The organism is Stenotrophomonas sp. 109824_Sma, assembly GCF_056480025.1.
In genome coordinates this window covers 4,333,563-4,442,935 of the sequence record NZ_CM151078.1, presented here as the reverse complement: position 1 = coordinate 4,442,935, position 109,373 = coordinate 4,333,563, and the positions used below count along the sequence as shown (strand labels likewise).

Sequence of the window (109,373 nt, the reverse complement as noted above, 5' to 3'; positions counted from 1 at the left end):
GCCCTGGACATCCGCCCATGAACCGCTACGCATTCCTGATCATGTTCCCCTTGGTCCTTTCCGCCTGCGGCGGTGACAAAGCCGCGACTGAAGCCTCTACCGAGACAGCTGCGGCATCAGCCGACTACGAACGAGGACCGAATCGAGGGCGCATGCTGCGTGACGGCGATTTTGCCCTCGAAATCACCGTTTACGAAACCAACACGCCGCCGCATTTCCGCCTTTACGCGTATCGCAACGACAAGCCAATTCCGCCTTCCGAAGTGCAGGCGAGCATGCAGCTCAAGCGTCTGGACGGGGAGGTCAATACCTTCAGTTTCAAACCGGAGAATGGTTATCTCGTCGGCAGTGGGGAGGTCACTGAGCCGCACTCCTTTGATGTGGTGGCCGAGGCCACCGCAGCAGGCAAGTCACATCGCTGGAGCTACCCCTCCTATGAAGGCCGTACACGAATCGAACCGCAAGCAGCGAAGGATGCGGGCGTCGTGGTGGAAGCCGCAGGCAGTGCCAGCATCCGTGACACGGTGACCTTGATGGGCAACGTGACCGTCAACACGGCGCGGCAAGCCGCAGTGAAGGCACGTTTTCCCGGCGTGGTGCGCAGCGTTGCGGTCGAGATGGGCCAGCGGGTCAGTGCAGGCCAGACTCTGGCCACGGTGGAAGGCAATGACAGCATGCGCAGCTATGCCGTCATCGCGCCGTTTGGCGGAATCGTGTTGGCGCGTAATACCAGCGTTGGGGACGTGGCGGCAGACAACACGTTGTTCGAGATCGCCGACCTCTCCGAGGTATGGGTGGACCTGCGAGCACTGGGCACCGACGCCGAGCGGCTTGCAGCAGGCCAGGTGGTGACGCTCCGGTCAGCCACTGGCGCTCAGGAAACCGAAGGACGGGTGCAGAGCCTGCTCCCCTTGGCCAGTGCCGGCCAAAGTGTAGTCGCACGGGTCAGCATCCCCAACGAAGACGGCCGGTGGCGGCCGGGTATGGCTGTGTCGGCCGAGGTCGTGTTGTCCGAAACCCAGGTCCCGTTGGCAGTCAAGGAATCCGGGCTGCAGCGCTTCCGTGACTTCACCGTGGTCTTCGCGCAGGTGGGCGACACGTATGAGGTGCGCATGCTTGAGCTCGGCAAGCGCGATGGGCAGCTGGTCGAGGTACTCGGTGGCCTCAAGCCCGGTACACGTTATGTCAGCGAGCAAAGCTACCTGATTCGCGCGGACATCGAAAAGTCTGGCGCGAGCCACGATCACTGAGGGGCATCCCATGCTAGAGCGAATCATTCGCGCGTCCATCGCGCATCGATGGCTTGTGCTGCTGCTCGTGCTGGCGCTGTCCGGCCTGGGCATCTGGAACTACAGCAAGCTTCCCATCGACGCCGTGCCTGACATTACCAACGTACAGGTACAGATCAACACCGAAGCCCCTGGCTATTCGCCACTGGAAGCCGAGCAGCGCGTGACCTTCCCGGTCGAAACCGCACTGGCCGGGCTGGCACGCCTGGAGTACACACGATCAATCTCGCGCTACGGTCTTTCACAGGTCACCGTGGTATTCGAGGATGGGACGGATATCTACTTCGCCCGCCAGCAGGTTGCCGAGCGTCTGCAGCAGGCGGCCTCCCAGTTGCCCAACGGCCTGAAGCCAACACTGGGACCGGTTGCCACGGGCCTGGGCGAAATCTTCATGTACACCGTGGAGGCCGAACCAGGAGCTGAGAAAACCTGGACGCCAATGGCACTGCGTACCCTGCAGGACTGGGTGGTACGCCCGCAGATGCGGCACCTGAAGGGCGTGACCGAGGTCAACACCGTGGGCGGTTACGTCCGCCAGTTCCATATCACGCCAGACCCCCGCAAGCTGCAGGCCTATGGCCTGACCCTGCAAGACGTCATGGAGGCCGTTGCCCGCAGCAATGCGAACGTCGGTGCGGGCTACATCGAGAAGAGCGGCGAGCAGTACCTGGTACGCGTGCCTGGGCAGGTTGCCGACATGGACGGCCTGCGCAAGATCGTGGTGGCCAGTCGAGAGGGGCTGCCGCTGCGGGTAGGCGATCTTGCTGATGTCCACGAAGGCACCGAGCTGCGGACCGGCGCCGCCACCAAGGATGGCAAGGAAGTTGTGCTTGGCACGGCCTTCATGCTGATCGGCGAGAACAGCCGGGCAGTCGCTCAGCGCACCGCTGCCAAGCTGAAGGAGATCGACGGCACGCTGCCCGAGGGCGTTCGTGCACACCCGGTGTATGACCGAACCGAGCTGGTGGATCGCACCATTGAAACGGTGAAGAAGAACCTCCTGGAGGGCGCGCTGCTGGTCATCGCGGTGCTGTTCCTGCTGCTGGGCAATCTGCGCGCCGCGCTCATCACCGCTGCGGTCATCCCGTTGACCATGCTGCTAACGATCTCCGGAATGGTGCAGAACCGGGTATCGGCCAACCTGATGAGCCTCGGTGCGCTCGACTTCGGCCTGATCGTGGACGGCGCGGTCATCATCGTGGAGAACTGCCTGCGCCGCTTCGGCGAACGCCAGCATGCGCTGGGACGCCTGTTAACGCGCGAGGAGCGATTCTCCCTGGCCGCTTCGGCAAGCGCCGAGGTCATCAAGCCCAGCCTGTTCGGTTTGTTCATCATCGCGGCGGTGTACATCCCGATCTTCGCGTTGTCGGGTGTGGAAGGAAAGATGTTCCATCCCATGGCCTTGACCGTGGTAATCGCCCTCACCGGTGCCATGGCGTTGTCGCTGACGTTCGTGCCGGCTGCCGTGGCGCAGTTCGTCACCGGCAAGGTGTCCGAGAAGGAAACCAAGGTCATGCGTGGCGTAACCCGCCTGTATGGCCCTCTGCTGGAGCGGGCGGTCAGTGCCCGTAGGTGGGTGGTCGGCGCAGCGGTTGCACTTACCGTGGTGGCCGGCATCGGTGCCAGTCGCATGGGTACAGAGTTCATCCCCAACCTGGATGAAGGCGATATCGCCCTGCACGCGCTGCGCATCCCCGGAACCAGCCTTACCCAAGCCATCGGCATGCAACGCCAGCTGGAAGCTGCAATCAAGCAGTTCCCTGAAGTCGACGAGGTGGTGGCCAAGATCGGTACTGCCGAGGTGGCGACCGACCCGATGCCTCCGTCGGTCGCCGACACCTTCATCATGCTCAAGGATCGGGACCAGTGGCCGGACCCGCGCAAGCCCAAAGCCCAGCTGATTGCGGAGCTGGAGAAGACCGTCAGAGCCATCCCCGGCAACAACTACGAGTTCACTCAGCCGGTGCAGATGCGCATGAATGAGCTGATCGCCGGCGTGCGCGCGGAAGTGGCGATCAAGCTCTATGGCGACGATCTGGATCAACTCGCACAGATCGGCAGCCAGATCGAGGACGTTGCCAACCGGATCACTGGCGCAGCGGACGTGAAGCTGGAGCAGGTCTCGGGCCTTCCGTTGATGACCATTACGCCTGACCTGGACGCGTTGGCGCGCTATGGCGTCGCAATCGACGATGTGCAGAAGACCGTATCGGTCGCATTGGGTGGGGAGTCCGTTGGCCAAGTATTCGAAGGTGATCGTCGTTTCGACATCGTCGTGCGGCTGCCCGAGAACCTGCGGCAGGACACGCGCACGCTGGAATCGCTGCCTGTACCGGTGTCAGGTTCGACAGAGGCCGATGCTGATCGCGGTTTCGTTCCGCTGGGGCAGCTGGCCAAGGTTGAGGTGGCTCCAGGCCCGAATCAGATCAGCCGCGAGAACGGCAAGCGGCGTGTGGTTATCACCAGCAACGTCCGCGGACGTGATCTCGGCTCGTTCGTCGAGGAGCTGCGCGCCGCCGTCGGAGATGAAGTCCAGCTGCCTGAAGGTTACTGGGTGGAGTATGGCGGCACGTTCCAGCAGCTCATCTCGGCCAGCGAGCGGCTGATGGTGGTGGTGCCCGTGGTGCTGGTGATGATCTTCGGCCTGCTGTTCATGGCGTTTGGCTCAGGACGTGATGCCGCCATCGTTTTCAGTGGCGTGCCGCTTGCCCTTACCGGCGGTGTGGCGGCCCTGTGGCTGCGTGACATTCCGCTGTCCATCTCGGCCGGTGTCGGGTTCATCGCGCTTTCGGGCGTGGCCGTACTGAACGGCCTAGTGATGATCAGCTTCATCAAGAGCCTGCGGGAACAGGGTGTGCCCCTCCATCGCGCTGTGACCGAGGGGGCATCGGGGCGCTTGCGTCCTGTGCTGATGACTGCCCTGGTCGCCAGTCTGGGCTTCCTGCCCATGGCACTGAACGTCGGTGCCGGCGCTGAGGTGCAGCGTCCTCTCGCCACGGTGGTCATCGGCGGCATCGTCTCGTCCACGCTCCTGACCCTGCTGGTTCTTCCGGCACTTTACCGCCTCATCCATCGCGAGGGCGATACGTCCAAGGATGAGGCCGCATGACGCTTTCCCTTTTTCCAACGTTGAGGAACCTACGCTTGATTCCGTTAAACAGACCGTTGTCGTGGCTCCCCCTGCTGGCCGCGCTGTTGATTCCCTGGGCTGCGTTCGCCCACGGTGTCAGTGAGGGTGACCAGGCCTTCCTGGAGGACAGCACGGGCACCCAGCTGATTGCATTTACCTACCTGGGTGCCAAGCACATGGTCACAGGGTACGACCACCTGCTGTTTCTGTTCGGGGTGATCTTCTTCCTGTACCGGATGCGTGATGTCAGCATCTACGTGACCTTGTTCGCCATTGGTCACAGCACGACGCTGCTGCTGGGCGTGCTGGGCGGCTTCCACGTGAATGCCTACCTGGTGGATGCGATCATCGGACTGTCCGTCGTCTACAAGGCACTGGACAACATGGGGGCGTTCAAGCGCTGGTTCGGTGTGCAGCCCAACACCAAAGCAGCCGTGCTGATCTTCGGCTTCTTCCATGGCTTCGGCCTGGCAACGAAGTTGCAGGATTTCACCCTGTCCGCTGACGGACTGGTGCCCAACATGCTGGCGTTCAACGTCGGCGTGGAGCTGGGCCAGCTGCTGGCCTTGGCCGGCATCCTGATTCTGATGGGCTTCTGGCGTCGCCTGCCGTCCTTCCATCGGCAGGCCTACAGCATCAATACCGTCCTGATGTGTGCCGGCTTCGTGCTGATGGGCATGCAACTGACGGGCTACTTCGTTTCCTGACCTTTGATCGAGGCTTTCAATGTCCATTTCCATCAATCAGCAACTTCCCAGCACTCGCCGACTGCTCAAATCGACCGCGCTCGCCGTGGCGGTCGCTGGTGTGATTCTGATCACTACCGTACTGCCCGCCGAGTACGGCATTGACCCGACTGGCGTGGGTCGTGCCCTCGGTTTGGATGCGCTGGCCGCGAGCGGCGATTCCTCCGCATCTGAAGCCGTTCCTCAAACCTCAAATGGGCGCCCGGAAGCCATTGCGGCCTTGTCCGAGAAGGCAAAGGTCGCCTTCGGAGAGAACAAGGGGCAATCCCTTGATCCAGCGGCTGTAGGTTTTGGTTCTGGCGCGCTGCGTCAGGACACCATGACCATCGAAATCGAGCCAGGCAAAGGCATGGAGCTGAAGTCCCACATGACCACGGGTGCAGGAATGCTGTTCCGCTGGACATCCAGCGCTCCGGTTGCCGTGGACATGCATGGCGAGAGACCTGACGTGAAGGGAGCCTGGACCAGCTACGCCGTAGAGGGCGCCCAATCGAATGCAGAGGGGACTTTCATCGCTCCCTTCGATGGAACACATGGCTGGTATTGGCAGAACCGAGGTACCTCGCCGGTGATCATCACAATCGAACTGAATGGCTATCAGGCCGACCTGTATCAGCCGTAACACCCCCGGCATTCCGCCGGAACCAACCCAGGAGTCAATCCATGAAACTGCGTTATACGTTCGCTGTATGCCTCGTTGCCGGCCTGACATGGTCCTCAGGCGCATCTGCCCACGATCCTGCCTTGCATGCCGATCCGGTGCCGGCCGCCGCGCCACAAGCTAAGCCGAAGACGTGCGAGCAGCTGGCTGATCGATCGAAGTACAAGGTTGATCTGAATGACTCTCAGACCAAGGCATTGAAGGAGCGTTGCGACGCCGAGGCGGCTTCGGACGCTAAGAAGAAGTAAGCGGTGGGCAATGTGGCCCGGCTGTAAGTGTCGGGCCACATTGATGCAGAAGTCGCAGTGCAGGCACCGTGTGCTGGGACGTCCGTTTCTGGCCGAGATCGGACATTTCCCGCCTCGTTGAGCCGTACGCCTTGGCTGCTTAGGGTCTCTTGCACTCGGTGCCGATCTGCTCAGTGAGAACTGTCAGGGACTGCTGGAATGCGGCGGCGAATTGCTGGCTGCCCTCCCTCTCGTGGCTATGGGCGATCGAGGGGAGCAGTCTGGTCCACGTGTCGAGCAGAATCACCGGGTCTTGGTGTGTTAGAAACGAAACCCGCAACCCATACTCCATTGCTTTGAGGTAGCCGCGGTGCATCTCAAGTGCGGCCTCGCAAGCGTGGAGGCGCTCAAGGATTTCTGTGATCTCGGAGGTCATGGCAGTCTGGACAGGCAAGGGGTGGGAAGGCGATAGTTTGCGAACATCTGGACGAGTCCGCCATGAGCATCCTCAACCTTCTGCTCACTCGTGACCACCTTGTCGTCGCCGTGGATACCTTGGCAGAGGATGCTCTCACAGGGGCACATTCCGCCGGGGCAAAGCTGCTGCTGATCCCTCAGCACAACCTGGTGTTTGCTACGCGAGGTTCTACGCAGTTCTTCCTTCGCATTTATGAGCTGGCGCTGCAGGCTAGCTACCGCGCAGATTTCACAATGGAACAGTTATCTGCCGAGCTGGGGTTGGTGGTGGACCAGCTGTGGCCGAACTACGAGAAGGCGGCAGCCGAGGCAGGATTACCGATCGAGCAGCTCGGGACCGAGTTGGTATTTGGTGGCTGGTCGTCGAAGAGCGACCGGATGATGGCCACGGCATATGCCAAGAGCGGCAGCCAGCACCCTTGCGTGGTCCAGCCGATCCGGGGGCAGCTGGCCTCACCAGGCGAACCGCTCCGGGCCGTGATTCCTAGCATGGCCCAGAAGGATCTGCTGGCCCACGCACGCCTGCAGGCCAGCTACCTCAATGAGCAACTTGGCCGGCGAGTGGCGGGAGGCCGGTTGCTGGCTGGGTTCTTGCAGAAGGGACAGGCCGTGCTCAAGGATCTTGGAGAGATCTAGGTCGTTGGCGGCAATCCGGCTAACGCCAGAATCCGTCCGCCCCTCATTTCTCTTCTCCGCGGGACCAGTAGGCTCAAGGCTAGTCGTGGATAAGAAAGATCTATCGGGGGAGGGGGCTATCGTCTTCTGACCGAAGCCGGGCATTGGTCAGTCGCCCGATACTGACTTGCGCCGGCTGCTGCCTCGCCCTCTCCTAACGCGACGATCCTCAGCAGCGACACGTTGGGGTTGGTCTTATCAGAAGGACAGGAAGCTGATCAGTGCTTCCCTAGAGGTGATGTGAGGCAGATGCCCAGTTGTGCAGGAACTCCTCTTGCTCCAATGCCTCAACGGCACCAAGGCGTACCATTCTCACGCGCCTGATCGCATCCTCGCTGCTCAGGGAAGTCTTGGTGCTGAGGAGAAGCATGCAGGCGACAGTGCCTGCTCTGCCAAGTCCGCCCTTGCAATGGACGACAACCCGTTTGCCGTTAAGTAGCGCGTTGCAGATGGACGTCTCCAACTCCTTCCATCGCTGGAGGAACCCGTAGTCGGGCGCGGCGCCATCCACGATCGGCAGTCCGTACCACCGTAGACCATGGTCTGCTGCACGCTCTGGCAGAGCGGCGATCTGAAGATCCTCGAACTCCCAAGGCTCAATTAGACTGATGAGATGACTTGCGCCCCATGAACTTATAGCTTGAAGGTCCATATCCAAGTCTCGCGACCACGATCCGGTCATAGCTGTGACTTGATGCTTGCCAGGCGCGAACGTCACCCCGATGGCCCCACCGCAATGGCCGACCGGGAGAGTCGCAATCTGAAGGGGGTGGGAAAGACTGGTTCTGGTCACGCTGACTCCGGCGATTGAATGGCGCGCTCTGTCATGCAGAGAACCTAGACGTGGCTTCGTCTGCGGCTCTGGCGCGATGGCTTCGATTGATGCTTAGTCAGGCGAGCTAGAAAGCAGCGACACTCTCTCCCCGATGCGTCGCTGGGCGGCCTGCAACCCACTGTCATCAGCAAGGTACGGTGATGCGAATAGCGGGGCCTCAACCCAGAACTTGTGTTGACCCCGGTGGATGTAGGGGCGGTGGTCGTCAAGCAGCAGAGCTTGGCCAAGTAGTGGAGACACGAATCGAAGGTCCTTGGTAGGCCCAGTCCATTCGACGTAGCGGACCCCTGTGAACCAGCCAGGCACATGGCCTTCCTCAGCCAGAAGTAAGGCGATTCTTAGCGACATATGCCGAGATACCGTTGTGAAAAGCACAACCTCATCAAAGGTGGTTCTAGCATAATCTAGGAAATCCCGAAGTCCTGGTCGAGGAATTTGGCTGACTGCATTGGAGATCAGGGTTCCCTCAAGATCGAGGGCAAGGATACTGGGGCGCATGCGATAGGAGCCTATCTACGTTTGAGTGCGTCGTAAGAGACGCGATCTGAGTCCTGGCCCCTCTTGCTGCCGAGCCAGAATAGGAGGGGCGAGCCAGTAGTCGTCGCCAATAGGCAGTAGGCACTCCAACGCGACATCGACCATCAGCGGTCGCCGCCATGCGGGGTCCGGCAGAAAGCAGTAGTCAGACTTGCTTAGCGTTCCTGATGCTTGCTTGCGAGATAGCCAATCTGCTCGACCGCGTATCTCGCGGCTCAGCACGGTCAATGCTGCGGATTCGTCGCCGCCGGTGCTTAAGAACTCACTCGCAGCTCCACGGACTGACGACCAAAGCACGTATCGCTTGCGTCCCAAACTCAGCTCACGCCATTCTCTTTCCTGTACACATAGGATCTCCTCGGCGTGTTGAGTACGGATCCGATGCTTGCGTAGCAATGACACGAGATAGGCAGCAGCTTCGCGGTCGGAAAGCTGACGCCAGAGCCACTGTCGGTCCTGTGCTCCAAGCGAGGGGCGCCATGCTCTAAGTGCATGGGTTAGTGAACTACTCAGGTCGTCAGGCAGCTGACTGCTCTCCCGATAGCTCCAGCTAATAGGGTCGTAAAGAGATCGCCTTGTAGAGCCATTTGACGAGCTCGTCTCAGCTAGGACCCCCGCTGTCTGAAGGAACAGCAGCAAGTGCTGCGCAACTGCTGTGTCAGCGGCCACAGGTGCGGAAATCGAAGTGGAGCGCTCGAGCGCACACCACGCGCACGCGTAGAACGGCCCAAGCGATACTAGCAGCGCATCGAGGTCTGGCCACGGAGGGATGAGGGTCTGTTGGTCACGACCATAGATCACTCGATCCCCGGCAGTTCAACCGGCTCTGATGCTAGCAAGCCACCGGAAAGTCGTCTACACAATTTTCATGTAGTGCCCGGCTCGGCCATAGATTTCGTTCCGCTCCTCCAGGCGGACCTGATGGCTACCAAGACGATCTACCAAAGTGCGTACCTTCGGTTGGTTGGTCTGCTCCGCGAGCGACGTGAGTCGTTGGGTATCAGTCAAACCCGGCTAGCCGCTCATCTGGGGTGGCCTCAGCAGCGAGTCTCTTCCGTTGAGTCTGGGGCCCGACGCTTGGACGTATTGGAGTTCTGCCTCATCGCTGCTGCCTTGGGGTTCTCTCCGGCTGAGGTATCTGATCAGGTCATGAAGATGCTACAGAGCGTGCGCGGCAGCCAGATTAAGGGCCGGCACTAGCGAGCGACGGTGGCGATCGCGTCAAGCCAGATGATTCATGTGGGCTCTTTCTGGGGGTGCCACCTGTGAAGCGGAGAACCTTCTTTGGTTGAGCTGCTGCCAACGTTCGGCCTTGTCTGATCAATGACTGTTCTGGTTTGAGTTGCCTCATGGAGTACTTGCGCGGTTACGCCCAGACTGTGCGAACTGCACGAAGACAGCCGCGGCACATTGGGGGCTGGTCGCATGCGCGAAAACCTGGTTGAGGGGGGCGAAAGTGCCTGCCTGAGCCGGGTTGCGCGCCTGATGGCAGCAAAAGGCCTGCAACCTAGGAGTTAGATGACGCAAGTCCTCCGTCCAGCCGTTCAGGGCCGTTGATAGAATGCGGAACCAACATTGACGCGGGCGGCCCTCATGAATTTCACAGAAGCCATTACGATTGGAACGGTAGCATTTGCCGGAGTTTCAGCCATCGGCTCTGCGATTACAGCGGTTATCACTGCCAGTTCAATCCGAGGAACCCGGCGGGACCAGGAGAGCAAGCAGATGCTGGAGCAGGCCGTCCTTTCCTTGGAACGTGCCTATGAAGCCCTTGCCAAGGATGCCAAGCCCTACAATCCACCTGAACCAGATCGCATCGCCTGGCTTAGTGCTGCACGCCTACTTACCCAGTATCAGTGGATCAAGAAACGGGTGACTTCCGTCCCGCATAAGCTTGTTCTGGAGGAACAGGAAGAACATTGGCGGCATCGCTTCTATCTACTCCTGCAGCCCCTCATTGGTGTCCGCGGAGTGGGGTACTACAGCGGCGGTCCTTCCTTGGCAGAAAAAGAAGAGCTCATTGAACCGATGTCGGCAGTGGTCATTCATACTTTTGCAAAATGGCCGGAAGGCAAAGTGGATCCGCTCGCCGCTCTTCAGCCCGATAGCATCGACCCTAATGCCGAGTTCCTCAAGGGCAACATGGGTTTGCAGCGCTACCTAGGCGGTCGCGGATTCATTAGATCCACTGGCCCGGAGTGATCCTGCTCAATGCGTCGAATCACCAGAGCGCCGTTGTGGGCATTGGCAATGGTGCGCTGGGTCTCTGCGGGAGACCCACTCTTCTTCCTGCCAACAAGGCCCGAGCAGTCAGGCTTACCAAGCGCCCGGGCTTGCCGAACGGCATCAGGAGGCCGAACCCTGCTGCTGGTGTGCCGACTCGGAAGGCTCTTCTGATTCCTCGTCAATGATCTGCTCTGAGTCGTCGGCTTCGCTATCCGAGGATGCCTCCTCCGCATCTTCTAGGTGTTTGTTCGTCGCCCTTGCGACCTCTTCCCGGCTAAGGGTCTTCTCGACCACCATTTTAAGCACGACGAGGATCTGGTCCACGACTTCGTCCTCAGTCTTCGCATCAACAAGAACCCCTCTACCCCTACCGTCCACTGTTAGCCTTGCGGACGAGCCGATCCTATGCACCCAGACTAGATAGTGGCAATTGTCCGCCAGGTCCTCGCATTCGGCCACGAACCAAAGTTCCTCTTTCATCACTACTCCTATCTGACCATTGTGTGTTGGTTGATATCGGTACGGGAATTCAGGCCTGTAGGGTGACTTGCCGCATTCCCCAGCAATGAGACGGTTGCGAGCCGAATTTGCGACGTCGGTCAACATACATCATCAATTAAAGAGGCCAGGTGCCGCTAATGTTGGTGATGCACTCCAGCAACATCAGGCATGACTGACCTCACCTTCTTCCCCGACGGCGATCAAATCTGGGTAATCGATGGCTATGTCAAACCCCACAAGGGAACTGAGTCGACCTCGGTTCGTTGTTATCTCACATCGATCCCAGCTGACATCGGCGATGATCCGTCAAAGCTGAGCAAGTCTCAGATCGCGACGATCTTTGGACGGGAGAATTCTGCCTCATTCACTACAGCTATCTTCGCGGGTGCCCTACCCAGCTACGCGGTGGGCTTCGCGTTTCAATGTGAAAGATACGTGGGATGCAAGCACTCACCTACTGTGGCCTCTCTGGCTGGATGCAGGATGAAAGAGTAAGTGTCACAGCGGCGGCATCGCAAGGATGCGGAGACGCTATAGTGAAGGTCTAAGAACTCATTCACACCATCTGACCACACGGACGCGTAGCCAACATGTCACTGAGTACAACGCCTGGAATCGACATCGGTGCGGTTGAGCGGGTCATGAGATCCGTTCTGCCCCAGTTGAAGGCGCTGCGTAAGAGAAATGAGTTGGATGAGGATGAGGAAGCCAAGCTCATCTACGCGAACCAGAAGTTGGGAGCTGCCTTCTATAAGTCGGAGTACACACGTAGTCACATAGGTTGGGAGCACGCGCTCGATTTAATCTATGCAGTGCTGAATGCTGGCGATCTCGACGATGCCCGAGCGTTTGCAACGCGACTTGATGCTGCCCTGAAACAAACAGCGGTGCATCTCGACTATATTGCCGTCATCCCTTTAGGGTTCTTTCAGCCCATAGCTTTCGCTTCGAAGAGGCAGAGCGTTTTTCGCCCATTCCAAGTTGGTCCATTTACACTAGTGCCAGCTGCAGCCACGAGCGAAGCGCTGAACAAGCGCATCAAGATGTTTAACTCCAAAGCTGTGCCGGACGACTTGTTCGAACATCAGCAACGGCAGACTGACCAGGCACTGAGCAGCAATCCTTTGTTGCTCCTGCCAACCCATGGGTCTTCGGATTCCCTACGCCATCAGACACGTGCAGCTGCTCGCCGCGTGATCGGATTAATTGAATTGCTTGGTCGAGTTTTCGGCGTAAAGAAGCCGGTGCTGGGGAAGGAGGCCACACCAAGCTATTTGTTCCTCATCAACAAGCGTACGGGGTGGCTTGATCGGGTTATGGCAATGCGCCCGTTGACTGTGTCCATTTCGCTGGAGAGAAAGCTTCTTCAAGTAATGAAGCGGCCCGACGTACCAATTGCCCTCAAGCTGCTTTCCTTGGGTGAGGAAAAAACCTTGAATGCACAGCTTAGGAACGCGCTGGAATTCTTTGGTCGAGCCGTGGGCGAGAAAGATAGCGTGGCGCGATTCATATTCTTTGTCATATCAATGGAGGCAATTTTCTCTCGCGATAAGCACGCGCCCATCAAGATTACTCTGGCTGACTACGCGTCACTACTTTGCTTTAAGGGCGAGGACCGAAGGCGCGTCCATGCGGATCTTGGAAAAATTTACGATGCTCGATCAGAAATTGTGCATACAGGTGTAACTAGCGTCAAACATACGTTGCTGATAAAAGCCGAAGCGCTAGCGGCAAGAGCGTTGTACTGTAGTTTGATGCTTGCCATTCATCTCGATGATGGTCAAGGGGATCTTCAAAATAAATTCTTCGATTTGCTCAAGGGCATGAAGATCGGTGTCGAACTCAATCCAATTAAGCTGCCCGCTTGGCAGGGCTATGGCCCGGATGCAGGCGAATAGTTGAAACGTCGAAGTGCGTGTATCTGATCGATCTTGCCGAGATGGAGCAGCTCTCAGTGACGTACCTGGGCTCGTGGCCTCGAGACACCATCCCTTCAAACAAGCCGGCGCACAATTCGACGGCTTGTTATGTTATTGATTTTAAAGGCCTCGGCCCTTCTTCTCCAAACACAAAAGAAAATTCCGCCCGGCCCTTGAAAAGAGTGATGGTCATCACAAAATAGACACTTGGCTGAACAGAAACAGCCGGCTGCACGCGGTCTCATGCGTCGAGACGGCAGGGCGGCAATCTGAGATTGATGGATCAACTTTCAGGGGGATGTCGAGATGGCGACTAAGCACCAAGTGATTTTCTACCCGGTTGGTAACGGGGACACGACGCAGATCATTCTTGATAATGGAAAACGAGTTCTCTTCGACTTCCGTCACAAACAGTGCGCGGAAGAAGAGTCGACACCAGAGATTGATCTGAAGGCAGCTCTCAAGAAAGACCTTGCCGACGCAGGCAAGGAAAGCTTCGACGTCGTTGCATTCACCCACGCAGACAATGATCACATCGAGGGAAGCACTGACTTCTTCTGGCTGGAGCATGCAAAGGTCTATCATGGCGACGGTCGGATCAAGATCGACCAGTTGTGGGTCCCCGCAGCAATGCTCTTGGAGGAGGCCACCCAAGAACAGCAGAGCGAAGAGTTCGTGCTTCTGAGGCAAGAGGCGCGCCACCGTCTGCTGGAAGGAAAAGGCATTCTGGTCTTCTCACAGCCAGAAGCGCTGATGGAGTGGCTGGAGCCCAAGTTGGAAGCACGCGGCGAAGCATTGACGGCCCGGGATCACCTGTTTGTCGACGCTGGCACTGTCGTTCCGGGTTTCACCTTGCAAGAAGACAACGTGGAGTTCTTCTGCCACTCGCCCTTCGTCGAACATTGCGACGATGGGGACATCATCCGCAACTCAGCAGCCTTGGTGTTCAACGTGAGGCTCCAGGCAGACGGCCGCACCTACGACTACCTGGAAGTTGGTGATGCCGACTACTGCGACCTGGAGAGAATTGTCGGCATTACGAAGTATCACGGCAATGAAGACCGTCTTGCCTGGGACCTCTTCAACATTCCCCATCACTGCAGCTACAAGGCACTCGGGGCAGAAAAGGGGGAGAAGGACACTGTTCCCTGCGAAAAGGTCGCTGAACTTCTCATGATGGGAAAGAAGGACTCGTACATCGTCGCTTGCTGCAAACCTGTGCCCGACATTAAAGAGTCCTACGAGCAGGTCCAGCCACCCCACATTCAAGCCCGCAGAACCTACGCGTCCTATCTTGAGAAGGTTGGTGGAAGATCCTTCCTCGTCACCATGGAAGAGCCTAACGCCAACAAGCCCAAGCCAATTGTCTTTGAGGTGGCTGCCGCAGGCGTCACATGGACGAAAGCAGCGTCGTCATTTGGCTCTGCGGCCATCGTTGCCTCCCGCCCAGCCAGGGCAGGAGCATGAGCTCGGAGTACTTTGCGCATACATTGACTGCTCTCGACGATCTAGCGGCAGTCACATCGCGTACAAGCGCGATGATCGCAGCTGTCAATGCTCACCGTGACTTCAAGCTCATTGAGGTGATGCGTAGCGCCAAGGTAGATGAGCTGGAGACCGTCTACCTAATGGTGGACGTTGAATGCCACGGTGTGCCCACCCACAATGAATACGGGCTCCGCTTTCGGGAGCGCATGCTTATACATGTGCCTCAGGACGATGCGAAGGCAACGGTCGTTTGGTCAATGCGAAAGGACTTTCCGAGGCTTGCACACCAAAACAGCGTGACGTCGCAGGGCCCAGCTCAGCTCTGCTTGTATTTCGAACCGCCCCCCGTTGTCGCTCGCACCTGGACTCCTTCGTCATTTCTTGCTCGGATCCAGTGGTGGATGGAGAAGAATGCTAAGGGCGAGCTGCATCTGGCCGATCAGCCTTTGGACATGCTGTTCTTTGAGTCTCGGCATGAACTGCTGATCCCTTGGGATCTTGACCAACTGGCGGCAAGGGGAAAGCTCAGTGTCATCGCTGCAGCTGCGCGTAAGAACGATGGCTGGACACTGCGCATCGTTGATCAACTGCCTGCCAACAAGTCTCTCCACGCTACTCTGGTCAAGGTAGATCTTGAGCCCATTGAAGGCGGGATGATTGAATGGGATCCGCATACTCTCGGACAGTTGAATGAGCTTTTGGCACGGCGAGGAGCGGACCTGCTTCCGCTTGTAACAGCAGCTATCCAGGCAGCGACGCCTTCAGGCGGACTCACTCGCCAGGATGAGGTTCCGAGCACGCTTGTGCTGCTCTCTGTTCCCATCAAGCGTGCGTCGACTGGCGAGGTCGAAGGAATCACCTATCGCGCCTTCTTCCTTGATGGTGGGGCACTGAAGATCGGAACTATGCTCGGTGCCCTTATCCCGCATGACGGTCGGTACTTCAGCTCAGTTGGTGTTGTTGGAAATCAGCCGCAGGAAGGTTGGGAGTCTATCGGGCTTGATCCAGTCACCGTTCTTTGGGAGAACAGCCCTGAACGTGCACGCACCCAGTCAGGCTTCAGCGATGCAGGGCCGCAAGGCGTATTGATCGGCGTTGGATCTTTGGGAAGTGCTTTGTTGGACCTATGGGTTCGATCTGGCTGGGGTCGGTGGACTGTAGTGGATAAGGATCATGTCCGACCGCACAATCTGTCACGCCACACTGCATTCAATAGACAGATTGGGCTACCCAAGGTTCTGGCAGTCTCCGCGAATGCCAGGGAGGTCACGCGTAACGGTTCGGCTGTGACTCCTCTCGAGGAAGACGTCCTTACCAGTACATCGCCAGAGCTGGCGCAGGCCCTCAGGAGCGCAAACTTGGTCGTAGATGCAACTGCAGACCTAGGGTACCCGCGGGCGTCAGCAGTCGTGGATGATCGATCACGGCATGTGAGCGTGTTCGTAACTCCCACCGGTCGGTCGGGAGTCATGATGCTTGAGGACGTCGCCAAGGAACGGTGCTTGCGTACGATTGAAGCTCAGTACTACCGCGCCATCATCAATTCCGATTGGGGAAGAGCCCATCTTGAGGGCCATCGCGGAGCGTTTTGGAGCGGAGCATCGTGCCGTGACATCTCAATGGTCCTACCGTACTCGAGTGTGATGATTCATGCCTGTCAGTTTGCCGAGAGCATCCCAGTCCATATTGCCAAGCCCCAGGCCGCCGCGTTGATCTGGCAGCGAGATTTGAGCGGTCAAACGGAAGCGATAGAGATCCCACTGTCTGATAGGCGGATACACCAAGCAGCTAATGGTCTCTGCATCTACATGGATGAAGGCCTACACGAACATCTGCATGCTCTGCGCGGCAATAGTCTTCCCAACGAGACGGGGGGCATCCTCCTTGGTTACCACGACTTCACGCAGAACCTGCTCGTCGTTGTAGATGCGCTCCCGGCGCCAGCCGACAGTAAGGGTACGCCCGCTTCGTTTGAGCGCGGCGTTGCCGGAATGCCAGAGGCTGTCGCAGAGGCACAGAACCGCACTGCTGGAATCGTTGGATACGTTGGAGAGTGGCACAGCCACCCAGACGGCTGTCCTCCAGAGCCAAGCCGAGCTGATCTTGTGCAGCTGGTCGAGCTCGCTATGGGAATGCACGAAGAAGGCCTTCCGGTAATCCAAGTCATCGTTGGAAGCCATGACATTCGTGTTGTCCAGGCGGAGGTTCAGCCTTGAAAGATCGCCAGATCGATCTAGTGCTGTCCGGTGGAGGCATCAGAGCAATGACCTTCCACTTGGGGGTCATGCGGGCGCTGGCAAGGGCTGGTTGTTTGGAGTCAGTGTCTCGGATATCCAGCGTGTCGGGAGGGAGCCTTATCACCGGACTTGTGCTGCATCGCTCTGGCATGGCATGGCCGACTTCAGAGCGGTTTCTCGAACAGATCTACCCGGCACTCCGCGATGAACTCACCTCACGCAGCCTCCAGTGGGATGCACTCCGCGAATTGTCGAGCCTCTCGAATCTCCGGTTCTTGTTGAGCCGCTCGAATCTCTTGGCAGCTGCACTGCGCCGCCGGTGGGGCATTGAGAACAGGCTTAGCGATCTTCCCGCGACACCTGATTGGTCAATCAATGGGACCAATGCTGAGAACGGACGCCGCTTTCGGTTCAAGCGTGCAGACTTGGGAGATTACCTCACGGGCTACGCAGCTGCGGGCAACTTCCCCCTGGCCAGCGCAATGGCTGTCTCGGCCGCCTTCCCAGGCGGCTTTGGTCCGCTTCGCCTCAGGGCGGACAAATTCAGGTGGAAGCGTCGAGCGAACTGGAGCGGGCCTGCACACGAAACCGTAGACTCCCAGCCGGGCTCTGTAATCCATCTCTACGACGGTGGCGTATACGACAACCTTGGACTTGAGCCCTTCTTTGATGCGGGTAGTGGAGAGCCGAAGGAGCCGAACGGCCACTTCATCCTGGTGTCAGATGCAGGAAGGCCCTTGGATATGGGCTTCAGCAAATACTCTCTGAATCCATTCCGGATCAAGCGCGTGGCCGACATCATGTCTGACCAGTCACATGCACTGAGGGTTCGCTCCTTTCACCACTACCTCTCTAAGAGTGCCAATAGGGGAGCAATGATCTACATCGGCAGTCCAACCAGTGCGGACTCTGCAGATGAGGAGGAGGCAAACTTCGTAGCGAGATTCCCAACAAGCCTTATCAAGCTCACCGCAGCCGACTTCGACAGAATTGCGATCCACGGTGAAAGGCTTACACGCTTGCTCTAGCAGAGCCCAAGGCCTCCATTTCCCTAGAATAGACCCCGTCTGCCGTGAAGAATTTGGTCGGCTCGTTCTGTCACCCCTGACGACCTAAATGCGTACATGGTGGGATTTCTCACAAAAGCTGCCACCAGTTGGAACCGTGCGGGATACTGCACGCTCCGCGCCGCGCGGGCGATGCGGATGTGGCCGGACTCGAGTGGCTCGCGCAGGGTTTCCAACGCACTGCGGTTCCACTCCGGAAGCTCGTCCAGGAACAGCACGCCGTGATGGGCCAGCGAGATTTCACCGGGGCAGGGGGGATTGCCGCCACCCACCAGCGCTGCCGCGCTCGCACTGTGGTGAGGAGAACGGAATGGCCGTTGCCGCCAACGCCGTGGATCCAGCCCTTCACCACTCACCGAGGCAATCGCCGCCAGCTGCAACGCCTCCGCTTCCTCGGTATCCGGCAGCAGGCTGGGCAGGCGCGAAGCCAACAGCGTCTTGCCGCAGCCAGGGCTACCGATCAGCAATAGATGGTGCCCACCCGCAGCGGCAACCTCCAATGCACGCCGTGCATGCGCCTGCCCACGCACGTCGGCCAGATCCGGCAGTGGCAACGGCGTCGTGTCCACACGCTCTACTGGCAGCAGCAAGCGTGGGTTCCCCAAACCAGCGCAGCACTCCAGCAACGTACGCGCTACCCGCACATCGGCATGCTCGGCCAGCGCAGCCTCGGCGGCATTGCCCGGCGGCACCACCAGGATGCGCCCGGCTTCGGCCGCCGCAATCGCCGCCGGCAGCGCGCCAGCCACCGGGCGCAGCTCGCCGGTCAGGCCCAACTCGCCCAGGAATTCGTACTGCAGCAGCGACTGCGGATCGACCTGGCCACTGGCCGCCAGAATGCCGAGTGCGATGGCCAGGTCGTAACGCCCGCCCTCCTTGGGCAGGTCGGCGGGCGCGAGGTTCAGGGTGATGCGCCGCTGCGGGAAGTCGAAGCGCGCACAGAGCAGGGCGGCACGCACGCGCTCGCGCGATTCGCGCACGCTGGTCTCGGCCAGGCCGACAATCTGGGTGGCGGGCAGGCCACCAGAGAGATGCACTTCCACCCGCACCAGCGGGGCGTCGACCCCGGCGCGGGCACGGCTGTGGACCAGCGCCAGGCTCATGTGTGGTTTCCCGCAGAAAGACGCTTGATGGTGCGACAGGTAATCTGCGCGGGACTATCGGGAATTGCCGGCAATGCGTCTCGGGATATCTCTGCCTGCAAAGGGTGCAGCATTCGCATCAAGGGCAGTTGACCTGTGCAGCGCGGCGCTGCGATGGTGGTCTCGGAGGTCTTGCGTCAGACAAGGCGTACAACAGGGCAGTAAAGGAAAGGAGCGAGCTGAAATGCAGTGCATTCGAGTACTGATGGCCCTCTCGCTCGCCATGGGCCTGCCGGGGTGCCGGGATGAGGTGGAGAGTTCAACGTATCCCATTGGCCAGACGGGAGAGACGTGCACAGCCTACAAGGGCTTCGAGCGCCAGCCTCCTGAAGTAGTTGTGGCCGAGCTTGCCAAGCGAGGGTTGGATAGCAGCCGTTTGGTGCATAGGACAGTCTGCGGCCCGATCACAAGTTGGGACATTCTCCCCGCAGGGGCGTCGATCGATCGGATACCTCCGCCAGACGCATATGTAAGCGTCCACCTGCTGGAAGACGGCTCGGTTTCCGTCAGTACAGACCGCCCCTGACGTTGGCGCCGCCCTTGATGATCGAGCGGCGGGCGAACAGACAAAAGTACGGATGGGCTCGCAGGCGGGGCGAGTGGCACCCAGGTGGGCTGGAAGGGTGACAACGATGCGACCCTGCGTGCTGAGAGCGGCACCAGGACAGCGGCGGAGTAGACATTGAGTTTTCCACATGTCAGGAGTACCCGGGAAATGTACAGATTCAAGGCCGAAGTCGTTTCCATAGAGGAAGATGACTACTGCATCGTAGTTGGCTTGGCCGACAGCTCGACGAATCCGTCTCGTTACGTGGTATTGCAGAACGCGAAGGCGTATGACGACCAGGACGAAGAGTTGGGCATGGCGCACGCCCATATCGAGGTCGGTGGAGGTCTTGAGCCTTGCTATGGCGGTCTGGTGCATATCTCTCTGCGGCGCATGGAGCTTGAGCTGTCTCTCTCCGAAAGTGCACAGAGGAAGCTTGGGATCACTGGTGGGATTGCAGTGACACTGAAAACGTTGGAAAACGGCAGCAAGCTGGAGGCCGCGTTGCGGAAAATCTGTGTTGCGGAGGGTATTCCGCTTGATCTGAACTCGTCTGGACGGGATTGAGTTCATGCTGTGCCGCACTGCCTGCGAGAGGCGGGCTGAGCGGGGACAAAAGGCAGTAGGTCCGGACAGGCGAATGTGTTCTGGCTCATTTTCAAAGCCGGGGGAGTGGCATGAAAGCTGACGAATTTGTATCCGCTATCCAGCGCTATGTGCTTGAATCATCCGTGCGTAGTACGATCTCGAACCTGGGGTATCCACCGGGCCGTCGGGTGGCCCCAGACCTGTTGGCACGGTCCGAATGGTTCAACGGCTTGTCCGCTGTAGAAGCCGACATGTTGCGAGCCGTTGCCGGTGAAGCTGCCCGTTCGGCGGTCTTCGGGTTTCTGGCGGTGCTTGATGGCACCCGTGTCATCGATTCAGAGAAAGGCACCTTCGAGCTTCACCATGTGGGTCGCGAGAAGCGCCTGGTGAATCCGTCTGGCATCGATCTACACGACCTGATCGAATAGGTGCGGGATGCGCGCGCAGCACTGACATAGAGCGTGGGACTGATGAAACTGAACTTCGTGGCGGACTGCGACTGGGAGTCGCATGTTGGCAGGATAAAAAGTCATTACGTAGAGCGCTCCGCCACATTCGAGTCCAGGAGCTACGGGAACGAAGTGGCTTCTGTGGCATTGCTTTTCGTGTGTCGAGATCCCGAGCTGGATTTCAAGCGAAGAGTGCAGTTTCGACGAAAGAAGGCGGAGTTCTATACCGATGTGATGCTTGACCTGCCGACCATCGTTCCGCTCTCGATGAAGGAGAAAATGCGGTATGTCTCCCGCGAATTGCTTGAGCAGTTGGCGGAGCAACTGGGCAGGGTGAAGTTCAAGGACTTCGACCATGCAAGGTTTCTGATGGATCTGAAGGTATGGCTGGAGGACATCGATAGCCGTTACAACGGCCAATCGTCGGGTGCATGGCACTATGCCTCGGGCGAGGCGTCCTAGTCGCTCCGGAAGTCACCGATGCTCACTTGCTGGTCAATTTTCTCAACGGAATGAGGGATCCATTGCAGCGCTATCTTTGTGATCTGGATGTAACAGGCAATCTTTCGGCGGGCCGCGATGTCGAGCAGCTGCTCCCCGATCGATATGAGTTGGATCAGCGTGTGATTCGCTTTGTCTCCATTGAGCAGGCCAATCTGAACGCCTGGAGGGTTCGTCTTTGCGAAGTATTTGACAATGGAGCGCCTGGCTTCATCGATGTGTACGAGTTCGAGGCGGTGGATCCGGATCATCCCTTTGGTACCGAGTGGACGTTTGATTCGGTTGACGGCGCCTTGAGGTTCGCGCGGGACGTGCTGAGGACCAGTCAGGGGCGCTATGTGAACCAAGGACTGATTCAAGACGAGTACAAGGACCGCTATCATCCGGAATGGTGATACGCCTCTGGAACGAGTGGGCTATCCGCACATGAGTCAAGAATGCTCTGTGATCATTCTTTCAGATGGATGGACGAAGTTGTCATGAAGACACGCAGACTCATCTTGATTGCGCTGGGTATGTTGCCTGCAGCAGCAGGCTTCCCCGCAGGGAATCCACGCGTGGACTTTGTATCGAAAGCCTTCCGCGATGGAAGTTTCATCCCGCATGTCTACAGCGAGAGGGGTTTCCTGCGCCGCTATGGTGATGGCGAGCTGGTCGTGGACGCCACAGGACTGATGCGGCGTAGATACCTGGATCCCACTACCCGATTGGAGGTGCTGATCACCTCAAACCCTGACGTGGCTCCGCAGTTCCGAACCATTGATGAGATCCGCGTTTCATCGATCAGCGCGGCGCAACCCACTGCAGGTAGAACCGAGAGCCTGCGCGGCGTGAAGCTGAAAGGCGTTGCGATGGGTGATCCGGCGTCCGAGGCCATCGGCACAGCACGCAGATATGGCCAGGGGAAGACAGAGCAGGCAACGCTGGGGCGCTTCGATGTCGAGCGCATCTGTGGGTTCTCGGAGGGTGGATCGAGCATTTGCTTCTACGTTCGGGATGGGAAAGTGGTTGCGATGGCACTCGGGTTCGGCCCCTGACCGGTTGCCGTGCCCCTAGCGGTGCACGCGCAGCGCCACTACAAGCGTCAGCCTACGATGGCACTTCAGCGCGGACATGGTTGCTGGGATCGGCCTGGCGGTGGCCTGGGCCCCCAAGCAGACACCGCTGCTCATCAGGCACCAACCCAGTGAAGCGCCCAAACCGCGCCTCAACCCACGAAGGCCCCGCGCTTTCCACAAGCAATCGCCCCTGGCTCTGGTGCAGATCCAGCCAACGCTCGAAGCTGCTGCGCAGGCGTTCGATATCCGGCGCCCGCCACCGTGCATCGGCAGGCATGCGGATCAGCACGCGCGAGGGTGCGTTCTCCACGTCCATCACCAGCACGCCCTTGCACCGGATCTCGAAGGACGTCGCTCCGGCATGGCGCGCATACAGTTCAAAGCCCTCGTATGCCTTCGCGGTAACGAAGCCGAGCGCATCACTGTGCAGCAGGCGGTAATCGGCCGGCCGCAGCTTCTGGTACGCCCAGACCTGATCGCCCGCTGGCTCGGGCCACTCCACCCACATCGCGCCGATCACCGCGATGCACACCACCGCAGCGGCAAGGCCGTGCATCTTCATTCGTCACCCCGCACACAGGCAGAAAACTCCGCGTCGTAAGCGCGCTCAGTCCTTGGGTCGCATCCGCTCGTGGATGAAGGCAGTCAGCGCGAGATCGGCCATCACCAGCCCCTCCATCACCCGGTCGCCCACGTACTGCTCCGGCTCGCCGTTCTGGCGCGTGCGCTCGGCCGCCAGCAGGATCTCCTGCACGATGCGCTGGCCGGTGAGTGCGCAGTCGGCGTCGGATAGCGCCATCTGCCGGCTGCGTAGATGGTGCCGCTCGGGCCAGGGCTGGCCGTCGGCCGCAGCGCCCGCGCCGATGGCGTGCAGGATGGCGATGAGGCTGTTGGGGTCCGGGGCCGGAGCGGTCGAGGGCGCTTCCTGGATGGGGCGCGGGGGCGGGGAGTGCGGTGTGGTCATGGCGGGCTCCGTGCATGCAGGCAGAAGCCGCCACCGATAAAGGTGGCGGGCAGAGCGTGGCTCGAAAACCGGATGTTGGGAACCGGCGGGCACAAGGCCCCCACGCCCCGCCCGCCATAGCCGGCAGACGGATTGCCAGCCGGCACCACGCGCGGTGGTGCCGACTGGCAAGCGCAAACTACTTCCCAACAAAACGGGCTTTCGAGTCCCGACCACCGATGCACGGTGGCGCAGTAACGATTACCTGCTGTTGTTCGGAATGCCAACGGGTAGGGGTCAATGCCGCCAAAACCCGAGACGCTTTTGGCATTGTCGCATAGCGTGGAAAGGGGCGAGAGCATTGGCGTGCTAGGCGGAACGGCACTTCTGGAACGGAGTCGTCAGAACCTTCCGCCAGAGATGCAGGGCGCGGCAAATGCGACAGCACTCGCCCATCGGACATGTGTGATCGCTCACGCAACCGAACCGCTGCGACACCCGCTGGATGGTTTAAATGACTTCTTGCCTATTGAACCTACCGAGTGCCGCGCGCAATCTGACTACTGCTGTAGTCACTCACGATCGTCCTGCCCGCAGTAGGAAGGTTCTGCAGCGTTCGTCTGGATTCCACCCACTGGCGCAGGCCAAACAAGGACCACCGTACGTGTCACGCCGCAGCCGACTGCTTCTCTGCGCGGGTCTGGTCCCGCTTCCGTGGTTCCTGTTCTGGACCAGCGTTGCCGCCGTGTTCGCGCCGGGCTACAACCCGCTTGCGCAGCACGCCAGCGAGCTGCTGCAGGCAACCACGCTCGCAAGCATCTGCGCCAGGATTGCCGCCATCGGCTCCGGCGTGGGCTTCGTGGCGTTCTCCATCGGAGTATGGCGGGAGTCCGGCCGCCGGATTGCCGTAGGTGCAATCTGCTGGTTGGTCTTTGGCATTTCCATGCTGACCAACGGTCTCTGGCCCATGGGCCATCCGATGCACGGCTTCTACACCATCGGTATCGCAAACATCATTGCACCCGCGATGTCGCATATCGAATTGAGCGCGTGGTCTGCAAACCGAAGGGCGTACGCCGTGACCGCTATGGTGAGCATCGCGGGCATCGTCTATCTCTGGTTGAACCTGGTGGGCGCGGACCCGGAGGGCTTCAGGGGGCTGACACAGCGGCTGTTCTCGTCAATCAACTCGTTGTGGCCATTCGTGGTTGCGCTGTATCTGCTGCGCAGGGGTTCAAGCGCGCTGAAGGCGGAGCCTGCGCATTGATGGGGCGCGCGACAGGAGCATAGAGGACCGATCACGGACTTCTCGATCCAGCTCAAGGTGATCTTCTCGGGGCTCATGCCAGGGTTCTTACTGTTCAAGCCGTGGGCGCTTTTCCACTATCTGTTCCTTGAGGCTGGCACCTCGGGTGGCAAAGAGGGGAAAGGTCGTGCGCGTCTTCTGCTATAAGTAGCGCAACCGCGCCCAGAGGGCCTTCAGGAAGATAGTAGACTCATGGAGTTGTACTGGCGCTTGTTCACTAATTGCACATCGCAGCAGGCCGCTCTCAAGGTGGCGGCGCGGATCTTTGAGCAAGCTGGTCTTGAAGTCAGCAACCTCCACGCCGAGCCATATCACAAGGGCGGCTTCATGGTGAGTGCTAGCTCTCGTCATGCCGCACAATCGTGGCCTGAATTTGTGGTTCTTGCCCTGGCTTCGGCTCAATCCACCGGCCGCGGATGGCTCTTGAGTGGCTCAATTGCAGAAGAGCTGGATGCTTGGTCCAATCATTCCTTGGCTTCCAGTGTTTCGTCTATCCATATCCAGGCGGAAAGGCGGGAGTGACGAATCGCTGGAGGAGATGCCTGGTTTCGGCATGGAGCTGCTCCAGAGACCGGGGCCGCTAGCCGGTAATCATCTTGCAGTAGCGCGGCAAGGGGCAAGCTTGAGGATCGCGCATCCAGCTGGCCTGGCGGGGGCCATGCTCTCGCGCCGGTGTTCCTCGATCTGGAAGGCTCCTGCTCTTGCGATTGATGTCCGCTCCTGGCCGGAAGCGGACCAAGGTGGGGCACAGGACCCGCCACCACTGCGAAGGCATTTCTGACCATGGAGATGCCAGGCCTCCGTGACTCCGATGAACAGGGAGGATCCACCCACCGGGAGGGCAAGGGCTCTAGTCTGGGCCACCAGCTGGCATCTATTGTCCTCACTATTACAATCAAGTAGCGCTCAGCGTACTACCGTCTGTACTGCCTCTATTGGCTCGCTAGTGCAAGAGAATAGACCGGAATATCGACGCGCGCCCATGTGCAGGCTTGCAACGCCTACCGGCGCCAAGCCGCAGTCACGCACCAGCCACACCACGTCCTTGCAATGACTATGTTGTTGCGCAAAAGTCTAAAGTCAGACCATATTGGCAACCTCTGCTACTCAACTGGTGCGTAATCAGCAGCGTGTTCGAGGATCATTGCTAGGGAGTCTGCCTTAGGCTGACAACTCGTCGGCAACGCCAATCGGCACTGGTGATGGGCTCAGCGGCGTTCGCGGATGCCTGATGTGCTGAAGAGATATAGCGTATGTGTAGCGTTGAGGTTCCATCAACTCATATTTCAACAGAGAAAAAAAGTGGACTGGAGAAAGACCGTCGAGTACTTGTTCATAAATGAACTTTTGCGACAAAATTTGGACTTTTTTGCGCACCCTCTTGTGCCAAGAGGCGAGGGCGGTGCGGATGACCTGATCGCGAGTCCAGCGGTTTTTCTATACCTAGTCGAATTCAGGCCCGATGTAAGCAGCCTCGATTTGGAATGTGTGAGATTTTATGACTATGAGAAAGCAAGACTGCTCCTAAAGGGCTCCGACTCTCACCACCTCGTCGCATATGGCGAATCGACGGAGCAAGGAATTACCTTGGGTGTAAGAAGTTACTTTTCGGGCAGTCAGTATCGCCATCTCCTGAAAAATGGCAGAATTGATAGACTGCACTTTGAAAAGTATATGACTCAATTGCTGTTCTTTCGAAGGAAAGATGTGGAAGGTATCGGAGATGCAGGGGTGCTCAACCACGCCATCATTATTGGCGTAACTGACAGTGGAAAGTTTGCAGGCTCAATGACTCTGCAAGACTATATCAGTCTAGTGTTTCCCGAGTGTCTTCAAGCAGGAATCTCTCGATCTGAGCATACTGACAAGGAAAGGCGTCCGCAATGCAACTAAAGCTATTCTTCCTTCCATCAAAAGCGATTGCATCCCGAATTACCGAAACTTTTGGATTTATCTGGCCAACAGCGGCCGCAATCTGGAATCTGAGATGGCAGGTTCAAGGGCTAGTCGGCGCTTACCCAGAAATCAGTGAGAAGGAACTTCTAGGTCGATTCGTACAAGGCAGTGGAATTGATGGCGTGAACCTCCGAGGCGCGTGTATAGAAACGAGCTGGGCCACCCAGCAGGAACAGTTTGCCAAGTTCCTTCTTTTTGAATTGTGCGCATTGTACGAGTCTTGGTGTGAGCTTATCACCGATCAGCTTGCGCTTCCTGCTGCATCCAAGAAGAACTTGCAGTTCCCAACTAGCGTAAGTCCATCAGGCGTCGTAACTGGAGTAGCTAATGTAACGAACGCTGTTCATGGCAGCCCATCCGCTGTGCTCAGTTCCACCTTTCACCAAGTGCTTTCTACCAACCGCAAATACTCCCCCAATCACTTGGAGGAGATGCTGATTTGCTATCGCTACTTCAAGGAGCTTAGAAATTCCCTGATTCATGGCTCGAAGTCGGCCATTAATAAACTTGTATCCGCACAGAGCTCCTACTCCACACTTACCCCGGCCAGTCTCGGGGTTGCGGAGAAACCTCACTTCATTCCCTACAATTCAAGCGTTGCTCCAGCGCCAAGTTTGCGCGGGGTTGTCGGTTTTGGAGAGATTGTTCTCAAGCTGGTTTGCACGATGGATATAAAACTTGCTGAATCTAGCTTTGCAGAGCAAGATTTCAAACGGCGCTGGAAGATCGAAAATGGCTCACAGCCTTCACTGGTTGCAGCTTCGGAAGAGCTTCGCCGGAATCGACGCATTGGCGTCCTGACCAAGAAGCTCGGCTTGCCAAATCCAGCGATTACTCCGGCATTCGTGGCTTGGCTAAGGTCTCAAGGGATGATTTTCCACTAGAATTCAGCTCCCGCTGGAAATTTTTCGCTTAACTATGCTTGATCAACGCCTTCGCCGCTCCCATTGGGCGACGGCGCCGCAGTTGATAACTTTGAGCAGATCATTCATCCGGATAGATCGATCCGCTCTCACTTAAGAAGCGACGGATGTCTCCGTCGCCCTGTCCAGCAGCAAGATTCAGGAAATCATGGGTCAGCTTGAGTTCTCGCCGTTCCATCTTGAGCGCATAAACGGCGGCAACGTAAGCCTGGAGGAAGCATTCTATGCTTTCGTATCCCGGCCTGCCTCCTAACAGTTCTTCCGAGCCGACGCTGCTGCGCGGTGCAGCTTAACTCAGGCATTCCGATGTCCGGTTCTGGCCGGAAACGGACACTCTCTGAAGGAACTGCCTGTCTACCTCTTCCGGAACAGTTCACACGGGGTTCTAGCTGCCTCAATGTGCCGAGAGCAGTCCGCGCCGCGTTTGAGGTCATGGCTTGATTGCAAGAAATCGCTTGGCGAACAGGGCGCGCGCCATCGCAGCGTTAACATCTGATTGACTCACTGGGCCCGACAGTAAGGTGAGGGCTTCCTCGAAATTGGAAAAGCGAGTGTAGTTGCGGATATGGAACTTTAGCGCGGTGGCGAAGTAGTTCTGAAGTAAGTAGCAAAACGATTTAGTCAATGAGTTGTCCGATACGCGATGGACGCTAGCGTTTCTGTGCTCGGCGAGCTGTTTAAGAATTGATTCATGGTAATCGCGATCCTCGTACAGAAAAATGCATCGACGCACAAGTTGTTTGTAATCTGCCACGTTCGAGGAGAGGATGGACTCAAGTGCGGACCAGCACTTCAGGAATGCAGCGTCAGGGTCGCTTTCATCGAAGCCGCTGGCGAAGCGAATGACCGCTTGTTCCAAGCGGCCGTTGTATGGGCAGTTGCGCATTCTCCGCAAGGTCTTCTTTAGCACATCAACCAGAACGCTTGGCTTCCTGGGGGTGAACGTGATTCTCGGGCTATAATTGGGCTCGTACCAGATCAAATCGGTTGCGACCGAGCCATCAATATTATGGATCGTATGGAAGTGCCCTGTGCGCAGAACGTTGATGGGCTTGTGTTCTGAGCCAAGCAATGTCTTCTCAAAACTTGGATTCGACAGCAAACATATCAGGCCACGAAGAATTCTCAGCTCCCGATCTGATTTGGCGAACGCCGCGCCAGCGCTCTCCGCCTCTACATCAATTTGAACGAATGAATAGCTGTCAAGGTCCTCGTGAATAATTCCTGTCCGAATCTGTTCCTTTACTAGCTGCACGCGCGCAGATTTGAATTTTCGTGGAAGTGTTTTTCGAAACCGTGCTCGTAACTCACAAATTTGCAAGCTTCTAGGCAGCCATGCGCCATCCGTCGACAGTGTGGTTATAAGGCTAAATTTCTTTAGACCTCCCTTTCGCTGTGCAGATCGCGCGACATTTACTAGCCTGAGCAATTTAGTTGCTGAAATTGGGGCGTTGATCCCGTGCAGGACGTCCCAGATCAAGTCGACTCTGTCGATGCCGTCGTCGGCCTGTTGACCCTGAAGCATCGAGGCCAGGACGGCGATGTCTCCGTGCACGCTCAGCCGTAAGATCCCCACCGCGCCATCCGATAGGCTTACAGACTCCATAACTGATTCAAGGACCGGGTTGGGCTTGCTTCCCTCTGCCCATCGGTATGCCATGCGGTTGTTCCTGCCGTCCGGATATCCGAGTCCAGATTATGGGGATGGCGCCCGGGAGTCCACTGCGAGCGTCGTGCTGCCGTTGGGCCTAGCAGGTGGAGCGGTAGCCGTGCATATACATTTGAACAGGAGTCGAGCGGATCCAAAGTCACAAACGCGGCTGAGTCGTTGGTGCGGCATTAGCCTTGGGTGGTCGGGCAAATGTTAAATTTAATCGCCCTGTCTAGCCGCAACTAATGGGCACGTATGGAATGAGTGCAAGCATCGGGGTCGCCGCACAGCATGGACCTAATCCTCATGTATTAGTGGTATGGCCGGCTCAGAAACGACGCCTGGATGCAGGTGCGCTTAGATGGAGAGGTAGCGCCGTGGTTATGCGAAATGTCCAGTTCTGGCCGGAATCTGACATCAAGCTGGTCGTAGTGTTTGGCCATTGCAACTCCCCAGTAGTACTGGCTTGACACTCTGATAAAGTTGGACCGAGCTCGAAAGATCCATAAGGAAAGGAAGACAGTATGGCTCGAAACTCACCTGGAGCAGCTGGGCTGGTGGTGGTCGGGTTCCTCGCATTACTTGTCGCAATGTGCAGTGCGGGCGGGCAGCGCGACTCGCAGCGCTCCTCATTGGCTCAGGCACCGGCCGCGCCCCGGGTTCCGACGGAATCCTCTCGTCCGGAGATGACCGAGACGCAGTTTGTGTCAACCAGTACCCTCAACCAACGATCTTCTCCCAACGGAAAGATCATCGGAAGGCTCGCCGGTGGCGATTCCGTCGTGGTGTATGAACGCAAAGGAGAATGGGCGCGAGTGTCGGCCCAAGGCGTCCCTGCCAAATGGGTCAGCTCGAAGCTACTTTGCAGCGGAAGCGGCTGTTACCGGCCCACTAATCGGCCTGTGTCATCGTCGCGCAAAAATTTGCGGCCTGCCCGTAGCGACTATTCTGATGGGAGCTGTCCGTGCTCTGGATCACGAGTCTGTATTGGTCCCCGCGGCGGACGCTATTGCATTACGTCTGGAGGAAACAAGCGCTACGGTGTTTGACCAAGCGGGCTGCCTACGTCTGCTTCTGACCGGAAGCGGACATCTACTGGGCCACTGACACCTACTGGTCCAAAGCTGAAGCCTGGGCCTCGGAGTGCAACCAGTGCCGGAACGTCATGACCTTGGGAAGCGATGCACACTCAGGGCGATAGACGATGTAGTAGGCAAGCGTCGCGGCAACAGAAATCTCCGGAAACAGCCTGACGAGGCGGCCGCTGGCGACATCCTCGCGCGCCATGACGCTACGCGCCAATGCGATACCCCTTCCTTCCACCGCTGCCTGTAGTACTGCTGCGGAGCTATTAACCTGCATGCCGCGCATGGCATCCACGTTGTCTGCAGCGGCACGGTGCAGCCATTCACTCCACGTCATGAAACCGGTTCTGCTGTCGACTGACAGATCATGAATCAGTGGCAGGCCAGCAAGCTGCGCTGGCTGCAGCAGGGCCCCGTGCGCCTCAAGCCAGCCTGCTGAGCAGACCGGGAAGATCTCCTCATCCATGAGCTTGTCAGCGGTCAGCCCAGGCCACTGTCCCTTGCCATAGCGGACGCCGATGTCGATGGCGTCCTGTTCGAAATCCACCAGGTTGAGACCGGTGTGGAGACGGACGTCGGTTTCAGGACATGCGGCCTGGAAGCGCTCCAGTCGGGGCAACAGCCACTTCGACGCGAACGCAGGGCTGGTGGTCACGGTCAGCAAGCCGCCTCTGGCACTTTCCTGCAGGCGCGACAGCCCGCGCGTAAGCCGGTCCAAGCCTGCGCGGATATCTGGCAACGCCCGCTCTGCCGCATCGGTGGGTGTCAGTCGACGGCTGCCGCTGCGCTCCCGCACGAACAGCTCGACGGAGAGGGACTCTTCCAGGCTCCGCACAAGCTGGCCTATCGCGGCTGGGGTTACGTGCAGCTCCGCGGCTGCGCCACTGAAGCTCTGATGCCGAGCAGCAGCTTCGACTGCCCGTAACGCGGTGAAATTCAGGTGGGTTTTCATCGCGGGATAGTTTTTCTTTGCGTCTTCCAAAGAATAAACCATTTGAGGGCGGCGGGACGCGAGCGGAAGATCCTGCCCATCTTCCCGCAACCCACGGCAGTGAACCGCCCCATGAACAGCCCGCGCATTACCCCTTGGCAGGACGGAGACCCAGTTCCCGCGAGCCTGCTGGCCGACATCCAGGCGCGCCGCCCGGACGGCCAGCTGATCGGCATCGATCGCCTGCTGCTGCGCAGCGCCCCTCTGGCCGAGGGCTGGAACGGCCTGATGCGCCGCGTGCGTGCCGAGTTTGAACTCACGTTGGAATACCTCGAGCTGATCATGCTCCGCGTCGCGGTCCTGAACGGCGCGTCGTTCGAGTGGGATGTCCACTACCCGGTTTACCTGCAGGCAGGCGGCACGGAAGCGAAGGCCGCTGCACTCCAGCAGCCTGAGCCAGACGCAGAGTTTTCCTCGCTAGAGAGACTCCTGATTGAGCTCACCGACCAGTCGACGCGAGGCGTGGTGGTGGAAGCCACGGTGATTGAAGCGCTCAAGCAGACCGTGGGGGAGCGCCAGGCCGTGGAGGCGGTGGCGACCGTCGCGGCCTACAACATGGTCTCCCGTTTCCTGGTTGCTCTAGACATCCGTTGAACCCCTGACGCGAGGCATTCGCCGCGCACCTACTTACATTGGAAACTCACATGAAAAATATCTTCGAAGGCAACAAGGTCCTGGTCGTCGGTGGCACCAGCGGTATGGGCAAGGAAACTGCACGTAAGGTGCTGGAAGGCGGCGGTCGCGCGGTCATCGTGGGCCACCGTGCCGATAAGACTGAGGAAGCGCGCGCAGAGCTGTCTGCGTTCGGTGCAGTAAGCGCCCTCACCGCCGATCTGACGTCCGAAGGCGGGCTCAAGGGCCTCATCGCGGACATCGAGAATTCCCATTCCGATGTGGATCTGCTGGTGAACGCGGCGGGTGTGTTCTTCCCCAAGCCGTTCCTGGAGCACACCGATGCAGACTATGACCAGTACATGCAGTTGAACAAGGCCTTCTTCTTCATCACGCAGAAGGTTGCGGCCAACATGATCGCGAACAATGTCGCCGGCTCGATCGTCAACATCGGCTCAATGTGGGCTCGCCAGGCGATCGCCGCGACGCCGTCCTCGGCCTATTCGATGGCGAAGGCTGGCTTGCACTCGTTGACCCAGCACCTGGCCATGGAGCTGGCTCCCCAGAAGATCCGCGTTAATGCGGTGTCGCCCGCCGTGGTTCAGACCCCGATCTACGAAGGCTTCATTCCCAAGGATCAGGTCCACAGTGCCCTGCAGGGTTTCAACAGCTTCCACCCGATCGGTCGTGTTGGTACGCCGCAGGATGTCGCCGAAGTTGTCGCGTTCCTGCTGTCCGAGAAGGCCGCGTGGGTTACCGGTGCCATCTGGGACGTGGACGGCGGCGTGATGGCTGGCCGCAACTGATCTCACCTTGAACCTTGCCAGGCCCATTGCGATGCATCGGGCCTGGCGGGATCCAACCGCAAGAGTGCTTAGACATGATGAATGACTGGAACAACTATCGTGAGTCCCTGATTGAGAAGGTCGGGGAGTTTGGCAAGGTCAACCCGGATGTACTGCGTGGCCTGGGAACGATCGATGGCGCTGCAACAAAGAGCGGTCATCTTGAACCCAAGATCCATGAGTTGATCGCTCTGGCAGTGGCTGTGACAACCCGCTGCGACGGTTGCATCACGGTGCACACCAAGAAAGCCGTGGACCATGGTGCATCGCTTGAAGAAATCAGTGAGGCGCTTGGCGTGGCTATCGCCCTCAACGCGGGCGCCGCACTGACCTATTCGGCGCGCGTTCTCGAGGCGCGCGACCAACTGCTCGCGGGCTGAAGCGGCCCATTCCCCAGGAGAACCGCCATGGTCTATCTGCAAATCACCCTCGCCATTGCTGAATCCAACCGCGGAGCAGCTGCGGAGGTGTACACCAAGTACAAAGGCCCGTTCCTGTCCACCATCCCCGGCGCAACGTCCAAAGATCTCCTTGTCCGCAAGGAAGACGTTCAGGTGCTGCATGGCTTCGACAGCGAGCACGGCGCAAAAGCCTACCTGGCAAGCGCAATGTTCCAGAACGATGTAGTACGTGAACTTGGTCCGCTGCTGTCCGCAGATCTGGACGTGCGTATCTACAGCGCTGTCTGACAAAAAAACGCTGAATTACGGCCCCGGGAAACCTCCTGGGGCCGTGCTGTTGCCCCGATTCCGCCAACCCTTGCCTGACCCAAGCCATGCTGATCAACGCCGACTTCAATTCCATCGTGTTAGTGACTCCCGATGATTACATCTGGGTTGACTCGCCACAGGCCGGGGTGCAGCGCGTCATGCTTGATCGCATTGGTGCAGAGAAGGCCAGGGCAACAAGCCTGGTGCGATACGCTCCTGGTTCGACATTTCCGCCGCACGTTCATCCGGGCGGCGAGGAAATTCTTGTATTGGAAGGCGTCTTCTCCGATGAGCTTGGCGATTGCCCGGCGGGCACCTACCTGCGCAACCCTCCCGGTTCACGGCATGCACCGGCCAGCCGGGATGGATGCTTGATACTGGTCAAGCTGCGGCAGATGAGTGCGAACGAGGAGGCGACCCTGAGGCTGGACACGAATGCCGCCCAGGTGTGGGAACACCTTACCGATCGTCGGTTGTGCAGGGTATTCGAGAGCCCGGAAGAGCGCGTTCGTATCGAGCAGGTGGAGCCCAGCCGGCCGCTGTTTCCTCAGATGCAGGCGCCCGCTGAGATCCTGGTCTTGGACGGCGAGCTGCAGCTCGCCGTCGGTAGCCGGACCCAAACCATTGCGGCTGGAACATGGTTGCGGGCAGGTGGACCGGATGCCAGCCGCTGCCTCGCGTCAATGGTGGCGGGAGCTCATGGCGTCACTGTCTACGTCAAACAGGGGACAGTGGTGGAGCGTCCGCACCTTACGGCTGCAGAGGCACTCTCATGACCACCGTGAACGTGATCATCGTCGGCGCTGGTCTTGCGGGCCTGCATGCCGCTCGACTGCTGGAAGCGGCAGGCGTCACTGACTATGCCGTGCTGGAAGGCCGCCCGCGCATCGGTGGGCGCATCCATGCGTTTGAGCCTGCTCTGCCGGGGTGCGTAAGCGGGAACGGAGGCTTTGACCTTGGCGCGACCTGGCTATGGCCCGGGTTCCAGCGTGAACTGGCGCTGTTGGTACAACAGCTTGGGCTGCCCGTCGTCCCGCAGGAAGAGAACGGTGACATGCTGTTCGAGCGTGCCGTCCACGAACCGACTGCGCGCTTCGCCGGCATGGCCGCGATGCCGCCATCGTTCCGCATCGTAGGCGGCATGGGGCAGTTGCTTCACGCTGTCGGTTCGGCCGTCCAGACGGAGAGGGTTCACCTGGGCACGCGTGTCGTTCAGATCCGTGCCGAAGCCGATGGGGTTATTGTCTCCGCAATCAGGAACGGCGTGCCGGTCACGTGGCATGCGCGAGGTGTTCTACTGGCACTACCTCCGCGCTTGGCGGTGGCCACACTGACATTCGATCCTCCGCTTCCCGCCGATGCTCACCACGCGTGGCAGTCCACCGGTACGCATATGGCTGCACACGCCAAGTACCTCGCGGTGTATCCCAGCAATTTCTGGCGGAATCGCGGCCTTTCAGGCGAGGCACGCAGCCTGGTTGGCCCGCTGGGAGAGATCCATGATGCGTCTTCGGACGGCCAAGCAGCACTCTTCGGCTTCTTTGCACTGCCTGCTGCTGAAAGGGCGCGTATCCCGGCCGAGGAGCTGAAGCATCGCTGCAGAAGCCAGCTTGCGCGTCTGTTTGGCGATGCTGCACGCGAGCCGCTCGCCGACGCTGTCCAAGACTGGAGCGCCGAGCCTTTCACCGCTACGCCAGCCTGCGCCGCCCAGACCGCCGGGCATGGCTGCATTCCCGGCTTATCACCCGGAGGCACGCCTTGGGTGGGGCGATTGTTCGGGGCCGGCAGTGAATGGTCTCCGTTCAACCCCGGTTATCTGGCGGGTGCGATCGAGGCGTCTACCCGTGCCGTGCAGGCATTCCTCTCTTTGACCCATTTCCGAGTACAGCCATGACGCAATCCACTGACTACGGCGCCATGGAATCGGCGGGTCCGGGGCTGCTCCGGTGGTCCCGGCGCCCGCGTCCCACGCCAGCAGACGATCAGGTGCTGTTGCAGGTCGAGGCGTGCGGTATGTGCGGCGCGGATGTCTCTGACATCGCTCGACCCGGCGCATCACACCAGCGTCGGGTGCCCGGCCATGAAGTGATCGGCAGGATCATCGATCGCGGCATTAACGTCCCGGCACGTTGGCAAGTAGGGCAACGCGTAGGCGTGGGCCGCCTGGGCGGGCATTGCAACGCTTGCGCCTACTGCCGACAGGGCCGATTCGCACTGTGCACGGATCAGAAAGTGCTCGGCGTTTCCCAAGATGGTGGCTACGCCGAGCTGATGCTTGCAACGTCGACCGGCCTGGTTTCCATCCCTGATGAAATGGAGTCCACGGCTGCAGCGCCCATCCTGTGCGCCGGCCTGGCGACGTTCAACGCCCTGCGGCGCTGTTGCGCAGCGCCCGGCGACACCGTTGTGATCCACGGTGTGGGTGGCTTGGGCCACATGGCCATCCAGTACGCTCGCCGCATGGGGTTTCGGGTCATTGCCGTGGGACGGGGAAATGACATTGCCGCTGGGGCCATCGAGCTGGGTGCGCACCACTATCTGGACACGAACCATGCAGATGCGGCCGTAGAGCTGCAGCGCCTGGGCGGGGCGCAGGCCATCATCACCTCTGTCGGTGACGCCGAGGCTGTGCAGCTGCTGCTGCCTGGGCTGGCCGCGGGCGGCACCCTGGTGGTGCTCGGGGTCGGCAAGACCCCGTTGTCCATTGCAAGTGGCTACTTGGTTGGGGGCGAGCGGACCATCCAGGGCTCGATTACCGGATCACCCGATGACAGCGAGCGGGCGTTGCGATTCAGCGAGCTGACCGATGCCATGCCCTGGATCGAATGCCTTCCTCTGTCCCAAGCGCAGCAAGGGCTGGAACGACTGATGTCCGGCGATGCAACGTTCCGCATCGTGCTGGTGCCCGATGAGCAGGCGTCGACGCGGGAGTCGAATAAGTGAGCCAGGAAACGATGGAGAGCGATACTGAGCTGCTGTCACCGGTCCAGCACCGCAGTAATGTATGGCGCTTGGCCCTGGCGCAGGCGCTCGCCGGTGCGAACTCCGTAGTGATCTACGCGACGGGCGCCGTGGTCGGCAGTGATCTGGCCCCCTCGCAGACGCTGGCGACGCTGCCCATTTCAGTCTTCGTGGTCGGCATGGCGCTCTGCACATTGCCGGCAGGCTGGATCGCCGAGCATCATGGCCGCCGCACGGCGTTCTTCGCAGGCACTGCCGCCGGCGTCGCCGCCGGTGTCCTGTCCATGTTTGCGGTGCTGGCCTCCAGCTTCTGGCTGCTGTGTGCGGCTACATTCCTGGGCGGGGCGTATGCAGCCGTCGTGCTGTCGTTCCGCTTTGCCGCCGCTGATGGCGCACCGGCACAGAAGCGGGCGCGAGCGCTTTCCATGGTAATGGCGGGCGGCGTCGCCTCTGGGGTGGTGGGGCCGCAATTGGTGTCACTCACCATGCATCTCTGGCCTGGTCATCTGTTCGCAGCGACGTTCCTGTTCCAAGGCTTGGTCGCCGCAGTATCGGCCGGCCTGCTGGCCGGTGTGCGGCTGCCGCATGTCGCGCCGGCAATCGGCACGTCCCGCGAACCACTGTCCTCCGTCCTGCTCGACCCGCGTTTCATCGCTGCGGTGATCTGTGGCGCGGTGTCGTACATGCTGATGAATTTCATGATGACAGCGGCTCCGCTGGCCATGCACATGCACGGCCACGCGCAGGAGTCGTCCAACCTGAGCCTGCAATGGCATGTCATCGCGATGTACCTGCCAAGTTTCTTTACCGGCAAGCTGATCGCGCGCGTGGGTGCGAAGCGCGTTGCGGCTGCCGGCCTCGTACTGACGGGCGCCGCCGCTGTTGCTGGCTTGCATGGAATGGAAGTCTTCGACTTCTCCCTCAGCCTCATCCTGCTGGGGCTGGGCTGGAATTTCGGATTTCTGGGCGCGTCGGCGCTGGTGTTGGAATGCCATGGAAACGTGGACAAGCGGCGTGTCCAGGCATTCAACGATTTCCTGATCTTTGCGGTGATGGCGGTCGGCTCGTTCCTCTCGGGATGGATCCTCGCGCGCCATGGCTGGCATGTTGTCCTGTGGTCTTCGTTCGTCCCACTGGCGCTGGCCATGGCTGCCTTGCTGGTAACCGCCAGACCCAGACCGCTGGAGCGGAGCTGATTGCACGGCATACCGAGCAGCACGGAGTGCGCTAGCAGCGCCTGCAACCCGCCGCTGGCCTGCGCAGGCATGTCTGCTTCTGGCCGATAGCTGACCTGACGTCGATGAGACATATAGATTGGAAGAGATTTCGAAAAGAACAACTGGACTCCAATGGCAGCATTCGATCATTCCCTGGTAACCCTCCGATTCTTCGGGGACGACCTCCTGCCCGAAGAAGTCAGTGCCTTGCTCGGAGCGACCCCGACCGCTTCGCATCACAAAGGCCAGGAACTCAGAGGCAACCAATCAGGCACCGTGCGTATTGCCAGGACTGGCAGCTGGCAACTTGATGCGGAGCGTCGTGAGCCTGAAGATCTGGACGCTCAGATCTTCGAAATCCTCGATCAGCTCACCGGCGATCTCGCCGTATGGCAGTCTCTGGCACGCTTCCGGCCTGATCTGTTCTGCGGTCTTTTCATGGGCAGCAGCAACGGTGGTGTCTCGCTTTCGCCCCGCGCGCTGCTCGCCCTTGGTCAGCGCGGCATTGAGCTAGGGCTGGACATCTATGAAGCCGATGAAGAAGTGCGCAACGCCCAACGCCAACAGGTCATCAATTGATGATCTCCCCACTCCCCGAAGCAACAAACGCCCTCAACTGCCGAACGAACTCCGCGTCGTAGAGCTCCCACTCCATAATCTCCCCCACCACCCGCAACGGCTGCGCACTGCGATACGACCGCGTCGGATTCCCGGGAAACTTCTTGTTGGTCACGTTCGGGTCGTCTTCAAACGGCCCGGTCGGCTCCACCACATACACGCGCGGTCGCCCCTCACCCCGGGCCATCTCCGCAGCCAGCCCGGCGCCCTTGGCAATGGTGGTGAAGTAGATGTGGTTCATCACCACGTTGTCGCGATAGTTGGAGCGGAAGCCCGCGCTTAGCAGCTCGCCCACCGCGAGGTCAGCGCGGGTGCCGTGATAGAACGGCCCGGCGACCTGGTCGCAGGTGTCATGCGAAACGGGTGTCCATTCGGTGTCCTGCGCCATCGGCACTGCCCCTGCGTGTCCTGCCGGATCGACAGGCCGGCGAGTCTAGGGCGCCCGGTGGGCCTTGCTGCAAGGCCCCATCCGGGGAATACTCTGTAGTGGGAGGCGCGGTGCGCCTCCTTTTTTCATTCTGCGGCGCCGCGCCCTTCCAGCTCGCGCACGGCGGTTTCCAGCGCGTCCAGCTTCTGGCGGGTCTTCAGCAGCACGGCGCGCTGCACTTCGAACTCCTCGCGGGTGACCAGGTCGAGCTTGGCCAGGCCGGCCTGCAGCGCGCTCTTGAAGGTGGCCTGCAGTTCCTCGCGCGATTCGCGCAGGCCCGGCGGCACCAGGTCGCTGAGGCGACGGGCGAGGTCATCGATTTGGTTCAGGTCGATCATGGGGTGCTCCGTGGGGTAGGGCCCGTGCATCCGGCGCGGGCAGGCCATTCGGGCACAAGGATACTGCTGGCACCCATCGCCCGGACAGGCCGCAGCGGCTTCGCACGGGCCGCGTTCAGGCGCTATCCTCCACGCCGGAAGACAGGAGATAGACGATGAAGATGGTCATGGCGGTGATCAAGCCGTTCAAGCTCGACGACGTGCGCGAAGCGCTGGCCGAGCGTGGGGTCACCGGGATCACGGTGACGGAAGTGAAGGGCTTTGGTCGCCAGAAGGGCCACACCGAGCTGTACCGTGGCGCGGAGTATGTGGTCGATTTCCTGCCGAAGGTGAAGCTGGAAGTGGCGGTGACCGATGACCAGGTGGAGGCGGTGGTTGAGGCCATCGTGAAGGCCGCCGGCACTGGCAAGATTGGCGACGGCAAGGTGTTCGTGTACGACCTGGGCAGTGTGGTGCGTATTCGTACCGGGGAACTGGACGCGGACGCGTTGTAATCCGGTTTCTGTAGAGTCGAGCCATGCTCGACTGCGTTTCGCGCGATGCTGGAAGAGCAGTCGAGCATGGCTCGACTCTACAAAAGCAGTTACCGGCGCTTGGCCCACTTGTAGAACCGCTTCCAGCCCTGGCGCACGGCCGCTACCCAACCCGGGTCGGCCACCAGTGCAGCCTGCGCGGCACTCGGCGCCTGGCCGGTCACGCGCTGGCGGATCTTCAGCAGGTTCTTCATGTCGCTGCGGCGCATCTGCCGGCTCAGCGGGCCGCGGCGCAGCCAGCGCGGGGCGCGCCAGGCGGAGGTGAAGTCCAGCAGTACCGGCACGCCGCCACTGACCACCACGTTGGTGCCATGCAGGTCGTTGTGGGTGATGCCGGCCGCATGCAAACGGCTGAGCGCGTGCTGCAGCTGCTCGAATACTTCATTGCCCACGGCCTGCGCGGTGCTGAGGGTCTGGCCGGGAATGAACTCCATGCCCAGCGCCAGGCCGCCCAGAGTGCCGAGCAGCGCGGGGGCATGCTTCCAGCCGCCGAGGCGCTGCAGCATGCGGGCCTCGCGGCGCACCATCAGCCGCGCGATCAGCGAAACGGGGGTGCCGCGGTAGCGGGAGTAGTCCTTGATGACCGCCTCGCGCCCGTCCAGGCAGGTGCGGTAGACGTCGGGGGCCAGGAAACGCTCGCCGCGCTTGAGCAGCAGCGGGGAGGCGGCGTCATTGCCGCAGGAGGAGGGGGGGAGAGCAGGAAGATACATGTCGGGGTCTCGGACGACCCGGTGGGTGGCGCAAAGCGTCAAGCGAACCGGTGTTACAGGGAGTTACTAAGTTTTCGTTAATTTTAGTACTCGCCAGTTCGCTATTCCACGATTTGTCGGAGAAATGTCGGGGTCGTGGCTGGAACAGTTCGTCACGCAGAATCGGACAATTCCGTCTCACTTATAAGGCTTGCCTTGTCGAATCAATGGGTTGGGCGCGCTTCCGGCCCATTCATCGGCGCCGCGCTGAACGCGACGCACGTCCGGCTTGACCCCGGCGCACGCCCTGCCGACCATAAGCTGTTAACCCGCGACATCGGCGGCCGCCCCCCTCCGGCACGTCCCCGTCCCCTGCCGCGTTCCCAACCGGTGCTGGCCGCCTGGCCGTGCATCGCCCCGTTTCCCGTTCCGGCCGCGGCTGGAGGAAAGTGCTTTGATCATCAAAATCGTCATTGCAGCGCTGTTCGTGGCCTGCGTGCTGTACATCCACTTCCGTGGCAAGGTCCGCGCGCGCTGGTCGCGCCAGCTGCTGGACCACTCCAGTTTCATGGCCCCGATCAACGTGGTCATGTACATGTTCTCGAAGGTGCCGACCACGCCGTTCCTGGACCCGGCGAAGGAGTTCCCGCAGCTGGAGCCGCTGCGCCAGAACTGGCAGATGATCCGCGACGAGGCGCTGGCGCTGCGCGATGCGCAGAAGATCGCCGCCTCCAGCACGTTCAACGATGCCGGCTTCAATTCGTTCTTCCGCCGTGGCTGGAAGCGCTTCTATCTGAAGTGGTACGGCCCGTCGCACCCGTCGGCGAAGGCGATGTGCCCGAAGACCACGGCGCTGCTGGAGTCGCTGCCGGATGTGCGCGCGGCGATGTTCGCGCAGCTGCCGTCGGGCAGCGAACTGCGCCCGCACCGCGACCCCTTCGCCGGTTCGCTGCGCCTGCACCTGGGCCTGGCCACGCCCAACAATGACGGCTGCTACATCGAAGTGGACGGCATCAAGAAGAGCTGGCGCGACGGCGAGTGGATGATGTTCGACGAGACCTACATCCACCACGCGCACAACGAGACGCCGGATGACCGCGTGATCCTGTTCTGTGACATCGCCCGCCCGCTGCGCTTCGGCCTGCCGGGTCTGTTCAACCGCGCGGTGGCGGCCACGCTGCTGGCCGGTGGTGCCTCGCCGAACCTGCCGGGTGACCCGACCGGTGGCGTCAACAAGGCGTTCGGCAGTGTCTACAAGGTGCGCCTGAAGGCCAAGGCACTGCGCGAGCGCAGCGTGGTGGCCTACCAGCTGATCAAGTGGGGCCTGGTGGTGGCGGTGATCGCCGGTATCTGGGCGCTTTGATCGTTACATGCGGTTGCCGGCCAGCGGCCGGCACTACCGGAACATGAAAAAACCCGCGCTGTTGCCAGCGCGGGTTTTTTGTTGGATCAACCCTTCAGTGCCGCCTGCACGAACGGCGGGGTCACCAGCACGCCGGTGTGCAGCGCGGCGGTGTAGTACAGGGTGTTGAAGGTCTTGGCGGCCGAGTCGGCCTGGCGGAAGTCGAAGCTGCTGTCGCCCTTGCGCGCCATGGTCACGCTCCACCAGCCGGTGGGGTAGCACGGCTGCGGGAACGGCAGGGTCTTGAACGAGCCGAAGCCGGCCTTGCCCATCTCGGTGCGCATTTCGTTGATCAGGTCCAGCTGCATCAGCGGCGATTCGGACTGCTGCACCAGGATGCCGTCGTCCTTCAGGGCCTTGAAGCAGCTCTCGTAGAAGGCCTTGTTGAACAGGCCTTCGCCGGGGCCGACCGGGTCGGTCGAATCGACGATCACCACGTCCACGCTGCCCGCCGGGCAGTTGGCCATGTAGGCCACGCCGTCGTCGAACAGCAGCTCGGCGCGGGCGTCATCGTTGGAATCGCACAGTTCCGGGAAGTGCTTGCGCGCCATCACGGTGACCTGCTCGTCGATATCGCACTGGGTCACGCTCTCCACGCCCTTGTGCTTGAGCACTTCGCGCAGGGTGCCGCAGTCGCCGCCACCGATGATCACCACGCGCTTGGGCGCGGCGTGGGTGAACAGCACCGGGTGGCTGATCATCTCGTGGTAGAAGAAGTTGTCCTTGCTGGTCAGCATGATGGCCCCGTCGATGGTCATCAGGTTGCCCCAGTCGGTGGTCTGGAAGATCTCGATCTTCTGGAACGGCGACTGCACCTCGTCCAGCTTGCCGGTGATGCGGTAGCCGATGGCCGAGCCGGTGCGCTCGAAGTGTTCGATGTACCAGTTGTTGCTGTCAGTCATTGAAAACAGTCCTGTTCGGAGGGGTGAAGCCGGGCTGGCGGGCGGGGCCGCGTGGCACAGATGCCACATCCGGACGGATCGGCCCGTTCAGGTTGAAACCTGTCACGGGCGCGGGCGCGCATGATAACGAACCTGTGGGCATATAGGCGTTATCATGCCCCCCCTTTTATTGCCAACAAGGCCGACTGAAATGACCGATTGGTCCCTCGACCAAGCCCGCAAGACCTACTCGATCCCGCATTGGGCGGACGGTTACTTCGACGTGGATCAGGCCGGGCACATGGTGGTGAGACCGACCGGGGCGGACGGCCCGGTGGTGTCGCTGCCCAAGGTGGTGGACGCGGCCCGTGCGGCCGGCGCCAAGCTGCCGCTGCTGGTGCGCTTCCCGGACATCCTCGGCCAGCGCCTGGGCAAGCTGCAGGCGGCCTTCGGCCAGGCCCAGCAGGACTGGGAGTACAGCGGCGGCTATACCGCCGTGTATCCGATCAAGGTCAACCAGACCCGCGGCGTGGCCGGCACCCTGGCCAGCCACCACGGCGAGGGCTTCGGCCTGGAAGCGGGCAGCAAGCCCGAGCTGATGGCCGTGCTGGCACTGTCGCGCCCGGGTGGCCTGATCGTCTGCAACGGCTACAAGGACCGCGAGTACATCCGCCTGGCCCTGATCGGCCGCAAGCTGGGCCTGCAGACCTTCATCGTCATCGAGAAGCCGTCCGAGCTGAAGCTGGTGCTGGAAGAGTCCAAGGCGCTGGACGTGAAGCCGGGCTTGGGCGTGCGCATGCGCCTGGCCTCGCTGGGCGCCGGCAAGTGGCAGAACAGCGGTGGCGACAAGGCCAAGTTCGGCCTGTCGCCGCGCCAGTTGCTGGACCTGTGGAAGTCGCTGCGTGACACCGAGTACGCCGACTGCCTGAACCTGCTGCACTTCCACATGGGTTCGCAGATCTCCAACGTGCGCGACATCGCCAACGGCATGCGCGAAGCCACCCGCTACTTCGTGGAGCTGTCGCGCCTGGGCGCGAAGATCACCCACGTCGATGTGGGCGGTGGCCTGGGCGTGGACTATGAAGGCACCCGTTCGCGCAGCTTCTGCTCGATCAACTACGGCCTGCATTCCTACGCCAGCAACATCGTGCAGCCGCTGGCCAATGCCTGCGAAGAGTTCGGCCTGACCCCGCCGCGCATCGTCACCGAGTGCGGCCGCGCGATGACCGCGCACCACGCGGTGCTGATCGCCAATGTGTCGGAAGTGGAAGAAGCGCAGGAAGGCCGCGTGCCGGACCAGCACGACGACGAGCCGGCGGCGATCCGCCACCTGCGCGAGATCCACGACGAGCTGGACGTGCGCCCGGCGGTGGAGCTGTTCCAGGAGGCACAGCACTTCCACGCCGAAGGTCTGGCCAGCTATGCGCTGGGCCAGATCGACCTGCCGCAGCGTGCGCGCATCGACGATCTGTTCTACGCCATCGCCCACGGCGTGCGTGCGCGCCTGAGCTATGACGAGAAGAGCCATCGCCCGGTGCTGGACGAACTGAACGAGCGCCTGGTCGACAAGTATTTCGTCAACTTCAGCGTGTTCGAATCGATCCCGGACGTGTGGGCGATCGACCAGGTGTTCCCGATCGTGCCGATCGAGCGTCTGGACGAAACCCCGGACCGTCGCGGCATCATCGCCGACATGACCTGCGACTCGGACGGCATGGTGGAAACCTATGTCGAGAACGAGAGCCTGGACAGCTCGCTGCCGCTGCACAAGATGAAGCCGGGCGAAAGCTATCGCATTGGCTTCTTCATGGTCGGCGCCTACCAGGAAATCCTGGGCGACATCCACAACCTGTTCGGCGATACCGACGCGGTGGAAGTGCTGGCCGATGCCGATGGCTACGCCATCACCCAGCAGCGCCGTGGTGACACCACCGACGTGATGCTGGATTACGTGGGTTACCGCCTGGACGAACTGCGCGCGACCTATGCGCAGCGCGTGGCCGAGGCCCAGCTGTCGCCGGAACGCGCGCAGGAGCTGTCGGAGGCGCTGGAAGCCGGCCTGACCGGTTACACCTACCTGTCCGACGAACCGCTGGTCTGATGGACGGTGCCGGGCCTGCCCGGCGCCACCGTTGCCGATGAGCGCGCGCGCGATCTTCCACCTGTTCCTGCATGCCGCCGTGCCAGCGCTGCTGGCATGGCTGTTCTGGCGCAAGCGCTTCGCCTCGGCGTGGCTGCTGATGCTGCTGGGCTGGATCATTGATCTGGACCACCTGTTGGCGGATCCGATCTACGCACCGAACCGCTGCAGCATCGGTTTTCATCCGCTGCACACCGCACCGGCCATCGCGGTCTATGCCGGGCTGTGCGTGCCGAAGAAAACGCGGTTGTTCGGCATCGGTTTGATGATCCACATCGTGCTGGATGCGATTGATTGCTGGTGGATGCATCACCGTTGATGCTGGGTGCGTGTCGACCAAGGTCGACACCTACCGGGGGCACGGCGACCGGTCGGATTGGCGCTTGGTAGAGCCGGCCGCTGGCCGGCTTCCGCAGGGTGTTCCCGATGACCGCGTGGTTGCCGGCCAGCGGCCGGCACTACCCACCGTCAGGTTGGTCGCTTCACGCCACCGGCAACCACAACGTTGCGCGCAGGCCGGGCTGCGCATTCTCCAACGCCACGTGCCCGCCATAACTGGCGGCGATATCACCTACGATCGCCAACCCCAATCCACTGCTGCCCTCGCGCTCATCCAGCCGCACGCCGCGCTGGGTGACCCGTTCGAGGGCGTCCGCAGCCAGCCCGGGGCCGTCGTCGCGCACTTCGATGCGCAACTGCCCTTCGCTGGTTTCCGCTTCGACAGTGACCTGCTGTTTCGCCCAGCGCCCGGCGTTGTCCAGCAAGTTGCCCAGCATCTCTTCCAGGTCCGCACTGGCACCAGCGAACTGCAACGCCGGATCGATATCTGCGGCCGTGAATGCAATGCCACGTTCGCCATGCACGCGTGCCATCAGCCGGCACATTGCCTGTGCGACGGCCGCCACGCCGGTGCGCTGGCGATGGTCGGCGGCCAACCCTGCGGCCAGGTAGCGGTCGACACTGGCCTGCATGCGCGCACTCTGTTCGCGCACGGTGGCACGCCAGTGCGTGCCGTCGCCGTCCGCTTCGGTGGCCAATACGCTCAGCGGGGTCTTCAATGCATGCGCCAGATCCTGTGCACTGGTGCGTGCGCGCGCGACCATGCGTTGCTGGTGGTCCAGCAGCGCGTTGAGTTCTTCCCCCAGCGGTGCGACTTCCGCGCCCAGCTCCTGCGTGTCGATGCGTTGTGCATCGCCGCGCCGCACCCGTTCCAGTTGCGCGCCGAGGCGATGCAGTGGGCGCAGGCCGAAGTGCACCTGGCTGGCCAGCACCGCCAGCCACGCCGCAACCAGTACGACCAGGGCGATGGCGGTGCGTTTGCGGAACGCGGCAACATCCGCATCCAGTGCGCTGCGATCGGTGGCGACCACGGCCACGAACCGTTCGCTGGCGCGCGGCAGGCGCACCTGCTGCACGCGCGTGCGCAGGGATTGCTGCAGCGGTCCGGGCAGATCGCGCGTGGCCGGACCGGCAGCCGGCGCCGGCAGGGTTTCATCCCACAGCGAGCGCGACTGCAGCAGCACGCGGCCATCGGCACCGGCGATCTGCCAATAGGCCCCGGAGAACACGCGCTGGAAGCGCGCGTCATTCGGTTCCTGGCGCAGGCGCAGCTGCCCCTCCGGGTCCACTTCGGCCTGTGCCAGCAGGGTCAGCATGTCCTGCTGCAGTTCGTGATCGAGGCGGTCGCGCGCGCTGCGCTTGAACAGCTCGCCCAGCAGTGCGCTGGCCAGCAGCGAGACCAGCAGCAGGCCAACGCCCCCGGCCAGCAGCAGGCGCCGCCGCAGCGACGGTTGCCGGTTCATGGCTCGGCCAGCCGCCAGCCCTGGCCGCGCACGGTCTGGATCAGGTCGATGCCGAGCTTGCGGCGCACGCGTCCGAGCAGCACGTCCAGTGCGTTGGAGTCCGGGTCATGGCCGCCGTCGAACACCTGTTCGCCCAGCCGGTCGCGGCCGATCACCTGCCCGCTGTGGTGGATGAAGTAGCTGAGCAGGCGGAACTCCTGCGGGCTCAGCGCCAGCGTCTGCCCATCCAGCTCGAAGCGGCCGGCGTTGACGTCCAGCTGCAGCGGGCCGCAGTGCAGGCGCGGGCTGGCGTGGCCATGGCTGCGTCGGATCAGGGCGCGCAGGCGCAGCACCAGTTCGTCGGCCTGGAACGGTTTGGTGAGGTAATCGTCGGCACCGGCATCGAAGCCGGCCAGCTTGTCGTGCCAGCGCCCGCGCGCGGTCAGTACCAGCACCGGGAAGCTGCGGCCGTTGCCGCGCCAGCGCTCGATCACGCTCAGCCCGTCCAGCCCGGGCAGGCCGAGGTCGATGATGGCGGCCTGCAGGTCCTCGATCTGGCCGATCTCTTCGGCCTGGCGGCCATCGGCGACCACCTCCACCACATAGCCGGCCTGTTCCAGCAGGGGAACGAGGCGCTGTGCCAGTGCGGCATCGTCTTCGGCCAACAGGATGCGCATCAGTCGTCGAGCTCCGTCTTCAGCAGCTTTCCGCTGCGCGCATCATAGTCCAGCTCCACCACCACGCCGTCGCCGCGCAGGATCTCCACTTCGTAGACGCCGTCGTCCAGCTCCACTTCCAGCAGCTGGCCCGGGTAACGCTTGAGTGCATCGCGTACCACGCTTTCCAGCGGTACGTAGCGGCCCTGCTGCACGGCACGGCGCGCGACCTGCTGCGCCGGGTCCTGTACGGGCGCGGCGGCGATCGGGGCGTTGGCCAGGGCCAGCAGCAGGGGCAGGGTGGTGAGCATGCGGGTGCGGAAGGAGGGGAACAGGCGCGAGTGTGGGGGGAATGACTAACAGCGGGCTAACAGCCACGGCTAAGGCGCTGTTAACCGGGGCACGCATCGTGGCGTTGCCGGGATGGTCCGGCCACCAACACGAACAGGAGAACCCCCATGTTGAAGTCGCTCACCCTCGCCACCGTTGCCCTGCTGGCCATCGTACCGGCCGCACAGGCCGCGCCGCTGGGCATGGCCCAGGTCGAACAGACCCTGCGCAAGGCCGGCTACACCCAGATCCACGAGATCGAACGCGATGACGGCCTGTGGGAAGCCGACGTGAGCCGCGCTGATGGCCGCTTCAGCGAGGTCTACGTGGACCCGAAGACCGGCGAGATCTTCGATGAGCACAGCGGCCGCACGCTGCTGACCACCGAGCAGGTACTGGCACGTGCACAGGCGCATGGCCTGCGCGAAATCCATTCGCTGGAACGCGATGGTGCGACCTGGTCGCTGGAAGTCCGCAATGCCCGCAACCAGAAGGTGGAAGTGCGCCTGAGTGGTTACGACGGCCGCATCCTGCACAGCGAGCGCGATGGCTGGCTGGATTGACCTGCTGGTAGTGCCGGCCGCTGGCCGGCAACCCATGATCGCTTCCAGCCCCGCGAGTCGCCGGCCAGCGGCCGGCGCTACCGCGCGGTTACCAACCGGGCATGGACTCGGCTCTACAGGGGTGGCTTACCAGCCGTACGGCGGCGGGTAATCCCAGCCCGGGCCACGCCCGTAGTAGCCGCCATACGGGCCGAAGAAGCCCGGGCCCTTGCCTTCACTCACGTGGATGTTGAGGTTGACCCCGTGGGTCTTGCCTTCATCGGTGGTGTAGTTCTTGCTCAGGTTCAGCGTGGCCGCGTTGTAGTGGCTGTTGCCACCGTTCTTCGAATAGCCGATGCCGGTGGTGAAGCTGCCGGACACCTTGACCTTGTCGTCGGTCACGTCGGCGATCCTGGCGTCGTCGTGCACGCGCGGGCCGCTCTTGTCACCGTAATAGGTGCCGGGCGGGTCCTGCTGCAGGGCCGGGTCGTTGAGGTAGCGCATCGGCGCCTGCGGCAGCGTCAGGTCCAGGCCGGCAGCCTGCGGCGCGGTGGCGCCAGCGGCGGACTGGGCCAGCACGGTTCCCGGCAGGGCCAGGCACAGCAGCAGGGTCAGGGGGCGGATCATGACGGCGCTCCAGCGGACAGGTGGCCACGCAACACGCGGCGGTACAGGCCGACGCTAGCAGGGGTTGCTTGAATGATGCCTGTCGGCGCCGGATTGGGGTAGAGCCGGACGCTGCCGGGCTGCGCGCTACAGCCGCCCGAACCCGAACAGCCCTTCCAGCGCATGCCTGCGACGCTCGATCCGGGCCCGCAGCAGCTGGGCGCCGATCATCGAATAGGTGATGCCGTTGCCGCCGTAGGCCATGGCGAAATGCACCCGCGGGCCCCACTGCGCGTGGGGGCCGAAGAACGGCAGGCCGTCCGCCGTCTCGGCAAAGGTCCCGGCCCAGGAGAAGGCCGGCACCGGGTCCAACCGCGGGAACCAATGCAGCAGCTGTTTCATCAGCTTGTCGGCCTTGCGCTGTACGCGCCGGTCGCGCCGGGCCGGGATATCGATGGCGTCGTCCAGCCCGCCCACCAGCAGGCGGCGGTCGCCGGTGGCGCGCAGGTACAGGTAGGGGCGTGCGCTCTCCCACACCATCGTGTTGCGCAGCCTGCCCAGCACGTCCGCATCGATGGGATCGGTGATGAAGGCATAGCTGCTGCGGTTGCGCGCGACCCGCTGCTGCAGCCATGTCTGGTTGGCATAGCCCATTGCCAGCACCACGTGGCGGGCGTGGATGGTGGCGCCGCCCTCGGTGAGGGCGCTCACGCCGCGCGCGGTGGGTGTCAGCGTATGCAGCACCGTGCGGTCATGCACATTGCTGCCGCGCCGGCACACGCGTTGCAGCAGCGCATAGGTCAGGCGGTAGGGATCGACCCGCGCGGCCTGCCGGGTCAGCAGGGCCCCGCCAGCGTCCACGTTGAAGCGTTCCCGTAGTGCCTCCGGGCCCAGCCAACGGGCATCCAGGCCGATGCCGCGCCGCGCCTCGCCCTCGGCCATCAGGCGCGGCACGTCGCGAAGGCGGCTGGCCAGGTACAGGCTGTCCATGCGCTGGAAATCCACGTCCTTCACCCCGCGCGCCACCTCGGCCAGTGCCGGGATTGCCTCCGCGCAGGCCCGGTACGCCAGTGCAGCGGCGTCCTGCCCGTAGCGCTCGGCCAGTTCCAGCAGATGGGTATCGATCTCGTACTGCAGCAGGGCGGTGCTGGCGGCGGTGCTGCCCCAGCCGATGTCGCGCTGTTCGATCACTGCAACGTCGTGGCCATGCTGGGACAGCTCGTCGGCGATCAGCGCACCGGTGATGCCGCCGCCGACCACCAGCACGTCGCAGCGCAGGTTCTGCTGCAGCGGCGGGAAGGCGTGGATCAGGCCGTTGCGCACCGCCCACCACGGGTAACCGCTCTTCAGGTCCATGGCCGTGCGTGGCTCAGGCCGTGGGCTGGCCGGTATGCGGCGTCTGGATCAGTTCGGACAGATCGAAGCCCTGCAGGCGGGCCGCCGCCAGATAATGGTCCTGCACGGTCGCGTCCAAGCGCGGCTCGCGCGCCAGCAGCCACAGGTACTTGCGGTCCGGGCTGCCGACCAGCGACACGCTGTAGTCCGGGGCAACCTGGATCACCCAGTAGTCGCCCTTGGCGAACGGCAACCAGCGCAGGCCCTTGGGCAGGAAACTCACCTCCAGGCGCGCGCTGTCGTTGTCGACGGCGCAGGCCTCGCCGGTGGCTTCCTCGATCTCGCCGTCCATGCGGCAGCGGTTGGTGACGCCGACGTTGCCGTTGTCGAGCAGGGTGTAGTGCGCAGACACGTCGGTGCAGCCCTCCGGCTCGTGGCGCATCGGCAGGCGCGCGATCTCGTACCAGGTGCCCAGGTAGCGGGGCAGCTTGAGGTCAGCGACGGTCTTCAGCGGCGGGTGGTCGGTCATCGGCGGTCGTGGCAGGGGTGGGCCTCCACGATGCCGATGGCCTTGCCATGGGCGGGTGAAGCCGGGGCGATGGCCGTGTCCAGAACGTTCCGTCGCCCCGGCGGAGCGCCCGTTGTCACCGGCGTGGCGGTATCCTGCCGCCAGCGCCGTGTTTTCCTGATCCAACCGAGGTGGAGGTGCCGATGTACCAGGTGATCCTGTTGAAGAGTGAATCCGCGTTCGCGCGCGAACAGTGGCCGCAGGTCGACGACCTGGTCGACTACGAGGGCGTGGCCTACAGCCTGCGTGCCGGCCCGCGGCAGCCGCTGCCGACCGACCACGACTGGCACCCGGTGGCGGTGTACGCGCCCGATGAGATCACCGAGGAAGAGTTCCAGGACTGGTACGCGCTGCAGCAGCCGACGGTGGAAGAGCTGCGCCTGAAGTACTGATGCGCGACGCTGGCGGGGGCGCCCATCCGGCCTTGACCGCCTCTGCCGTATAGTCGCGCGCAGGCGCGGTGGTCCGCGCGAACCGGTGTGGCTGCGTGTCTTCTTTCCTGCGATCGATCCGTGCACGGGGGGCCTGGTGGGTCCTGCTGCTGTGCACCGCCTTCCTGCTGTCCGCGCCGGTGCTTGCGCAGGATGAGGACCCCACGCCGAAGCAGCAGCTGGCGGATATCGATTCCAGCCTGAAGGATGTGGAGCGCAAGCGTGGCGATGCAGAAGCCACCGAGACGCTGGCGATGCTGTCCGAGAATGCCTCGCAGGCACGGCGTGACGCCGAGGCGCTGGAAAAGGCGCTGCAGCCACAGTTGGATCGACTCAACGAACAGCTGGCGCAGCTGGGAACGCCGGCAGAAGGCGCCACTGAGCCGCCGGAGCTGGCGGCGCAACGGCGCACCCTCACCAAGCAGCGCGACGGCCTGGCCGCTTCGGTGGTGCAGGCCAAGGCCAGTGCCGTGCGTGCGCAGCAGCTGGCGGCGGACATCGAGCAGCAGCGCACCGCACAACGCACGGAAGAACTGGGCCAGAAGGTCGCCTCGCCGCTGTCGCCTGCGCTGTGGAGCAAGGTGGCCGAGCGCCTGCCGATCGATATCGCGCGCGTTGCGCCGTTGGCCGAGCAGGGGCGCGACGCGCTGGTCGCCGGCATCCGCACCCATGGCTGGGGCACGCCGTTGCTGGGCCTGCTGGCCGCGCTGGTGATGATGTTCCCGCTGCGGCTGTGGCTGCGCGCGCTGGGACGCAGGTTCGCCGCGTCCGAGCGCGCGCCTGACGGTCGCCTGCGCCGGTCTGGCCTGGCCATGTGGCTGCTGCTGGTGGGGACGCTGCTGCCTGGTTATGCCGTGGTGGTACTGATGGCGGCGCTGGATGCCATCGATGCGATCGCGCCGCGCCTGCAGGTGGTGGCCGACGGCCTGGAGACCGCCACCTTCCGTGCGGCCTTCATTGCAGCGCTCAGCGCCTGCCTGCTGGTGCCCAAGCGCCCGTCATGGCGGCTGTTGAACCTGGACGATACCGCCGCGCTGAAGGTGCGCAAGTACGCGTGGGGCGCGGCGGCGCTGGCCTGGCTGAGCACGGTGCTGGTGGCCCTCGACCAGGCCACGCGCACCAGCGATGTCACCACGGTGGCGTTGGACGGCTTGATTGCGCTGACCTACCTCGGCCTGATCATGGCCATGTTGGTGACCCTGGCGCGCCTGCATCGGCGGCAGACCGCCGAGGCCGAGGCTAAGCTGGAAGCACAGGCCGATGGCCTTGGCGTGAGTACGCCAGTGCGCCGCAGCAGCTGGCTGGTACTGGCCCGGGTAGCGGGCAATATCGCCGTGGTGGCCGCCATCATTGCCACGTTGCTGGGCTACCTGAATTTTGCCAAGTTCGTGAACCAGCAGCTGATCGGCGGCAGCATCGTAGTGCTGGCCGCGACCCTGCTGTTCAAGTTCGTCGACGACCTGAGCACGTGGATGCTCAACGCCGACAGCAAGGTCGGCCAGACCATCCTGCTCAGCACCGGCCTGAGCGTGTCGCGGCTGGAACAGGCGGGCGTGCTGCTGTCGGCGGCGTTGCGCACGATTGTCGTGCTGCTTGCACTGCTGGCGCTGGTGGCGCCGTTCGGCAACATCGGCGCGGTGGTGGAGCGCTTTTCTTCGCTGTTCACCTCTGGATTCGATATTGGCGGAACCAAGCTGGAGCCGGTGCGCATCGTGCTGGCGGTGTTGGTTCTGCTGGCTGGCCTGGCCGTTACCCAGCTGGTACAGCGCTGGCTGACCGACACCTACCTGCCCAAGACCGAGCTGGACCTGGGTGCGCGCAATTCGGTGAGTACCGTTGCCCGTTACGTGGGCATCATCATCGCGGTGATCTGGGCGCTGAGCGCGATGGGCCTGCAGCTGAGCAAGCTGGCGTTGCTGGTCAGCGCGCTGTCGGTGGGTATTGGTTTCGGCCTGCAGGTGATCACCCAGAACTTCGTGTCCGGCCTGATCCTGCTGGCCGAGCGCCCGGTGAAAATCGGCGACTGGGTGAAGCTGGGCGACCAGGAAGGCGACATCCGCCGCATCAGCCTGCGTTCGACCGAGATCCAGGTGGGCGACAAGTCGACGCTGATCGTGCCCAACTCCGAGCTGGTCACCAAGACCGTGCGCAACATGACGATGGGCAACAACCAGGGCCGCATCCAGATCCAGTTCGCGGTGCCCCCCAGCACCGATGTCGGCAACCTGCGGCAGGCGCTGCTGGATGCGTATACCGCGCACACCAACGTGCTGAAGCAGCCGGCACCGACGGTCTACATCGACAGCATTGCCGGTGGCCAGATCACCATCAACAGCTTCGCGTACGTGGCCAGCCCGCGGCAGGTGTATGCCACCCGCAGCGATCTGTACTTCAGCCTGCTGCAGATCCTGGCCGAGCGGAACATTCCGCTGTCGACCCCGACCGACATCCACATCACCCGCGATCCGCAGGAGTAGGGGGTTCTTTGCAGGGCTGCGCCCTGCACCTGCTACGAGCCGGAGCAAAGGCAACAGCAACAGCGTGCATTCCGTGGTTTGGCGGGACGGTGTCGGAGTGCGGGGACGCCGTAAATCCATCCATGGAGGCTTGGCAGCCGCATCCATGCGGCTGACACCCCGCACTCCGACACCGCCCCACCTCTGACAGATTCCTGCGTCTGTCGGTAGGTGTCGACCTTGGTCGACACTTCTGTCAGATATCGAAATCAATCTGGGGTCAGATCCGTTTTCCGGAGGAAAACGGATCTGACCCCAATAGTATTTCCGACAGATCGCGGAAAACTGTCGAAGGCGGGGTGGGGCCGGTTGCGGGAGTGTCCGCGGCATGGATGCCGCGGCCAAGCCCCCATGGGTGAGGGCGCTTTGCTTGCGAAGCACTGCTTCGCAAGCGCCCGAACGCACAGCCGCCAGCGGCTGGGCCGGACCCCGGAGGGGGGGTTACGGCGTGTCCTGCCACCCCACACCGCCCCGCCATCCCACGGAATGCCCGCTGTTGCTGTTGCTTCTAAGGTTGCCGGCCAGCGGCCGGCACTACCACGGGTGCAGGGCGCAGCCCTGCAAAGAAACCCCTATCCTCGTGGTCGGCTGCGCGAGGGCACCAGTGCGAACGTGTCCACCGCCAGCTTCTCGGCGTGGTTCAACCACGCGCGGATCTCCAGATCATCCACTTCGTGGTCCAGCCCGAACGACACGTTGATCTTGCCGTTGGCATCGGGCTGCACCCACTGCTGGGCCAGCACCACCTTGCGCTGCGAGGACACCGCCTCGATCCAGAATCCACGATCCGGGCGCGTGCTCGCCACCAGCTGCAGCATGTACTGGCCGGCACGGGTGCGGCGGCCCTTCTGGGTGATCATGTGCGCCTGGCGCACGCTCGGGCGCGGGCCCTGGAACGCATCCAGCGGTGCATCCACCGCGATGCCGCCGCGCAGGTCGTGGTCGCGGTACAACTTGATGCCGTTGTCGCGGTTGACGAGCAGGGCGCACCAGTCGCCGTCGGCCGAGCCATCCTCGAACGCGGTGCAGCGGTCGACGTAGGCCAGGGTGTTGTCCGGGTTGGCATCATCGAACTGGCGCGAGGTGTTCTCCAGGTACACCGACTTCAACCCCCAGTCCTTGTCGTACTCCAGCAGTACCGGTGGCTGCACGTGCTGCAGGCCGACCACCACCTGGTCATCGCCATCGATCTTCAGTTCGCGGGTCGGTTCGCCCAGCCACAGTGAACGCGCGAAGGCCAGGTACTGCGGATAGTCACGGCCACCATCGCGCTGGGTCGCCACGCTGGCGCTGGGCGCGCGCTGGGTATCGATCAGCGAACGGCCAAAGCCCATCGTCTTCAGGTTCGGGTCCAGCAGGCTGAGCAGGGTCGCACCCGAATCCAGGGTGGTGCCGGCGTCGGCGCTGAGCTGCTGCGGGGCAATGCCATCGCCCAGGAACAGCAGCAGGTTCTCGCGCTTCTGCCGGGTCAGGATGTGGGTGAGATCGTTGGGCATCGCCAGGTGGTCGGAGGCGATCACGATCAGCGTGTCCTTGCCGTACGGGCTGGCCTGGATGCGCTGCACCAGCTGCGAGATCAGCCGGTCGCTGCACTTGAGCGCGTTGAGCATGTTGATGTTGCCGTACTGGCTCTGGTAGCGCTCGCCCTTGCACGACACCGGCAGGTGACCGGCCGGGTGGTGGGTGTCCATGGTCAGCGTGGTGAGCATGAACGGTGAGCCCGCACGCGAGAGCTGTTCGAAGCGCTGGTAGGCGGTGTCCAGCAGCACGTCGTCGTGCACGCCCCAGGCCGAGTAGTGGATGCGGCCGATCTTCTTCTGCTGCTTGAACCACGCCAGGTCATGCACTTCATCGAAACCGTGGCTGGCCAGGAACTGGCCCTTGCCGGCGAACTGGCCGTTGGCACCGCCCAGATAGTGGTTGGTGTAGCCCTGCTGCTTCAGGTAGTCGCCCAGGCACACCGCCTTGGGCAGGAAGCTGCCCATCCGGTCCATGCTGTTCTCATCGCCCTGCGAGGTGGTCAGCGGCACGCCGCACATCGACGAGACCAGACCGGCGATGGTCCAGCCGCTGCCCTCGGCCGAGGCCAGCCCACGCACGTCCAGCGACTGGCTGGCGAGGCGATTGAGGTTGGGCATCAGGCCCGGGAACACGTTCTCGTCCAGGTAGGTGCGTTCCAGGCTTTCGCCGTAGATCCAGACGATGTTGCGCGGGCGTTGCAGCGGCTGCGTCGGTACCTGGTACTCGGGGGCGATGCGGGCGAAGTCGACCGGGCGCAGCTGCTGGTACAGGCGCTGGCCGTCGCGGGCCAGCGGGCTGATCATGATCGTGGCCACCCACACGGCCGCGAAACCGGCGAACAACGCGCCACCGTGACCGGGCCGGCGCCAGCGTTTGACCCGCGTGGCGAACAGCGGCAGCAGCGAGACCAGCGCCAGCACGATGAAGCCGGCGATATAGCCCTTGAAATCGGAGACACCGGCGCCTTCCATGTCGGCGCCCAGGTGGTACAGGGTGGCGGCATTGAGCCCATCACCGGACAGCTTGTCGATCAGCCACCACGCGCTGAGCGTGAGCAGCAACAGCGAGAACGCACCGGCCTTCCACCACACCCATTTGCCGGACGCGAGGAACAACCAGCACAACAGCAACAACGACAGCAGCAGTATCCAGAGCATAGGCAGCTTCGGCAGTGACGGGGTGGTGGTGATGGACGTCGTACCGACGCGTGTCCATCCGACCGGCGCTGCCACAAGCACATGCACATGACAGGCCGATGACCCGATAGTGCATGCACGAACCTGACTGAAATGTTTGTTGAAATAACGCGCGCGCAATCGCGCTCAGAAGGTAAAACGAGCGTGAAAGGGTTCGTTGGATTGCATTAAAAACCGCATGAATACGGGAGTTTTCGTCGATGCGCTAGCGATGCCCACGTTCTTCCCGTGCCCGCGCACGACGGTCGAACAGCAATGCGCTGGTTACGATGCCCAAGCCGAGCACCACGCCGATGAACAACAGGATCAGGGCGATGAGCGGGTAACCGAACAGGTGCCAGCCGGTGTCGATCTTCATCATCATCGCGGCGGCCATGATCAATGCGGCGCTGATGATGCCGGCCGCCACGCGGTTGGCGATCTTCTGCAGGTTTTCCATCAACCGCGATTCTTCCAGGCCGGTGACCTTCATCTGCAGGCGGTTTTCGGCCAGCAGCGCCATGATGTCCGACAGCTTGCGCGGTCCATCGCGCAGCAGCTGCTGCAGCTCCATCGCCTCGCTGGCGATGTTGGCGGCCGACAGCGATTTCTTCAGGCGTGCGCGCATCACGTGCTGCAGCTGGCGCTCGACGATGCGGCGGGTTTCCAGCTCGGGTGCAAGCAGCCGGCACACGGTTTCCAGGTTGAGCAGGGCCTTGCCCAGCAGGCTCAGTTCCGGCGGCGTGCGCAGGCCGCAGGCGGTGGCGATGCGCACCATGTCCAGCACCACGCGGCCTTCGGAGAAGCTGCCGCTGGCGGCGTAGCGCGCGATCAGCTGGCCGGTCTCGCGCAGGTAGCGTTCTTCATCGAACGCCTCCAGCCGCGTGCTGATGCTGATCAGGTCGTCGGCCACTTCTTCGCCGCGGCCATCGACGGCAGCGAACAGGATCTTCAGCAGCCGCTCGCGCAGGCGCGGCGGCATGTGCGCGACCATGCCCAGGTCGAAGATCGCCAGCCGTCCATCGGGCATCACCCGCAGGTTGCCCGGGTGCGGATCGGCATGGATTTCGCCGTGCACGAAGATCTGGTCCAGGTAGCCGCGGATCAGCGCCGCCGCCAGCGGGTCCATCGATTGCTCGGTGCGGCGCACATCGGGAATCGCATCCACGCGCACGCCGGTGGCCAGTTCCATGGTCAGCACGCGCTGGCTGCTGTAATCCCACAGCGGCTGCGGAATCCACAGCCGTCGGAACGGCTTCAGGTGTCGGCCGAACCGGGCCAGGTTCTCGGCCTCGGCGTGGTAGTCCAGCTCCTGCATCAGGGTCTTGGCGAACTCGTTGAGCCAGTCGCGCAGGCGCACGCGGCGGCCGACCTGGGTCAGGTGGTCGGCGGCCAGCGCGAAGCTGCGCAGCGCCTCCAGGTCCGAACGCAGCTGTGCGGCCACCTCGGGCTTCTGCACTTTCACCGCCACCTGGCGGCCATCGTGCAGCACCGCGCGATGCACCTGCGCGATCGAGGCACAGCCCAGCGGCTCCGGATCGAACGCGGCGAACAGCTTGTTCACCGGCGCGCCCAGTTCCTGCTCGACGATGGTGTGGATGCGCTCGACCGGGATCTCGGCCACCTTTTCCTGCATGCGCTCCAGCGCGGTGGCGAACTCCACCGGCACCATGTCCGGGCGGGTGGACAGCATCTGGCCCAGCTTGACGAAGGTCGGCCCCAGCGCTTCCAGGTCGCTGACGAACTGTTCCGGGTTGCCATCGGCGGGCACGTCGGCCTGGTTACTGGCCGCGTCCAGGTTCATGCCCGAGAACACGCCCGAATGGCGGTAGCGCATCAGCAGGCGCAGGATCTGGCTGCGCCGGTTCATGCCTTTGACCAGCGGAGGGTTGCCATTGGCGGTGGGCGGATTGCTCAAGCGACACTCCCATGCGACGAATACAGGTAGTGCCGGCCGCTGGCCGGCAATGTCCGGATTCCGCAGTGTCGCCGGGGGGCGGTAGGCACGCGGTGAATCCGGCCGCTTCCGCAGCTGCCCCGGTATCGGTCAGAATCCGCTCATTCCCTTTCTTGGACGCCCCATGGCCGGTGCCAGCCTGTTTGCCCTGCTCGACGATATCGCCTCCCTGCTCGACGATGTCTCGGTGCTGACCAAGGTCGCGGCAAAGAAGACCGCAGGCGTGCTGGGCGACGATCTGGCGCTGAACGCGCAGCAGGTGACCGGGGTGAACGCCAACCGCGAACTGCCGGTGGTGTGGGCGGTGGCCAAGGGCTCGCTGGTCAACAAGGTGATCCTGGTGCCGGCGGCCCTGGCGATCAGTGCGCTGGAAGCCTGGCTGCACAGCCGCGGCTGGAACGTGCCGCTGATCGTGCCGCTGATGATGATCGGTGGTGCCTTCCTCTGCTTCGAGGGCGTGGAGAAGCTGGCGCACCGCTTCCTGCATTCGGCTGACGACGATGCCGAGCGTCTGGCCGAGCGCCGCAAGGCGCTGGCCGATGCCGAGGTGGACATGGTGGCGTGGGAGAAGGACAAGGTGAAGGGCGCGATCCGCACCGACTTCATCCTTTCGGCCGAGATCATCGTGCTGACCCTGGGCGTGGTCGCCACCGCGCCGTTCACCAACCAGCTGATCACTCTGGCGGTGGTGGCGCTGGCGATGACGATCTTCGTTTACGGACTGGTGGCGGGCATCGTCAAGCTCGATGACGTTGGCCTGTATCTGTCGCGCAAGGGCGGCGCCATTGCCGCCTTCGGTCGCGGCCTGGTGGCGTCGGCGCCGTGGCTGATGAAGTTCCTGTCGGTGGCCGGCACCATCGCCATGTTCCTGGTCGGCGGCGGCATCCTGGTGCACAACGTGCCGGCGCTGCACCACGCGGTGCAGGCGCTGGGCGGCGAGGGGCAGTGGGGCTGGCTGATCGGTGCGGTGGGCAACATGGTGGTCGGCATCATCGCCGGTGCCATCGTGCTGGCAGCGGTGACCGGGTTCCAGAAGCTGCGCGGGAAGTAAGCGGCGGCCCATTGCCCGGTAGAGGCCGACCTTGGTCGGCGCTTTGTTTCCACGCGTGCCAACCAAGGTTGGCACCTACCGAAGCGTTTTCGGTGTACCGGAGAACTACCCCGCCTGCACCCGGTTCTTGCCCTGCCGCTTGGCCGCATACAGCGCATCGTCCGCGCGGCGCAGCAGGGTCTCGGTATCGTCGCCGGGCTGCCATTGCGCCAGCCCGGCACTGAAATGCACCGGCACGCGCCGGTCCTGCACGGTCAGCACGCGGTGCGCCAACGAACGCTGCAAGCGCTGCACGGTGGCCATGCTGTCGGCGCCCTGGGTCTCCGGCAGCACCAGCACGAACTCGTCGCCACCCAGCCGCGCGATGCCATCGGTGGCGCGCAGCAGCAGCTTGCAGACGGCCACCAGGTGCTGCAGCAGTGCATCGCCACCGGCATGGCCATGTGCATCGTTGGTCTGGTGGAAATCATCCAGGTCGATCACCGCCACGCCCAGCGGGGAGTTGTTGCGTGCGGCACGGGCCAGCTCGCGTTGCAGCAGTTCGTCCAGACCACGGCGGTTCAGTGCCTGGGTCAGCGGATCGATGCGCGCCAGGTCACCAGCGGCGCGCAGTTCCTGCTCCAGCTCGGCGATGCGCTGCTCTGCTCGCTCCACTTCCTGGCGCGCGTTGGCCAGGTGATCGCGCGCCTGTGCGGCCTGCTGCTGCACCTTGCCGGTGTCGCGCATCACGTCCTGCAGCAGCTGGTTGAGGTCGGCGATGCTGCGTGCCTCGCGCAGCTGCAGCGCGTAGCTGCCGATGCGGTCGTGGTACTCACCTGTGCTGGTGGCCATGCCATCCATGCGCTCGATGAACTCGCCCATCAGCCCGCGCATCGCCGCCTTCGAATCGTCGATGCCCTGGCGCAGCAGGCCCTGCTTATAGATCACTTCGCGCAGCTCGGCGCGGGTGCGCTCGACCGCTTCAGCTTCCAACGGCCCGTCCAGCAGCTGGCGTACGGCCGCGATCTGGCCCTGCAGCCAGCTGCGGTCATCCAGCAGCTCGCTCACGTTCTCCAGCAGCAACGCAAACAGTTCCAGCAGCAACGCCTGCTGCTCCTGCCAGCTCTCGGCGCGCACGCCGACCTGGTGGCCGAGTTCGCGCACGCCTTGTTCGATCGGTTCCAGGGCCGTGCCGGGCTGCCACTGCCGCAGGCGCGTGGCCAGCGCCTGCGCCTGTTCGCGCAGGTCCGGGTCGTGCTGCAGCAGCGCGACCACCGCGCCGCCCAGCAGCAGCCGCAGCTGCTCGGACAGGCGCAGGCTTTCCGGCTGCCCGTCCGGCGAATGCTGCTCGATGGTGCGGATGTACTTGTCGATCAGCTGCCGCATCGCGCGCCCGTAGCGCGGCCAATCGGCGCTGGCCTGTGCCGACTGCAGGCGATCGCCCATGTCGCCCAGTTCGCCGGGCAGGGTGGCCATGCCGTTGGCGAACGCGGCCAGCAGCGGCTCCGGTGCGTCGGCCCCGGCGAACAGCTGCTGCAGGGCCACGCCACCGCCACCCTGCAACACCACGCGGTCGCCCAGCCCGTCATCCACCACCGCGCGGACGCGTGCCGGCGGCCCAAGGGCGGTACCGGGGGCAGGGCGGTGGTCGGGCTGGTCCGTCATCGAGCAAATCCTGGGGCTGGCAGGGACTGGTTCCAGCATATCGGCGCGGCCGCCGACGGCTTGAACGGCTAGGATGGGCGACAGGATGCCGCAGTGGAGGTGGTGATGCGCGTGATGTTGCTGGGGGCGACCGGGCTGGTCGGCGGGCTGGCCCTGCCGATGCTGCTGGACGACCCGCGCTGCCGTGCCGTGGTGGCCCCGACCCGACGGGCGCTGACCCTGGCCCACCCGAAGCTGTACGCCCCGCTGCTGCAGTTCGACGCCCTGCCGGAGGCGCCCGACTGGGCGCAGGTCGATACGGTGATCTGCGCGCTGGGCAGCACGATGGCCCAGGCGGGGAGCCGTGAGGCCTTCCATCGCATCGACCATGACTACCCGCTCGCATTTGCGCGGCTGGCACGCGGCCAGGGTGCGCGCGCCTTCGTACTGAATTCGGCAGCAGGGGCCAATGCAGGCTCCGCGATCTTCTACAACCGGGTGAAGGGTGAACTGGAGCGCGATCTGCGCGCGCTCGAGTTTGCTTCGCTCACTCTGGTGCGGCCCGGCCTGATTGGCGGGCAGCGGCAGCAGGTGCGCCGTGGCGAACACTTCGCCCTGCGGGTGCTGGGCGTGTTGGGGCCGGTGTTGCCGCGGGCGTGGCGGATCAATCCGGCCGAACGGATTGCCAGGGCACTGGTGGATGCCGCGCTGGCTCCGCCGCCGGGCGAGCACGTGGTGACTTCCAGCGCACTGGTCGGTTGATGTCGCGTGCGCTGCGCCTGACCCAGCTTCAACAGCTGCTGCGCCGCCATCGGCGGCCGGTCGCGGGGCAGGTGCTGGCCGAAGCGCTGGGCATCAGCCTGCGGACGCTGTACCGCGATATCGAGACCCTGCGCGAGCAGGGCGCCGACCTGCGTGGTGAGGCCGGCGTCGGCTACCAGCTGGCACCGAGCGATACCCTGCCGCCGATGACCCTGCCACCCGCCGAGATCGATGCACTGGTGCTGGGCCTGCGCTGGGTTGCGGCGCGCACCGAGCCTGCGCTGGCCGAGGCCGCGCGTGATGCCCTGGCGCGCATCGCGCATGTACTGCCTGCAGCACGGCGCGAAGCGCTGCGTGACAGTGGCCTGCGCGTGGGACCTTCGCGAACGGCGGCCAAGGTGCCGGCGGCGCGCCTGCAGGCTGTGCGCGAAGCGGTGAGCGCGCAACAACGACTGCAGTTTGGCTACCAGGATGCGCAGGGCCAACGTACCGAGCGCATCGTCTGGCCGTTCGCGCTGGGCTATTTCGATGAAGTGCCGATGCTGGCGGCGTGGTGCGAGAGCCGCGAGGATTTCCGTCATTTCCGCCTGGATCGCATCCGCCAGGTGCGTGTGCTGGAGGATCACTACCTCGTGCCACGCGCCACCCTCCTGCGGCGCTGGCAGAAGGCACAGGGCATCGCTCCGGACTGGTTGGACCGTTCGTAGCATCGAGCTTGCTCGACTGCTTCTGTGCTTCGCTTCCTGCTTCTGGGGGAGGGCGGCCTTCGTTCTTCGTTCCTGGTAGGGGTCGAGCTTGCTCGACCGCCTTTGATCTTCGCGAACAGCAGTCGAGCAAGCTCGACCTCTACCAGGGCAGGGGCAACAGCAGTCGAACACGCTCGACGCTACTGACAGAATCTGTCAGCAGGGCCGTACCACCATGAACGCTCCCAACAACGGAGGTTCCCCCATGTTCACGCCCAGCACCCTGCTGCAGTACGTGCGCGACGTCGCCACCAGCGCCACTTTCTACAGTGGCATTCTCGGCAAGCCACCGGTCGAGCAGTCGCCCGGCTTTGCCTTGTTCCTGCTCGGCGATGGCGCTGCGCTGGGTCTGTGGCAACGCGACGACGTGCAGCCGCCGGTGTCCGCACAGGCCGGTGCCGCCGAACTGGCGATGGTGGTCGCCAACCCGGAGACCGTGCAGCGGATGCACGATGCGTGGCGCGGGCTCGGCGTGCAGATTCTGCAGGCACCGGTGACACTGGAATTCGGCCACACCTTCGTCGGTGCCGACCCTGATGGTCACCGCCTGCGCGTGTACAGCCGCGCCGAGGGCATGGTGGCGCGCGATTGATCGCCCACATTGTGTAGATCCACGCCATGCGTGGATGGGTGCATAAAAAAACGCCGGGCATTGCCCGGCGTTTCTTTCAATTCATGTGCCAACCATGGTTGGCACCCACCTGATCAGCTGGCCAGCGCCAGGTCGTCCATCATCGCGCGCAGGAAGCGGGCGGCTTCGCCACCGGTAGCCGCGCGGTGGTCGAAGGTGACCGACAGCGGGATCACCTTGTGCGCTTCCACGCCGCCCATCACCGGGGTCATCTGGTGGCGGGCACGGCCGGCACCGACGATGGCCACGCACGGCGGCACCACGACCGGGGTCGCGTAGCGGCCGGCGAACATGCCGAAGTTGGACAGCGAGATGGTGTAGCCGCTCAGTTCCGAGGCGGCGATCGAACGCGATTCCACCTGCTCGCGCAGGCGGTTGACGCCTTCGCGGATGCCGCGTGCATCGAGCATGTCGGCGTTGCGCAGCGCCGGCACGAACAGGCCGTCGTCGGTGTCCACGGCGATGCCGATGTCCACCTGCGCGTGCAGGGTGCGGGTCAGCGCTTCACCGTCGAACCAGGCGTTCATCGCCGGCACCTTCTGCGCGGCGACCACGATCGAGCGCACCAGGCGTGCGGTCACGTCGTTGCCCGGGAGCCAAGCGTGGATGTCGGCGTCGTCGTTCAGCGTGGTCGGTACGACCTTGCTGTGTGCATCGGCCATCACGCGGGCCATGTTGCGGCGCACGCCCTTCAGCGGTTCCGGCTGGCCCTTGGCGACCACGCCCGGCGGCTGGGTGCGCATCGGCTTGCCGGCAGCAGACAGCGGGGTGCGGGCTTCGCTCTGCACCGGGGCCGACACCTGCGCCGGGGCCGGCGCGGCATACGCAGCCGCGGCAACCGGTGCCGGCGCGGCGCCGAGCTTGGCGGTGCCGTTGGCAGCGGCCTGCTTGACGTCGGCCATGGTCACCGCGCCATCGGTGCCGGTAGCGGCCACGCGGCTCAGGTCCACGCCCAGCTTGCGCGCCATCGCACGCACGGCCGGCACGGCCTTGACGCCACCGACGGCCAGCGCCTGCTCGGCGTGCACGGCATTGGAGCTCTGCATGGCACCGACCACGGTACCGGCGTCATCACGCTCGGCGGCGGCGGGCTTGGCGGCTTCGACGGCCACCGGTGCAGCGGCGGCCGGCAGCGGCGGCGGGGTCGGTGCGGCAGCCGGTGCGGCATGGCCGTGGCTGTGGCCGGTGTCCTGGCCATCGGCGCGCTGCGGCAGGTTCGGGTCCAGTTCGAAGCTGGCCAGCACCGAGCCGGTCGGGATGATGTCGCCTGCGGCGCCGGACAGCTTCAGCACCTTGCCGGAGAAGGGCGAGGGCACTTCGACGACGGCCTTGGCGGTCTCCATCGACACCAGCGGCTCGTCCAGCTTGATCACATCGCCTTCCTTGACGAACCACTCGACGATGGTCGCGTCCGGCAGGCCTTCGCCCAGGTCGGGCAGGTTGAAGTTCTTGGTCTGGCTCATTTGCAGTTCTCTTCCAGCAGTTCCAGTTCGCGGGCCGGCAGCCAACCCGTCGCGCCATTGGCGCGCTCGGACCACCACCACCCGCCGTGTTCGTGATGAAGCTTCACCATCTCGCCGCTTTCCACATCCAGCTCGCGGGCGTCGTAGTCGCACAGCGCTTCGGCGCGACCCTCGTCCAGCAGCTGCAACCAGGCGATGGGCGCCCATCCAGCGCGCCCATCGTTGGTGCGTACCCAGGCAAACGCCGGCCATTCCTCGTCACGGACACCTACTTCGACGATCTGGCCGGTGTGGAACCGGAGCGGGTTGGGATACTGGCTGCGGTAAGCCCCCAGAAGGCGGGCCCGCATGTCAGCCGGCCGCCACCGCGCGCTTGGCCGCAGCCACGATCCGCTCAACGCTCGGCAGGTACTTCATTTCCAGGCGGAACAGCGGAATGTGGGTGTCGTAGCCAGTGACGCGCTCGACCGGGGCCAGCAGGTCGTAGATCGATTCCTCGGCCAGGCGCGCGGCGATCTCGGCGCCGAAGCCCGCGGTCTTCGGGGCCTCCTGCACGATCACGCAGCGGCCGGTCTTGGCCACCGATTCGGCGATGGTGGCGAAGTCCAGCGGACGCAGCGTGGCCACGTCGATGACTTCGGCACTGATGCCTTCGCCGGCCAGCTTGTCGGCCGCTTCCAGCGCTTCCTTCACCTGCGCGCCCCAGGTCACCAGGGTCACGTCGGTGCCGTCGCGCAGCACGAAGCAGACGTCCAGCGGCAAGGCTTCGCCGTCGTTGACGACCACTTCCTTGTACTGGCGGTAGATGCGCTTGGGCTCCATGTAGATCACCGGATCCGGTTCGCGGATCGCGGCCAGCAGCAGGCCATAGGCACGCTGCGGCGACGACGGCAGCACCACGCGCAGGCCCGGCACGTTGGTGAAGATCGCCTCGTTGGCTTCGCTGTGGTGTTCCGGCGCGCGGATGCCACCGCCCCACGGCACGCGCAGCACCATCGGGCAGTGCAGGCGGCCGCGCGTGCGGTAACGCAGGCGGGCGGCGTGGCAGACGATATGGTCGACCATCGGGTACATGAAGCCGTCGAACTGGGCTTCGGCCACCGGCTTCATGCCCTGTGCGGCCAGGCCGATGGTCAGGCCGGCGATGGTGGTTTCGTCCAGCGGGGTGTCGAGGATGCGGTCCGAGCCGAAGCGCTGCTGCAGACCGGCGGTGGCGCGGAACACGCCACCGTTGACGCCCACGTCTTCGCCCAGCACCAGCACCGACGGGTCGTGTTCCAGCTCCCAGGCCAGCGCCTGGGTGATGGCTTCGATGAGGGTGATCGGGGTGGTGGTCATGCTGTCATCTCCGCGCGCGACAGCAGCGCTGTCGGCGGCGTTGGTGTGCGCGCCGGGCGCGCCGTTCTTGATCTCATCCATGGCGCTTCTCCAGGGCGATCGCCTGGGCACGCTGGGCCAGCAGGTCCGGCGGCGGATCGGCATACAGGAAGTCGAACATCGCCTCGACCGGCTGCACCGGCGTGTTGAGGTACAGGTTCACTTCCTCGTCCACGCGCGTGCCGCACTCGGCGGTCCAGGCGGCCTCTTCTTCCTCGCTCCACACGCCGGCGTTGATCAGGTACTTGCGCAGGCGCAGCATCGGCTCGCGCTGCCAGGCATCCTTCACTTCGGCGTCGTCGCGGTAGCGGCGCGCGTCGTCGGCGGTGGTGTGGTCGGACAGGCGGTAGGTCATCAGTTCCAGCACGGTGCCACCGTCGCCGGCCAGCGCACGTTCGCGCGCCTGTTCCATCGCCGCCAGCACTGCGATCAGGTCGTTGCCGTCCACCTGCAGGCAGTGCAGGCCGCCGGCCAGGCCCTTCTGCGCCAGCGTTTCGGCACCGGTCTGGGCCGAACGCGGAACCGAGATGGCCCAGCCGTTGTTGACGATGCACAGGATCAGCGGCAGCTTGTAGGCGCCGGCCGAATTCAGTGCCGCGTAGAAGTCGGTCTTGGAGCTGCCGCCGTCGCCGCACACCGCAACGGCGATCTGCGGTTCCTTGTTGAGCTTGAACTTCAGCGCGGCGCCTGCGGCATGCAGGCACTGGGTGGAAATCGGCACGCAGAACGGGAAGTCCTTGGCCGCGTTGCCGCCGTAATCGTTGCCGCGTTCGTCGCCGCCCCAGTACATCAGCACGTCGTGCGGGCGCACGCCACGCATGAACATCGCGCCATACTCGCGGTACGAAGGTGCGAACACGTCGTCCTTCTGCATCGCAGCGCCGATACCCACGTGCGCGGCTTCATGGCCCAGGCAGGCGGCATAGGTGCCGAGCTTGCCGGTGCGCTGCAGCGCAATGGATTTGCTGTCGAACGTACGTACGAACAGCATCTGCTTGAACAGCGGTACCAGGACCTTGGGGTCGCGCAGCGACGCGGGCAGGTCATCGCGGACGAGCTTGCCGTCCGCGTCCAGGTACTGCAGGTATTCGATCTTGAATTCAGCGGCAACCGTCATTGCGTACTGCACCTTCGACAGAGAAGTTACAAATGATATGAATCGCCATGTTAAGGAACGCGTACGGAATAGCCTTCCTGCGCCGCAACACGGCGATTCCCCGTTTTACCCCTGCCGGCGGGTGGGGGGCCAATAACAACAACGTATTCAGTCGTTGCTGCAAAGCATCAGAATACGCCTCTGGCTGACCGCCAGTACAACGGCCTGGACGGTTCCACGCGCAGGCCCGGCATCGGCCGATGCTCCACGACCAACCGCACGCCCCGGTATGGACCCGGCGGCTGCCAGCGCGGCGGCAACGCGCTACCCTTGCCGCCCCCGATCTGGTCCCGCCCATGTCCGTCGACAACAACCAACGCGATCTCGAAGCCGGCATCCACACCGACCTGCAGGGACGCCTGACCTACGGCGGCTACCTGCGGCTGGACCAGCTGCTCAGCGCGCAGCAGCCGCTGTCCAGCCCGCCGCACCACGACGAGATGCTCTTCATCATCCAGCACCAGACCTCGGAGCTGTGGCTGAAGCTGCTCGGCCACGAACTGCGCGCGGCGATCGGCTTCCTGCAGCGCGATGAAGTCTGGCAGTGCCGCAAGGTGCTGGCGCGCAGCAAGCAGGTGCTGCGCCAGCTCACCGAGCAGTGGTCGGTGCTGGAAACGCTGACCCCGTCCGAATACATGGGTTTCCGCGACGTGCTGGGCCCGTCTTCGGGCTTCCAGTCGCTGCAGTACCGCTACATCGAGTTCCTGCTGGGCAACAAGAACGCGCAGATGCTGCAGGTGTTCGAGCACGACCCGGCCGGGCAGGCGCAGCTGCGCATCGTGCTGGAAGCGCCCAGCCTGTACGAGGAATTCCTGAAGTACCTGGCCCGCTTCGGCCATGCCGTGCCGGCGGTGTACGAATCCCACGACTGGACCCAGCCGCATGTGGCCGACGACGCACTTCAGCCGGTCTTCGAGCGCATCTACCAGGACACCGATCGCTATTGGCGCGAGTACTCGCTGTGCGAGGACTTGGTGGACCTGGAGACCGCCTTCCAGCTGTGGCGATTCCGACACATGCGCACCGTGATGCGCGTGATCGGCTTCAAGCGCGGCACCGGCGGCTCGTCCGGCGTGGGCTTCCTGGCCAAGGCGCTGGAGCTGACCTTCTTCCCCGAACTGTTCCAGGTGCGCACCAGCCTGCAGGCCGCGCCCCCCGCAGAACGGGGCTGACCCCCATTCAGCTTGGACCCCGGCCATCGGCTGGATCGTTTCAGATGCAAGTTCAGCGAGCAGGCCGTGACCTGCCTCAAACGGCGTGTATTTGACGTGAACGCCAGAAGTCGGTGATCCTCGCGCGTTGCTTCAACTGCACAGCGGACGTGCTCGTCATCCACCGAACCAGGAAATCCGCATGAGCCTAAACGCCACTGCGAACACCCCAGAGCCGGCGCTGCCGGACTTCAAGACCACGATGGGCCATCCGCGCCCGTTGTGGATGCTGTTCATGACCGAGTTCTGGGAGCGCTTTGCGTTCTATGGCATCCGCTGGGCCTTGGTGCTGTACATCGTCGCCCAGTTCTACAACGGCAGCGCTGCCGGTGAAGGCGACGCCAGCCGCATCTATGGCGCCTACCTGGCCCTGGTGTACGCCGCGGCGATCTTCGGTGGCTACGTGGCCGACCGGGTACTGGGTTACCAGCGCTCGATCCTGACCGGCGCGATCATCATGGCCGCCGGCCTGTTCATGATCTCGCTGCCGCAGGAGCACATCTTCAAGCTCGGCCTGGCCACGATCATCGTCGGCAACGGCCTGTTCAAGCCCAACATCTCGACCATGGTCGGCAAGCTGTACGGGCTGAAGGATGAGCGCCGCGACTCGGGCTTCACCATCTTCTACATGGGCATCAACATCGGCGCGATGATCGCCCCGGTGCTGACCGAGTACCTGGCCCGCAAGGTGTTCGGTACCGATGCGATGCCGTCCTACAAGGTCGTGTTCATCGCTTCGGGCGTGGGCATGCTGATCTCGCTGGTGTGGTTCTACATCGGTCGTGCCGGCCTGAAGGGCATCGGTGCACCGCCGGCCGGCGCTGAAGGCTTCGGCCGCATCATCATGGTGCTGGCCGGTGCCGTGGTCGCCATCCCGGTTGCGTACTTCCTGCTGGCTACCGGCGCCACCGCGCTGGCCTGGATCCTGGGTGCGATGTTCACCGCCCTGGCCATCCTGCTGCTGGTCGAGGGCGTCCGCGAGGGCAAGGTACAGCGCGACCGCGTGATCGCCATGCTGATCATCTTCGCCTTCAACGTGATGTTCTGGATGTTCTTCGAACAGGCCGGCAGCTCGTTCACCTTCCTGGCCGAGAACATCGTCAACCGCCAGTTCGGTGACTGGACCTTCCCGACCGCGTGGTTCCAGTCGGTCAACTCGGTGGCCATCATCACCCTGGCGCCGATCATCGCCTGGATCTGGGTGGCCATGGGCCGCGCCAATCCGTCCATTCCGCGCAAGTTCGGCCTGGGCCTGCTGTTCAACGGCGCTGCCTTCGCGCTGCTGATGTTCGCCCTGTCGCAGATGGTCGTGGACGGCAAGATCCCGTTCTGGACCCTGTTCATGGTCTACGTCATCCAGTCCGTGGGTGAGCTGTGCCTGTCGCCGATCGGCCTGTCGATGGTGACCAAGCTGGCCCCGGTGCGCCTGGTCGGCTTCGGCATGGGTGGCTGGTTCCTGTCCACCGGCATCGGCAACAACCTGTCGGGCATCTTCGCTGGCGTGGTCAGTGGTGAAGGCGGCATGACGGTCGAGTCGGCCCTGAAGGGGTATACCTTCGGGTTCTGGGCCCTGATCGGCTCCGGCGTGGTGCTGTTCCTGGTCGCCCCGCTGATCAACAAGCTGATGCACGGCGTCAAATGATGATGAGAGGGTAGAAGGCATGCGCAGCAAGCTCGGTAGTGCAGTGGTGGTGGTCTGTGCGGCGCTGATCGGCGCCTGTTCCGAACCGCAACCGCCTGCCGCTGCCGAGCCTACGCAACCCCTGGATACCCGACCCACCGAGCCACCGGTCGCTGACCCCAGCGAACCGGTGGCCTCGGGCAACACTCCGGTGGCGGCGGACATCGCCGCCATCGCCGGGCTCGGCGCGCAGTTCGACCCGGCCCGCGACCCCGCCGACGATCTGGCCACCGCCAAGGTGGAAGCCCAGCGCGGCAAGAAGCGCATCCTGCTCGAGGTCGGCAACGCCGCCTGCGATCGCTGCCAGGCGCTGGACGAGATGGTGGAAGGCAACGGCGACCTGCGCCGCTTCCGCGATGCCCACTACGTGTGGGTGAAGGTCAACGCCAGCGACGAACAGCCCAACGCTGCCTTCTTCGCCCAGTACCCGGTGATGGAACGTGACTACCCGTACCTGCTGGTGCTCGACGCCGATGGTGGCCTGCTGGTGTCGCAGGCGACCGGTGAGCTGCGCAAGGGCGAAGCTTTCCAGCCCGCACGCGTGACCGCGTTCCTCAAGCAGTGGGCGCCTGACAAACCGGAATAGGGTAGTGCCGGCCGCTGGCCGGCAGCTTCGGTGGGTGCCGACCGTTGGTCGGCACTGATGTTGGGTCGCATCCACGCATGGCGTGGATCTACTGTGGTTGCGGTCACATTCCCGGAATCGGCATCTCAATATCGCACCGCGCTCGCCGTTACCGGCAAGGACCTCAGTCGACGCCCCGTCGACGCAACCTACCGGAACGCCCATGCACAGCGACCACGCCGAACGATTGCCCGAACCTGCCAGCGACCTGGCCGAGGGTGGGGCAGGCGAGGGCGTGACCCTGCCTCCGCAGGAGGCATTGCTGGATGACGCCGGTACCGGCGAGGACACCGTTGAACTGGCACCGCCGCGCCACCGGCTGCCGCAGATCGCGCTGCCCGACAACGTGGTGCTGAAGGGCGCGGTGCAGAAGCTGGTCGAGCAGAAGGCGCGGCTCGATGCATTGGCTGCCGAAGGCCAACTGGCCGGGTTGCTGCCGCCGGAATGGCAGGGCCACGGCGTGCGTGCCATCGATCTGTCCACCTTCATCCAGGGCGTGCTGCCGTTCCTGCAGCCGGGCGAGCGGGGTGAGACCGCACCGGCGCGGCTGCCGGTACGCCACGTGCTCGGTGACGACAGCCGCTGGGGCCTGGAGGATGTCTCCGAACCTAAATCACTCGCGTGGTATCTGGCCAGTGACGAACGCGCCACTGCCGGCAGCAAGGACGTGGCAGAAGCCTACCTGGTGGGTGCACTTGGCCTGGCGTGGATGCAGGAAGGGCGCAGCCGCCCGGGCTTCCTGCGTGCGATGGGCCAGGACAGCCTGGCCGCGCGGGTTACCATGCTCGGCTACCCGCCGGCCAACGAACTGGCGCTGTACAGCGTCACTGCGCACGGCCAGCCGCAGATCTGGTGCGTGCACGGTCGCCGCCGCATGCGCCCGCTGGTGGCGCCATGGCTGAGCGTGCCGCTGCTGACCGCCTATGGCGTGCCGGCCCCCGTCGCGTGGCCGTCCAGTTTCCCGCCGGTGGAGGCGGTTGCGGAGCTGCTGGCGACTGCTCGCCTCGGCCGCGCGCTGCCGGAAGTGGACCTGGGCAAGGTCGTGGCGAAGATCGCCGAAGATGCCGCGTCGGATGCCTGGCAACCGGTCAGCCTGCTGCAGCTCAACACCTGGTCACCGCGCTGGCACTTCTTCCTGGGCACCTTCGTCGGCCTGCCGTCGCTGCTGCTCGTAGCGGCCGCGCTGGCGCTGCCGGGGGCAGTCGAAGCCGCCACCGTCGCGGCCTCGCTCGGCTTCGCCGGCGGTGCCATCGCCGCGCTGGCCGTGCCGTGGATCCATGCACGGCGCAAGCACCTGAGCTGAAAAAAGGGGACGGAGGGGATTAAGTCGTATCAGGCACACATGTGCTGATTACGACTTAATCCCCTCCGTCCCCTTTTTCTTTCAGACCCCTTCGCCCATCCGCTCCAGGCCTTCGCCGGCCAGGCGCAGGATCAGCTTCTCCAGCACCTGCTCTTCCTCGTCGCTCAGTACCGACATCAGCTTGCGGGTGATCTCGATCACCATCGGCGCGATGGTCTCGTACACCTCGAAACCGGCTGCCGACAGCGCCAGCACCGAGCGGCGGCGGTCGTCACCGTGGGTCTCGCGCTTGATGAAGCCGCGCTCCAGCAGGCGGGCCACGGCGCGGCTGACCGCCACCTTGTCCATCGCCGTGCGGTCGGAGACCTCGCTGGCCGAGGAGCCCGGGTACAGCGCCAGGATGGTGATCACCCGCCACTCGGGGATCGCCAGACCGTAACGATCGCCGTATAGCTTGGCGATGTTGCCGCTGACCCGGTTGGACAGCACGCTCAGCCGGTACGGCAGGAACTGTTCCAGGTCGAGCAGGACGTGCGAGGCACGCAGGCGGGTCGAAACGGGATCGGCGGGGCTCATGTTGCGGTGCACCTTGCTGGTGGTTTCAAGTGTAACTATAAGGGGTGGGTCCAGACCCTGCATTCTCGCCGGGTCCCTACCTGCCCGCACCTGGTTTGTACCGATGCGGTACCGATTCGGAGCCACGCCATGAATACCGCAGTCCCGACCGCCTCGCATCCCAACCCCGGCATGCAGGTCACCACCTTCGAGAACCCGATGGGCATCGACGGCTTCGAGTTCGTCGAATTCGCCGCCCCGGCCGGCCGTGGCCAGGAGCTGCACGAGTACTTCCGGAAGATGGGCTTCAGCGCGGTGCTCAAGCACAAGCAGCGTCCGATTACCGTCTATCGCCAGGGCGACGTCAACTTCCTGGTCAATGAAGACCCGGATTCGTTCGCCTCGGACTTCGCCGAAAAGCACGGCCCGTGCGCCTGCGGCTTCGCCATCCGCTTCAAGAAGCCGGGCGCGGAGGTCTACCAGACCGCGCTGGGCAACGGCGCCGAAGCCATCGCCTTCAAGCCGGACAGCAAGGCGGTCAGCGCGCCGGTCATCAAGGGCATCGGCGACTGCATGCTGTACCTGGTCGATCGCTACGGCAGCGCCGGCAGCATCTTCGACGGCGACTACGAGCCGATCGCCGGCGCCGACCTGCACCCGGTGGGCTTCGGCCTGACCTTCATCGACCACCTGACCCACAACCTGTACTTCGGCAACATGCAGCAGTGGTCGGACTACTACGAGCGTCTGTTCAACTTCCGCGAGATCCGCTACTTCGACATCAAGGGCCTGAAGACCGGCCTGGTGTCCAAGGCGATGACCGCGCCGGACGGCATCGTGCGCATCCCGCTGAACGAATCGTCCGACCCGAAGAGCCAGATCAACGAGTACCTGGACGCGTACAAGGGCGAGGGCATCCAGCACATCGCCTGCTTCACCGAGAACATCTACGAGACCGTCGAAGCGATGCGCGCGCAGGGCGTGGACTTCCTCGACACGCCGGAGACCTACTTCGACGTGATCGACCAGCGCGTGCCGAACCACGGTGAAGACGTGGCGCGCCTGGCGAAGAACAAGATCCTGATCGATGCCGATCCGGAAACCCACCAGCGCAAGCTGCTGCAGATCTTCACCCAGAACTGCATCGGCCCGATCTTCTTCGAGATCATCCAGCGCAAGGGCAACGAAGGCTTCGGCGAAGGCAACTTCACCGCGCTGTTCGAAAGCATCGAGCGCGACCAGATCCGCCGCGGCGTGCTGTAACGTTCAACGGTAGCGCCGGGTCAAGCCCGGCGCCTGCTCATCTGTAGAGCCGAGCCATGCTCGGCTGCTTTCCGTTCCGGTCCCGCCGTACCCAGGAGCCCTCATGTCCACCGCCCTCACCGCCCGCGGCTACCAGTCCGGTTTCGGCAACGAATTCGCCACCGAGGCCGTGGCCGGTGCACTGCCGGTCGGGCAGAACTCGCCGCAGAAGGTGGCCCACGGCCTGTACGCCGAACAGTTGACCGGCACCGCCTTCACCGCGCCGCGTGGCAGCAATCGCCGCAGTTGGTTGTACCGGATCCGCCCGGCGGTCACCCACGGCGAGTTCACCCCGTTCGCGCAGTCGCAGCTGCAGTGTGATTTCGGCGCACAGCCGGCCTCGCCGAACCAGCTGCGCTGGAGCCCGCTGCCGTTGCCGGAGCTGCCGACCGACTTCGTCGAAGGCCTGTACACCATGGGTGGCAACGGCTCGCCCGATGCGCATGCCGGCGTGGGCATCCACCTGTACGCGGCCAACCGCGACATGGTCGGCCGCTACTTCTACAACGCCGATGGCGAGCTGCTGATCGTGCCGCAACTGGGCGCGCTGCGCCTGCTGACCGAGCTGGGCGTGATCGAGATCGAGCCGCAGCAGATCGCGGTGATCCCGCGTGGCGTGCGCTTCCGGGTGGAACTGCCTGACGGCCCGAGCCGCGGCTACATCTGCGAGAACTACGGCGCGCTGCTGAAGCTGCCTGACCTCGGCCCGATCGGCTCCAACGGCCTGGCCAACCCGCGCGACTTCGAGACCCCGCATGCGGCGTTCGAGGATGTCGATGGCGATTTCGAACTGATCGCCAAATTCGAGGGCCGCCTGTGGCGTGCGCCGATCGACCATTCACCGCTGGACGTGGTGGCCTGGCACGGCAATTACGCGCCGTACCGCTACGACCTGCGCCGCTTCAACACCATCGGTTCGATCAGCTACGACCATCCGGACCCATCGATCTTCCTGGTGCTGCATTCGCCCAGCGACACGCCCGGCACCAGCAACATGGACTTCGCGATCTTCCCGCCGCGCTGGCTGGTGGCGCAGAACACGTTCCGCCCGCCGTGGTTCCACCGCAACATTGCCAGCGAGTTCATGGGCCTGGTGCATGGTGCGTATGACGCCAAGGCCGAAGGCTTCGTGCCGGGCGGCGCGTCGCTGCACAACTGCATGAGCGGCCACGGCCCGGACGCGCCGACCTTCGACAAGGCATCCAATGCGGACCTGTCCAAGGCGGACGTGATCAAGGACACGATGGCCTTCATGTTCGAGACCCGCGCGGTGATCCGTCCGACCGCGCAGGCATTGGCGGCCGGCCATCGCCAGGGCGATTACCAGCAGTGCTGGAACGGCCTGCGCAACAACTTCCGGTCGTCGCGCTAGCGTGGTGGGTGCCGACCTTGGTCGGCAAGGATCCTGATCGCATCCACGCATGGCGTGGATCTACCGCTTGCCGCTCTTGGTGGGTGCCGACCTTGGTCGGCACGGATCCTGATCGTATCCACGCATGGCGTGGATCTCCTGGTTGCCGCTCTTGGTAGGTGCCGACCTTGGTCGGCATGGATCCTGATCGCATCCACGCATGGCGTGGATCTACCGAAAGGCGGTCGTGAGGCAGTAGATCCACGCCATGCGTGGATGATTACCGCCGGAACCTGCGCTTACGCCGCTTCGGCGAACGCGCCGCAATGCTCCAGCGGCAGCGCTTCCAGCAGGCGTTGGCGCACGCGCTGGCAATAGCCCTCCGAGGTCAGCCCGGGCAGCATCTGCATCGCCGAGTGCAGCACCTGCAGTACTTCACCTTCGGCGCGTGCCTGCTGCAGGTCGCGGAACAGCGCCGCCGCCTGCGGATGGCGCTGCATTTCCAGGATGCCCAGCACGTAGATGCGCGCAGCTACCAGCGAGCGGCGGCGCTCCACTGCGGTGGCCGGAGTTGCCGCAGGTGCTGCGGCTGGTGGTGTGGGCGGAACCGGCGCTGCCGCGGGTGCCGGCGACGGCGGTGGGGCCGCGGCGGCGGTACCGGTGCTCAGGTAGCCGGCCTGCACCAGCTGGATCACCATGGCCGGCGCGTCCTGGCCGAGCAGGCCGGTCAGGTCGGCAATGCTGCGCTGGCCGTCGCACAGGATCAGCAACCGGCGCTGGCGCATGTCCAGCGGCGCGCGGTGGGCTTGCAGCGCGGTTCGGGCGAGATCTGTCTTGCGCGGTTGCATGGAAGGGACAGCCAAGTCGGTGCACGCCGAGCCTGAACGAGGGCGATGAAACCGCGATGACAATGCAGCATCTGCACGTGTGCTGCGCTAGCGTGCAGCTACCTTCGTGCCAGGGAACCGCACCGATGAAGCACCTTCCGATTGCCGGTCTTTTGCTGCTGTCGCTCACCGCCTGCAACCGCAGTGCCGAGGCCCCGTCGCCGACCATCGCTGGCCCCAGTACGGGCGCCGCAGCCACGCCTGCACCGATGGCCCCGGCCGCCGCGCAGGGCCCGGCGCGCCTGGATGGATTCGCTGGCGCAACGCTGGGCGCTGGCATCGCAGAGGTCCGCAGTGGTTTTGGCACACCGCTGCAGGGTCTGGGCACCGACGCCAGTGGCAAGCCGTTGCCGGCTGACGACGGTAACGACGGCTGTTATTTCCTGCGCCCGCAGGATGCCGAAGACCCCCGCCTGATGATCGAAGGCCGCAAGCTGGTGCGCTACGACGTGCGCAGCGCCGCCATCGCCGCACCGGGCGGCGGCAAGGTCGGCATGACCCTGGGCGAGCTGCAGGTGCTGTACCCCGAGCGCGGTGACGTCGGCCCTGACAAGTACGACGAGAAGGCCCAGCACCTGCGCGTGCGTCCGGCACAGGAGGGGAAGGCGGTGATCGACTTCGCGCTCGGTGCCGATGGCCGGGTCAATGCCTGGCGCGTCGGGCAGACCCCGCAGGTCGATTATGTGGAAGGCTGTGGCTGATCCTTGATCCACGGCCCAGCCATGCGCGCGGGGCCAGCGTAGAATCGCGCCACGACCGCTGGGGGAGTGCTCGATGATCGCCATTGCCATTGCCTGGTTCCTGCTCGGCCTGCTGTTGCTGGCGCTGGGCGGGGACTCCATCGTCAAGGCCGTGTCCGGCCTGGCCCAGCGCTTCGGGGCCAGCCCGTTCACGGCCGGACTGCTGCTGCTCGGGGTGACCACCTCGTTGCCGGAACTGGCGGTCAACGCGCGCGCGCTGGCGGTGGGCCAACCCGAGCTGGCGCTGGGCAATGCCGTCGGCAGCAGCATCGTCAACCTGGGCTTGACCCTGGCGCTGGCGGCGATTGCCGCGCCGCTGCTGCTGCGCGCGCGCCTGCAGACGGTGCTGTGGTGGTCGCTGCTGGCGGCTGGCGTGCTGCTGATCCTGTTCGGGCTGGATGGTTGCCTGGCGCGCTGGGAAGGCGGCGTGCTGGTGGCAGGCTTCATCGTCGTGCAGGTGCTGCTGCTGCGCCGTGGCCGTAGCGAGAGCGCCGAGGTGCAGGCGGCCATCGCCGAATCCGCGCTGAGCCGCACCAGCCTGCCGTTGAACGTGCTGCGGGTGCTGATTGCTGCGCTGACGCTGTACTGGGGCGCGCGCCTGGTGGTGGGTGCGGCAGCGGACTTCGGTGCCGCGTTGGGCTGGACGCCGCTGCTGGTCGGCCTGCTGCCGGTGGCGATCGGCACCGCATTGCCCGAGGTCGCGACGGCCATCGCCGCCGCGCGTCGCGGTCACGGCGACATGGTGCTGGGCCACGTGCTGGGCTCCAGCGTGGTCAACCTGCTGCTGGTGATCGGTGCGATGGCGATGCTGCAGCCGTTGGCGCTGCCGGCCTCGTTCGTGCGCCTGGAACTGCCGGCGCTGCTGGCGTTCGCGCTGGTGTTGTACCCGATGCTGCGTGGCGACCTGAAGATAAGCCGAGGAGAAGGCGGAATCCTGCTGGTCGCCTTCGTCGGCTGGTTCGTGCTGGAACTGCTGCTGGTGGGCGCACCGGCGTTGTAGATCCACGCTCTGCGTGGATGCGGTTGATTTCGTGCCGACCAACGGTCGGCACCCGCCGGGTGTCACCCTGCCGGCCAGCGGCCGGCACTACCGATTCTGCGCGTGCTCTTCTTCCCGCACCGGTTCCGGCGGCGGCAGCTGCTCTTCGGCGGCCGGTTCGTTGCCCGGCAGGCTGGGGCGGGTTTCCATCAGCAGTGACAGCGCGGCCTTGGCCATCATGTGGGCGCTGATCGGCGCGGTGATGAACAGGAACACGGTGATCAGCAGCTCGCGCGGCTGCGGGTCCTGGCCGAGGAAGATGTGGTAGCACACCGAACACACCAGCACGCAGCCCACGCCCAGCGTGCTGGCCTTGGTCGGTGCATGCAGGCGCTTGAAGAAGGTGGACAGCTTCACCAGCCCGAGTGCGCCGACCAGGATGAAGAAGCAGCCGAACAGCAGCAGGATCGACAGGCCGATCTGGATCGCGGTGATCATTCGACGATATCCCGGCGCAGCACGAACTTGCTCAGCACCACGGTGCTGCCGAAGCCGAGCATGGCGATGACCAGTGCGGCTTCGAAGTAGATCGCGGAGTTGAGGTACATGCCGAACAGCATCAGCTCGGCGATGGCGGTCACCGACAGGGTGTCCAGTGCGAGGATGCGGTCGGGCACGGTCGGCCCGCGCAGCAGGCGCCAGGTGGCCAGCAGCATGGCCAGGCCGACCACGTGCATGCACACCACCAGCGTGGTCTGGATGATCTGGAATCCAGTCATGGGAAGATCTCCATCAACGGCGCCTCGTAGCGGCGCTTGATCGTATCGATCAGGTCCTGTGGGTCCTCCAGGTGCAGCACGTGCACCAGCAGGAACTTGCGGTCGTCGCTGAGCGCGGCCGAGACCGTGCCCGGGGTCAGGGTGATCATGCTGGTCAGCGCGGCGATGCCGTGGATGTTGGCGATGTCCAGCGGCAACCAGATGAAACCCGGGTGGATGTTCTTCTCCGGGCCCAGTACCTGGATCGCCACGCGGATGTTGGACATCAGGATGTCCCACAGGGTCACGCACAGCAGTTTCGGCAACGGGCGCAGCGTGCCGATGCGGGCGAACTCGCGGTCCAGGCGTGCGGCGAAGAGCGGCACCACCACGCCCAGCAGCAGGCCCAGCACGATCTGGCCGAGGGTGAAGCTGTCGGACATCAGCAGCCAGAACGCCACCACCATGATGCTGAGCATCGGCGAGGGAATCAGGCGACGGAACAGGGAGCGCTGGGCGGTCATGGCTGGCGGATCTCCGGTGCGGTCGCGCGCAGCTGCTGCACGTACTCGCTGGGTTGCAGCAGCTGTGCAGCGGTGGCGTCGGTGTAGCGCATCAGCGGCGCGGCGGCCAGGGTCATGCCGATGCCGTAGGCCAGCAGGATGCAGGCGGCGTACAGCTCGACCCTTCGCAGGCGTGCCTTGCGCGGCTTCGGTGCATCGGCCTCGACCGGCGGCACGCGCCAGAACAGGCGGATGCCGCCGCGGGTCAGGCCCATGATCACCAGCAGGCTGCTGACCAGCACCGCGGTCCACACCGGACCGGTGTACTGCGCCGGCATGCCGGCCAGCAGCGCGGCCTTGGCCAGGAAGCCGGACAGCGGCGGCAGGCCAGCCACCGACACCGCGCCGATCAGGAACAGCACCGCCGGCGTTTCCTTGCCCGGCATCGGCGCGACCACTTCCTTGCGGTCGCTGGCGCCACCGCGGCGGCGACGGATCAAGTCGGCAACCAGGAACAGCGCGGCGGCGACGAAGCTGCTGTGCGGCAGGTAGTACAGACCGGCCGAGAGCACCTGCGGCGTGCCCACCGAGAAGGCGATGAACAGCGTGGCCGCCGACACGATCACCAGGTACGAGATCAGCACGCGCAGGCGGGTCGCGGCCAGGGCGCCGAGGCCACCCAGCACCAGCGTGGCCACACCGGCCCACAGCAGCCAGTCGCGGCCGTAGCCGGCCATCGCGCCGGCGTCATCGCCGAACCACAGCATCTGGATGCGGAGCACCGAATACAGGCCGACCTTGGTCATGATCGCGAACAGCGCGGCCACGGCCGCCGGTGCACGCGAATAGGCCTCCGGCAGCCACAGGTACAGCGGCATCAGGGCGGCCTTGGCGCAGAACACCAGCAGCAACAGGCCCATCGTCGCCTTCACCAGGGTCAGCTGCGCCGGCGGCACCTCGGCGATGCGCTGCGACAGCTCGGCCATGTTCAGCGAACCCAGCGAGGCGTACAGCAGGCCCAGCGCGATCAGAAACAACGTCGAGGCGGTGACGTTGAACACCACGTAGTGCAGGCCGATGCGCATGCGCAGGCCGCGGCCGCCACTGAGCAGCAGGCCGTAGGAGGCGATCAGCATCACCTCGAAGAACACGAACAGGTTGAAAATGTCGCCGGTCAGGAACGCACCGTTGAGGCCGACCAGCTGGAACTGGAACAGGGCATGGAAGTGCGGTGCGCGCCGGTCCCAGCCCGAGCAGGCATGCAGCAGGCAGGGAATGGCCAGCAGCAGGGTGGTCAGCAGCATCCATGCCGACAGGCGGTCGGCCACCAGCGCGATGCCCAGCCGCGACGGCCAGTCGCCGAGCAGGTAGACGTTGATGTCACCGCTGGCGGTGGTGGCGAACAGCAGGCCCACCGCCAGCGCCAGCGCCGACAGCGAGGTCCAGGCCACCGCGCGCTGCACCCTGGGCCCATAGCGGCGGTGTTCGACGAACAGCGAAAGCGCGGCACCCAGCAGCGGAATCAGGATCGGCAGGATCACCAGATGGTTCATGCGCGGTCCTCGCCCTGGCGCGGCGGCACACCCTCATCCTGCAGGTCGTCATCCGGCTCGTGGGCGTCCACGTGGTCGCTGTGGTTGTCGCTGCGGCTGCGCATGGCCAGCACGATGCTCACGGCGGTCATCGCGAAGGCGATCACGATCGCGGTCAGCACCAGCGCCTGCGGCAGCGGATCGGTGTAGTTGCCGAGGTGGCTGTCCACGCCCTCCTGCAGCACCGGCGCCTTGCCCAGCACCACGCGGCCACCGGCGAAGATCAGCAGGTTGGTCGCATAGGACAGGAAGGTCATGCCGAGGATCACGTCGAAGCTGCGCGCACGCAGCAGCAGGTAAACGCCGATGGCGGTCAGCACGCCGATTGCGGAGGCCAGGGCCAGTTCCATCAGTGCATCTCCCCGGTGCGTGCCGAGCGGCGTTGCAGGTCGATCTCGCCCTTGCGCGCGGTGCGGGTACGAGAGGGTTTCACGGTGGCCATCATCGACAGCATCAGCATCGCGCCACCGAACACCACCAGATACACGCCGATATCGAAGCCGATCGCGCTGGCCAGCGGCACGTCGCCGATCAGCGGCAGGTGCAGGTCGAGGTGGCCGCTGGTCAGGAACGGCACGCCGAACAGCATCGACGCGCTGCCGCTGAGGATGGCGATCAGCAGGCCCATGCCGATGCAGCGGATGTAGTCGAAGCCGAAGCGCGATTCCACCGATGCGGTGCCCTGGATCACGTACTGGATCAGCAGCGGCACCGCCAGCACCAGGCCGGCGATGAAGCCGCCGCCCGGCGCGTTGTGGCCGCGCAGGAACAGGAAGATCGACACGGTCAGGGTCAGCGGGAACATGATCTGCGCCAGGTCGGCCGGCACCGGCAGCTTGATCGGCGGGCCGGGCATGATCTGCTCAGGTGCCATCCGCGTGCGCCGCAGCAGGGCATGGACCACCAGCGCGGCGATGCCGAACACGGTGATCTCGCCGAAGGTATCGAAGCCGCGGAAGTCGACCAGGATCACGTTGACCACGTTCTGGCCGTAGGCCTCGGGCAGCGCCCGGCCCAGCAGTTCGCCGGCCATCGTGTTCGGCGGAAGGGTCATCGCGGAGTACGCCAGCGCGCCAAGGCCGGCACCGGCGATGATCGCGATCACCGCGTCACGGCGCTTGCGCCAGCGCGGCCGCTCCGGCCCGGACTGCGCAGGCAGGTAGTTCATGCCCAGCAGCATCAGCACCAGGGTCACCATCTCCACCAGCAGCTGGGTCAGGGCCAGGTCCGGCGCGGACAGGAACACGAAGGTCAGCGCCACCATCAGGCCGACGCCGCCGACCAGCAGCACCGCCAGCAGGCGCTGCTTGTAGACGCGCAGGGTGGCGACCGCGCAGGCCATCATCACCAGCCACAGTGCCCAGCCCAGCAGCGGAATCGGCTGCGGTGCGGTCCAGTTCGGCGAGGCCGGGTTGGCCACGAACGGCGCGGCGGCGACCACGATCGCCACCAGCACCAGGCCCAGCAGCATGCGCTGCAGGCTGCCATTGGCGATGCCGTTGGTCAGGCGCATGGCGAGCGCGGAGATCGCATCCAGCTGCGCATGGAACACGTTGCGGCCGGTGGTGCGGGTTTCCACGCCGTGCAGGTTGATCAGCTTGCGCAGGCCGAAGTACAGCGCCACGCCGCCGACCACGCCGATCGCGCTCATCGCCAGCGGCAGGTTGAAGCCGTGCCATACCGCCAGGCTGTACTCGGGCATGGCATTGCCGAGGATCGAGGCCGCGGCGGCATGCAGCACCGGCGCCACGGTCAGCGCCGGGGCCACGCCCACCGCAATGCAGATCACCACCAGCAGTTCCACCGGCACCTTCATCCAGCGCGGCGGCTCATGCGGCACGCGGTCGAGGTCGTGCGGGCCGGGGCCGAAGAAGGTGTCGTGCACGAAGCGGAGGCTGTAGGCCACGCCGAACACACCGGCCAGCAGCGCCGCGATCGATACGGCCGTGCGCATCGCGCCTGGGCCGCCGCCGGCGGTCAGCGCTTCGGCGAACAGCATTTCCTTGGACAGGAAACCGTTGAGCAACGGGATGCCGGCCATCGCCAGCGAGGCGATGATCGCCAGCGCGCTGGTGAACGGCATCAGCCTGCGCAGGCCTCCCAGCTTGCGCATGTCACGGGTGCCGGTCTCGTGGTCGATGATGCCGGCGGCCATGAACAGCGAGGCCTTGAAGGTGGCGTGGTTGAGGATGTGGAACACGCCGGCCACGACTGCCATCGGCGTGGACAGGCCGAACAGCAGGGTGATCAGGCCCAGGTGGGAAATGGTCGAGTACGCCAGCAGGCCTTTCAGGTCGTGCTGGAAGATCGCGTTCCAGGCACCGATCAGCAGGGTCAGCGCGCCGATGCCGCTGACCGTGTAGAAGAACAGGTCGCTGCCGGCCAGTGCCGGATGCAGGCGCGCCAGCAGGAACACGCCGGCCTTCACCATGGTGGCCGAGTGCAGGTAGGCCGAGACCGGGGTCGGCGCCGCCATCGCGTGCGGCAGCCAGAAGTGGAACGGGAACTGCGCGCTCTTGGTGAAGATGCCGGCCAGCACCAGGAACAGGGCGTAGGGGTACAGCGCGCTGGCGCGGATCTGCTCGCCGGCGGCCAGCACCACGTCCAGGTCGAAGCTGCCGACGATGCGGCCGATCAGCAGCACGCCACCGAGCAGGGCCAGGCCACCGCCGCCGGTGATCACCAGCGCCATGCGCGCGCCTTCGCGGGCGTCCTGGCGGTGCGACCAGAAGCCGATCAGCAGGAACGAGCTGATGCTGGTCATTTCCCAGAAGATCATCAGCAACAGCAGGTTGCCCGACAGCACCATGCCCAGCATGGCGCCCATGAACAGCAGCAGGTAGCAGTAGAAGCGGTGCGCGTTGTCCTGCTGGCTCAGGTAGTAGCGCGCATACAGCACCACCAGCGCGCCGATGCCGAGCACCAGCCCGGCGAACATCCAGGCCAGGCCGTCCAGGCGCAGGGTGAAGTCCAGGCCGATCTGCGGCAGCCAGGGCACCAGGGTGCGGACCACCTGGCCATCGAGCACTGACGGGGTCAGCCAGCCGAGGATGGCCAGCCCGCCCAACGGCGCCAGCGCCGCCAGCCAGGCAGCAGTCGAGCGCGAACTACGGGGGAAGGCCGCAACAGCCGCTGCCATCAGGAACGGCAGGGCCAGCAGCAGGGGCAGGCTGGGGAGCATGCAGGGAATCCATGATTCACGAGCAGGTCAGGGAGGATAACAGGCTGCGAAATGTCGCCGAAACCCATCGAACAGCGATCAATTGCATGTAACGTTCGCTGATTCATTTTTTCTGCGGCGCAACATCACGTTCCTGCATCACTTCCCTGGTTGCCCTCGGGGGACACCCTACGCCCACGCAGGGAGACCGCAGGCCCTGTCGCACAGGGGCTGCCGTCGACGGGCGGGCGATGGGGAGCGGATCACCGGCGCAGGCTGGCAGGGCTCCCGTGGACTACGGGTGACGGAATCTGCCCGTTCAGGAAACGACGGCCGCTGTCGGCCGCCGCCAGGTCAGTAGCGCCAGTCGAGCTTGCGGTAGAACTTGGCCATCACCCAGGCCGGTCCGATCAGCAGATAGGTCAGGTCGGTCAGGAAGCTGGGCTTGCGGCCCTCGAACTTGTGGCCGATGAACTGCGCGATCCAGGCCACCACGAACACGCCCACTGCCAGCCAGCGCAGGGCATGCAGGCCGATCTCGGCCTCCAGCAGCCGGCACAGGCAGCCGAACACGAAGAACTGGATGAGCATGCCGATGCCCAGCGGGCGCGACAGCTTGTTGTAGAAGCACCAGGCGCTGAACATCGCGAACGCCGACCAGATGCCGTACTGGAACCAGGTGATCAGCGGCGGCAGGCACCACAGCAGGGCCACCACCGACCACAGGATCGCCGGGACCGCCACCACGTGGATGCGCTGGTTGATCACATTGCGGTGGTCGTCGGAGTAGCTGGCGAAATAGCGGTCGATCGGCCGCGCAAGCTCGGTGGATGTCTGCATGCGGCCAGCATACTCCCGCCGGAGCCGTCAGTAGAGCCAGGCCATGCCTGGCTGCAGGCTTGCGGGGTCGCCGGCCAGCGGCCGGCACTACCCCCAGGCAACCTGTAGTAGAGCCAGGCCATGCCTGGCTGCAGGCTTGCGGGGTTGCCGGCCAGCGGCCGGCACTACCCCCAGGCAACCTGTAGTAGAGCCAGGCCATGCCTGGCTGCAGGCTTGCGGGGTTGCCGGCCAGCGGCCGGCACTACCCCCAGACAACCTGTAGTAGAGCCAGGCCATGCCTGGCTGCAGGTGTTCGCTGAGGTTGCCGGCCAGCGGCCGGCACTACCGCATTCAGAACGCCCCCCGCCTTTCCGGTCGGGGGGCGCAGGCGGATCAGTCGACGCTGATCCCGGCCAGGCGCTGCAGTGCCTCGGCGTACTTGGCGCGGGTGCGCTCGATGATCTCGGCCGGGATGCTCGGGCCCGGGGCGGTCTTGCCCCAGTCCAGCGTCTCCAGGTAATCACGCACGAACTGCTTGTCGTAGCTCGGCGGGCTGGTGCCCACTTCGTACTCGTCGGCCGGCCAGTAACGCGAGGAATCCGGCGTCAGCATCTCGTCCATGATGTACAGGCGGCCATCGGCATCGGTACCGAATTCGAACTTGGTATCGGCCAGGATGATGCCGCGCTCGCGGGCGTAATCGGCGGCGAACTTGTAGATGCGCAGGGTGGCGTCGCGCACGCGCTCGGCCAGGTCCGCACCGACCTGCTTCACCATCGCATCGAAATCGATGTTCTCGTCATGGTCGCCGACGGCGGCCTTGGTCGAGGGGGTGAAGATCGGCTCCGGCAGCTGCTCGGCCTGGCGCAGGCCATCGGGCAGGTCGATGCCGCTGACCTTGCCGGTGCGCTGGTAGTCCTTCCAGCCGCTGCCGATCAGGTAGCCGCGGGCGATCGCTTCCACCGGCACCGGCTTCAGCTTGCGGGTGACCACCGCGCGCTTGGCGTACAGGGCCGGGTCCACGCCTTCGGGCAGAACGCTGGCCACGTCGATGCCGGTCAGGTGGTTGGGCATCAGGTGCGCGGTCTTGGCGAACCAGAAGTTGGAGACCTGGCAGAGCATCTCGCCCTTGCCCGGAATCGGGTCGGGCAGGACCACGTCGAACGCCGACAGGCGATCGGTGGCCACCATCAGCAGGTACTCGCCCGGCGGGGTTCCGGCTGGCAGCCGCTCGCGCGGGATATCGAACACATCACGCACCTTGCCGCGATGGCGCAAGGGCAGGCCGGGGAGATCGGATTGCAACAGCGTGGTTGGCACGGGCACTCCTGGGGCGTTGTCGATACGGCTGCTGCCCAACGGACCCGGCGGGCCCGCTGACCAGCGGGCGGCCTAGTGTAAAGCGGTCCGGGCCCGCTGTGACGTAAAATGAGCGTCCATTTCGTCGGTCGACCCCGGAGCGCCATGCGCTGGTACGGAAAACTGCTCGGATTCATCGCCGGCGCCCTGCTGTTCCGGCCCAATCCGCTGTTTGGCGCGGTGGTCGGCCTGTTGATCGGCCACGCCTTCGACTCGGACTGGTTCCGCCTGAACAAGGAGAACCCGTACCGGGAGCTAGGGCTGACCTCCGAGGCCACCGATGCCGAGGTCGAGCGCGCCTACCGCAAGCTGATCTCGCAGTACCACCCCGACAAGCTTGGCGGCGCCGCCCCCGAGCTGCAGCAGCAGGCCGAGCAGAAGTCGCGGCGGATCAATGCCGCCTACGACCGCATCAAGACCCTGCGCAAGCGCTGATTCCAGAGTCCCGCCTGCGGGCGGGAGAACCTTTTCCCCGTTCCGAAGGCCCCGGCCATGTCCAACTGCCTCATCGCCCCCTCCATCCTGTCCGCCAACTTCGCCCGCCTCGGCGAGGAAGTCGACAACGTCCTCGCCGCCGGTGCCGACTGGGTCCACTTCGACGTGATGGACAACCACTACGTGCCGAACCTGACCATCGGCCCGATGGTCTGCCAGGCGCTGCGCAAGCACGGCGTCACCGCGCCGATCGACGTGCACCTGATGGTCGAGCCGGTGGACCGCATCATCCCGGACTTCGCCGAAGCCGGTGCCACCTACATCAGCTTCCACCCGGAAGCGAGCCGCCACGTGCACCGCACCATCCAGCTGATCCGCTCGCTGGGCTGCAAGCCGGGCATCGTGCTCAATCCGGCCACGCCGGTGGACATCCTCGACTGGGTGCTGGACGACCTTGACCTGGTGCTGCTGATGTCGGTCAACCCGGGCTTCGGCGGCCAGGCCTTCATTCCCTCGGCGCTGGACAAGCTGCGCGTGGTGCGCAAGATGATCGATGCCAGCGGCAAGGACATCCGCCTGGAGATCGACGGCGGCGTGAAGGCCGACAACATCGGCGAGATCGCCGCCGCCGGCGCCGACACCTTCGTCGCCGGTTCGGCCATCTTCAACGCCAAGACCAGCTACCAGGACGTGATCGCGCAGATGCGCGCCAACGTCGCCGCGGCACGCTGACAAAAAGGGGGCGGAGGGGATTAAGCTCGCTTGGTCCCCTCCGTCCGCTTTTTCGCCCATGGCTCTGTTGAATATCCGCCCGGCCACCGTCGCCGATGCGGGCCTGATCCTGCATTTCATCCGCGAGCTGGCCATCTACGAGAAGGCCGAGCATTCGGTGCAGACCGACGAGATCGGCATCGCCGAAAGCCTGTTCGGTGCCGATGCCACGGCGCGCGCGCTGATCTGCGAAGTCGACGGCGAAGCGATCGGCTACGCGGTGTATTTCTACAACTACTCGACCTGGCTGGGCCGCAAGGGAATCTACCTGGAAGACCTGTACGTCAGCCAGGAAAAGCGTGGTGTGGGCGCCGGCAAGGCGCTGCTGAAGTACATCGCACGCCAGGCCGTGGCCGAAGGCTGCGGTCGTTTCGAATGGTCGGTGCTGGACTGGAATACCCCGGCCATCGAGTTCTACACCGCCGCTGGCGCCACGCCGCAGGACGAGTGGACCGTGTACCGGTTGCAGGGCCAGGCGCTGCACGATTTCGCCAACGGTTGAGGCGCACTCCCAGCACACCCCAAAAAAGCCACGCCAATCACTGGCGTGGCCTCGCTGCATGCGTGGGAGGCTGATCCTGCCTCCATCCGTCGTCCCTGCTATGGCCTTCCATTCTCCAGCAGCTGAATGACACCTGCGTGACATTCACTGCGGACAAACAGCGCATTGCTAGCCTGTGCCGCCCCCTCCTGGAAGCTCCGCATGACCGCACCGCGCTGGCGCCTGATCCTCAATGGCAAATCCGCAGGCAACGAGGAACTGCGCGAGGCTGTCGGCCATTGGCGCGGGCAGGGCGTGCAGCTGGACGTGCGGGTGACCTGGGAGGACGGTGATGCCGAGCGCTACGTGGCCGAGGCCATCGATCACGGCGTGGACGTGATCGTTGCCGCCGGTGGCGACGGCACGCTCAGTGCGGTGGCCGAAACCCTGGCGCACCGTGAGGAAGCGGCGGATGCGTTGCCCTCGCTGGCGCTGATCCCGATGGGAACCGCCAACGATTTCGCCACGGCTGCGGGTATTCCGACCGAGCCAAAGGCGGCCTTTGCATTGATCGGACAGTCCACGCCGCATGCCATCGATCTGCTGCGCGTGGACGCCGATGGCACGCCCTGGTGGTGCGCCAATCTCGCAAGCGGTGGCTTCGGCACGCAGGTGACGGTGGAGACCGATGCCGGCCTGAAGAAGATGCTGGGCGGGCTGGCCTATGTGATCACCGGCATCGCCAAGCTGGGGCGGATCGAGCCGATCCATGCACGCCTGTCGGGTCCGGATTTCGCGTGGGAAGGCGACTTCATCGCGCTCGGCATCGGCAATGGCCGGCAGGCCGGCGGTGGCCAGCAGTTGTGCCCGCAGGCACTGATCGACGATGGGCTGCTGGATGTAACCGTGCTCCCGGAGCTGGAAGGTGAGGTCACCGCCACCCTCGGCCAGATGCTGAAGTCCGGCACCCAGGCGGCGCTCGAACAGCTGGCCACGCGCGCGCGACTGCCGTGGCTGCAGGTGGAATCCGAGCGCCCGTTGACGCTCAACCTGGACGGCGAACCGGTTCAGGCCCGCCAGTTCCGCATCGCGTGCGTGCCGGGCAGGGTGCGGATGCATCTGCCGGCCAGCTGTCCGCTGCTGGGCGGGGTCTCCGCTGCGAACGCCCCGGCGTAGCGCCGGTCACTGCGGCTGCCCCGGCGTGCCGTGGTTCAGTTTGGCGGGGTTCCCCTCCCGCCCCGGCTGCGATACAGTCAAGGGGTGTCCAGCCTGACGACCCCGCATACCCTTTCTTCCGCACGCCGTTGGTGGCGATGGTGGCCCGTTGCCGTCGTCCGCCCCCATAACGCTGTGTCCCGGAAGGAAAGTCGTCTTGAACTCGCACGCTCAGTTTCAGCTGCAGGCCGCTGAAGGCCACACCCATATTCCCGTCGTCCGTGAAGTGCTGTCCGACCTGGACACGCCGCTTTCGGTCTATCTGAAGCTCGCCGACGGCCCCAATACCTACCTGTTTGAATCCGTCGAAGGCGGCGAGCGCTTTGGTCGTTACTCGATCATCGGCCTGCCGGCGCGCCGCGTGTACGCCTTCCATGGCCACACGCTGACCGTGCGCGAAGACGGCCAGGTGGTGGACACCCGCGAGGTGGCCGACCCGTTCGCCGAAGTCGAGGCGCTGCGCAGCGCCCACTCGGTGCCCAAGCTGGAAGGCCTGCCGGGCTTCACCGGCGGCCTGGTCGGCTGGTTCGGTTTCGAGTGCATCGGCTACATCGAACCGCGCCTGGCGCCGCCGGCCGGCCGCGATGAGCTGGGCACGCCGGACATCCTGCTGCTGGACTCCAACGAGCTGGCGGTGTTCGACAACCTCAAGGGCCGGTTGTACCTGATCGTGCATGCCGACCCGCGTGTCGACGGTGCCTTCGAGCAGGCCCAGGCGCGCCTGGATGCGTTGACCGCCAAGCTGCGCGCACCGGGTGCCGGCTATCCGGCGCCGCTCAACAGCGACGTGCTGGACGAATCCGATTTCGTTTCCGGGTTCACCCGCGAAGGCTTCGTCGATGCGGTCCAGCGCAGCAAGGAATACATCCGTGCCGGCGACATCTTCCAGGTGGTGCTCAGCCAGCGCCTGAGCGTGCCGTTCAAGGCGCGCCCGGTGGATGTGTACCGCGCGCTGCGCGCGTTGAATCCCTCGCCGTACATGTATTTCCTCGATGTCGGCGACCTGCAGGTGGTCGGTTCCTCGCCGGAAATCCTGGTGCGCCTGCAGGATGGCGAAGTCACCGTGCGTCCGATCGCCGGCACCCGCCCGCGCGGCGCCACCGTCGAGCAGGACCTGGCGCTGGAAGCAGAGCTGCTGGCCGATCCGAAGGAGCGCGCCGAGCATCTGATGCTGATCGACCTCGGCCGCAACGACGCCGGTCGCGTGTCCAAGGCCGGCACCGTGGAAGTGGGCGAGCAGTTCGTGATCGAACGCTACAGCCACGTCATGCACATCGTCAGCGAAGTGACCGGGCAGCTGCAGCCGGGCCTGAGCTATGCCGATGTGCTGCGTGCCACGTTCCCGGCCGGCACCGTCAGCGGCGCGCCGAAGATCCGCGCGCTGGAAGTGATCCGCGAGCTGGAACCGATCAAGCGCAATGTCTACGCCGGCAGCATCGGCTACATCGGCTGGCACGGCGATGCCGATACCGCGATCGCGATCCGCACTGCGGTGATCAAGGACGGCCGCCTGTACGTGCAGGCCGGCGCCGGCATCGTCTACGACTCGGACCCGGACAAGGAATGGGACGAGACGATGAACAAGGGCCGCGCGCTGTTCCGCGCCGTCGCCCAGGCCGCCAAGGGTCTGTGAAGTTCCCCGTGCCGTGGCCTGCGCCGCGGCACCCTCCGCTGTTCCCATTCAAGACAAGGAGTACCGCATGAAGCTGCTGAGCGCATTGCTGTGGTCGTCACTGCTGGCCACGATGGCCCCGTCTGCGTGGGCGCAGGCCAACACCATTCCCTCGCAGCCGCATCTGCTGGTGAAGGGCGAGGCGCGCCGCGAGGTGATGCCTGACCGGTTCGGCCTGCAGTTGAACATCGAAGAGACCGACATGGACGCAGATGCGGCGCGGCGCCGCGTGCAGGACAACGTTGCCCGCGCGCTGGCGCTGTTCAAGCAGAACAAGGCGGTGGAGGGCAGCGTGCGTGCGGACAACCTGCGGATCGGCCCGGCGACGCGCTATGAGCAGAACCGGCAGGTCTTCATCGGCACCCGCGTGTCGCGCCAGTTGCGTGCCAGCTTCGCCAGCGTGAAGGCGATGCAGGACGTGCTGGGCGCGCTGAAGGCCAACGAGAACGTGCAGGTCAGCAGCGTGGCCCCGATCTACTCGGGTGAAGTGGCGCTGCGACGTGAACTCAAGGGCGAGGCTGCGGCCAAGACCCGCGAGTCCGCGCAGGGGCTGGCCAAGGCCTATGGAACGAAAGTGCGTGGCCTGTACAGCATCTCCGACGTGGCGCCGGACTTCGCCTACGGCATCCAGGCCGGGCAATGGCCGCAGCCGGGCGAGGATGGTGAGTATCTGGACAGGATCTCGGTGACCGGCAGCTATGCACCGGCCTCGGCACCTGCGCCCGGTGCACCGGAGTCCATCGAAGCCGGCCCCATCACCTACACCGAAAACGTATACGCCATTTTCCTGATAAGCGACGGAACCTGACCATGTTGTGGATGATCGACAACTACGACAGCTTCACCTACAACCTCGTGCAGTACCTGCAGACGCTGGGCGCCGAGGTGAAGGTGGTGCGCAACGATGCGATGAGCGTGGACGAGATCGCCGCGCAGAAGCCCGAGCGCATCGTCATCTCGCCCGGCCCGTGCACGCCCAACGAAGCGGGCGTGTCGCTGGAGCTGATCCAGCGCCTGGGCCCGACCACGCCGATCCTCGGCGTGTGCCTGGGCCACCAGGGCATCGGCCAGGTCTACGGCGGCACGGTCATCCGTGCCGGCAACATCATGCATGGCAAGACCTCGCCGATCCGCCATGAAGGCAAGGGCGTGTTCGCCGGCCTGCCGGACCGCTACCAGGCCACCCGCTACCACTCGCTGGTGGTGGACAAGAACAGCCTGCCCGATGTGCTGGAAGTGACCGCCTGGACCGAGAACGACGACGGCTCGATCGAAGAGATCATGGGCCTGCGCCACCGCCAGTTCCCGGTGGAAGGTGTGCAGTTCCATCCCGAATCCATCCTCACCGAACACGGCCACGCCCTGCTGCGCAATTTCCTGCAGCGCCCGGCGGCCTGATCCAAGGAGCATTCCCATGAGCTTCTCCCCCCAGGAAGCCCTGCAACGCACCATCGAGCACCGCGAAATCTTCTTCGACGAAATGGTCGACCTGATGCGGCAGATCATGCGCGGCGATGTCTCGCCGATGATGACCGCCGCCATCCTCACCGGCCTGCGCGTGAAGAAGGAAACCATCGACGAGATCGCTGCGGCGGCCACGGTCATGCGCGAATTCGCGCTGGCGGTGCCGGTGGCCGACAGCACACACCTGGTCGACATCGTCGGAACCGGTGGCGATGGTTCGCACACCTTCAACATCTCCACCTGCGCGATGTTCGTCGCCGCCGCGGCCGGTGCGCGCGTGGCCAAGCACGGCAACCGCAGCGTGTCGTCCAAGTCCGGCAGCGCCGATGCGGTGGAAGCACTGGGCGCGGCCATCGAGCTGCAGCCGGCCCAGGTGGCTGCTGCGATCGAGCAGACCGGCATCGGCTTCATGTTCGCGCCGATCCATCATCCGTCGATGAAGGTCGTCGCACCGGTACGCCGCGAGATGGGCGTGCGCACCATCTTCAACATCCTAGGCCCGCTGACCAACCCGGCCAGTGCCCCGTCGGTGCTGATGGGCGTGTTCCACCCCGATCTGGTGGGTATCCAGGCGCGGGTGCTGCGCGAGCTGGGCACCGAGCGCGCCATGGTGGTCTGGGGCCGCGACAACATGGACGAGATCTCGCTGGGTGCCGGCACCCTGGTCGGCGAGCTGCGCGACGGCAAGGTGCGCGAGTACGAGATCCACCCGGAAGATTTCGGCATCGCCATGTCGGCCAGCCGCAACCTGCGCGTGGACAGCCCGGAGCAGTCCATCGCGATGCTGCGCGCGGTGCTGGACAACGAGCCCGGCCCGGCGCTGGACATTGTGGCCCTGAACGCCGGTGCTGCGCTGTACGTGGCCGGCGTGGCCAGCGACATCGGTGACGGCCTGGCCCGCGCCCGTGCCGCCATCGCCAACGGCAGCGCCCGCCAGCGCCTGCAGCGGTATGTGGAGACCACCCGCGCGCTGGTTGCCTGAGCGCGCGGTTCAGCCTGACCCCCTTGATGGCCGATAATGGCCGTCCTCACCGCCCCCGCACCGAACCGAAGACGATGAGCGACATCCTGCAGACGATCCTGGCCCGCAAGGCCGAAGAAGTGGCCCAGCGCCGCGCCCAGCGCCCGCTCGAGGAGCTGCAGGCCGCCCTGGCCAGTGCCCCGCCGGTACGTGGCTTCGTGCGCGCCTTGCAGGCGGCGGTGGCCAACGGTGACCCGGCGGTGATCGCCGAGGTGAAGAAGGCCAGCCCGTCCAAGGGCGTCATCCGCCCCGACTTCCGCCCGGCCGACATCGCGGTCAGCTACGAATTCGGTGGCGCCAGCTGCCTGTCGGTGCTGACCGACGTGGACTTCTTCCAGGGCGCCGACGCCTACCTGCAGCAGGCCCGTGAAGCCTGCACGCTGCCGGTGCTGCGCAAGGACTTCGTCATCGACGACTATCAGGTGTACGAGGCACGCGTGCTGGGCGCCGACTGCATCCTGCTGATCGTGGCGGCGCTGGACGACACCCAGCTGGCCACGCTGTCCGAACTGGCGCTGTCGCTGGGCATGGACGTGCTCGTGGAAGTGCACGACATCGATGAACTGGAGCGCGCGCTGCAGGTACCGGCGCCGATGATCGGCATCAACAACCGCAACCTGCGCACGTTCGAGGTGTCGCTGCAGACCACGTTGGACATGCAGAACGCCGTGCCGCGTGACCGCCTGCTGGTCACAGAGAGCGGCATCCTCGGCCCGCAGGACGTGGCGCTGATGCGTGACGCCGGCATCCACGCCTTCCTGGTGGGCGAAGCCTTCATGCGCGTGGAAGAGCCGGGCGAGGGCCTGCGTCAGCTATTCTTCGCGGCATGACAACGCACTATCCAACGCCGCGCGAGGATGCGCCGCTGGTGGTCTTCGACTTCGACCACACCCTCTACGACGGCGATTCGGGTACCCACCTGTTCGCCTCGCTGATCAAGCGCAACCCGCTGCGCATGCTGGCGGCGCTGCTGGTCACGCCGATCGCCGGGCCGATGGTGGCGATGCTGCCGACCCGTCGCGCGGGCATCTCGGTCTATGTGTGGATCGGCAGCTTCGGCCTGCACCGTGCGCGTGACTTCAACAAGGTGATCGACGCCTACGTGCTGCGCAACCAGGCGCAGATGCGCGCGAAGCTGCTGCCGCAGGCGCTGGAGGTATTCGCCGCGCACCGCGTCAAGGGCGACCGCGTGGTGGTTGCCACGGGTGCGCCGCCGGAGCTGGCGCGCGCGATCCTGGCTTTCGTCGCCCACCAGGACGTGCCGGTGATCGGCACCGAGGTCGGCCCGCGGCTGGGCGGCGTCGGCCCGACCCGCCACTGCCACAACGAAGAGAAGATGCGCATGCTGCGCGAGCGCGGCTACGGCGACATCGACATCGCGTATTCCGACAGTACTGCCGATCTGCCGCTGCTGCTGGCCGCCAAGGCGCCAGTGGTGGTGAACCCGAAGCCGGGCCGCGTGGACTTCTTCCGCCGCGTGCTGCCGGCCGGCACCCGCATCCTCAACTGGGGCTGCGTGGACCGTGGCGGCGACAAGGCGTAGCCCGGGGTCAGATCCCCGTAGGGGCTCTGACCCCATCGCACGGTGATGGATCTGCCGGCCAGCGGCCGGCACTACCCCTTTTCCGTCCAGGTAGTGCCGGCCGCTGGCCGGCAAGCATTCAGCGCGCCAGATACCCGGTCAGTGCGTGGCCGATCTGGAACAGGCTGATGCCCAGCACCAGCACGCCGACGGCCACCAGTACCCAACGCTCCTTCAGACGCTTCACCAGCAGGGCGGCCACCGGTGCGGCCATCATGCCGCCGATCAGCAGGCCGGCCACGATCTGCAGGTGATGCAGCCCCATCGACAGCAGGAACGTTGCTGAAACCGTCAGGGTGACCACGAACTCGGCCGCGTTCACCGTGCCGATGGTGGTGCGCGCCTGGCCGCCGCGGGCGAGCAGGGTGGAGGTGGCCACCGGCCCCCAGCCGCCCCCGCCGCTGGCATCCAGGAAGCCGGCCACGAAGCCCAGCACCGGCACCCGCTTGACCTCGCCCTTGGGCATCAGTCGGCCGGCGGCACGTGCCAGGATGATGATGGCCAGCACCAGCAGGTAGAGATAGATGAGCGGGCGGATCACCTCGCCGGGCAGCTGGGTCAGGCCGTAGGCACCTACGGCGCCGCCCACAGCGCCGGGCAGCGCCAGGCGCAGGAACAAGCGCTTATCGACATTGCCGGCGACCAGATGCGACACGCCGGAGGCGCCGGTGGTGAACACCTCGGCGGTGTGGATGGCGGCGCTGGCCTGCGCGGGCGGAATGCCCATGGCCAGCATCACCGACGACGACACCAGGCCGAACGCCATGCCCAGCGCGCCGTCGACCAGCTGGGCGCCGAGGCCGATGAGGATGAACCACCAGAATGCGCTGCTCAGTTCCATGTACCGAGCCTAGCGCGCGAAGGAGTGCGGACCAAGGTCCGCACCCACCGGGTGCTCAACGGTCAACGGGTGCCGTACAGCACCACGGTCTTGCCGCGGGCATGCAGCAGGCCGTCGGTCTGCAGCTTCTTCAGCACACGGCCGGCCATTTCACGCGAGCAGCCGACCAGGCGGGCCAGCTCCTGGCGGGAGACGCGCAACTGGCTGCCCTGCGGATGGCTCATCGCCTCCGGTTCCTGCGCCAGGTCGTGCAGGGTGCGCACGATCCGGTCGGTAACGTCCAGGAATGCCAGGCGGCTGGCCTTGCGGCTGGTGTCGAGCAGGCGCTTGGAGATCTGCTGGCCCAGCGCGTACAGCAGGCGCGGGGCATCGGCCGACAGCGGACCGAGGAACAGCTGATGCAGGCGCTCGTAGCTGATTTCAGCCAGCTCGCAGGCGGTACGGGTCCGCAGGATCACCTCGCGGCGGTCCGATTCGACGAACAGGCCCATCTCGCCGACGAACTCGCCGGCACCGAAGTAGCCCAGCACAAGCTCGCGATCGTCATCTTCCTCGGCCATGATCGAAACCGAGCCGCTGATGACGTAATACAGGGTTCCCGCCGGGTCACCGGGTCGGAAGACGTCGGTACGGGTGGGATATCGCCGCCTGTGGCTGTGCGCCAGGAAACGATCGATTGTGGCGATATCCAGGGCCAGTGGACTGCTAGCTAGGCGCACGGTTGACACGATAGGGGCGCTCCCTCTGCGCATGAACGGATTCACGGGGTCGATAGCGGAGCTTAACCAGCGCAATTGTTAAGGGCAAACAGTGTGCCAGAACTCTTGCGTCTTCACGTTCCCCCCGAGGGCAGTTTGCCCCATAATTCCTCCTTTCCCTTCTTACACAGGAATCGACCGCCGTGGTCAAGCCGTTGCCTCGCCTGAGGCTGCAGGGTTTCAACAACCTCACCAAGGCGCTGAGCTTCAACATCTATGACGTGTGTTACGCGCGCACCGAAGAGGAGCGTCAGCGTTACATTGAATACATCGATGAAGAGTACAACGCCGACAGGCTGACTCAAATCTTGACCGATGTCGCCGAGATCATCGGCGCCAACATCCTGAACGTGGCCCGCCAGGACTACGACCCGCAGGGTGCCTCGGTGACCATCCTGATCTCCGAAGAACCGGTGATCGACAAGAAGCAGGCCGGCAAGGAGCTGATCTCCGACGCCGTGGTCGCGCACATGGACAAGAGCCACATCACCGTCCATACCTACCCGGAAACCCATCCGCAGGAAGGTATCGCGACGTTCCGCGCGGACATCGACGTGGCCACCTGTGGCGTCATTTCGCCGCTGAAGGCCCTGAACTACCTGATCGAGAGCCTGGAATCGGACATCGTGATCATGGACTACCGTGTCCGTGGTTTCACCCGCGATGTGAAGGGCAAGAAGCACTATATCGATCACAAGATCAACTCGATCCAGAACTTCCTGGCCAAGAACATCAAGTCGCGTTACGAGATGTTCGACGTCAACGTCTACCAGGAAAACATCTTCCACACGAAGATGCACCTGAAGGACTTCGACCTGGACCAGTACCTGTTCGAGGAAAAGGCCAAGAACCTGTCGTTCAAGGAACGCATGAAGATCGAAGCGCTGCTGAAGCGCGAGATCGAAGAGCTGTTCCACGGCCGGAACCTGTCCGAGTAAGCCCCATGCGCGATGCCTGCAGGCATCGCCGCCCAGGCGGGACGACCCGCCCCGTGGAACCAGTGCCCCGCACGCGTTACAGTTCCACGGTGATGTACCGACCCACGGCCCGGTGTGAAAACACCGGGCCGTTTCGTTTTTCTCAAAAAAGGTAAGGAGCCCCCACCCATGCCCTGGATCTACCTGCTGCTGGCCGGCCTGTTCGAGATCGGTTTCGCCCTCGGAATGAAGTACTCCGAAGGCTTCAGTAAACCCCTGCCCACCGTTGCCACGGTGGTATCTGCCCTGATCAGCCTGTACCTGATGAGCCAGGCGATGAAGAGCATCCCGGTCGGCACCGCCTATGCGATCTGGACCGGCATCGGCGCCATGGGCGTGGCGGTGCTGGGCATCTACCTGTTCAACGACAGTGCGTCGCCGGCCCGCCTGGCCTGCGTGGGCCTGATCGTGGCCGGCGTGATCGGCCTGAAGCTGGTCTCGCCCAATTAATCGGTAGTGCCGGCCGCTGGCCGGCAACCTCCTGATCTTCTGCGGCGCCCGCGTGGTTGCCGGCCAGCGGCCGGCACTACCTGGCGGTCACAGCCGGTAGGCGATGGTCTTCATCACCTTGGAGGCCAGCGCCATCGCGCCCGGGATCGGGAACGGCAGGCGGCGTGCGCCGGCCTGCTCGGCGTGCTCCGCGTGGCGGGCCTCGTCTTCCTTCATCACCTGGATGACCGCGCGGCTGCGCAGGTCGCCGGCCGGCAGGTCGACCAGGTGCTCGTCCAGGTGGGCTTCCACCTGGCGCTCGGTCTCGACCACGAAGCCCAGGTTCCAGCCATCGCCGCGCAGCCCGGCCAGGGTGCCGATGGTGTAGCTGCCGGCGTACCACAGCGGATTGAACAGGCTGGGGCGGCTGTCCAGTTCATCCAGCCGGGTGGCGCACCAGGCCAAGTGGTCGGTCTCTTCCTGGGCCGCTTCCAGCAGGTGTTCACGGGTGGCCGGGTCGCGGGCCACGGCCGCCTGGCCGAAGTACAGGCCCTGTGCGCAGACTTCGCCGACGTGGTTGATCCGCATGAGGCCCGCCGCGTGGCGGCGCTCGGCGTTGTCCATGCCCGGCTCGCCGGTGTCCGCAGCCGGGTAGGGGCGGGCCGCCGGTGGATTGCCGAACACCGTGTCCAGGGCGCGCTGCGCTTCGGTCAGCAGGTGGTCCAGCGGAGTGGTCTGGCGGAGCACGGTCATGGCGGTACGCGGTGGGGCGGAAGACCCGCCGATTCTCGCCCGCCCCCGTCCCCCTGCCAACCCGGGGCAGGGCCAGCTTGCACCGGGGGCTTGACCTGCGTACAATCCCGCCTCTTACGCTTCACCTTTCACAACGCGTGGCAGAGTTCCGGCGAGTCGTTCGCCGCAATGAGCCCGACCTAACCTAGAGTTCTTCATGAGCACTTTCACTGCCAAGAACGAGACCGTCCAGCGCGACTGGTACCTCGTCGACGCCGAGGGCAAGACCCTGGGCCGTCTCGCCACCGAGCTGGCCCGCCGTCTGCGCGGCAAGCACAAGCCGGTCTACACCCCACACGTTGATACCGGCGACTACCTGGTCGTCATCAATGCAGAAAAGATTGCCGTCACCGGCAAGAAGCTGCAGGACAAGATGTATCACCGTTTCACCGGCTACATCGGCAACCTGAAGACCGAGTCCCTGGCCCAGGCGCTGGAGCGCCACCCGGAGCGCGTGATCGAGATCGCCGTCAAGGGCATGCTGCCGAAGGGCCCGCTGGGTCGCCAGATGTACCGCAAGCTCAAGGTCTACGCCGGCACTGAGCATCCGCACGCCGCACAGCAGCCGCAGGTTCTGGATATCTAATCATGGCTATCACTCAAAACTACGGCACTGGCCGCCGCAAGTCCTCCACCGCTCGCGTGTTCCTGCGCAAGGGTTCGGGCAACATCACCGTCAATGGTCGTCCGCTGGACGAGTTCTTCGGTCGTGAGACCGCGCGCATGATCGTGCGCCAGCCGCTCGAGCTGACCAAGAACACCGAAAGCTTCGACATCCTGGTCACCGCCGCTGGCGGCGGCACCACCGGCCAGGCCGGTGCGATCCGTCTGGGCATCGCCCGTGCTCTGGTCGAGTACGACGAAACCCTGAAGTCCGAGCTGCGCAAGGCTGGCTTCATGACCCGTGACGCCCGTGAAGTCGAGCGTAAGAAGGTCGGTCTGCACAAGGCCCGCCGCGCCACCCAGTTCTCCAAGCGCTGATTCACCGCGCCTGGTTGTGCTCCTTCGGGAGCCCGCTGGTTGGAAAAGCAAAAGCCCGGCTTCGGCCGGGCTTTTGTCGTTCTGGGGTTGCGCATTTCGAGGTTGCCGGCCAGCGGCCGGCACTACCCGGGGCGTCGCATGTCAGCAGGATGGGATCGTGCAGAAAAGGATCCGACCCCGGGCCCCTCTCTGGAGAAGAGCCCCCTTGTTGTTCAAGGGGGCGCGCCGACAGGCGCGGGGATAAGGTGGAATGCGCGACCAAATTAAAAGCAAAAGGCCAGATCTTTCGATCTGGCCTTTTGCTTTTAATTTGGCTGCCCCGGATGGATTCGAACCACCGAATGCCTGAGTCAGAGTCAGGTGCCTTACCGCTTGGCGACGGGGCAAAACGTGCAACTATTTTCTCACTTTTCACACTGAAAAACAACTTGATTTTCAGCGTGGTGGCTATGGGTGGACTCGAACCACCGACCCCAGCATTATGAGTGCTGTGCTCTAACCGGCTGAGCTACATAGCCTTGGTGAGCCCGCTATTCTGCGGATGTGTATCGCCCCTGTCAACACTTTTGTGTCGTGCTTGTGGGCCGACAGAGGGCATGGGATAGTCCCGACCAGTAGATTTTTTAGGAGTCCGCATCGTGATCGATCCGGACGGCTATCGACCGAACGTCGGCATCGTGCTGATGCGGCAGGATGGCCAGGTGTTCTGGGCACGACGCGTGCGCCGGGACGGCTGGCAGTTCCCGCAGGGTGGCATGAACACCGACGAGACGCCTGTCGAGGCCATGTATCGTGAACTGCAGGAAGAGACCGGCCTGCTGCCTGAGCATGTGGAAGTGCTCGGGGCGACACCCGGCTGGCTGCGCTACAAGCTGCCGGCGCGGGCCATCCGCCGCAACGAGCGGCAGGTCTGCATCGGCCAGAAGCAGGTCTGGTTCCTGCTGCGCCTGACCGGTGACGAATCCCACGTGAAGCTGGACCACACCGACTCGCCCGAGTTCGACCACTGGCGCTGGGTGGACTTCTGGTACCCGGTAGAGCACGTGGTGATGTTCAAACGCGGCGTCTATGCGCGTGCCCTGCGACACCTGGCGCCACTGGCGCGCGGCGTGGCCGGGCAGGGCGTCACCGCCATGCCCAAGAGCGCCGCCGAGGCCTGGATGCCGGGCCACACGGCCGGGCACGACCGCCCGCGCAAGCGCCCGCGGACCCGGGGCTACTGGCCGAAGAAGGCCACGGGCGACGGCCCGGCCAGCTGACCGGCTGAACGGTATCGAGAATGGTTCAGGTCTCTGATTGACAACCATTCTCGTTTCCATTGGAATAGCCAACAGGCCGCTTCTGGCCTGTCAGCCCGGTTCCCGCCTGTGTACGTCTGCATCTGCAACGGAGTCACCGACCACCAGATCCGCGAAGCCGCCAGCCATGGCGTCAGCACGGTGGCCGAACTGACCATGCGTACCGGTTGTGGTGCCACCTGCGGTTCCTGCCTGGACATGGCCGGCGACCTGCTGGCCAAGGCACGTGCGACCCATGATCTGCCGCTGCCGGTATTGGGCCTGGCCCAGGTCGCCTGATCGCTTTTCGCGGCGCGTTGACGCCGCGCTTTCGCATTCTTCACGTGCGGCCGCGCAGGCCAATGCGCACGATTCGCGTTCCTTCACGACCGCACGCAAGGCGTTAAAGTGCCTGCGTTTTCAGCGTGCAGGAGCATCCCCATGAAGGGCGACACCAAGGTCATCGAATTCCTCAACAAGGTCCTCTACAACGAGCTGACCGCGATCAACCAGTACTTCCTGCACGCCAAGATGCTGAAGAACTGGGGCATCAAGGAACTGGCCGAACACGAGTACAAGGAATCGATCGACGAGATGAAGCATGCCGACATGCTCGCCGACCGCATTCTGTTCCTTGAAGGCCTGCCGAACTTCCAGGCGCTGGGCAAGCTGCGCATCGGCGAGAACCCGACCGAGATCCTGCAGTGCGACCTGTCGCTGGAACGCGATGGCGTGGTCACCCTGCGCGAGGCCGTGGCCTATTCCGACTCGGTTGGCGACTACGTCAGCCGCCAGCTGTTCGTGAAGATCCTCGACTCGGAAGAAGAGCACATCGACTGGCTGGAAACCCAGCTGGACCTGATCGAGCGCATCGGCGAGCCGAAGTACCTGCTGAGCAAGCTGGAAGAGTGAGTCAGCCGCCCTGGCCGGCGCGATGCTGTGCCAGGTAGCCCGTCAGCGCCACGCGCGCGCGGGCGAATTCCGCAACCAGCAGCGCCACTGCCACGGCGGGGCGCTGCAGGCTGCCGCTGCGGGCTTCATGCTCGATCCGCTGCGCGATCGCCGACAGCGACAACGCGCCCACGTTCGCACTCGATGATTTCAGGCTGTGCGCAATGGCCTGCAAGCGCGGCTCATCGCCGTTCTGCGCGGCCAGCTGCAACTGCTGCACCATCACCGGCGCATCTTCAAGAAAGACCATGACGATCTGGGTGGCAGCGTCGCCGATCACGGCGTGCAGTTCATCCAGCACGTCGCGGTCGAGCACCGGTTTCGGCATCGCGCCGACCCGGCTGTCATCGCCTGGTAGAGCCGAGCCATGCTCGGCTGGCAGGACCCGACGGGCCACGGGTGTGTCGCCATCGAGCAAGCGTGACGCTGCGACATCGCGCGATCGCTGCACCCAACGCTGCAACAGCGCATGCAACGCGGCGCGCGCGATCGGCTTGGACAGGTAATCGTCCATGCCCGCCTGCAGGCAGCGCTCGCGGTCACCGGCCATGGCGTTGGCGGTCATTGCGATGATCGGCAGCCGCGCGCGCCCGTTCTCTGCTTCTTCGGCGCGCCAGCGGCGCGTGGCGGCATAGCCGTCCAGCACCGGCATCTGGCAATCCATCAGCACGATGTCCACGTCGCCTTCGCGGAGCGCGGCCAGTGCCTGCTCGCCATCGGCGGCGTTGCGCACTTCGCACTGGAACACGCGCAGCAGCTGTTCGGCCACCATCCGGTTGACCGTATTGTCCTCCACCAGCAGCACGCGCAGATGCAACGGCGGCAGCGTGGCAGCGGGTTGCTCGTTGTCCGCGCTGGCCAGCAGCGCAGCGGGGCGGGCGGGGGCAACCGGTGCAGCCAGCAGTGCATGCAGGGCCGCATCGTCGAACTGCGGGGGCAGCTGGCGCTGGCGCGGGCGTTGCGGAAGTGCGCCCTCCTGCAGCCACAGCACCTGCAGTGCATCGTCGTCACCGCGATCATTCAGCGCCAGCTGCAGCGTGGCCTCACCGTTGCGGCGTGCGCGGGCATCGACCAGCAACCATGCCGGTGCCGGTTGCCCGGGCCGCGCGGGAGCGCGCAGGCGCTCGACCACGGCATCCAGCTGCGCCAGCACCTGCACCTGCAGCCCATGGTGGGCGGCGATGCGCTCGATACGTGTCTGCAGCGTTGCGTCGGCACTGAACAGCAGCAGTGGTGCCGGCGCGCGCGCCATCGCCGGCAGGTCGCCAGGGACCTTCAGCAGCGGGATCTCGAACCAGAAGGTCGCGCCCTGACCCGGCGTGGACTGCACGCCGATGTGCCCGTGCATCAGGTCGATGATGCGCTTGCAGATGGCCAGGCCCAGGCCGGTGCCGCCATAGAGGCGGGTGGTGGACGCGTCGGCCTGGCTGAAGGACTGGAACAGGCGTGCCTGCAGCGCGTCGTCGATGCCGATGCCGGTGTCGATGATCTCGAAGCGCAGCTGGTGCTGCGCGGCACCTTCGCCCAGGCGCAGCACGCGCAGCTGCACCTGGCCGCGGGCGGTGAACTTGATGGCGTTCGCCAGCAGGTTGCTCAGCACCTGGCGCAGGCGCACCGGATCGCCGCGCACCGGCAGGCGCACCGATGGATCCAGTTGCAGGCCCAGGGCCAGGCCCTTGGCGTCGGCGGCCCGCTGCATCAGCTGCACCACGCCATCGAGCAGGTCGCGCAGGTTGAAGCTGGTGATCTCCAGTTCCAGCGCCTGCGCTTCCAGCCGGGAGTAGTCGAGGATGTCGTCGACGATGCGCAGCAGCTGTTGCGAACTGGCCGAAGCGGTGGCCAGCATCTGCCGCTGGTCTTCGCCCAGCGGTCCGCGCGCGATCAGCTCCAGCATCGGCAGGATGCCGTTGAGCGGGGTGCGGATCTCGTGGCTCATCGTGGCCAGGAACTCGCCCTTGGCCAGCACGGCCGCCTCGGCGGCCTGCTTGGCCTGCAGCAGTTGCTGTTCCAGCTGGCCCTGGCGTTCGGTGGTACGGCGAAGCTGGTCGCGTTCGGCGGCCAGCGCAGTGTGCGTGCGCTGCAGCTGGGCCAGCGCATGGTTGCGCGCGCGCAGGCGCAGTCCCAACAGCAGCGCGATGGCGGCCGCAGCAAGGGCAACCAGCAGCACGCCCCACAGCGGCACGTCAGAGCACCGCGTTGTGGAAGTCGAAGTTCAGGTCGCTGCCGGCCGACTGCACCATGTTGCCCTGGATGTAGTCGACGCCGCCGACCCACATCGCTGCTGCAGCCTGCGGGTCCTCGATCTGCTGGCCGATGATCTGCAACCCGGCGGTATGGGCCTGTTCGATCGCCTTGCGCAGTTCCTCGCGCGTGGCCGGATTGGAATGGCTGCTGGAGAAGCGCGCAGCCATGCGCACGAACGACAGCGGCAGCTGGGTCAGCAGTGCATCGGCCTCGCCGCTGGGCTCGAACTGGCTCAGGCAGAAGCGCACCCCCGCGCTGGCCATGCGCTGGCAGAACTGCTGCAGCGGCACGGTGTGGATCAGTGCGTCGGGCAGGCGCACGTCGATCACCAGCGCACTGCCGGGCAGGTCACGCTGCTGCAGTGATTCCAGCAGCCAGTCGGCGAAGGCATCGCGCTGCAGGGTACGCAGCGACTGCGAGACGAACAGGTTCAGCGGCTGCGTTGCGTGCCGGTACAGATCCAGCAGGCCCAGTGCGTGGTCCATCACCTGCTGGTCGAGGTCGGCGATGCGTCCGGCGGCTTCTGCGGCCGGGATCACCTGGCCGGCCGCCAGCACCGTGCCATCGGCCTGGCGCAGGCGCAGCAGCAGCTGGTATTGCGCGGTGTTGCCACCTGCCACGGCGACGATCGGCTGGTAGGCCAGTTCCAGCTGGCCTTCCAGCAGCGCCAGGTGTTCCTGTTCGGTGACCGCCTGGCGATGCACGTGGCCCGCCACGCCGGCGCTGAGCAGGCGTGCCTGCAGGGTGGTGCGCTCAACCGCTTCCAGCGCACTGTTGGCATCCTCGAAACCCGGCGACAGCGGCGCATAGCCGACTACGCCGCGCAGGTGCACGGATTCGTCGTCGCGGATCACGAAGGCGCGTGCCGACAGCTGCTCGCGCAGGGTGGCGGCGATGCCTTCGAGGGCGTCCTCGTCGGCGTTGCGGGCCAGCAGCAGGAAGCTGTTGTCGTTCAGGCGAGCCAGCAGGTGCGGATGGCCGGCTTCGGCCAGGCGCTGCCCGGCCTGCACCATCAGCCGTTCAAACGCCGCATAGCCATAGCGTTCGCGCAGGCCCAGCGCACTGGCCACTTCGATGAAGAACACGCCGCCCTGATCGCGGTGGGCGAGTGCGGTGTTGAGCTGCTGCAGCACGTGGTGGCGCGTCGGCAGGCCGGTTTCCGGATTGCTGGTGGCCGGTGCGCCGGTGGCGCCCGGCAGGGTCGCGGCCTGGGCACGTGCGCGGCGGATGCGGTTGGCCACCGCTGCGATCAGGTGGCGGGGCCGGATCGGCTTGCTCAGGTAGTCGTCGGCGCCACTGTCGAGCACCTCGAACTGCCGTTCCGGATCCGGATCGCCGCTGAGGAACACGATCGGCAGCAGCTGCAGGCCAGGCTGCTGGCGGATCAGCGCGGTCAGGCGCATGCCGTCCAGCCCGGGCAGGTGCAGGTCCATCAGGATCAGGTCGGGGCGGTGCTCCTTGATCGCCTGCAGCGCGGCATCGGCATCGCTGTGCACGATCGCCTGCATGCCGGCGCCGTGCAGCACGCTCTGCGCGAACAGCGCCTGGGCGCGATCGTCTTCCACGATCAGCACGCGGTAGGGCGAGTCCGATGGCGCTGGGGCCAGGTCGTTGTTGCCGGCTTCGGCCAGTGCGATCGGGCCGGGCAGTGGCGGCGGCGCGCTGTTGCCCGGCGCCGGGGCATCGGTCGCGATGGGCGGCGGGGTCGCAACCGTCGGTGCCGCCACAGCGAGGCCTGCCGCCTCGGGCGCCCAGCGCTGCCAATGATCGGCCGGAGGGGTTTCAGCGCGTCCCGGGCGGGCGCCCGCGGGGGATTCGTTTGCGGCCATCGGTGCTCCTGGTGTTCGCGTCCATTATGCGACAAGCCCGGCGCTCAACCGGTACCGGCGTGCCCTGGCGGTGGTGCCGATGCACCGCGCGCCAGCCAGCGCACGCCCTTCCACAGTGCGCGCCAGACCAGCCACACCAGCAGTGCGCCGGCCAGGCTGCAGGCCAGCACCACCACCAGCGCGATCCACGGATGCGCCAGGGCCAGCGCCAGTCCGCCGATCACTACGGTGTCTTCGGCGGCGGAGGCGACCCAGTTGCTGGCCGGTTCCGGCGAGGTGTTGAGCAGGGCGCGGGTACCCGCCTTCAGGCCATGGCTGGCGAGGGCGACGCCGGCACCGGCGGCGAGCGCACCGGTGCCCAGCTGGCCATCCGGCGACAGTGTGGCCGCCGCGAGGAATGCGCCGGCAGGTACGCGCGCGAGGGTCTGCACCAGGTCCCAGACCGAGTCCACGCCGGGGATCTTGTCGGCGAAGAACTCGGCGATGGCCAGCGCCGCCGATGTGCCCAGCACCCACCACGATTCAGTGGCCTGCAGGGCGGGCGGCAGGTCGACCCAGCCGAGCAGGCCGGCCAGGCCGACGCCGAACACGGTGAGGTAGACGCGGATGCCGGCCAGCCAGGCCAGCAGGATGCCGATCACGAACAGGTGGGCTTCGGTCATGGCGGTGCTCCGGCGACGGAACTGTGCAGGGGGCCACACTATCGACGATGGCGTGCCTGAACGCCACAGACCGTGGCCGGCCACTGCGCAGGAAACCCACCCGTCCTGTCATACACTAGCCCGTCGTTTGCCACAGGGGCCGTAACGGTGTCGCCCTCGCGATACCCCGGAAACCACCCATGACCAACCGTCCTCCCATGCGCGTGCAGGTGCGCCTGCCCGGCGCGCCGCGACCGCCTGTCGACCGCCGCCGCCTGCTGGTGATCGGCGGCATCTGGCTGCTCAGCCTGGTGCTGGCGGTGCTCGGCGGCTGCTGGATGGCCACGCCGCGTGATGCCCAGGGCCAGCGCCTGCAGGCCGCCGAGAAGCGTGCCGAGACGCTGCAGGCGCAGCTGACCGAACTTCGCCAGAAGCAGGCCACGCTGGAAGCCTCCGACCGCATCAGCCGCGCCGCCAACACCGAGGTGCAATCCTCGCTGGCCGAGCGCGATGAGGAAATCGCCGGCCTGCGCGCCGACGTCGCCTTCTATGAGCGGCTGGTCGGTTCGACCAGCCAGCGCAAGGGCCTGAACACCCACTCGATCGAGTTCAGCCCGGAAGCGGCCGGCACCTGGCAGTACACCGCTGTGCTGACCCAGAACCTCAACCGCGGTGCCATCAGCCAGGGGCAGATGCGCTTCACCGTGGAAGGCGTGAAGAACGGCAAGCTGGCCACGATCAGCTGGGATGATCTGCACCAGCGCAGCAAGGTACCGGGACAGGATTACTCGTTCCGGTACTTCCAGCAGATCACCGGCAGCGTGATGCTGCCGGCTGACTTCACCCCGCAACGCGTGCGGGTGACATTGGGGAGTGGTACGGGGGGTACCACCCAGGTATTCGACTGGAAACAGGCCGGCGCGCCGGCCAGCAAAGGGGAGTAGGCAGATGTTCGGAAGCAGCAAATCCAACCGGGAAGGCCAGCTGGTGGTGGATGCCCTGATCGGCAACCAGGTGGTGATCCGCGGTGATGTGGAATTCAGTGGGGGCCTGTATGTGGAAGGCCGCATCCACGGCAAGGTGATTGCCGCCGAAGGCGCCAGTGGCGCGACCCTGACGGTCGCCGAGCATGGCGTGATCGAGGGTGAGATCCGCGCCCAGGTGGTGGTCATCAGTGGCCGCCTGGACGGCGATGTGCACGCCACCGAGAAGGTCGAGCTGACCCCGAGCGCACGGGTCAATGGCAACGTCCACTACCAGGTGGTGGAGATGAATGCGGGTGCCCAGCTGAACGGCCGCCTGATCCATGCCAGCGCGCCGATGGCGGCCTTGCCGGCGCCGGAAGGCGACGACGCCAATGATGGCAAGGGCGACACCGCCGCACGCCGCAAGCTGGCCGAGGCGATGGCTTGAAAGCCATCGTCGGCACCCCCATGCTGACACCATGAGCACGCTAGTCTCCCTGCCCGGCGCCACCCCGGTTGCCGCGCCCGATTACCAGTCGCTGGAGCGCCCGCTGAACTTCACCGAGTCGGCGGCCGCCAAGGTCAAATCCCTGATCCAGGAAGAGGGCAACCCCGACCTGGCCCTGCGCGTGTACATCGAGGGAGGCGGCTGTTCGGGCTTCCAGTACGGGTTCGAGTTCGACGAGAACCGTGCCGAGGACGACCTGGCGGTACAGACCAGCGGGGTGACCCTGCTGGTCGACCCGCTGAGCCTGCAGTACCTGATGGGCGCCGAGGTGGACTACACCGAGAGCCTGACCGGTGCCCAGTTCGTGATCCGCAACCCGAACGCGAAGACCACCTGCGGCTGCGGCAGCAGCTTCAGCATGTAGTAGATCCACGCCATGCGTGGATGCGCGGTGCCCGCAACCTCGCCCGTGGAGCACACGGGCAAACTGCGCACAGTGCCGACCTTGCCACCCGCATCGATTGGCGGCACGCTTGCCGGATGCCCAATACTCCTTCGCCGCTTTCCGGTTTCGCCTTCGTTGGCGAACCGCTGGAGCGCGCCGATGCCCTGCGCGAGGATGCCGATGCACTGGCGCGCCTGTGGCCGGGTGCGCGCATTCTCGTGCTCGATCAGGACGGCAGCGCCTTCACCGGCGATGACGATCAGCCGCTGGCGCTGAGCGGTGCCGACATCGGCGGCGGCCCGGGTGCCGCGATCTTCCTTGGCCTGCGCGGGGAGCAGGCGTGGTTCTCGGTTGAAGCCGCCAACGTCACCATCAGCGCACCACGCCGGCTTGATCTGCGCCAGGCCGCGTTGCTGTGGTCGATGGCCGATGCGACCGCTTTCAGCTATGCCCGCGGCATGTCCTACTGGCACTCGCGCACCCGCTTCTGCGGCGTGTGCGGCGGCGCCGTGGCGTTTGCTCGTGGTGGCTTCGTCGGCCGCTGCGGGCAATGCGCCACCGAGCACTATCCGCGTGTCGATCCCGCCGTGATCGTGGCCGTGGAGAACCAGGGCCGGCTGCTGCTGGGCCGGCAGTCGAACTGGGCACCGCGTCGCTACTCGGTGCTGGCCGGCTTCGTCGAACCGGGCGAGACCTTCGAGCAGACCGTGGTGCGCGAAGTCCACGAGGAGAGCAAAGTGCGGGTGACCGCCTGCCAGTACCTCGGTTCGCAGCCGTGGCCGTTCCCCGGCGCGCTGATGGTCGGCTTCCGTGCACAGGCGCAGGATGACCTGCCGACCGTGGATGGCGAACTGGAGGACGCGCGCTGGTTCAGTGCCGAAGAGGTGGGCGCTGCGTTGGCACGCGATGTGGAGGACGATGGCCAGGGCATCCGCCTGTCGCCGCCGATCTCGATCTCGCGGGGCCTGATCGAACACTGGTACCGCCAGCACGCGGGCTGAACCCGGCCGGCTGCGGCGCCTGTATTGCCGCCACCTGAACACGGCCCGGGTTACAGTGCGGGTCATCGCGGAGGGCGCCGCTGCGACAGGTAAGGTAGCGGCGCCGAGCGTTCTGTTTCGTAGGGAGACCTGCCATGTTCACCACTCTGGCCGCCGTGCTGGTGGCACTGGCCCTGGGCCATGTTGCCCCGGCCGCTGCCGCCTCGCTGCGCCGTTTCGACGGCTTCCGGCGATGGCTGGGCTGGCTGGACGCGCATGGCGGCAAGGCCTGGCAGGGCGCGGCAGGCGTGGCGCTGGCGCTGTTGCCGCCGCTGCTGCTGATGGGCCTGCTGGCCTGGCTGCTGCGCGGGGTGTTGTTTGGCCTGCCGTCGCTGGTGCTGGGCGTGGCGGTGCTGGCCTGGTGCTGGGGGCCGCGCGACCTGGACCGCGATATCGAAGCGATCATCGATGCGGACGACGCCGCGACGCGGCAGGCTGCGGTGCGCAACCTGCAGGCCGCCGGTGGCAGCCTGCGCGAGGACGTGCCGTCGCTGGTCGAGGCGACCGTGCTCAACGCGCTGCGTCGCTGGTTCG

At 64.4% G+C, this 109,373-nt stretch carries 111 protein-coding genes, 2 tRNA genes and 3 pseudogenes (2 of these 116 cut by a window edge); 73 read left to right on the top strand and 43 right to left on the bottom strand.

The window, feature by feature from the left end; all coding sequences use genetic code 11:
• The 6 genes in view from ACZK1G_RS20890 to ACZK1G_RS20865 are tightly spaced (at most 56 nt apart) and all read left to right on the top strand, a layout consistent with a single transcriptional unit that may run on beyond the window.
• Positions 1-21, top strand: the final stretch of a protein-coding gene (locus ACZK1G_RS20890; protein ID WP_197621999.1) for a TolC family protein. 1,230 nt of this gene lie to the left of the window's left edge; only the last 21 of its 1,251 coding nucleotides appear in the window; the start codon falls outside the window, past its left edge; it ends in the stop codon at positions 19-21.
• Positions 18-1,250 (top strand): efflux RND transporter periplasmic adaptor subunit, encoded by a 1,233-nt coding sequence (locus tag ACZK1G_RS20885; RefSeq protein WP_197622000.1) that lies wholly within the window; start codon positions 18-20, stop codon positions 1,248-1,250. The genes ACZK1G_RS20890 and ACZK1G_RS20885 overlap by 4 nt, the downstream gene beginning before the upstream one ends.
• Positions 1,251-1,260: 10 nt before the next feature.
• Positions 1,261-4,398 carry an efflux RND transporter permease subunit gene (locus ACZK1G_RS20880; protein ID WP_197622001.1) on the top strand — a complete coding sequence of 1,046 codons (3,138 nt, stop codon included), beginning with the start codon at positions 1,261-1,263 and terminating at the stop codon, positions 4,396-4,398.
• 56 nt (positions 4,399-4,454) lie between these two features.
• Positions 4,455-5,126 (top strand): HupE/UreJ family protein, encoded by a 672-nt coding sequence (locus ACZK1G_RS20875; protein WP_197622002.1) that lies wholly within the window; start codon positions 4,455-4,457, stop codon positions 5,124-5,126.
• Positions 5,127-5,145: 19 nt separating this feature from the next.
• Positions 5,146-5,787, top strand: a complete 642-nt coding sequence (locus tag ACZK1G_RS20870; RefSeq protein ID WP_197622003.1) for a hypothetical protein — start codon at positions 5,146-5,148, stop codon at positions 5,785-5,787.
• A 41-nt stretch (positions 5,788-5,828) separates the two neighbouring features.
• Positions 5,829-6,074, top strand: a complete 246-nt coding sequence (locus ACZK1G_RS20865; RefSeq protein WP_197622004.1) for a hypothetical protein — start codon at positions 5,829-5,831, stop codon at positions 6,072-6,074.
• Between the two features lie 139 nt (positions 6,075-6,213).
• On the opposite strand, the gene ACZK1G_RS20860 is transcribed toward ACZK1G_RS20865, so the two are convergent.
• Positions 6,214-6,489, bottom strand: a complete 276-nt coding sequence (locus ACZK1G_RS20860) for a hypothetical protein (RefSeq protein ID WP_046984184.1) — start codon at positions 6,487-6,489, stop codon at positions 6,214-6,216.
• Positions 6,490-6,551: 62 nt separating this feature from the next.
• Here ACZK1G_RS20860 and ACZK1G_RS20855 point away from each other — a divergent pair, with 62 nt between their 5' ends.
• Entirely contained in the window at positions 6,552-7,166 is a 615-nt protein-coding gene (locus ACZK1G_RS20855; RefSeq protein ID WP_197622005.1) for a hypothetical protein, read from the top strand.
• Between the two features lie 268 nt (positions 7,167-7,434).
• Here the strand turns inward: ACZK1G_RS20855 and ACZK1G_RS20850 are convergent, their stop codons facing one another.
• A complete protein-coding gene (locus ACZK1G_RS20850; RefSeq protein WP_478448407.1) occupies positions 7,435-7,923 on the bottom strand; it encodes a cyclin-dependent kinase inhibitor 3 family protein in 489 nt (162 codons plus the stop codon).
• Positions 7,924-9,498: 1,575 nt separating this feature from the next.
• Between ACZK1G_RS20850 and ACZK1G_RS20845 the strand changes: the two genes are divergently transcribed.
• The 3 genes and pseudogenes from ACZK1G_RS20845 (at position 9,499) to ACZK1G_RS20835 (ending at position 10,779) form a co-directional block, all read left to right on the top strand.
• Complete coding sequence (locus tag ACZK1G_RS20845) at positions 9,499-9,777, top strand: helix-turn-helix domain-containing protein (RefSeq protein WP_071227721.1); 279 nt, start codon at positions 9,499-9,501, stop codon at positions 9,775-9,777.
• A 174-nt stretch (positions 9,778-9,951) separates the two neighbouring features.
• Positions 9,952-10,083: pseudogene (locus tag ACZK1G_RS20840) on the top strand (IS3 family transposase); the annotation flags it as partial.
• An 87-nt stretch (positions 10,084-10,170) separates the two neighbouring features.
• Positions 10,171-10,779, top strand: a complete 609-nt coding sequence (locus ACZK1G_RS20835; protein WP_197622007.1) for a hypothetical protein — start codon at positions 10,171-10,173, stop codon at positions 10,777-10,779.
• 144 nt (positions 10,780-10,923) lie between these two features.
• Here the strand turns inward: ACZK1G_RS20835 and ACZK1G_RS20830 are convergent, their stop codons facing one another.
• A complete protein-coding gene (locus tag ACZK1G_RS20830; protein WP_071227703.1) occupies positions 10,924-11,283 on the bottom strand; it encodes a hypothetical protein in 360 nt (119 codons plus the stop codon).
• Between the two features lie 611 nt (positions 11,284-11,894).
• Between ACZK1G_RS20830 and ACZK1G_RS20825 the strand changes: the two genes are divergently transcribed.
• The 4 genes from ACZK1G_RS20825 (at position 11,895) to ACZK1G_RS20810 (ending at position 17,976) form a co-directional block, all read left to right on the top strand.
• Entirely contained in the window at positions 11,895-13,202 is a 1,308-nt protein-coding gene (locus ACZK1G_RS20825; RefSeq protein ID WP_197622008.1) for a HEPN domain-containing protein, read from the top strand.
• A 327-nt stretch (positions 13,203-13,529) separates the two neighbouring features.
• Positions 13,530-14,690, top strand: a complete 1,161-nt coding sequence (locus ACZK1G_RS20820) for a ComEC/Rec2 family competence protein (RefSeq protein WP_197622009.1) — start codon at positions 13,530-13,532, stop codon at positions 14,688-14,690.
• Positions 14,687-16,927 carry a ThiF family adenylyltransferase gene (locus ACZK1G_RS20815; protein WP_197622010.1) on the top strand — a complete coding sequence of 747 codons (2,241 nt, stop codon included), beginning with the start codon at positions 14,687-14,689 and terminating at the stop codon, positions 16,925-16,927. Before ACZK1G_RS20820 ends, ACZK1G_RS20815 begins: the two co-directional genes overlap by 4 nt.
• 47 nt (positions 16,928-16,974) lie before the next feature.
• Entirely contained in the window at positions 16,975-17,976 is a 1,002-nt protein-coding gene (locus ACZK1G_RS20810; RefSeq protein ID WP_197622011.1) for a patatin-like phospholipase family protein, read from the top strand.
• Positions 17,977-18,065: 89 nt separating this feature from the next.
• On the opposite strand, the pseudogene ACZK1G_RS20805 reads toward ACZK1G_RS20810, so the two are convergent.
• Positions 18,066-19,118: pseudogene (locus tag ACZK1G_RS20805) on the bottom strand (YifB family Mg chelatase-like AAA ATPase); the annotation flags it as partial.
• Positions 19,119-19,872: 754 nt separating this feature from the next.
• Between ACZK1G_RS20805 and ACZK1G_RS20800 the strand changes: the two are divergent.
• The 5 genes from ACZK1G_RS20800 to ACZK1G_RS20780 all read left to right on the top strand — a co-directional run bounded on the left by ACZK1G_RS20800 (position 19,873) and on the right by ACZK1G_RS20780 (position 22,279).
• The gene (locus ACZK1G_RS20800) at positions 19,873-20,271 is read left to right on the top strand and encodes an Imm10 family immunity protein (RefSeq protein ID WP_101766221.1); all 399 of its coding nucleotides are present in this window, start codon (positions 19,873-19,875) and stop codon (positions 20,269-20,271) included.
• A 110-nt stretch (positions 20,272-20,381) separates the two neighbouring features.
• The gene (locus tag ACZK1G_RS20795) at positions 20,382-20,720 is read left to right on the top strand and encodes a hypothetical protein (RefSeq protein ID WP_152682134.1); all 339 of its coding nucleotides are present in this window, start codon (positions 20,382-20,384) and stop codon (positions 20,718-20,720) included.
• A 42-nt stretch (positions 20,721-20,762) separates the two neighbouring features.
• A complete protein-coding gene (locus tag ACZK1G_RS20790; protein WP_049441965.1) occupies positions 20,763-21,203 on the top strand; it encodes a hypothetical protein in 441 nt (146 codons plus the stop codon).
• 26 nt (positions 21,204-21,229) lie between these two features.
• Complete coding sequence (locus ACZK1G_RS20785) at positions 21,230-21,637, top strand: hypothetical protein (protein WP_141750818.1); 408 nt, start codon at positions 21,230-21,232, stop codon at positions 21,635-21,637.
• A gap of 69 nt (positions 21,638-21,706) precedes the next feature.
• Positions 21,707-22,279, top strand: coding sequence for a hypothetical protein (locus ACZK1G_RS20780; RefSeq protein ID WP_101766220.1), 573 nt, complete (start codon positions 21,707-21,709; stop codon positions 22,277-22,279).
• Between the two features lie 52 nt (positions 22,280-22,331).
• Here the strand turns inward: ACZK1G_RS20780 and ACZK1G_RS20775 are convergent, their stop codons facing one another.
• Positions 22,332-22,862: a cold-shock protein gene (locus tag ACZK1G_RS20775; protein WP_101766219.1), complete on the bottom strand. Its 531-nt coding sequence runs from the start codon at positions 22,860-22,862 to the stop codon at positions 22,332-22,334.
• Between the two features lie 45 nt (positions 22,863-22,907).
• The gene (locus ACZK1G_RS20770; protein WP_049444003.1) at positions 22,908-23,264 is read right to left on the bottom strand and encodes a hypothetical protein; all 357 of its coding nucleotides are present in this window, start codon (positions 23,262-23,264) and stop codon (positions 22,908-22,910) included.
• A gap of 643 nt (positions 23,265-23,907) precedes the next feature.
• On the opposite strand from ACZK1G_RS20770, the gene ACZK1G_RS20765 reads away from it, so the two are divergent.
• The 4 genes from ACZK1G_RS20765 to ACZK1G_RS20750 all read left to right on the top strand — a co-directional run bounded on the left by ACZK1G_RS20765 (position 23,908) and on the right by ACZK1G_RS20750 (position 27,389).
• A complete protein-coding gene (locus ACZK1G_RS20765; protein WP_049444001.1) occupies positions 23,908-24,510 on the top strand; it encodes a DUF998 domain-containing protein in 603 nt (200 codons plus the stop codon).
• A gap of 231 nt (positions 24,511-24,741) precedes the next feature.
• Positions 24,742-25,071, top strand: coding sequence for a hypothetical protein (locus tag ACZK1G_RS20760; RefSeq protein ID WP_101766218.1), 330 nt, complete (start codon positions 24,742-24,744; stop codon positions 25,069-25,071).
• Between the two features lie 702 nt (positions 25,072-25,773).
• Positions 25,774-26,442 (top strand): hypothetical protein, encoded by a 669-nt coding sequence (locus ACZK1G_RS20755; protein ID WP_152682132.1) that lies wholly within the window; start codon positions 25,774-25,776, stop codon positions 26,440-26,442.
• Positions 26,433-27,389: a hypothetical protein gene (locus tag ACZK1G_RS20750; protein WP_152682131.1), complete on the top strand. Its 957-nt coding sequence runs from the start codon at positions 26,433-26,435 to the stop codon at positions 27,387-27,389. The genes ACZK1G_RS20755 and ACZK1G_RS20750 overlap by 10 nt, the downstream gene beginning before the upstream one ends.
• Positions 27,390-27,858: 469 nt before the next feature.
• On the opposite strand, the gene ACZK1G_RS20745 is transcribed toward ACZK1G_RS20750, so the two are convergent.
• Both ACZK1G_RS20745 and gcvA read right to left on the bottom strand, forming a co-directional pair.
• Complete coding sequence (locus ACZK1G_RS20745) at positions 27,859-29,088, bottom strand: HEPN domain-containing protein (RefSeq protein ID WP_197622012.1); 1,230 nt, start codon at positions 29,086-29,088, stop codon at positions 27,859-27,861.
• A 1,101-nt stretch (positions 29,089-30,189) separates the two neighbouring features.
• A complete protein-coding gene (gene gcvA, locus ACZK1G_RS20740) occupies positions 30,190-31,116 on the bottom strand; it encodes a transcriptional regulator GcvA (RefSeq protein WP_049444074.1) in 927 nt (308 codons plus the stop codon).
• A gap of 111 nt (positions 31,117-31,227) precedes the next feature.
• Here gcvA and ACZK1G_RS20735 point away from each other — a divergent pair, with 111 nt between their 5' ends.
• The 9 genes from ACZK1G_RS20735 to ACZK1G_RS20695 all read left to right on the top strand — a co-directional run bounded on the left by ACZK1G_RS20735 (position 31,228) and on the right by ACZK1G_RS20695 (position 38,079).
• On the top strand, positions 31,228-31,749 hold the full coding sequence (locus tag ACZK1G_RS20735) for a carboxymuconolactone decarboxylase family protein (protein ID WP_049444072.1): 522 nt from the start codon (positions 31,228-31,230) through the stop codon (positions 31,747-31,749).
• Between the two features lie 50 nt (positions 31,750-31,799).
• Entirely contained in the window at positions 31,800-32,573 is a 774-nt protein-coding gene (locus ACZK1G_RS20730; RefSeq protein ID WP_049443994.1) for an SDR family NAD(P)-dependent oxidoreductase, read from the top strand.
• Positions 32,574-32,650: 77 nt separating this feature from the next.
• On the top strand, positions 32,651-32,992 hold the full coding sequence (locus ACZK1G_RS20725; RefSeq protein ID WP_197587313.1) for a carboxymuconolactone decarboxylase family protein: 342 nt from the start codon (positions 32,651-32,653) through the stop codon (positions 32,990-32,992).
• Positions 32,993-33,019: 27 nt separating this feature from the next.
• Complete coding sequence (locus tag ACZK1G_RS20720; protein WP_101766217.1) at positions 33,020-33,301, top strand: hypothetical protein; 282 nt, start codon at positions 33,020-33,022, stop codon at positions 33,299-33,301.
• 86 nt (positions 33,302-33,387) lie between these two features.
• Positions 33,388-34,098 (top strand): cupin domain-containing protein, encoded by a 711-nt coding sequence (locus ACZK1G_RS20715; RefSeq protein ID WP_049443988.1) that lies wholly within the window; start codon positions 33,388-33,390, stop codon positions 34,096-34,098.
• On the top strand, positions 34,095-35,216 hold the full coding sequence (locus ACZK1G_RS20710; RefSeq protein WP_197622013.1) for a flavin monoamine oxidase family protein: 1,122 nt from the start codon (positions 34,095-34,097) through the stop codon (positions 35,214-35,216). The genes ACZK1G_RS20715 and ACZK1G_RS20710 overlap by 4 nt, the downstream gene beginning before the upstream one ends.
• Complete coding sequence (locus tag ACZK1G_RS20705) at positions 35,213-36,265, top strand: zinc-binding dehydrogenase (RefSeq protein ID WP_049443984.1); 1,053 nt, start codon at positions 35,213-35,215, stop codon at positions 36,263-36,265. Before ACZK1G_RS20710 ends, ACZK1G_RS20705 begins: the two co-directional genes overlap by 4 nt.
• On the top strand, positions 36,262-37,479 hold the full coding sequence (locus ACZK1G_RS20700; protein ID WP_233490804.1) for an MFS transporter: 1,218 nt from the start codon (positions 36,262-36,264) through the stop codon (positions 37,477-37,479). Before ACZK1G_RS20705 ends, ACZK1G_RS20700 begins: the two co-directional genes overlap by 4 nt.
• Positions 37,480-37,632: 153 nt before the next feature.
• On the top strand, positions 37,633-38,079 hold the full coding sequence (locus ACZK1G_RS20695; RefSeq protein ID WP_101766215.1) for a DUF4279 domain-containing protein: 447 nt from the start codon (positions 37,633-37,635) through the stop codon (positions 38,077-38,079).
• Here ACZK1G_RS20695 and arr read toward each other — a convergent pair.
• Positions 38,072-38,506, bottom strand: a complete 435-nt coding sequence (gene arr, locus ACZK1G_RS20690) for an NAD(+)--rifampin ADP-ribosyltransferase (RefSeq protein ID WP_101766214.1) — start codon at positions 38,504-38,506, stop codon at positions 38,072-38,074. The two genes, ACZK1G_RS20695 and arr, sit on opposite strands and share 8 nt — an antisense overlap.
• 125 nt (positions 38,507-38,631) lie before the next feature.
• Positions 38,632-38,883: a ubiquinone biosynthesis accessory factor UbiK gene (gene ubiK, locus ACZK1G_RS20685; protein WP_005419983.1), complete on the bottom strand. Its 252-nt coding sequence runs from the start codon at positions 38,881-38,883 to the stop codon at positions 38,632-38,634.
• Positions 38,884-39,038: 155 nt separating this feature from the next.
• Here ubiK and ACZK1G_RS20680 point away from each other — a divergent pair, with 155 nt between their 5' ends.
• On the top strand, positions 39,039-39,377 hold the full coding sequence (locus tag ACZK1G_RS20680) for a P-II family nitrogen regulator (protein ID WP_005411374.1): 339 nt from the start codon (positions 39,039-39,041) through the stop codon (positions 39,375-39,377).
• A gap of 89 nt (positions 39,378-39,466) precedes the next feature.
• Here ACZK1G_RS20680 and ACZK1G_RS20675 read toward each other — a convergent pair whose 3' ends face one another.
• Positions 39,467-40,126, bottom strand: a complete 660-nt coding sequence (locus tag ACZK1G_RS20675) for an RIO1 family regulatory kinase/ATPase domain-containing protein (RefSeq protein ID WP_101766213.1) — start codon at positions 40,124-40,126, stop codon at positions 39,467-39,469.
• Positions 40,127-40,562: 436 nt separating this feature from the next.
• Between ACZK1G_RS20675 and ACZK1G_RS20670 the strand changes: the two genes are divergently transcribed.
• On the top strand, positions 40,563-41,468 hold the full coding sequence (locus tag ACZK1G_RS20670; protein WP_024957655.1) for an aspartyl/asparaginyl beta-hydroxylase domain-containing protein: 906 nt from the start codon (positions 40,563-40,565) through the stop codon (positions 41,466-41,468).
• A gap of 86 nt (positions 41,469-41,554) precedes the next feature.
• Here the strand turns inward: ACZK1G_RS20670 and speE are convergent, their stop codons facing one another.
• Positions 41,555-42,409, bottom strand: coding sequence for a polyamine aminopropyltransferase (gene speE / locus ACZK1G_RS20665; RefSeq protein WP_008268330.1), 855 nt, complete (start codon positions 42,407-42,409; stop codon positions 41,555-41,557).
• Positions 42,410-42,599: 190 nt separating this feature from the next.
• Between speE and speA the strand changes: the two genes are divergently transcribed.
• Both speA and ACZK1G_RS20655 read left to right on the top strand, forming a co-directional pair.
• Positions 42,600-44,489: an arginine decarboxylase gene (gene speA, locus ACZK1G_RS20660; protein WP_012512349.1), complete on the top strand. Its 1,890-nt coding sequence runs from the start codon at positions 42,600-42,602 to the stop codon at positions 44,487-44,489.
• Positions 44,490-44,526: 37 nt separating this feature from the next.
• A complete protein-coding gene (locus ACZK1G_RS20655) occupies positions 44,527-44,847 on the top strand; it encodes a DUF6122 family protein (protein WP_006474656.1) in 321 nt (106 codons plus the stop codon).
• A gap of 163 nt (positions 44,848-45,010) precedes the next feature.
• Here the strand turns inward: ACZK1G_RS20655 and ACZK1G_RS20650 are convergent, their stop codons facing one another.
• From ACZK1G_RS20650 to ACZK1G_RS20640, 3 genes are read right to left on the bottom strand one after another with little or no spacing between them, the layout of a single operon-like run.
• Entirely contained in the window at positions 45,011-46,330 is a 1,320-nt protein-coding gene (locus ACZK1G_RS20650) for a sensor histidine kinase (RefSeq protein WP_101766212.1), read from the bottom strand.
• Positions 46,327-46,986 carry a response regulator transcription factor gene (locus ACZK1G_RS20645; protein ID WP_049443972.1) on the bottom strand — a complete coding sequence of 220 codons (660 nt, stop codon included), beginning with the start codon at positions 46,984-46,986 and terminating at the stop codon, positions 46,327-46,329. Before ACZK1G_RS20645 ends, ACZK1G_RS20650 begins: the two co-directional genes overlap by 4 nt.
• The gene (locus ACZK1G_RS20640; RefSeq protein ID WP_049443970.1) at positions 46,986-47,276 is read right to left on the bottom strand and encodes a PepSY domain-containing protein; all 291 of its coding nucleotides are present in this window, start codon (positions 47,274-47,276) and stop codon (positions 46,986-46,988) included. Before ACZK1G_RS20640 ends, ACZK1G_RS20645 begins: the two co-directional genes overlap by 1 nt.
• Positions 47,277-47,423: 147 nt before the next feature.
• Here ACZK1G_RS20640 and ACZK1G_RS20635 point away from each other — a divergent pair, with 147 nt between their 5' ends.
• Complete coding sequence (locus ACZK1G_RS20635) at positions 47,424-47,858, top strand: PepSY domain-containing protein (protein ID WP_101766211.1); 435 nt, start codon at positions 47,424-47,426, stop codon at positions 47,856-47,858.
• Between the two features lie 126 nt (positions 47,859-47,984).
• On the opposite strand, the gene ACZK1G_RS20630 is transcribed toward ACZK1G_RS20635, so the two are convergent.
• The 3 genes from ACZK1G_RS20630 to ACZK1G_RS20620 all read right to left on the bottom strand — a co-directional run bounded on the left by ACZK1G_RS20630 (position 47,985) and on the right by ACZK1G_RS20620 (position 50,307).
• A complete protein-coding gene (locus ACZK1G_RS20630) occupies positions 47,985-48,464 on the bottom strand; it encodes a hypothetical protein (protein WP_087923863.1) in 480 nt (159 codons plus the stop codon).
• A gap of 126 nt (positions 48,465-48,590) precedes the next feature.
• Positions 48,591-49,799: an NAD(P)/FAD-dependent oxidoreductase gene (locus tag ACZK1G_RS20625; protein WP_101766210.1), complete on the bottom strand. Its 1,209-nt coding sequence runs from the start codon at positions 49,797-49,799 to the stop codon at positions 48,591-48,593.
• Positions 49,800-49,812: 13 nt separating this feature from the next.
• Positions 49,813-50,307: a lipocalin family protein gene (locus ACZK1G_RS20620; RefSeq protein WP_049443962.1), complete on the bottom strand. Its 495-nt coding sequence runs from the start codon at positions 50,305-50,307 to the stop codon at positions 49,813-49,815.
• Positions 50,308-50,489: 182 nt separating this feature from the next.
• On the opposite strand from ACZK1G_RS20620, the gene ACZK1G_RS20615 reads away from it, so the two are divergent.
• Both ACZK1G_RS20615 and ACZK1G_RS20610 read left to right on the top strand, forming a co-directional pair.
• The gene (locus ACZK1G_RS20615; protein ID WP_006399378.1) at positions 50,490-50,738 is read left to right on the top strand and encodes a hypothetical protein; all 249 of its coding nucleotides are present in this window, start codon (positions 50,490-50,492) and stop codon (positions 50,736-50,738) included.
• 95 nt (positions 50,739-50,833) lie between these two features.
• Positions 50,834-53,254: a DUF3772 domain-containing protein gene (locus ACZK1G_RS20610; protein ID WP_049443959.1), complete on the top strand. Its 2,421-nt coding sequence runs from the start codon at positions 50,834-50,836 to the stop codon at positions 53,252-53,254.
• A 611-nt stretch (positions 53,255-53,865) separates the two neighbouring features.
• Here ACZK1G_RS20610 and ACZK1G_RS20605 read toward each other — a convergent pair.
• Entirely contained in the window at positions 53,866-55,971 is a 2,106-nt protein-coding gene (locus ACZK1G_RS20605; RefSeq protein ID WP_101766209.1) for a phosphoglycerol transferase I, read from the bottom strand.
• Between the two features lie 244 nt (positions 55,972-56,215).
• Positions 56,216-57,862 (bottom strand): annotated as a pseudogene (locus ACZK1G_RS20600) (ABC1 kinase family protein); the annotation flags it as partial.
• Positions 57,863-58,070: 208 nt separating this feature from the next.
• Here ACZK1G_RS20600 and ACZK1G_RS20595 point away from each other — a divergent pair.
• Positions 58,071-58,997 carry a DUF808 domain-containing protein gene (locus tag ACZK1G_RS20595; RefSeq protein ID WP_049443955.1) on the top strand — a complete coding sequence of 309 codons (927 nt, stop codon included), beginning with the start codon at positions 58,071-58,073 and terminating at the stop codon, positions 58,995-58,997.
• Between the two features lie 105 nt (positions 58,998-59,102).
• On the opposite strand, the gene ACZK1G_RS20590 is transcribed toward ACZK1G_RS20595, so the two are convergent.
• Positions 59,103-60,641, bottom strand: coding sequence for a GGDEF domain-containing protein (locus ACZK1G_RS20590; protein ID WP_014038768.1), 1,539 nt, complete (start codon positions 60,639-60,641; stop codon positions 59,103-59,105).
• 105 nt (positions 60,642-60,746) lie between these two features.
• Between ACZK1G_RS20590 and ACZK1G_RS20585 the strand changes: the two genes are divergently transcribed.
• The 3 genes from ACZK1G_RS20585 (at position 60,747) to ACZK1G_RS20575 (ending at position 62,720) form a co-directional block, all read left to right on the top strand.
• Positions 60,747-61,382 (top strand): Rossmann-fold NAD(P)-binding domain-containing protein, encoded by a 636-nt coding sequence (locus ACZK1G_RS20585; RefSeq protein WP_049444066.1) that lies wholly within the window; start codon positions 60,747-60,749, stop codon positions 61,380-61,382.
• Positions 61,382-62,089 carry a helix-turn-helix transcriptional regulator gene (locus ACZK1G_RS20580; RefSeq protein ID WP_049443952.1) on the top strand — a complete coding sequence of 236 codons (708 nt, stop codon included), beginning with the start codon at positions 61,382-61,384 and terminating at the stop codon, positions 62,087-62,089. Before ACZK1G_RS20585 ends, ACZK1G_RS20580 begins: the two co-directional genes overlap by 1 nt.
• A 244-nt stretch (positions 62,090-62,333) precedes the next feature.
• Positions 62,334-62,720 carry a VOC family protein gene (locus ACZK1G_RS20575; protein ID WP_049443950.1) on the top strand — a complete coding sequence of 129 codons (387 nt, stop codon included), beginning with the start codon at positions 62,334-62,336 and terminating at the stop codon, positions 62,718-62,720.
• Positions 62,721-62,833: 113 nt separating this feature from the next.
• On the opposite strand, the gene ACZK1G_RS20570 is transcribed toward ACZK1G_RS20575, so the two are convergent.
• From ACZK1G_RS20570 to pdhA, 4 genes are read right to left on the bottom strand one after another with little or no spacing between them, the layout of a single operon-like run.
• Positions 62,834-64,222 carry a dihydrolipoamide acetyltransferase family protein gene (locus ACZK1G_RS20570; RefSeq protein WP_101766207.1) on the bottom strand — a complete coding sequence of 463 codons (1,389 nt, stop codon included), beginning with the start codon at positions 64,220-64,222 and terminating at the stop codon, positions 62,834-62,836.
• Positions 64,219-64,572, bottom strand: a complete 354-nt coding sequence (locus ACZK1G_RS20565) for an SH3 domain-containing protein (RefSeq protein ID WP_005411349.1) — start codon at positions 64,570-64,572, stop codon at positions 64,219-64,221. Before ACZK1G_RS20565 ends, ACZK1G_RS20570 begins: the two co-directional genes overlap by 4 nt.
• Before the next feature lies 1 nt (position 64,573).
• Positions 64,574-65,641, bottom strand: a complete 1,068-nt coding sequence (locus ACZK1G_RS20560) for an alpha-ketoacid dehydrogenase subunit beta (RefSeq protein ID WP_005419896.1) — start codon at positions 65,639-65,641, stop codon at positions 64,574-64,576.
• On the bottom strand, positions 65,634-66,716 hold the full coding sequence (pdhA, locus tag ACZK1G_RS20555; RefSeq protein WP_049443946.1) for a pyruvate dehydrogenase (acetyl-transferring) E1 component subunit alpha: 1,083 nt from the start codon (positions 66,714-66,716) through the stop codon (positions 65,634-65,636). The genes ACZK1G_RS20560 and pdhA overlap by 8 nt, the downstream gene beginning before the upstream one ends.
• A gap of 335 nt (positions 66,717-67,051) precedes the next feature.
• On the opposite strand from pdhA, the gene ACZK1G_RS20550 reads away from it, so the two are divergent.
• The 4 genes from ACZK1G_RS20550 (at position 67,052) to ACZK1G_RS20535 (ending at position 71,575) form a co-directional block, all read left to right on the top strand.
• Positions 67,052-67,927, top strand: coding sequence for a tryptophan 2,3-dioxygenase (locus ACZK1G_RS20550; protein WP_014038762.1), 876 nt, complete (start codon positions 67,052-67,054; stop codon positions 67,925-67,927).
• A 181-nt stretch (positions 67,928-68,108) separates the two neighbouring features.
• Positions 68,109-69,608 carry a peptide MFS transporter gene (locus ACZK1G_RS20545; protein WP_101766206.1) on the top strand — a complete coding sequence of 500 codons (1,500 nt, stop codon included), beginning with the start codon at positions 68,109-68,111 and terminating at the stop codon, positions 69,606-69,608.
• Positions 69,609-69,627: 19 nt separating this feature from the next.
• Entirely contained in the window at positions 69,628-70,233 is a 606-nt protein-coding gene (locus ACZK1G_RS20540) for a thioredoxin family protein (protein ID WP_049443942.1), read from the top strand.
• A gap of 202 nt (positions 70,234-70,435) precedes the next feature.
• Positions 70,436-71,575: a hypothetical protein gene (locus tag ACZK1G_RS20535; RefSeq protein WP_101766205.1), complete on the top strand. Its 1,140-nt coding sequence runs from the start codon at positions 70,436-70,438 to the stop codon at positions 71,573-71,575.
• An 81-nt stretch (positions 71,576-71,656) separates the two neighbouring features.
• Here the strand turns inward: ACZK1G_RS20535 and ACZK1G_RS20530 are convergent, their stop codons facing one another.
• Positions 71,657-72,151 carry a MarR family winged helix-turn-helix transcriptional regulator gene (locus ACZK1G_RS20530; protein ID WP_042359011.1) on the bottom strand — a complete coding sequence of 165 codons (495 nt, stop codon included), beginning with the start codon at positions 72,149-72,151 and terminating at the stop codon, positions 71,657-71,659.
• Positions 72,152-72,280: 129 nt separating this feature from the next.
• Between ACZK1G_RS20530 and hppD the strand changes: the two genes are divergently transcribed.
• Together hppD and hmgA are read left to right on the top strand one after the other, a co-directional pair.
• Positions 72,281-73,393, top strand: coding sequence for a 4-hydroxyphenylpyruvate dioxygenase (hppD, locus tag ACZK1G_RS20525; RefSeq protein WP_014038757.1), 1,113 nt, complete (start codon positions 72,281-72,283; stop codon positions 73,391-73,393).
• A 103-nt stretch (positions 73,394-73,496) separates the two neighbouring features.
• Positions 73,497-74,804, top strand: coding sequence for a homogentisate 1,2-dioxygenase (hmgA, locus tag ACZK1G_RS20520; protein WP_049443937.1), 1,308 nt, complete (start codon positions 73,497-73,499; stop codon positions 74,802-74,804).
• Positions 74,805-75,082: 278 nt separating this feature from the next.
• On the opposite strand, the gene ACZK1G_RS20515 is transcribed toward hmgA, so the two are convergent.
• Entirely contained in the window at positions 75,083-75,631 is a 549-nt protein-coding gene (locus ACZK1G_RS20515; RefSeq protein ID WP_101766204.1) for a hypothetical protein, read from the bottom strand.
• Between the two features lie 56 nt (positions 75,632-75,687).
• Between ACZK1G_RS20515 and ACZK1G_RS20510 the strand changes: the two genes are divergently transcribed.
• Both ACZK1G_RS20510 and ACZK1G_RS20505 read left to right on the top strand, forming a co-directional pair.
• Positions 75,688-76,371 (top strand): hypothetical protein, encoded by a 684-nt coding sequence (locus ACZK1G_RS20510; RefSeq protein ID WP_424143721.1) that lies wholly within the window; start codon positions 75,688-75,690, stop codon positions 76,369-76,371.
• Positions 76,372-76,444: 73 nt separating this feature from the next.
• Positions 76,445-77,410 carry a sodium:calcium antiporter gene (locus ACZK1G_RS20505; protein WP_101766202.1) on the top strand — a complete coding sequence of 322 codons (966 nt, stop codon included), beginning with the start codon at positions 76,445-76,447 and terminating at the stop codon, positions 77,408-77,410.
• Between the two features lie 87 nt (positions 77,411-77,497).
• On the opposite strand, the gene ACZK1G_RS20500 is transcribed toward ACZK1G_RS20505, so the two are convergent.
• The 8 genes from ACZK1G_RS20500 to ACZK1G_RS20465 all read right to left on the bottom strand — a co-directional run bounded on the left by ACZK1G_RS20500 (position 77,498) and on the right by ACZK1G_RS20465 (position 85,541).
• Positions 77,498-77,887 carry a Na+/H+ antiporter subunit G gene (locus ACZK1G_RS20500; protein ID WP_049443927.1) on the bottom strand — a complete coding sequence of 130 codons (390 nt, stop codon included), beginning with the start codon at positions 77,885-77,887 and terminating at the stop codon, positions 77,498-77,500.
• Positions 77,884-78,168 carry a K+/H+ antiporter subunit F gene (locus ACZK1G_RS20495; RefSeq protein ID WP_006399171.1) on the bottom strand — a complete coding sequence of 95 codons (285 nt, stop codon included), beginning with the start codon at positions 78,166-78,168 and terminating at the stop codon, positions 77,884-77,886. The genes ACZK1G_RS20500 and ACZK1G_RS20495 overlap by 4 nt, the downstream gene beginning before the upstream one ends.
• Positions 78,165-78,671, bottom strand: a complete 507-nt coding sequence (locus ACZK1G_RS20490) for a Na+/H+ antiporter subunit E (protein WP_014038751.1) — start codon at positions 78,669-78,671, stop codon at positions 78,165-78,167. The genes ACZK1G_RS20495 and ACZK1G_RS20490 overlap by 4 nt, the downstream gene beginning before the upstream one ends.
• Positions 78,668-80,203, bottom strand: a complete 1,536-nt coding sequence (locus ACZK1G_RS20485) for a monovalent cation/H+ antiporter subunit D (protein ID WP_101766201.1) — start codon at positions 80,201-80,203, stop codon at positions 78,668-78,670. The genes ACZK1G_RS20490 and ACZK1G_RS20485 overlap by 4 nt, the downstream gene beginning before the upstream one ends.
• Entirely contained in the window at positions 80,200-80,592 is a 393-nt protein-coding gene (locus tag ACZK1G_RS20480; RefSeq protein ID WP_014038749.1) for a Na+/H+ antiporter subunit C, read from the bottom strand. The genes ACZK1G_RS20485 and ACZK1G_RS20480 overlap by 4 nt, the downstream gene beginning before the upstream one ends.
• Complete coding sequence (locus ACZK1G_RS20475) at positions 80,592-83,423, bottom strand: monovalent cation/H+ antiporter subunit A (protein ID WP_049443920.1); 2,832 nt, start codon at positions 83,421-83,423, stop codon at positions 80,592-80,594. Before ACZK1G_RS20475 ends, ACZK1G_RS20480 begins: the two co-directional genes overlap by 1 nt.
• A gap of 333 nt (positions 83,424-83,756) precedes the next feature.
• Positions 83,757-84,242, bottom strand: a complete 486-nt coding sequence (locus tag ACZK1G_RS20470; RefSeq protein WP_101766200.1) for an Mpo1 family 2-hydroxy fatty acid dioxygenase — start codon at positions 84,240-84,242, stop codon at positions 83,757-83,759.
• 372 nt (positions 84,243-84,614) lie between these two features.
• Complete coding sequence (locus ACZK1G_RS20465) at positions 84,615-85,541, bottom strand: phosphoribosylaminoimidazolesuccinocarboxamide synthase (protein WP_014038746.1); 927 nt, start codon at positions 85,539-85,541, stop codon at positions 84,615-84,617.
• A 144-nt stretch (positions 85,542-85,685) separates the two neighbouring features.
• Here ACZK1G_RS20465 and ACZK1G_RS20460 point away from each other — a divergent pair, with 144 nt between their 5' ends.
• From ACZK1G_RS20460 to ACZK1G_RS20415, 10 genes are all read left to right on the top strand, one after another.
• Entirely contained in the window at positions 85,686-86,015 is a 330-nt protein-coding gene (locus tag ACZK1G_RS20460; RefSeq protein WP_005411327.1) for a J domain-containing protein, read from the top strand.
• Between the two features lie 57 nt (positions 86,016-86,072).
• Positions 86,073-86,747: a ribulose-phosphate 3-epimerase gene (gene rpe / locus ACZK1G_RS20455; protein ID WP_032127160.1), complete on the top strand. Its 675-nt coding sequence runs from the start codon at positions 86,073-86,075 to the stop codon at positions 86,745-86,747.
• A 58-nt stretch (positions 86,748-86,805) separates the two neighbouring features.
• Positions 86,806-87,288 carry a GNAT family N-acetyltransferase gene (locus ACZK1G_RS20450; protein ID WP_197622250.1) on the top strand — a complete coding sequence of 161 codons (483 nt, stop codon included), beginning with the start codon at positions 86,806-86,808 and terminating at the stop codon, positions 87,286-87,288.
• A gap of 201 nt (positions 87,289-87,489) precedes the next feature.
• Positions 87,490-88,443, top strand: a complete 954-nt coding sequence (gene yegS / locus ACZK1G_RS20445) for a lipid kinase YegS (RefSeq protein WP_049443912.1) — start codon at positions 87,490-87,492, stop codon at positions 88,441-88,443.
• 196 nt (positions 88,444-88,639) lie between these two features.
• On the top strand, positions 88,640-90,115 hold the full coding sequence (trpE, locus tag ACZK1G_RS20440) for an anthranilate synthase component I (RefSeq protein WP_049443910.1): 1,476 nt from the start codon (positions 88,640-88,642) through the stop codon (positions 90,113-90,115).
• A gap of 67 nt (positions 90,116-90,182) precedes the next feature.
• Positions 90,183-90,962, top strand: coding sequence for an SIMPL domain-containing protein (locus tag ACZK1G_RS20435; protein WP_101766199.1), 780 nt, complete (start codon positions 90,183-90,185; stop codon positions 90,960-90,962).
• A 2-nt stretch (positions 90,963-90,964) separates the two neighbouring features.
• Positions 90,965-91,552: an anthranilate synthase component II gene (locus tag ACZK1G_RS20430; protein WP_014038739.1), complete on the top strand. Its 588-nt coding sequence runs from the start codon at positions 90,965-90,967 to the stop codon at positions 91,550-91,552.
• A gap of 16 nt (positions 91,553-91,568) precedes the next feature.
• Positions 91,569-92,600: an anthranilate phosphoribosyltransferase gene (gene trpD / locus ACZK1G_RS20425; RefSeq protein ID WP_101766198.1), complete on the top strand. Its 1,032-nt coding sequence runs from the start codon at positions 91,569-91,571 to the stop codon at positions 92,598-92,600.
• A gap of 74 nt (positions 92,601-92,674) precedes the next feature.
• The gene (gene trpC / locus ACZK1G_RS20420; protein ID WP_101766197.1) at positions 92,675-93,469 is read left to right on the top strand and encodes an indole-3-glycerol phosphate synthase TrpC; all 795 of its coding nucleotides are present in this window, start codon (positions 92,675-92,677) and stop codon (positions 93,467-93,469) included.
• Positions 93,466-94,182, top strand: a complete 717-nt coding sequence (locus ACZK1G_RS20415) for a haloacid dehalogenase-like hydrolase (RefSeq protein WP_101766196.1) — start codon at positions 93,466-93,468, stop codon at positions 94,180-94,182. Before trpC ends, ACZK1G_RS20415 begins: the two co-directional genes overlap by 4 nt.
• Positions 94,183-94,300: 118 nt before the next feature.
• Here ACZK1G_RS20415 and ACZK1G_RS20410 read toward each other — a convergent pair whose 3' ends face one another.
• Together ACZK1G_RS20410 and crp are read right to left on the bottom strand one after the other, a co-directional pair.
• The gene (locus ACZK1G_RS20410) at positions 94,301-95,062 is read right to left on the bottom strand and encodes a sulfite exporter TauE/SafE family protein (RefSeq protein WP_014038735.1); all 762 of its coding nucleotides are present in this window, start codon (positions 95,060-95,062) and stop codon (positions 94,301-94,303) included.
• Positions 95,063-95,124: 62 nt separating this feature from the next.
• Positions 95,125-95,814 (bottom strand): cAMP-activated global transcriptional regulator CRP, encoded by a 690-nt coding sequence (gene crp, locus ACZK1G_RS20405; protein WP_010482649.1) that lies wholly within the window; start codon positions 95,812-95,814, stop codon positions 95,125-95,127.
• Positions 95,815-95,963: 149 nt separating this feature from the next.
• On the opposite strand from crp, the gene speD reads away from it, so the two are divergent.
• Together speD and ACZK1G_RS20395 are read left to right on the top strand one after the other, a co-directional pair.
• Positions 95,964-96,758, top strand: coding sequence for an adenosylmethionine decarboxylase (gene speD, locus ACZK1G_RS20400; RefSeq protein WP_006473908.1), 795 nt, complete (start codon positions 95,964-95,966; stop codon positions 96,756-96,758).
• A 168-nt stretch (positions 96,759-96,926) separates the two neighbouring features.
• Positions 96,927-97,247, top strand: a complete 321-nt coding sequence (locus ACZK1G_RS20395; protein WP_005419816.1) for a DMT family transporter — start codon at positions 96,927-96,929, stop codon at positions 97,245-97,247.
• Between the two features lie 87 nt (positions 97,248-97,334).
• On the opposite strand, the gene coq7 is transcribed toward ACZK1G_RS20395, so the two are convergent.
• Positions 97,335-97,979 carry a 2-polyprenyl-3-methyl-6-methoxy-1,4-benzoquinone monooxygenase gene (gene coq7, locus ACZK1G_RS20390; protein WP_101766193.1) on the bottom strand — a complete coding sequence of 215 codons (645 nt, stop codon included), beginning with the start codon at positions 97,977-97,979 and terminating at the stop codon, positions 97,335-97,337.
• Between the two features lie 196 nt (positions 97,980-98,175).
• Here coq7 and rplM point away from each other — a divergent pair, with 196 nt between their 5' ends.
• Both rplM and rpsI read left to right on the top strand, forming a co-directional pair.
• Entirely contained in the window at positions 98,176-98,604 is a 429-nt protein-coding gene (gene rplM / locus ACZK1G_RS20385) for a 50S ribosomal protein L13 (protein WP_005414692.1), read from the top strand.
• A 2-nt stretch (positions 98,605-98,606) separates the two neighbouring features.
• On the top strand, positions 98,607-98,999 hold the full coding sequence (gene rpsI, locus ACZK1G_RS20380) for a 30S ribosomal protein S9 (protein ID WP_005411311.1): 393 nt from the start codon (positions 98,607-98,609) through the stop codon (positions 98,997-98,999).
• A 311-nt stretch (positions 99,000-99,310) separates the two neighbouring features.
• On the opposite strand, the gene ACZK1G_RS20375 is transcribed toward rpsI, so the two are convergent.
• Positions 99,311-99,385 (bottom strand) — tRNA-Gln (locus ACZK1G_RS20375).
• A 55-nt stretch (positions 99,386-99,440) separates the two neighbouring features.
• Positions 99,441-99,517: transfer RNA gene (locus tag ACZK1G_RS20370), tRNA-Met, on the bottom strand.
• Between the two features lie 120 nt (positions 99,518-99,637).
• On the opposite strand from ACZK1G_RS20370, the gene ACZK1G_RS20365 reads away from it, so the two are divergent.
• The 3 genes from ACZK1G_RS20365 to bfr all read left to right on the top strand — a co-directional run bounded on the left by ACZK1G_RS20365 (position 99,638) and on the right by bfr (position 101,188).
• Positions 99,638-100,258, top strand: coding sequence for an RNA pyrophosphohydrolase (locus ACZK1G_RS20365; protein ID WP_005411310.1), 621 nt, complete (start codon positions 99,638-99,640; stop codon positions 100,256-100,258).
• A gap of 108 nt (positions 100,259-100,366) precedes the next feature.
• Complete coding sequence (locus ACZK1G_RS20360; RefSeq protein ID WP_005411309.1) at positions 100,367-100,576, top strand: (2Fe-2S)-binding protein; 210 nt, start codon at positions 100,367-100,369, stop codon at positions 100,574-100,576.
• A 141-nt stretch (positions 100,577-100,717) separates the two neighbouring features.
• Positions 100,718-101,188 carry a bacterioferritin gene (gene bfr, locus ACZK1G_RS20355; RefSeq protein ID WP_005419804.1) on the top strand — a complete coding sequence of 157 codons (471 nt, stop codon included), beginning with the start codon at positions 100,718-100,720 and terminating at the stop codon, positions 101,186-101,188.
• Position 101,189: 1 nt separating this feature from the next.
• Here the strand turns inward: bfr and ACZK1G_RS20350 are convergent, their stop codons facing one another.
• The 3 genes from ACZK1G_RS20350 to ACZK1G_RS20340 are packed head-to-tail and all read right to left on the bottom strand — an operon-like array spanning position 101,190 to position 105,962.
• A complete protein-coding gene (locus ACZK1G_RS20350; RefSeq protein ID WP_101766191.1) occupies positions 101,190-103,409 on the bottom strand; it encodes an ATP-binding protein in 2,220 nt (739 codons plus the stop codon).
• Between the two features lies 1 nt (position 103,410).
• A complete protein-coding gene (locus ACZK1G_RS20345) occupies positions 103,411-105,300 on the bottom strand; it encodes an EAL domain-containing protein (RefSeq protein WP_101766190.1) in 1,890 nt (629 codons plus the stop codon).
• A 44-nt stretch (positions 105,301-105,344) separates the two neighbouring features.
• Positions 105,345-105,962 (bottom strand): DUF4126 domain-containing protein, encoded by a 618-nt coding sequence (locus ACZK1G_RS20340; protein ID WP_101766189.1) that lies wholly within the window; start codon positions 105,960-105,962, stop codon positions 105,345-105,347.
• Positions 105,963-106,141: 179 nt separating this feature from the next.
• On the opposite strand from ACZK1G_RS20340, the gene ACZK1G_RS20335 reads away from it, so the two are divergent.
• From ACZK1G_RS20335 to ampE, 5 genes are all read left to right on the top strand, one after another.
• The gene (locus ACZK1G_RS20335) at positions 106,142-106,885 is read left to right on the top strand and encodes a DUF6776 family protein (protein WP_049447264.1); all 744 of its coding nucleotides are present in this window, start codon (positions 106,142-106,144) and stop codon (positions 106,883-106,885) included.
• 4 nt (positions 106,886-106,889) lie between these two features.
• Positions 106,890-107,354, top strand: a complete 465-nt coding sequence (locus tag ACZK1G_RS20330; RefSeq protein WP_014038728.1) for a bactofilin family protein — start codon at positions 106,890-106,892, stop codon at positions 107,352-107,354.
• Positions 107,355-107,385: 31 nt separating this feature from the next.
• The gene (gene erpA / locus ACZK1G_RS20325; protein ID WP_005419789.1) at positions 107,386-107,778 is read left to right on the top strand and encodes an iron-sulfur cluster insertion protein ErpA; all 393 of its coding nucleotides are present in this window, start codon (positions 107,386-107,388) and stop codon (positions 107,776-107,778) included.
• Positions 107,779-107,894: 116 nt separating this feature from the next.
• A complete protein-coding gene (nudC, locus tag ACZK1G_RS20320; RefSeq protein WP_101766188.1) occupies positions 107,895-108,800 on the top strand; it encodes an NAD(+) diphosphatase in 906 nt (301 codons plus the stop codon).
• Positions 108,801-108,934: 134 nt separating this feature from the next.
• A protein-coding gene (gene ampE, locus ACZK1G_RS20315) for a regulatory signaling modulator protein AmpE (RefSeq protein WP_101766187.1) crosses the window boundary here: on the top strand, positions 108,935-109,373 show its beginning. It continues 449 nt past the right edge of the window; 439 of the gene's 888 nt are visible here — the first part of the coding sequence; the start codon lies at positions 108,935-108,937; the stop codon falls past the right edge of the window.

Bases quoted from the DNA above. Each gene is read 5' to 3' on its own strand.
- ACZK1G_RS20475 (WP_049443920.1), bottom strand. From the start codon at position 83,423: ATGCTCCCCAGCCTGCCCCTGCTGCTGGCCCTGCCGTTCCTGATGGCA.
- ACZK1G_RS20830 (WP_071227703.1), bottom strand. From the start codon at position 11,283: ATGAAAGAGGAACTTTGGTTCGTGGCCGAATGCGAGGACCTGGCGGAC.
- ACZK1G_RS20345 (WP_101766190.1), bottom strand. From the start codon at position 105,300: ATGGCCGCAAACGAATCCCCCGCGGGCGCCCGCCCGGGACGCGCTGAA.
- ACZK1G_RS20545 (WP_101766206.1), top strand. From the start codon at position 68,109: ATGAGCCTAAACGCCACTGCGAACACCCCAGAGCCGGCGCTGCCGGAC.
- ACZK1G_RS20675 (WP_101766213.1), bottom strand. From the start codon at position 40,126: ATGTATCTTCCTGCTCTCCCCCCCTCCTCCTGCGGCAATGACGCCGCC.
- ACZK1G_RS20500 (WP_049443927.1), bottom strand. From the start codon at position 77,887: ATGATCACCGCGATCCAGATCGGCCTGTCGATCCTGCTGCTGTTCGGC.
- ACZK1G_RS20335 (WP_049447264.1), top strand. From the start codon at position 106,142: ATGACCAACCGTCCTCCCATGCGCGTGCAGGTGCGCCTGCCCGGCGCG.
- ACZK1G_RS20560 (WP_005419896.1), bottom strand. From the start codon at position 65,641: ATGGATGAGATCAAGAACGGCGCGCCCGGCGCGCACACCAACGCCGCC.
- ACZK1G_RS20625 (WP_101766210.1), bottom strand. From the start codon at position 49,799: ATGGACCTGAAGAGCGGTTACCCGTGGTGGGCGGTGCGCAACGGCCTG.
- ACZK1G_RS20495 (WP_006399171.1), bottom strand. From the start codon at position 78,168: ATGACTGGATTCCAGATCATCCAGACCACGCTGGTGGTGTGCATGCAC.
- ACZK1G_RS20755 (WP_152682132.1), top strand. From the start codon at position 25,774: ATGCCTGATGTGCTGAAGAGATATAGCGTATGTGTAGCGTTGAGGTTC.
- gcvA (WP_049444074.1), bottom strand. From the start codon at position 31,116: ATGAAAACCCACCTGAATTTCACCGCGTTACGGGCAGTCGAAGCTGCT.
- ACZK1G_RS20585 (WP_049444066.1), top strand. From the start codon at position 60,747: ATGCGCGTGATGTTGCTGGGGGCGACCGGGCTGGTCGGCGGGCTGGCC.
- ACZK1G_RS20825 (WP_197622008.1), top strand. From the start codon at position 11,895: ATGTCACTGAGTACAACGCCTGGAATCGACATCGGTGCGGTTGAGCGG.
- ACZK1G_RS20815 (WP_197622010.1), top strand. From the start codon at position 14,687: ATGAGCTCGGAGTACTTTGCGCATACATTGACTGCTCTCGACGATCTA.
- rpsI (WP_005411311.1), top strand. From the start codon at position 98,607: ATGGCTATCACTCAAAACTACGGCACTGGCCGCCGCAAGTCCTCCACC.
- ACZK1G_RS20885 (WP_197622000.1), top strand. From the start codon at position 18: ATGAACCGCTACGCATTCCTGATCATGTTCCCCTTGGTCCTTTCCGCC.
- erpA (WP_005419789.1), top strand. From the start codon at position 107,386: ATGAGCACGCTAGTCTCCCTGCCCGGCGCCACCCCGGTTGCCGCGCCC.
- ACZK1G_RS20435 (WP_101766199.1), top strand. From the start codon at position 90,183: ATGAAGCTGCTGAGCGCATTGCTGTGGTCGTCACTGCTGGCCACGATG.
- speE (WP_008268330.1), bottom strand. From the start codon at position 42,409: ATGACTGACAGCAACAACTGGTACATCGAACACTTCGAGCGCACCGGC.
- crp (WP_010482649.1), bottom strand. From the start codon at position 95,814: ATGCGCAGAGGGAGCGCCCCTATCGTGTCAACCGTGCGCCTAGCTAGC.
- ACZK1G_RS20450 (WP_197622250.1), top strand. From the start codon at position 86,806: ATGGCTCTGTTGAATATCCGCCCGGCCACCGTCGCCGATGCGGGCCTG.
- ACZK1G_RS20730 (WP_049443994.1), top strand. From the start codon at position 31,800: ATGAAAAATATCTTCGAAGGCAACAAGGTCCTGGTCGTCGGTGGCACC.
- ACZK1G_RS20650 (WP_101766212.1), bottom strand. From the start codon at position 46,330: ATGAACCGGCAACCGTCGCTGCGGCGGCGCCTGCTGCTGGCCGGGGGC.
- speA (WP_012512349.1), top strand. From the start codon at position 42,600: ATGACCGATTGGTCCCTCGACCAAGCCCGCAAGACCTACTCGATCCCG.
- ACZK1G_RS20340 (WP_101766189.1), bottom strand. From the start codon at position 105,962: ATGACCGAAGCCCACCTGTTCGTGATCGGCATCCTGCTGGCCTGGCTG.
- ACZK1G_RS20530 (WP_042359011.1), bottom strand. From the start codon at position 72,151: ATGAGCCCCGCCGATCCCGTTTCGACCCGCCTGCGTGCCTCGCACGTC.
- ACZK1G_RS20695 (WP_101766215.1), top strand. From the start codon at position 37,633: ATGGCAGCATTCGATCATTCCCTGGTAACCCTCCGATTCTTCGGGGAC.
- ACZK1G_RS20770 (WP_049444003.1), bottom strand. From the start codon at position 23,264: ATGACCACACCGCACTCCCCGCCCCCGCGCCCCATCCAGGAAGCGCCC.
- ACZK1G_RS20795 (WP_152682134.1), top strand. From the start codon at position 20,382: ATGAAAGCTGACGAATTTGTATCCGCTATCCAGCGCTATGTGCTTGAA.
- ACZK1G_RS20845 (WP_071227721.1), top strand. From the start codon at position 9,499: ATGGCTACCAAGACGATCTACCAAAGTGCGTACCTTCGGTTGGTTGGT.
- ACZK1G_RS20835 (WP_197622007.1), top strand. From the start codon at position 10,171: ATGAATTTCACAGAAGCCATTACGATTGGAACGGTAGCATTTGCCGGA.
- ACZK1G_RS20655 (WP_006474656.1), top strand. From the start codon at position 44,527: ATGAGCGCGCGCGCGATCTTCCACCTGTTCCTGCATGCCGCCGTGCCA.
- ACZK1G_RS20515 (WP_101766204.1), bottom strand. From the start codon at position 75,631: ATGCAACCGCGCAAGACAGATCTCGCCCGAACCGCGCTGCAAGCCCAC.
- trpD (WP_101766198.1), top strand. From the start codon at position 91,569: ATGAGCTTCTCCCCCCAGGAAGCCCTGCAACGCACCATCGAGCACCGC.
- ACZK1G_RS20715 (WP_049443988.1), top strand. From the start codon at position 33,388: ATGCTGATCAACGCCGACTTCAATTCCATCGTGTTAGTGACTCCCGAT.
- ACZK1G_RS20415 (WP_101766196.1), top strand. From the start codon at position 93,466: ATGACAACGCACTATCCAACGCCGCGCGAGGATGCGCCGCTGGTGGTC.
- ACZK1G_RS20630 (WP_087923863.1), bottom strand. From the start codon at position 48,464: ATGATCCGCCCCCTGACCCTGCTGCTGTGCCTGGCCCTGCCGGGAACC.
- ubiK (WP_005419983.1), bottom strand. From the start codon at position 38,883: ATGATCGACCTGAACCAAATCGATGACCTCGCCCGTCGCCTCAGCGAC.
- ACZK1G_RS20605 (WP_101766209.1), bottom strand. From the start codon at position 55,971: ATGCTCTGGATACTGCTGCTGTCGTTGTTGCTGTTGTGCTGGTTGTTC.
- ACZK1G_RS20615 (WP_006399378.1), top strand. From the start codon at position 50,490: ATGTACCAGGTGATCCTGTTGAAGAGTGAATCCGCGTTCGCGCGCGAA.
- coq7 (WP_101766193.1), bottom strand. From the start codon at position 97,979: ATGACCGTGCTCCGCCAGACCACTCCGCTGGACCACCTGCTGACCGAA.
- ACZK1G_RS20705 (WP_049443984.1), top strand. From the start codon at position 35,213: ATGACGCAATCCACTGACTACGGCGCCATGGAATCGGCGGGTCCGGGG.
- ACZK1G_RS20480 (WP_014038749.1), bottom strand. From the start codon at position 80,592: ATGGAACTGGCCCTGGCCTCCGCAATCGGCGTGCTGACCGCCATCGGC.
- ACZK1G_RS20750 (WP_152682131.1), top strand. From the start codon at position 26,433: ATGCAACTAAAGCTATTCTTCCTTCCATCAAAAGCGATTGCATCCCGA.
- ACZK1G_RS20565 (WP_005411349.1), bottom strand. From the start codon at position 64,572: ATGCGGGCCCGCCTTCTGGGGGCTTACCGCAGCCAGTATCCCAACCCG.
- pdhA (WP_049443946.1), bottom strand. From the start codon at position 66,716: ATGACGGTTGCCGCTGAATTCAAGATCGAATACCTGCAGTACCTGGAC.
- ACZK1G_RS20575 (WP_049443950.1), top strand. From the start codon at position 62,334: ATGTTCACGCCCAGCACCCTGCTGCAGTACGTGCGCGACGTCGCCACC.
- ACZK1G_RS20820 (WP_197622009.1), top strand. From the start codon at position 13,530: ATGGCGACTAAGCACCAAGTGATTTTCTACCCGGTTGGTAACGGGGAC.
- bfr (WP_005419804.1), top strand. From the start codon at position 100,718: ATGAAGGGCGACACCAAGGTCATCGAATTCCTCAACAAGGTCCTCTAC.
- ACZK1G_RS20870 (WP_197622003.1), top strand. From the start codon at position 5,146: ATGTCCATTTCCATCAATCAGCAACTTCCCAGCACTCGCCGACTGCTC.
- ACZK1G_RS20865 (WP_197622004.1), top strand. From the start codon at position 5,829: ATGAAACTGCGTTATACGTTCGCTGTATGCCTCGTTGCCGGCCTGACA.
- ACZK1G_RS20800 (WP_101766221.1), top strand. From the start codon at position 19,873: ATGTACAGATTCAAGGCCGAAGTCGTTTCCATAGAGGAAGATGACTAC.
- ACZK1G_RS20460 (WP_005411327.1), top strand. From the start codon at position 85,686: ATGCGCTGGTACGGAAAACTGCTCGGATTCATCGCCGGCGCCCTGCTG.
- ACZK1G_RS20395 (WP_005419816.1), top strand. From the start codon at position 96,927: ATGCCCTGGATCTACCTGCTGCTGGCCGGCCTGTTCGAGATCGGTTTC.
- ACZK1G_RS20880 (WP_197622001.1), top strand. From the start codon at position 1,261: ATGCTAGAGCGAATCATTCGCGCGTCCATCGCGCATCGATGGCTTGTG.
- ACZK1G_RS20810 (WP_197622011.1), top strand. From the start codon at position 16,975: ATGACCTTCCACTTGGGGGTCATGCGGGCGCTGGCAAGGGCTGGTTGT.
- ACZK1G_RS20860 (WP_046984184.1), bottom strand. From the start codon at position 6,489: ATGACCTCCGAGATCACAGAAATCCTTGAGCGCCTCCACGCTTGCGAG.
- ACZK1G_RS20330 (WP_014038728.1), top strand. From the start codon at position 106,890: ATGTTCGGAAGCAGCAAATCCAACCGGGAAGGCCAGCTGGTGGTGGAT.
- ACZK1G_RS20745 (WP_197622012.1), bottom strand. From the start codon at position 29,088: ATGGCATACCGATGGGCAGAGGGAAGCAAGCCCAACCCGGTCCTTGAA.
- nudC (WP_101766188.1), top strand. From the start codon at position 107,895: ATGCCCAATACTCCTTCGCCGCTTTCCGGTTTCGCCTTCGTTGGCGAA.
- ACZK1G_RS20590 (WP_014038768.1), bottom strand. From the start codon at position 60,641: ATGACGGACCAGCCCGACCACCGCCCTGCCCCCGGTACCGCCCTTGGG.
- rplM (WP_005414692.1), top strand. From the start codon at position 98,176: ATGAGCACTTTCACTGCCAAGAACGAGACCGTCCAGCGCGACTGGTAC.
- hppD (WP_014038757.1), top strand. From the start codon at position 72,281: ATGAATACCGCAGTCCCGACCGCCTCGCATCCCAACCCCGGCATGCAG.
- ACZK1G_RS20725 (WP_197587313.1), top strand. From the start codon at position 32,651: ATGAATGACTGGAACAACTATCGTGAGTCCCTGATTGAGAAGGTCGGG.
- ACZK1G_RS20535 (WP_101766205.1), top strand. From the start codon at position 70,436: ATGCACAGCGACCACGCCGAACGATTGCCCGAACCTGCCAGCGACCTG.
- ACZK1G_RS20790 (WP_049441965.1), top strand. From the start codon at position 20,763: ATGAAACTGAACTTCGTGGCGGACTGCGACTGGGAGTCGCATGTTGGC.
- ACZK1G_RS20595 (WP_049443955.1), top strand. From the start codon at position 58,071: ATGGCCGGTGCCAGCCTGTTTGCCCTGCTCGACGATATCGCCTCCCTG.
- ACZK1G_RS20485 (WP_101766201.1), bottom strand. From the start codon at position 80,203: ATGAACCATCTGGTGATCCTGCCGATCCTGATTCCGCTGCTGGGTGCC.
- trpC (WP_101766197.1), top strand. From the start codon at position 92,675: ATGAGCGACATCCTGCAGACGATCCTGGCCCGCAAGGCCGAAGAAGTG.
- ACZK1G_RS20620 (WP_049443962.1), bottom strand. From the start codon at position 50,307: ATGACCGACCACCCGCCGCTGAAGACCGTCGCTGACCTCAAGCTGCCC.
- ACZK1G_RS20580 (WP_049443952.1), top strand. From the start codon at position 61,382: ATGTCGCGTGCGCTGCGCCTGACCCAGCTTCAACAGCTGCTGCGCCGC.
- ACZK1G_RS20720 (WP_101766217.1), top strand. From the start codon at position 33,020: ATGGTCTATCTGCAAATCACCCTCGCCATTGCTGAATCCAACCGCGGA.
- ACZK1G_RS20410 (WP_014038735.1), bottom strand. From the start codon at position 95,062: ATGGAACTGAGCAGCGCATTCTGGTGGTTCATCCTCATCGGCCTCGGC.
- ACZK1G_RS20540 (WP_049443942.1), top strand. From the start codon at position 69,628: ATGCGCAGCAAGCTCGGTAGTGCAGTGGTGGTGGTCTGTGCGGCGCTG.
- arr (WP_101766214.1), bottom strand. From the start codon at position 38,506: ATGGCGCAGGACACCGAATGGACACCCGTTTCGCATGACACCTGCGAC.
- ACZK1G_RS20760 (WP_101766218.1), top strand. From the start codon at position 24,742: ATGGAGTTGTACTGGCGCTTGTTCACTAATTGCACATCGCAGCAGGCC.
- ACZK1G_RS20550 (WP_014038762.1), top strand. From the start codon at position 67,052: ATGTCCGTCGACAACAACCAACGCGATCTCGAAGCCGGCATCCACACC.
- ACZK1G_RS20735 (WP_049444072.1), top strand. From the start codon at position 31,228: ATGAACAGCCCGCGCATTACCCCTTGGCAGGACGGAGACCCAGTTCCC.
- yegS (WP_049443912.1), top strand. From the start codon at position 87,490: ATGACCGCACCGCGCTGGCGCCTGATCCTCAATGGCAAATCCGCAGGC.
- ACZK1G_RS20430 (WP_014038739.1), top strand. From the start codon at position 90,965: ATGTTGTGGATGATCGACAACTACGACAGCTTCACCTACAACCTCGTG.
- ACZK1G_RS20490 (WP_014038751.1), bottom strand. From the start codon at position 78,671: ATGACCGCCCAGCGCTCCCTGTTCCGTCGCCTGATTCCCTCGCCGATG.
- hmgA (WP_049443937.1), top strand. From the start codon at position 73,497: ATGTCCACCGCCCTCACCGCCCGCGGCTACCAGTCCGGTTTCGGCAAC.
- ACZK1G_RS20780 (WP_101766220.1), top strand. From the start codon at position 21,707: ATGGACGAAGTTGTCATGAAGACACGCAGACTCATCTTGATTGCGCTG.
- ACZK1G_RS20645 (WP_049443972.1), bottom strand. From the start codon at position 46,986: ATGCGCATCCTGTTGGCCGAAGACGATGCCGCACTGGCACAGCGCCTC.
- ACZK1G_RS20510 (WP_424143721.1), top strand. From the start codon at position 75,688: ATGACAATGCAGCATCTGCACGTGTGCTGCGCTAGCGTGCAGCTACCT.
- ACZK1G_RS20855 (WP_197622005.1), top strand. From the start codon at position 6,552: ATGAGCATCCTCAACCTTCTGCTCACTCGTGACCACCTTGTCGTCGCC.
- ACZK1G_RS20640 (WP_049443970.1), bottom strand. From the start codon at position 47,276: ATGCTCACCACCCTGCCCCTGCTGCTGGCCCTGGCCAACGCCCCGATC.
- ACZK1G_RS20570 (WP_101766207.1), bottom strand. From the start codon at position 64,222: ATGAGCCAGACCAAGAACTTCAACCTGCCCGACCTGGGCGAAGGCCTG.
- ACZK1G_RS20505 (WP_101766202.1), top strand. From the start codon at position 76,445: ATGATCGCCATTGCCATTGCCTGGTTCCTGCTCGGCCTGCTGTTGCTG.
- ACZK1G_RS20680 (WP_005411374.1), top strand. From the start codon at position 39,039: ATGAAGATGGTCATGGCGGTGATCAAGCCGTTCAAGCTCGACGACGTG.
- ACZK1G_RS20775 (WP_101766219.1), bottom strand. From the start codon at position 22,862: ATGAAGATGCACGGCCTTGCCGCTGCGGTGGTGTGCATCGCGGTGATC.
- ACZK1G_RS20470 (WP_101766200.1), bottom strand. From the start codon at position 84,242: ATGCAGACATCCACCGAGCTTGCGCGGCCGATCGACCGCTATTTCGCC.
- ACZK1G_RS20710 (WP_197622013.1), top strand. From the start codon at position 34,095: ATGACCACCGTGAACGTGATCATCGTCGGCGCTGGTCTTGCGGGCCTG.
- ACZK1G_RS20635 (WP_101766211.1), top strand. From the start codon at position 47,424: ATGTTGAAGTCGCTCACCCTCGCCACCGTTGCCCTGCTGGCCATCGTA.
- rpe (WP_032127160.1), top strand. From the start codon at position 86,073: ATGTCCAACTGCCTCATCGCCCCCTCCATCCTGTCCGCCAACTTCGCC.